Origin of the sequence: Xanthomarina arctica (assembly GCF_014638915.1) — a bacterium.
GTDB lineage: Bacteria > Bacteroidota > Bacteroidia > Flavobacteriales > Flavobacteriaceae > Xanthomarina > Xanthomarina arctica.
Genome location: NZ_BMFQ01000003.1, coordinates 461371 through 576713, shown reverse-complemented (window position 1 = coordinate 576713; position 115343 = coordinate 461371). Strand labels below are relative to the sequence as shown.

Annotated in this window: 97 protein-coding genes, 6 tRNA genes and 1 other RNA gene (2 of these 104 only partly in view); 64 read left to right on the top strand and 40 right to left on the bottom strand. The window is 33.1% G+C overall.

Annotation, left to right across the window (positions count from 1 at the left end; all coding sequences use genetic code 11):
* The 7 genes from IEV77_RS13805 to IEV77_RS13775 all read left to right on the top strand — a co-directional run.
* Positions 1-124: the 3' portion of a TonB-dependent receptor gene (locus IEV77_RS13805; RefSeq protein ID WP_229736676.1), read on the top strand. The gene continues 3173 nt to the left of window position 1, outside the view; the window shows 124 of its 3297 coding nt (coding positions 3174-3297); its start codon lies beyond the left edge, outside the window; it ends in the stop codon at positions 122-124.
* 4 nt (positions 125-128) lie between these two features.
* Positions 129-1457: a RagB/SusD family nutrient uptake outer membrane protein gene (locus IEV77_RS13800; protein WP_188465805.1), complete on the top strand. Its 1329-nt coding sequence runs from the start codon at positions 129-131 to the stop codon at positions 1455-1457.
* 31 nt (positions 1458-1488) lie between these two features.
* Positions 1489-2925 (top strand): PKD domain-containing protein, encoded by a 1437-nt coding sequence (locus IEV77_RS13795; RefSeq protein ID WP_188465803.1) that lies wholly within the window; start codon positions 1489-1491, stop codon positions 2923-2925.
* A gap of 73 nt (positions 2926-2998) precedes the next feature.
* Complete coding sequence (locus IEV77_RS13790; protein WP_229736675.1) at positions 2999-4123, top strand: PKD domain-containing protein; 1125 nt, start codon at positions 2999-3001, stop codon at positions 4121-4123.
* Positions 4124-4160: 37 nt separating this feature from the next.
* The gene (locus tag IEV77_RS13785; RefSeq protein WP_229736674.1) at positions 4161-4979 is read left to right on the top strand and encodes a cyanophycinase; all 819 of its coding nucleotides are present in this window, start codon (positions 4161-4163) and stop codon (positions 4977-4979) included.
* A gap of 4 nt (positions 4980-4983) precedes the next feature.
* Positions 4984-6300 carry a M20/M25/M40 family metallo-hydrolase gene (locus IEV77_RS13780; protein WP_188465799.1) on the top strand — a complete coding sequence of 439 codons (1317 nt, stop codon included), beginning with the start codon at positions 4984-4986 and terminating at the stop codon, positions 6298-6300.
* A 19-nt stretch (positions 6301-6319) separates the two neighbouring features.
* The gene (locus tag IEV77_RS13775; RefSeq protein ID WP_188465797.1) at positions 6320-7600 is read left to right on the top strand and encodes a T9SS type A sorting domain-containing protein; all 1281 of its coding nucleotides are present in this window, start codon (positions 6320-6322) and stop codon (positions 7598-7600) included.
* 214 nt (positions 7601-7814) lie between these two features.
* On the opposite strand, the gene IEV77_RS13770 is transcribed toward IEV77_RS13775, so the two are convergent.
* Positions 7815-7931 (bottom strand): GIY-YIG nuclease family protein, encoded by a 117-nt coding sequence (locus IEV77_RS13770; protein WP_188465795.1) that lies wholly within the window; start codon positions 7929-7931, stop codon positions 7815-7817.
* Positions 7932-8168: 237 nt separating this feature from the next.
* Positions 8169-8563: a transfer-messenger RNA gene (gene ssrA, locus IEV77_RS13765) on the bottom strand.
* Positions 8564-8746: 183 nt separating this feature from the next.
* Here ssrA and IEV77_RS13760 point away from each other — a divergent pair.
* Positions 8747-9949 carry an NAD(P)-dependent oxidoreductase gene (locus tag IEV77_RS13760; RefSeq protein ID WP_188466253.1) on the top strand — a complete coding sequence of 401 codons (1203 nt, stop codon included), beginning with the start codon at positions 8747-8749 and terminating at the stop codon, positions 9947-9949.
* A 136-nt stretch (positions 9950-10085) separates the two neighbouring features.
* Positions 10086-10868: an SDR family NAD(P)-dependent oxidoreductase gene (locus IEV77_RS13755; protein WP_188465793.1), complete on the top strand. Its 783-nt coding sequence runs from the start codon at positions 10086-10088 to the stop codon at positions 10866-10868.
* A gap of 32 nt (positions 10869-10900) precedes the next feature.
* On the opposite strand, the gene IEV77_RS13750 is transcribed toward IEV77_RS13755, so the two are convergent.
* From IEV77_RS13750 to IEV77_RS13735, 4 genes are all read right to left on the bottom strand, one after another.
* The gene (locus IEV77_RS13750; protein WP_188465791.1) at positions 10901-11278 is read right to left on the bottom strand and encodes a ribosomal maturation YjgA family protein; all 378 of its coding nucleotides are present in this window, start codon (positions 11276-11278) and stop codon (positions 10901-10903) included.
* Positions 11279-11348: 70 nt separating this feature from the next.
* Positions 11349-12725, bottom strand: a complete 1377-nt coding sequence (gene creD / locus IEV77_RS13745) for a cell envelope integrity protein CreD (RefSeq protein WP_188465789.1) — start codon at positions 12723-12725, stop codon at positions 11349-11351.
* A 51-nt stretch (positions 12726-12776) separates the two neighbouring features.
* Complete coding sequence (locus IEV77_RS13740; protein ID WP_188465787.1) at positions 12777-13070, bottom strand: winged helix-turn-helix domain-containing protein; 294 nt, start codon at positions 13068-13070, stop codon at positions 12777-12779.
* 81 nt (positions 13071-13151) lie between these two features.
* Positions 13152-13763: a hypothetical protein gene (locus IEV77_RS13735; RefSeq protein ID WP_188465786.1), complete on the bottom strand. Its 612-nt coding sequence runs from the start codon at positions 13761-13763 to the stop codon at positions 13152-13154.
* Positions 13764-13855: 92 nt separating this feature from the next.
* Here IEV77_RS13735 and IEV77_RS13730 point away from each other — a divergent pair, with 92 nt between their 5' ends.
* Positions 13856-14218 carry a DUF1801 domain-containing protein gene (locus IEV77_RS13730; protein WP_188465784.1) on the top strand — a complete coding sequence of 121 codons (363 nt, stop codon included), beginning with the start codon at positions 13856-13858 and terminating at the stop codon, positions 14216-14218.
* 5 nt (positions 14219-14223) lie between these two features.
* On the opposite strand, the gene kdsA is transcribed toward IEV77_RS13730, so the two are convergent.
* Positions 14224-15042, bottom strand: coding sequence for a 3-deoxy-8-phosphooctulonate synthase (kdsA, locus tag IEV77_RS13725; protein WP_188465781.1), 819 nt, complete (start codon positions 15040-15042; stop codon positions 14224-14226).
* A 33-nt stretch (positions 15043-15075) separates the two neighbouring features.
* Entirely contained in the window at positions 15076-15438 is a 363-nt protein-coding gene (locus tag IEV77_RS13720; protein WP_188465779.1) for a hypothetical protein, read from the bottom strand.
* A 228-nt stretch (positions 15439-15666) separates the two neighbouring features.
* Here IEV77_RS13720 and typA point away from each other — a divergent pair, with 228 nt between their 5' ends.
* Positions 15667-17463: a translational GTPase TypA gene (typA, locus tag IEV77_RS13715; RefSeq protein ID WP_188465777.1), complete on the top strand. Its 1797-nt coding sequence runs from the start codon at positions 15667-15669 to the stop codon at positions 17461-17463.
* Positions 17464-17546: 83 nt separating this feature from the next.
* On the top strand, positions 17547-17777 hold the full coding sequence (locus IEV77_RS13710; RefSeq protein ID WP_188465775.1) for a uroporphyrinogen decarboxylase: 231 nt from the start codon (positions 17547-17549) through the stop codon (positions 17775-17777).
* On the opposite strand, the gene IEV77_RS13705 is transcribed toward IEV77_RS13710, so the two are convergent.
* Both IEV77_RS13705 and IEV77_RS13700 read right to left on the bottom strand, forming a co-directional pair.
* Positions 17774-18934 (bottom strand): glycosyltransferase family 2 protein, encoded by a 1161-nt coding sequence (locus IEV77_RS13705; protein ID WP_188465773.1) that lies wholly within the window; start codon positions 18932-18934, stop codon positions 17774-17776. The two genes, IEV77_RS13710 and IEV77_RS13705, sit on opposite strands and share 4 nt — an antisense overlap.
* Entirely contained in the window at positions 18918-20240 is a 1323-nt protein-coding gene (locus IEV77_RS13700) for a hypothetical protein (protein ID WP_188465771.1), read from the bottom strand. Before IEV77_RS13700 ends, IEV77_RS13705 begins: the two co-directional genes overlap by 17 nt.
* A gap of 177 nt (positions 20241-20417) precedes the next feature.
* Here IEV77_RS13700 and IEV77_RS13695 point away from each other — a divergent pair, with 177 nt between their 5' ends.
* From IEV77_RS13695 to IEV77_RS13685, 3 genes are read left to right on the top strand one after another with little or no spacing between them, the layout of a single operon-like run.
* Positions 20418-21398, top strand: coding sequence for a GNAT family N-acetyltransferase (locus IEV77_RS13695; RefSeq protein WP_188465769.1), 981 nt, complete (start codon positions 20418-20420; stop codon positions 21396-21398).
* On the top strand, positions 21395-22525 hold the full coding sequence (locus IEV77_RS13690; RefSeq protein ID WP_188465767.1) for a DegT/DnrJ/EryC1/StrS family aminotransferase: 1131 nt from the start codon (positions 21395-21397) through the stop codon (positions 22523-22525). Before IEV77_RS13695 ends, IEV77_RS13690 begins: the two co-directional genes overlap by 4 nt.
* Positions 22526-23842, top strand: a complete 1317-nt coding sequence (locus tag IEV77_RS13685; RefSeq protein ID WP_188465765.1) for an O-antigen translocase — start codon at positions 22526-22528, stop codon at positions 23840-23842.
* Here IEV77_RS13685 and IEV77_RS13680 read toward each other — a convergent pair.
* Entirely contained in the window at positions 23832-24980 is a 1149-nt protein-coding gene (locus tag IEV77_RS13680) for a glycosyltransferase family protein (RefSeq protein WP_188465763.1), read from the bottom strand. The genes IEV77_RS13685 and IEV77_RS13680 overlap by 11 nt on opposite strands.
* Positions 24981-25015: 35 nt before the next feature.
* Between IEV77_RS13680 and IEV77_RS13675 the strand changes: the two genes are divergently transcribed.
* Positions 25016-26131 (top strand): glycosyltransferase, encoded by a 1116-nt coding sequence (locus IEV77_RS13675; RefSeq protein ID WP_188465761.1) that lies wholly within the window; start codon positions 25016-25018, stop codon positions 26129-26131.
* On the top strand, positions 26092-26526 hold the full coding sequence (locus IEV77_RS13670) for a sugar 3,4-ketoisomerase (RefSeq protein ID WP_188465759.1): 435 nt from the start codon (positions 26092-26094) through the stop codon (positions 26524-26526). The genes IEV77_RS13675 and IEV77_RS13670 overlap by 40 nt, the downstream gene beginning before the upstream one ends.
* Here the strand turns inward: IEV77_RS13670 and IEV77_RS13665 are convergent.
* The gene (locus IEV77_RS13665) at positions 26493-27434 is read right to left on the bottom strand and encodes a glycosyltransferase family 2 protein (RefSeq protein ID WP_188465758.1); all 942 of its coding nucleotides are present in this window, start codon (positions 27432-27434) and stop codon (positions 26493-26495) included. The two genes, IEV77_RS13670 and IEV77_RS13665, sit on opposite strands and share 34 nt — an antisense overlap.
* A 1-nt stretch (position 27435) precedes the next feature.
* A complete protein-coding gene (locus IEV77_RS13660) occupies positions 27436-28320 on the bottom strand; it encodes a glycosyltransferase family 2 protein (protein WP_188465756.1) in 885 nt (294 codons plus the stop codon).
* A gap of 147 nt (positions 28321-28467) precedes the next feature.
* Between IEV77_RS13660 and IEV77_RS13655 the strand changes: the two genes are divergently transcribed.
* From IEV77_RS13655 to IEV77_RS13640, 4 genes are all read left to right on the top strand, one after another.
* Positions 28468-28707 carry a ribbon-helix-helix domain-containing protein gene (locus tag IEV77_RS13655; protein ID WP_188465753.1) on the top strand — a complete coding sequence of 80 codons (240 nt, stop codon included), beginning with the start codon at positions 28468-28470 and terminating at the stop codon, positions 28705-28707.
* The gene (locus tag IEV77_RS13650; RefSeq protein ID WP_188465751.1) at positions 28700-28987 is read left to right on the top strand and encodes a type II toxin-antitoxin system RelE/ParE family toxin; all 288 of its coding nucleotides are present in this window, start codon (positions 28700-28702) and stop codon (positions 28985-28987) included. Before IEV77_RS13655 ends, IEV77_RS13650 begins: the two co-directional genes overlap by 8 nt.
* Before the next feature lie 118 nt (positions 28988-29105).
* The gene (locus IEV77_RS13645; RefSeq protein ID WP_188465750.1) at positions 29106-30536 is read left to right on the top strand and encodes an MBOAT family O-acyltransferase; all 1431 of its coding nucleotides are present in this window, start codon (positions 29106-29108) and stop codon (positions 30534-30536) included.
* Positions 30536-31456, top strand: coding sequence for a hypothetical protein (locus IEV77_RS13640; protein WP_188465748.1), 921 nt, complete (start codon positions 30536-30538; stop codon positions 31454-31456). The genes IEV77_RS13645 and IEV77_RS13640 overlap by 1 nt, the downstream gene beginning before the upstream one ends.
* On the opposite strand, the gene IEV77_RS13635 is transcribed toward IEV77_RS13640, so the two are convergent.
* From IEV77_RS13635 to IEV77_RS13625, 3 genes are read right to left on the bottom strand one after another with little or no spacing between them, the layout of a single operon-like run.
* Positions 31453-32139 carry a cell division ATP-binding protein FtsE gene (locus IEV77_RS13635; protein WP_188465746.1) on the bottom strand — a complete coding sequence of 229 codons (687 nt, stop codon included), beginning with the start codon at positions 32137-32139 and terminating at the stop codon, positions 31453-31455. The genes IEV77_RS13640 and IEV77_RS13635 overlap by 4 nt on opposite strands.
* Positions 32117-33463 carry a glycosyltransferase family protein gene (locus IEV77_RS13630; RefSeq protein WP_188465744.1) on the bottom strand — a complete coding sequence of 449 codons (1347 nt, stop codon included), beginning with the start codon at positions 33461-33463 and terminating at the stop codon, positions 32117-32119. The genes IEV77_RS13635 and IEV77_RS13630 overlap by 23 nt, the downstream gene beginning before the upstream one ends.
* 1 nt (position 33464) lies before the next feature.
* Positions 33465-34193: a glycosyltransferase gene (locus IEV77_RS13625; RefSeq protein WP_188465742.1), complete on the bottom strand. Its 729-nt coding sequence runs from the start codon at positions 34191-34193 to the stop codon at positions 33465-33467.
* 242 nt (positions 34194-34435) lie between these two features.
* Here IEV77_RS13625 and IEV77_RS13620 point away from each other — a divergent pair, with 242 nt between their 5' ends.
* Both IEV77_RS13620 and IEV77_RS13615 read left to right on the top strand, forming a co-directional pair.
* Positions 34436-37459, top strand: a complete 3024-nt coding sequence (locus tag IEV77_RS13620) for a tetratricopeptide repeat protein (RefSeq protein WP_188465740.1) — start codon at positions 34436-34438, stop codon at positions 37457-37459.
* A gap of 152 nt (positions 37460-37611) precedes the next feature.
* Entirely contained in the window at positions 37612-39345 is a 1734-nt protein-coding gene (locus tag IEV77_RS13615; protein ID WP_188465738.1) for a TonB-dependent receptor, read from the top strand.
* Positions 39346-39517: 172 nt separating this feature from the next.
* Here IEV77_RS13615 and IEV77_RS13610 read toward each other — a convergent pair whose 3' ends face one another.
* Positions 39518-39883: an endonuclease domain-containing protein gene (locus tag IEV77_RS13610; protein WP_188465736.1), complete on the bottom strand. Its 366-nt coding sequence runs from the start codon at positions 39881-39883 to the stop codon at positions 39518-39520.
* A 234-nt stretch (positions 39884-40117) separates the two neighbouring features.
* Here IEV77_RS13610 and IEV77_RS13605 point away from each other — a divergent pair, with 234 nt between their 5' ends.
* The 3 genes from IEV77_RS13605 to IEV77_RS13595 all read left to right on the top strand — a co-directional run bounded on the left by IEV77_RS13605 (position 40118) and on the right by IEV77_RS13595 (position 45122).
* Positions 40118-42763: a T9SS type A sorting domain-containing protein gene (locus IEV77_RS13605; RefSeq protein WP_188465735.1), complete on the top strand. Its 2646-nt coding sequence runs from the start codon at positions 40118-40120 to the stop codon at positions 42761-42763.
* 121 nt (positions 42764-42884) lie between these two features.
* On the top strand, positions 42885-43322 hold the full coding sequence (locus IEV77_RS13600) for a hypothetical protein (protein WP_188465733.1): 438 nt from the start codon (positions 42885-42887) through the stop codon (positions 43320-43322).
* A gap of 177 nt (positions 43323-43499) precedes the next feature.
* The gene (locus tag IEV77_RS13595; RefSeq protein ID WP_188465731.1) at positions 43500-45122 is read left to right on the top strand and encodes an amidohydrolase; all 1623 of its coding nucleotides are present in this window, start codon (positions 43500-43502) and stop codon (positions 45120-45122) included.
* Between the two features lie 79 nt (positions 45123-45201).
* On the opposite strand, the gene IEV77_RS13590 is transcribed toward IEV77_RS13595, so the two are convergent.
* On the bottom strand, positions 45202-45897 hold the full coding sequence (locus IEV77_RS13590) for a class I SAM-dependent methyltransferase (protein WP_188465729.1): 696 nt from the start codon (positions 45895-45897) through the stop codon (positions 45202-45204).
* A 99-nt stretch (positions 45898-45996) separates the two neighbouring features.
* On the opposite strand from IEV77_RS13590, the gene IEV77_RS13585 reads away from it, so the two are divergent.
* The 3 genes from IEV77_RS13585 to IEV77_RS13575 all read left to right on the top strand — a co-directional run bounded on the left by IEV77_RS13585 (position 45997) and on the right by IEV77_RS13575 (position 48635).
* Positions 45997-46491: a YkgJ family cysteine cluster protein gene (locus tag IEV77_RS13585; RefSeq protein ID WP_188465727.1), complete on the top strand. Its 495-nt coding sequence runs from the start codon at positions 45997-45999 to the stop codon at positions 46489-46491.
* Positions 46492-46667: 176 nt separating this feature from the next.
* Positions 46668-47513 (top strand): sterol desaturase family protein, encoded by an 846-nt coding sequence (locus IEV77_RS13580; RefSeq protein WP_188465725.1) that lies wholly within the window; start codon positions 46668-46670, stop codon positions 47511-47513.
* Positions 47514-47873: 360 nt separating this feature from the next.
* Positions 47874-48635 carry a hypothetical protein gene (locus IEV77_RS13575; protein ID WP_188465723.1) on the top strand — a complete coding sequence of 254 codons (762 nt, stop codon included), beginning with the start codon at positions 47874-47876 and terminating at the stop codon, positions 48633-48635.
* Positions 48636-48638: 3 nt separating this feature from the next.
* On the opposite strand, the gene IEV77_RS13570 is transcribed toward IEV77_RS13575, so the two are convergent.
* The gene (locus IEV77_RS13570) at positions 48639-49907 is read right to left on the bottom strand and encodes an exo-beta-N-acetylmuramidase NamZ family protein (RefSeq protein ID WP_229736673.1); all 1269 of its coding nucleotides are present in this window, start codon (positions 49905-49907) and stop codon (positions 48639-48641) included.
* On the opposite strand from IEV77_RS13570, the gene IEV77_RS13565 reads away from it, so the two are divergent.
* Together IEV77_RS13565 and IEV77_RS13560 are read left to right on the top strand one after the other, a co-directional pair.
* The gene (locus IEV77_RS13565) at positions 49908-51143 is read left to right on the top strand and encodes an ABC transporter permease (protein WP_188465721.1); all 1236 of its coding nucleotides are present in this window, start codon (positions 49908-49910) and stop codon (positions 51141-51143) included.
* A 114-nt stretch (positions 51144-51257) separates the two neighbouring features.
* Positions 51258-52238: a PLP-dependent cysteine synthase family protein gene (locus IEV77_RS13560; protein ID WP_188465719.1), complete on the top strand. Its 981-nt coding sequence runs from the start codon at positions 51258-51260 to the stop codon at positions 52236-52238.
* 168 nt (positions 52239-52406) lie between these two features.
* On the opposite strand, the gene IEV77_RS13555 is transcribed toward IEV77_RS13560, so the two are convergent.
* The 8 genes from IEV77_RS13555 to egtB form a co-directional block, all read right to left on the bottom strand.
* Complete coding sequence (locus tag IEV77_RS13555; protein ID WP_188465717.1) at positions 52407-52808, bottom strand: hypothetical protein; 402 nt, start codon at positions 52806-52808, stop codon at positions 52407-52409.
* Positions 52809-53155: 347 nt separating this feature from the next.
* Positions 53156-55057 carry a T9SS type A sorting domain-containing protein gene (locus IEV77_RS13550; RefSeq protein ID WP_188465715.1) on the bottom strand — a complete coding sequence of 634 codons (1902 nt, stop codon included), beginning with the start codon at positions 55055-55057 and terminating at the stop codon, positions 53156-53158.
* A gap of 342 nt (positions 55058-55399) precedes the next feature.
* Positions 55400-56167 carry a hypothetical protein gene (locus IEV77_RS13545; RefSeq protein WP_188465713.1) on the bottom strand — a complete coding sequence of 256 codons (768 nt, stop codon included), beginning with the start codon at positions 56165-56167 and terminating at the stop codon, positions 55400-55402.
* Positions 56168-56343: 176 nt separating this feature from the next.
* Positions 56344-56718, bottom strand: coding sequence for a nuclear transport factor 2 family protein (locus tag IEV77_RS13540; protein ID WP_188465711.1), 375 nt, complete (start codon positions 56716-56718; stop codon positions 56344-56346).
* 30 nt (positions 56719-56748) lie between these two features.
* On the bottom strand, positions 56749-57459 hold the full coding sequence (locus IEV77_RS13535) for a flavodoxin family protein (protein WP_188465709.1): 711 nt from the start codon (positions 57457-57459) through the stop codon (positions 56749-56751).
* A 36-nt stretch (positions 57460-57495) separates the two neighbouring features.
* Positions 57496-58167 (bottom strand): aspartate/glutamate racemase family protein, encoded by a 672-nt coding sequence (locus tag IEV77_RS13530; protein ID WP_188465707.1) that lies wholly within the window; start codon positions 58165-58167, stop codon positions 57496-57498.
* A gap of 4 nt (positions 58168-58171) precedes the next feature.
* Positions 58172-59119 carry an L-histidine N(alpha)-methyltransferase gene (locus IEV77_RS13525; RefSeq protein WP_188465706.1) on the bottom strand — a complete coding sequence of 316 codons (948 nt, stop codon included), beginning with the start codon at positions 59117-59119 and terminating at the stop codon, positions 58172-58174.
* A 5-nt stretch (positions 59120-59124) separates the two neighbouring features.
* Positions 59125-60273 (bottom strand): ergothioneine biosynthesis protein EgtB, encoded by a 1149-nt coding sequence (gene egtB, locus IEV77_RS13520; RefSeq protein ID WP_188465704.1) that lies wholly within the window; start codon positions 60271-60273, stop codon positions 59125-59127.
* Between the two features lie 194 nt (positions 60274-60467).
* Here egtB and IEV77_RS13515 point away from each other — a divergent pair, with 194 nt between their 5' ends.
* From IEV77_RS13515 to IEV77_RS13395, 25 genes are all read left to right on the top strand, one after another.
* Positions 60468-61739 carry a DUF2851 family protein gene (locus IEV77_RS13515; RefSeq protein ID WP_188465702.1) on the top strand — a complete coding sequence of 424 codons (1272 nt, stop codon included), beginning with the start codon at positions 60468-60470 and terminating at the stop codon, positions 61737-61739.
* 108 nt (positions 61740-61847) lie between these two features.
* The gene (locus tag IEV77_RS13510) at positions 61848-62075 is read left to right on the top strand and encodes a PspC domain-containing protein (protein WP_188465700.1); all 228 of its coding nucleotides are present in this window, start codon (positions 61848-61850) and stop codon (positions 62073-62075) included.
* Between the two features lie 9 nt (positions 62076-62084).
* Positions 62085-63104 (top strand): potassium channel family protein, encoded by a 1020-nt coding sequence (locus IEV77_RS13505; protein WP_188465698.1) that lies wholly within the window; start codon positions 62085-62087, stop codon positions 63102-63104.
* Positions 63105-63216: 112 nt separating this feature from the next.
* On the top strand, positions 63217-65292 hold the full coding sequence (locus tag IEV77_RS13500; RefSeq protein ID WP_188465696.1) for an amino acid carrier protein: 2076 nt from the start codon (positions 63217-63219) through the stop codon (positions 65290-65292).
* A gap of 6 nt (positions 65293-65298) precedes the next feature.
* Positions 65299-66174 carry a ComEA family DNA-binding protein gene (locus IEV77_RS13495; protein WP_188465694.1) on the top strand — a complete coding sequence of 292 codons (876 nt, stop codon included), beginning with the start codon at positions 65299-65301 and terminating at the stop codon, positions 66172-66174.
* A gap of 14 nt (positions 66175-66188) precedes the next feature.
* Positions 66189-67355, top strand: a complete 1167-nt coding sequence (locus IEV77_RS13490; RefSeq protein WP_188465692.1) for an acyl-CoA dehydrogenase family protein — start codon at positions 66189-66191, stop codon at positions 67353-67355.
* Between the two features lie 14 nt (positions 67356-67369).
* Positions 67370-68794, top strand: a complete 1425-nt coding sequence (locus IEV77_RS13485) for a carboxypeptidase-like regulatory domain-containing protein (protein WP_188465690.1) — start codon at positions 67370-67372, stop codon at positions 68792-68794.
* Between the two features lie 195 nt (positions 68795-68989).
* Positions 68990-69184: a 30S ribosomal protein S21 gene (gene rpsU / locus IEV77_RS13480; protein ID WP_188465688.1), complete on the top strand. Its 195-nt coding sequence runs from the start codon at positions 68990-68992 to the stop codon at positions 69182-69184.
* Positions 69185-69296: 112 nt separating this feature from the next.
* Positions 69297-70187 carry a tyrosine-type recombinase/integrase gene (locus tag IEV77_RS13475; protein WP_188465686.1) on the top strand — a complete coding sequence of 297 codons (891 nt, stop codon included), beginning with the start codon at positions 69297-69299 and terminating at the stop codon, positions 70185-70187.
* A gap of 40 nt (positions 70188-70227) precedes the next feature.
* Entirely contained in the window at positions 70228-70530 is a 303-nt protein-coding gene (gene hpf / locus IEV77_RS13470) for a ribosome hibernation-promoting factor, HPF/YfiA family (protein ID WP_188465684.1), read from the top strand.
* A gap of 100 nt (positions 70531-70630) precedes the next feature.
* Positions 70631-70704 (top strand) — tRNA-Thr (locus IEV77_RS13465).
* Positions 70705-70786: 82 nt separating this feature from the next.
* A tRNA-Tyr gene (locus IEV77_RS13460) sits at positions 70787-70868 on the top strand.
* Between the two features lie 48 nt (positions 70869-70916).
* A tRNA-Gly gene (locus tag IEV77_RS13455) sits at positions 70917-70989 on the top strand.
* 9 nt (positions 70990-70998) lie between these two features.
* Positions 70999-71070, top strand: a tRNA-Thr gene (locus IEV77_RS13450).
* 72 nt (positions 71071-71142) lie between these two features.
* On the top strand, positions 71143-72330 hold the full coding sequence (gene tuf, locus IEV77_RS13445) for an elongation factor Tu (RefSeq protein ID WP_188465682.1): 1188 nt from the start codon (positions 71143-71145) through the stop codon (positions 72328-72330).
* A gap of 62 nt (positions 72331-72392) precedes the next feature.
* Positions 72393-72465: transfer RNA gene (locus tag IEV77_RS13440), tRNA-Trp, on the top strand.
* 78 nt (positions 72466-72543) lie between these two features.
* Positions 72544-72741 carry a preprotein translocase subunit SecE gene (gene secE, locus IEV77_RS13435; RefSeq protein ID WP_188465680.1) on the top strand — a complete coding sequence of 66 codons (198 nt, stop codon included), beginning with the start codon at positions 72544-72546 and terminating at the stop codon, positions 72739-72741.
* Between the two features lie 11 nt (positions 72742-72752).
* Complete coding sequence (gene nusG, locus IEV77_RS13430; protein ID WP_188465678.1) at positions 72753-73307, top strand: transcription termination/antitermination protein NusG; 555 nt, start codon at positions 72753-72755, stop codon at positions 73305-73307.
* Between the two features lie 73 nt (positions 73308-73380).
* Positions 73381-73821: a 50S ribosomal protein L11 gene (rplK, locus tag IEV77_RS13425; RefSeq protein WP_188465676.1), complete on the top strand. Its 441-nt coding sequence runs from the start codon at positions 73381-73383 to the stop codon at positions 73819-73821.
* A gap of 19 nt (positions 73822-73840) precedes the next feature.
* On the top strand, positions 73841-74530 hold the full coding sequence (rplA, locus tag IEV77_RS13420; protein ID WP_188465674.1) for a 50S ribosomal protein L1: 690 nt from the start codon (positions 73841-73843) through the stop codon (positions 74528-74530).
* 19 nt (positions 74531-74549) lie between these two features.
* Positions 74550-75071 carry a 50S ribosomal protein L10 gene (gene rplJ, locus IEV77_RS13415; RefSeq protein WP_188465672.1) on the top strand — a complete coding sequence of 174 codons (522 nt, stop codon included), beginning with the start codon at positions 74550-74552 and terminating at the stop codon, positions 75069-75071.
* A 62-nt stretch (positions 75072-75133) separates the two neighbouring features.
* The gene (rplL, locus tag IEV77_RS13410) at positions 75134-75508 is read left to right on the top strand and encodes a 50S ribosomal protein L7/L12 (protein WP_188465670.1); all 375 of its coding nucleotides are present in this window, start codon (positions 75134-75136) and stop codon (positions 75506-75508) included.
* Between the two features lie 125 nt (positions 75509-75633).
* On the top strand, positions 75634-79446 hold the full coding sequence (gene rpoB / locus IEV77_RS13405) for a DNA-directed RNA polymerase subunit beta (protein ID WP_188466250.1): 3813 nt from the start codon (positions 75634-75636) through the stop codon (positions 79444-79446).
* Positions 79447-79520: 74 nt separating this feature from the next.
* Positions 79521-83822 carry a DNA-directed RNA polymerase subunit beta' gene (gene rpoC, locus IEV77_RS13400; RefSeq protein WP_188465668.1) on the top strand — a complete coding sequence of 1434 codons (4302 nt, stop codon included), beginning with the start codon at positions 79521-79523 and terminating at the stop codon, positions 83820-83822.
* Between the two features lie 80 nt (positions 83823-83902).
* Complete coding sequence (locus IEV77_RS13395; protein ID WP_188465666.1) at positions 83903-84220, top strand: DUF3467 domain-containing protein; 318 nt, start codon at positions 83903-83905, stop codon at positions 84218-84220.
* A gap of 178 nt (positions 84221-84398) precedes the next feature.
* Here IEV77_RS13395 and IEV77_RS13390 read toward each other — a convergent pair whose 3' ends face one another.
* From IEV77_RS13390 to IEV77_RS13365, 6 genes are all read right to left on the bottom strand, one after another.
* Positions 84399-84632, bottom strand: a complete 234-nt coding sequence (locus IEV77_RS13390; RefSeq protein WP_188465664.1) for a (4Fe-4S)-binding protein — start codon at positions 84630-84632, stop codon at positions 84399-84401.
* Between the two features lie 165 nt (positions 84633-84797).
* Positions 84798-86663 (bottom strand): OmpA family protein, encoded by a 1866-nt coding sequence (locus tag IEV77_RS13385; RefSeq protein ID WP_188465662.1) that lies wholly within the window; start codon positions 86661-86663, stop codon positions 84798-84800.
* Between the two features lie 10 nt (positions 86664-86673).
* On the bottom strand, positions 86674-87612 hold the full coding sequence (locus tag IEV77_RS13380) for a PorP/SprF family type IX secretion system membrane protein (protein ID WP_308419221.1): 939 nt from the start codon (positions 87610-87612) through the stop codon (positions 86674-86676).
* A gap of 5 nt (positions 87613-87617) precedes the next feature.
* Complete coding sequence (locus tag IEV77_RS13375) at positions 87618-92642, bottom strand: T9SS type B sorting domain-containing protein (RefSeq protein ID WP_188465658.1); 5025 nt, start codon at positions 92640-92642, stop codon at positions 87618-87620.
* Between the two features lie 148 nt (positions 92643-92790).
* A complete protein-coding gene (locus IEV77_RS13370; protein WP_188465656.1) occupies positions 92791-94446 on the bottom strand; it encodes a LysM peptidoglycan-binding domain-containing protein in 1656 nt (551 codons plus the stop codon).
* Between the two features lie 150 nt (positions 94447-94596).
* Complete coding sequence (locus tag IEV77_RS13365; RefSeq protein WP_188465654.1) at positions 94597-96183, bottom strand: peptide chain release factor 3; 1587 nt, start codon at positions 96181-96183, stop codon at positions 94597-94599.
* Between the two features lie 518 nt (positions 96184-96701).
* Here IEV77_RS13365 and IEV77_RS13360 point away from each other — a divergent pair.
* From IEV77_RS13360 to IEV77_RS13325, 8 genes are all read left to right on the top strand, one after another.
* On the top strand, positions 96702-103691 hold the full coding sequence (locus IEV77_RS13360; protein ID WP_188465652.1) for a CLIPPER-2 domain-containing protein: 6990 nt from the start codon (positions 96702-96704) through the stop codon (positions 103689-103691).
* A gap of 14 nt (positions 103692-103705) precedes the next feature.
* Complete coding sequence (locus IEV77_RS13355; protein WP_188465651.1) at positions 103706-104641, top strand: PorP/SprF family type IX secretion system membrane protein; 936 nt, start codon at positions 103706-103708, stop codon at positions 104639-104641.
* A gap of 13 nt (positions 104642-104654) precedes the next feature.
* Positions 104655-106607, top strand: a complete 1953-nt coding sequence (locus IEV77_RS13350; RefSeq protein ID WP_188465649.1) for an OmpA family protein — start codon at positions 104655-104657, stop codon at positions 106605-106607.
* Positions 106608-106727: 120 nt separating this feature from the next.
* Positions 106728-107255 carry an isopentenyl-diphosphate Delta-isomerase gene (gene idi, locus IEV77_RS13345; protein ID WP_188465647.1) on the top strand — a complete coding sequence of 176 codons (528 nt, stop codon included), beginning with the start codon at positions 106728-106730 and terminating at the stop codon, positions 107253-107255.
* Entirely contained in the window at positions 107252-107662 is a 411-nt protein-coding gene (locus IEV77_RS13340; protein ID WP_188465645.1) for a 6-pyruvoyl trahydropterin synthase family protein, read from the top strand. The genes idi and IEV77_RS13340 overlap by 4 nt, the downstream gene beginning before the upstream one ends.
* A gap of 51 nt (positions 107663-107713) precedes the next feature.
* A complete protein-coding gene (locus tag IEV77_RS13335) occupies positions 107714-108685 on the top strand; it encodes a type I phosphomannose isomerase catalytic subunit (protein WP_188465643.1) in 972 nt (323 codons plus the stop codon).
* 26 nt (positions 108686-108711) lie between these two features.
* On the top strand, positions 108712-108981 hold the full coding sequence (locus IEV77_RS13330) for a hypothetical protein (RefSeq protein WP_188465641.1): 270 nt from the start codon (positions 108712-108714) through the stop codon (positions 108979-108981).
* A 57-nt stretch (positions 108982-109038) separates the two neighbouring features.
* Positions 109039-109112, top strand: a tRNA-Thr gene (locus IEV77_RS13325).
* Between the two features lie 378 nt (positions 109113-109490).
* On the opposite strand, the gene IEV77_RS13320 is transcribed toward IEV77_RS13325, so the two are convergent.
* The 7 genes from IEV77_RS13320 to IEV77_RS13290 all read right to left on the bottom strand — a co-directional run.
* Positions 109491-111800, bottom strand: coding sequence for a transglycosylase domain-containing protein (locus IEV77_RS13320; protein ID WP_188465639.1), 2310 nt, complete (start codon positions 111798-111800; stop codon positions 109491-109493).
* 91 nt (positions 111801-111891) lie between these two features.
* Positions 111892-112587, bottom strand: a complete 696-nt coding sequence (locus IEV77_RS13315; RefSeq protein WP_188465637.1) for a DUF4369 domain-containing protein — start codon at positions 112585-112587, stop codon at positions 111892-111894.
* A gap of 51 nt (positions 112588-112638) precedes the next feature.
* Positions 112639-113949 carry a DUF819 family protein gene (locus IEV77_RS13310; RefSeq protein ID WP_188465635.1) on the bottom strand — a complete coding sequence of 437 codons (1311 nt, stop codon included), beginning with the start codon at positions 113947-113949 and terminating at the stop codon, positions 112639-112641.
* A gap of 65 nt (positions 113950-114014) precedes the next feature.
* A complete protein-coding gene (locus IEV77_RS13305) occupies positions 114015-114182 on the bottom strand; it encodes a type II toxin-antitoxin system antitoxin (protein WP_188465633.1) in 168 nt (55 codons plus the stop codon).
* A 1-nt stretch (position 114183) separates the two neighbouring features.
* Positions 114184-115119 (bottom strand): alpha/beta hydrolase family protein, encoded by a 936-nt coding sequence (locus IEV77_RS13300; protein ID WP_188465631.1) that lies wholly within the window; start codon positions 115117-115119, stop codon positions 114184-114186.
* A gap of 17 nt (positions 115120-115136) precedes the next feature.
* Positions 115137-115295, bottom strand: coding sequence for a DUF4177 domain-containing protein (locus IEV77_RS13295; RefSeq protein ID WP_188465629.1), 159 nt, complete (start codon positions 115293-115295; stop codon positions 115137-115139).
* Between the two features lie 10 nt (positions 115296-115305).
* Positions 115306-115343: the 3' portion of an SPFH domain-containing protein gene (locus IEV77_RS13290; RefSeq protein ID WP_188465627.1), read on the bottom strand. Its footprint extends 823 nt past the window's final position; the window shows 38 of its 861 coding nt (coding positions 824-861); its start codon lies beyond the right edge, outside the window; its stop codon occupies positions 115306-115308.

Sequence of the window (115343 nt, the reverse complement as noted above, 5' to 3'; positions counted from 1 at the left end):
AAAATACTCTGGTTTAGATCCAGAAGTAAATTATAGAGGTGACGATAATGCTGTAATTGGTACAGATTTCTTCACTTATCCACAAGCGCAAACATTAACCATAGGTGTTAATATAAAACTATAAAAATATGAAAAAGATAATTCTTATAAGCTTTTTAATGCTAACAGTCCTGTCTTGCGATGTCATGGAAGTAGAGCCACAAAACTCTATTTCTGCAGAAGCTGCTTTTCAGAACAAGGAAGATATTGAAAAAGGAATTTTAGGTGCTTATGCGTCCTTCCAAGGTTTAAGTTACTACGGAAGAACCTACAGCATTTTCTCAGATTTGTCAGCAGACAACCTGTCTCATCCAAGTGCTGCTACTGCAACAGAATATGCGGAAGTTGACAACAATAACATCCTGCCAGAAAATGGCTCTATTGATGGTATTTGGAGTATTATTTATGATGGTATCAATGTCGCAAATAATGTGATTGTTAAAGTACCAACTATTGATGATATGACAGAGCAGGAAATGAATGTTGCTCTGGCTGAACTTTATTTTATCAGAGCCCTAAATCATTTTAATTTAATGAATTATTTTGGTGCAATTCCTATAAAAACTATGCCAACAGTGGGTGTAACAAATTTAGATGCACCACGTGATCCTGTTTCGGAAGTGTATAGCCAAATTATCAACGATTTAAATTTTGCTGTTGAATATCTGCCAGTTTCTTCAAATAAAACTAGAAGCTCGAGATATGCTGCTGTAGCTTTACTGGCAAGAGTATACTTGTATAAAAAAGATTATCAACAAGCAATTACAAAGGCTTCAGAAGTTATTGCAGATGGTGGTTACACCTTGTTGCCTAATTATAATGATATATTTGTAGTTGACCAATCGGCTGAATCAATTTTTGAAATTTATTTTTCTGAAACAGAAAGAAATAGAATTGCTGAATACAATTTTCCACATGCCTTAAACGGAAGAAGAGAGGTAGAACCAGATCCAACTTTAATAAGCGCCTATGAAACAGGCGATGAACGTTTTCCAGTAAGTATTGCTTATGAAGGTACAGATGCTTATGCCAATAAGTATAGCGATTTAAGTTTAGGAGCAGACAATTTCATTGTTTTAAGAATTGCAGATATGTACTTGATTCGTGCAGAAGCGGAAGCCAGTATGGGATCACCTAATGTGACATCTGTACAAAATGATATTAATGAAATAAGAACACGCGCAGGTTTATTACCAATATTTCAAACATCAACATCTCAATTACTTACTACAATTGAAAAAGAAAGACGTGTAGAATTTGCTTTTGAAGGACAAAGATGGTTTGATCTGGTAAGAACAAATCGTGCCCTTCCTTTGTTACCACATGTAAATAGTACAAATCAAACGCTTTTCCCTATTCCTTCAGAGGAAATTCAAACTAACAACGATCCCGGAATGATACAAAATCCAGGATACTAATAAACTAACGGTCACACCTAAAATATATCATATGAAACGAGTAAATACAACAACAATGATAGATATTGAAAATTCTAATGTGAGTTCCATCCGACCACTAAAAAACAATATTAGTTTACGGATGAAAACTAAATTTCTAAATTACATTTTTATAGCATTTTTATCCATGACATTTTTTGCCTGTCAGGAAGATGACACCATACCACCACAATCGCAAGCTCAGTTTACTGCAAGTGCAGAACAAGTTGCCATAGGTGAAGAAGTGCAGTTTACAAACAACTCACAAAATGCAACGGCTTATGCCTGGAGTTTTGGAGATGGTACCACATCAAAACAAGTATCACCAAGAAAAACCTACGAAACCAGCAATGTGTTTGTGGTAAGTTTAGTGTCCACAGGAGCAGGTGGCTCTACCATTTCAAACATGGAAATTACAGTAACTCCAGCTAGTTCATTCACAGTTGAAAATGAAGATAATCTTATAGCTACAGTTCCTGTTCAATTTACAAATACCTCTTTAGGTGATGCAAGTTATTCATGGATGTTTGGAGATGCTGCTAATTCAACATCAACTGAACAAAATCCAACATTTGCTTATCCAACTACAGGTACATTTACAGTTAGTTTAACAGCAAGTAGTGCTTTTGGAAGTCAAACTTTTACCAAAGAAGTTAATATTGGTGGCGCACCTGCTGCACCAGAAAATTTATATTATATAGCCTTAGGTGATGAGCTTATTCAAAAACTTATTTTAGATGGCAATGGTACCGTGGTCAACGTGCTTGATGTTGCTGGAAAAGGAGGAGTTGGAATGGCTTACGACGATGTGAATGAAAAAATATATTTTACAGATTTCGATACCACTCCTTTTGGAAACATTTGGAGAATGAATCTGGATGGTTCTGATTTAGAAAATATTGTAAGCAATATTGGAGATCCTTACGGAATTGCAGTGGATGTTGCCGCTGGTAAAATTTATTGGGTTGATGATGAAGGCAATGTTTCAAAAGCTAATTTAGATGGATCAAGTCCTGAAATAGGCTTTTTTACAGTTTCAGGAGCTAGCTGGAGAGCTATTGCATTAGATGTTGAAAACTTCAAAATGTACGTATATGATGCCAATTATGAAGATTTATATGCTGTTGATATGGATGGCGCAAATCCTGTCGTTATTGTAGCTGGAGTTTATGGTTATGCTGTTGCAGTGGATACTGTAAACGATAAAATTTATTTCGATGATCAAAATGATGAATTGTTAAAGGTGGCCAACTTAGATGGTTCAAACATTCAAACTGTCGATTCTAATGGAACTCGAATTTATGGAATGGAAGTAGATAACGAGGCTGGTAAATTATATTGGTCTGGTCGTGATTCTGGAGAACTTTATCGTGCCAATTTAGACGGATCCGATAATGAAGTTTTGGAATCAGGAATTGCTAGCCCAAGAGGTATCGCTTTAGTTAAATAAAAAAATAACCAAGAGATTCCCTTAAACCTGTCTACCAACAGACAGGTTTAAGGGAATAAAAAACATAAATGCAATGAAAAAAATACTTTTAATAGTAGTCATGCTTTGCACAGGGATTGTATTTCAATCATGTTCAGACGATGATTATCCCGTACCACCGGCAAGTACAGTGCCTCAATATACTTATACTATAGATAATGAAGAACTGGCTCCCGCTACTGTAACTTTTACAAACACATCTATAGTTCCGGAAAATGTTGGAATTGCAACGTATTATTGGAATTTTGGAGACAATCAATCCTCTTCAGAAGAAAACCCTTCACATTTATATACCGAAGCAGGTGTTTATAATGTGAATCTAGTGGTAACTACATCTATTTCTTTGGAGGTAAAACAAACCACAAAATCGATTGTTATTAAAGATCCAAATGCTACGGGAACTCCAATTTATTTTACAGATGGAACTCAAGTGCTTCAAGGTCTTATTAATACCCAAGCCCCAATTTTTACAACCGTAAATAATATTGCAACCCAATCTTCTTATGGAATGGCTATAGATATAATAGCTGAAAAATTGTACATAAGTGATTCTGGTGCCGATAAAATTTATAGATCCAATTTAGATGGTAGTAATTTTGAGGTTTTTAGAACGGGTGTAGACACTCCTAATGGGATGGCGATAGATTATGATAACAATAAAATTTATTGGGATACCAGCTCTGGAATTCAAAGAGGGTCGTTAGATGGAACAGATATTGAAGATTTTGTAATAGGGCAACCTAATGATCCTGATGGAATTAGTATAGATCCAGTAAATGGTACAATATATTGGATTAATTATAATGGTGGTATTTGGGCTAAAAATGTGGATGGTACAGGAGAAATTGAACTTAATCCAACTCCCGAAGGTGGAAGTATTTTAGTTGTTGGTAGCAGAATTTATTATGATGAATATATTGGTTCTGGAGACATCCGACTTAAATCTGCTAACTTAGATGGTACAAGTGTTACCACGATTGCTGTTGGAATTGGAAGAGTCGTTTACGGATTAGCTTACGACTCTAATGAACAAAAACTATACTGGGGAGACCGAGGTACAGATATTTTGTATAGAGCTAATTTAGATGGAACAAATACAGAACCTTGGTATCAATCAACTGCTGATACTAGAGGAATCGTTATAGGTCCGCAACAATAAGCGTATGTTTAAAAAAATAATATTAGTCTGTGCGTTTTTGGGTGTTGTTTTACATAGCAACACCATAAACTCACAAAATTCAGATGCAAAAGGGAAACTGTTTATCATAGGTGGTGGTTCAAGACCATCAGCTATGGTGGACAGAATTATCACAGAATCTGGGATTGATAAAAGCGGATATGGTGTTATTTTGCCAATGTCCAGCATGGAACCCGATTCTTCAGTTTATTATGCTAAAAGACAGTTTTTGGAAAAAGGGCAAGAAAATTTGTATGGTCTGAATTTCGTTAAAAATGAAAAAATAACGACATCTAAACTAGACTCTCTTAAAAATGCCAAACTTATTTATATTTCTGGAGGCGATCAAAACCGATTTATGGATGTCATTGCAGGTACTGACATAGAAAAAATAATCCATCAAGCCTATGAAAATGGTAGCCTTGTTGCTGGAACCAGTGCAGGTGCTGCTGTTATGAGTAAACTGATGATAACAGGAAGTGAACTAAAACATCCTGATTACTCAGCAACATTTAAAAATATTCAATCTGATAATATCGAAATAAAATCAGGTTTGGGAATGTTGGACAATGTCATCATTGATCAACATTTTGTAAAACGAAGTAGATACAATCGCTTATTTAGTGCCATAATTGAGCATCCAGAGATGACGGGTATTGGTATAGATGAATCTACTGCCATTTTGATTTCAGGTAATCAATTTGAAGTGGTTGGAATTTCGCAAGTCATCGTTTTTAAAAATCCTAAAAAGTCCAAGAATATGTATGAAGATATGTTAGGTGCTCATGACCTTATCTTAAATATTTATTTGCCTGGTGAAATTTTTACAATTAAATAATACTATGATTTTAAAGTTATCAAAAAACGTCGTTTTTCTATTTTTAATTTGCTTCAGTTCGCTTCTGTTTTCTCAATCGAAAAAAACGGAGAAATCTATTGTAAAGTCAGTAGATCAGAATACCGAAAGCGCCATATTACTTCTTAAGAAAGCTATTCAAATTAATAGTGGGACCATGAATTTTGAAGGTGTTAGAGAAGTTGGGAGATTGTTTCAAGCGGAGTTGGATCAACTTGGATTTGAAACCAAATTAACTTCTGGAGAAGCTTATGGCAGAGCAGGACATCTTATTGCTACAAGACAAGGAAAAAAAGGCCCAAAATTTCTTTTAATAGGACATTTAGATACCGTTTTTGAATTGGAAAGTCCGTTGCAAAACTATACCATGCTCAACGATTCTATAATGAAAGGCCCAGGAGTAGCAGACATGAAAGGTGGTGATGTTATTATTATTCTAGCCATGAAAGCTTTAAAAGAAGCTGGTGTTTTAGACGATATGTCTATTGAAATAATTATGACTGGCGATGAAGAAAAAAGTGGTGTACCATTGGAACTTTCTAAAAAAGATTTAATTGAAGGCGCAAAACGTGCAGATATTGCCTTAGGCTTTGAGAATGGCGATAACAATCCAAAAACTATTGTAGTTTCTAGACGCGGTTCTACAGATTGGAAACTTACAGTTTCAGGAAACCCAGCACATTCGTCTCAAATATTTACTGATGATATTGGTGTTGGAGCCATTTATGAAACATCTCGTATTTTAAATGAATTTTATCTGCAATTAGCCAATGAAAAAGATTTAACCTTTAATCCAGGATTTATTATTGGAGGAACATCATTAGAAGTCGATGTAGACGAAACTGGAGGAACTAGTTTTGGGAAAAATAATGTGGTTGCGCAACAAACCATTGTTCATGGCGATTTGCGAGCAACTTCCCCAGAACAATTACTAAAAGCACAAACAATCATGACTGCAATTGTATCTCAAAATTATCCAAAAACAAGTGCAGAGCTAATTTTTGGTAATGATGGATATCCGCCTTTAGCTTTAACCGAAGGCAATACAAAATTATTGGCCCATTACAATCTGGTAAGTCAAGATTTAGGATTTGGCCCCGTTGAAGCTGTTAATCCAAGAAATGCAGGAGCTGCAGATATCTCGTTTACTTCTGGTTATGTGGATATGGCTATAGATGGTATGGGACTAACAGGTGGATCAGGAGATCACACTATAAATGAAACTGGAGATTTAAATACAGTAGCGACGCAAGCAAAAATTACGGCTGTTTTAATGTATCGCTTAATGAATACTAAAAACTAAAAAACTTAAACAACAGCATATGAAAAAAATTACAACCATATTTTTACTGAGTATTCAATGTCTTTTTGCTCAAGATTATGTAGAATACCATACAGGAAGCACTGTAGATATTAGCACCAATCAAGAAGCTGGTGTTTGTTTAATGGGTGGGGCATCAGAACAAGAAGATGCCATGATTTGGTTTTTAAACAAAGCTGATGGAGGAGATGTGGTAGTACTAAGAGCTTCTGGAAGCGACGGTTATAACGATTATTTTTATTCAGAATTAGGTGTAACCATCAACTCTGTTACCACATTTGTTATCAATAATGTTGCTGGAGCCATAGATCCTTATGTGTTGCAAAGAGTTGCAGACGCGGAGGCTATTTGGTTTGCCGGTGGCGACCAATATGATTATGTGAGTTATTTTAAAGATAATGCCATGGAAGATGCGTTGAACAACTTCATTAATGTTAAACAGGGTGTGATTGGTGGAACAAGTGCAGGAATGGTTATTTTAGGAAGTTCTTATTTCTCCGCGCAATATGGAACCCTTACAAGTAATGTTGCTTTGGGGAATCCATATCATCCAAGAGTCGCATTGGGTTATAACGATTTTTTAAATATTCCATATATGGAAAATGTCATTACAGATTCGCACTATGATGAACCAGACAGACGTGGTAGACACTCCGTGTTTTTGGCACGTTTTTCCAAAGATAATTCTGAACGTTCTTTTGGGATTGCCTGTAATGAATATGTAGCAGTTTGCGTAGGTGCAGACGGAAAAGCTTATGTATATGGCGAACATCCAGCTTACGATGAATTTGCTTATTTTTTACAAGCTAATTGTGTAACTAATTATGAACCAGAAACTTGTATTTCTGGAACACCTTTAACATGGGACAGGGATGATGAAGCTATTAAAGTGTATAAAGTTCCAGGCACAGAATCAGGCGTTAATTATTTTGATTTATCGGACTGGGAAACAGGAAATGGTGGCGAATGGGAAAATTGGTCAGTTTCTGATGGCGATTTTATTACAGCAACAGGGACTAATCCGCAATGTGGTGCATTATCTATAGATGAGGTTGTCATGTTTGAGGCTGAGGTGTATCCAAATCCACTATCCAATACGTTGTTTATTAACACGAAAGGTCAGGTAGAATCTATCAAACTATATACTATTTTAGGAAAAGAAATAAATATGACTTTAGATATAAACAAACCAATAGATGCTTCTTTATTAAGTTCAGGGATGTATATTCTAAAGTTAAAAACAGCAACTCAAGAACAAACATTTAAGCTTGTGAAAAGGTAGATTGATTAATAGCAACTTAATTATCTTTTTAAAAATACCCTTGTAAACATTAGTTTTATAAGGGTTTTTTAATAAAAAAAATTAATTAAATCAATCGTTTATTTCTAAAAGCTATACCAGAACCGGATTTTAAATAGCGTTCAAAATCGTATGCTTTTTGTTTATTTTCAAATATCGAGAGATGAACAAGTTTATTTGGTAATTTATCTTTTGTTTAGTGAACCTCTTTATTTCCGTGTACTTTCAGTCTACTTTCAATATTAGAAGTATAACCAGTATAATAAGTTTCGTCGTTACACCTCAGAATATAAACAATATAAGAAATTTCCATAAATTTAAAATTAATGAAAATTGTTGACAAGTCCATCGAGGCTCTTTTAAAAATAAATTATTTTAATTTATTGAAAATAAGTCCCTTAAAATAAAACGAGCTCTCCTTCGCATAAAGCTTCTTGAAGAAAAGTGGACAAGTCCACCGAAGCTTTCTCAAAAAAATGATGATTAATTTATTGATATTTAGTTATTTAAAATAAAAAAGCTCTCCTTCGCATAAAGCTTCGGAGAGCGTAGGTGGAGTCGGAGAGAATCGAACTCTCGTCCAAACAAGTAAATAAAGAGCCTTCTACACGTTTATTCTTTTCTTGGGTTTTCGATTGCAAGCTGGTTAAAGACAACCCACCTACAACTTATCTTCTTTAGTTTCAAAAGTAACCCGAAGCGTTTTACTTTCTATATTAACATTTACGATGCCTCTTATAGAACGCCGTTAATCAAGGCTTTCAGGAGACATTTAGCTCGTACACCTAGTGCACCGAGGCCAATCCTACTATAATTCGGATTAAGCAGCTAAAGCGTAGTTATTCTCGCCGTTTAAAAGTGTGACCTAGCCTTTTACGTGTTTCAAAGTCATTACACGACGTGCTTACCGTTTAATTAATCTCGCTGTCAAAACCAGTCGACCCCAATTATTGATAATTTTTGTTAATGGATGGCGAAGTTACTGAAAAATAGTTGTAGAACTTCATAAATCCATGTATTTTCGTGCAAACTCTATACCAAATCCTGTTATTTCATGGAGACATTTTTTAAAAGGTGAGGTTGAATAGTGAAAACATAAATTATAAGAAATCATTTTTAGCAATGAGTATCAAATTCGCCATTATAAAAGAACGTAAAAATCCGCCAGACAGACGTGTGGTTTTTTCGCCAGAAAAATTAGCTGAAGCAAGAACACAATTCCCTGAAGCTATTTTTAAAGTTGAGTCAAGTGATATAAGGATTTTTCCAGATCAAGACTACAAAGCATTAGGTTTTGAGGTGACTGATGATGTAAGCGATTGCGATGTTTTTTTAGGAGTGAAAGAAGTCCCAATGGATGCACTTATTCCTAATAAAAAATATTTCTTTTTTTCACATACTATTAAAAAGCAACCCTATAATCGAAAACTGCTTCAAGCCATGCTTGAAAAGAATATAGAGATGTACGATCATGAAACCATTGTTAAAAAAAGTGGTGCTAGATTGATTGGTTTTGGACGCTATGCTGGTTTGGTTGGCGCCTATAATGCTTTTAGAGCATTGGGTTTGAGAGATGAATTATATGAATTGCCTAAAGTGGAAACTTTGGCAGATTTAGATGCTGTTAAGGCTGAATTAGACAAAATTACGCTCCCAAATTTTAAAATAGTTTTAACAGGAACTGGAAAAGTAGCTCAAGGTGCCAAAGAAATTTTGGACCATTTGGAAATTAAGGAAATCAGCGATGCTTTGTATTTAACTTCAAAATTTACGGAGCCTGTTTATTGCATGGCAGATGTTATGGAATATAGCGTTCGTAAAGACGGTAAAGTAGGAAGAAAACAAGAATTTTATAAGGATCCAACAGGTTACAAAAGTAATTTTATGCCTTATGCCAAAGAATCAGATGTATTTATAGCGGGACACTTTTATGGTAACAATGCACCTTATCTGTTTACTAGAGAAGATGCAAAACAAGCCGAATTTAAAATCAATTTGGTGGCAGATATCTCATGTGATGTTGATGGTCCAGTAGCTTCAACCTTAAGAGCATCAACCATTGCAGATCCTTTTTATGGCTATGATGCTAAAACAGAAAAGGAAGTGGCTTATAATGCAAAAGAAGCTATTACTGTTATGGCTGTGGATAATTTACCTTGCGAATTGCCAAACGATGCTAGCAAAGGTTTTGGAGACATGTTTTTAGAAAGTGTTATTCCAGCTTTTTTTAATAACGATGAACGAGGAATTTTGAAACGTGCTAGAATTACGGAAAACGGAAAACTAACCGAAAGATTCTCCTATTTACAGGATTATGTAGATGGTAAATAAATAATTACCTAACCTTTTGTGTCAGTCTGAGCTTGTCGAAGATACTTATAAATGACACTTCGACAAGCTCAGTGTGACAAATTGATGTCAAATTAAATTTAGAAAGAAATTCACCCAAAGGGTTTAAATATTTATAATGAATAAAACAGCATTAGTTACAGGAGGCGCATCAGGCTTGGGATTAGAATTAGCACTTTTGTTGGCTAAAGATGGACATAATCTTGTTTTAGTAGATATTGATGCTGAAAAACTTCAATTAGCAAAACAAGAAATTGAAACCAATTTTCCGGTGAAGGTTCAGATTTTAGCTAAAGATTTAAGTCAGATTAATATTTCAGAAGAAATTATAACTGAATTAAATGAAATTCAAATTGATGTTTTAGTTAACAATGCTGGATTTGGCTTGTTTGGACCTTTTCATGAAACCGATTGGAAACGAGAAGAACAAATGCTAAATCTCCATGTTATAACCACAACACATCTTACCAAACTGGTATTAAAAGGTATGGTTGAAAGAGGATCGGGTAGAATTTTAAATTTATCTTCTTTAGCAGCCTTTCAGCCTGGACCATTAATGTCTTTATATTACGCAACTAAAGGCTATATTTTATCTTTCTCCGAAGCTATCGCATGCGAACTAAAAGGAACAGGCGTAACGGTTACTGCTTTATGTCCGGGACCTACAAAAACATCATTTCAAAAGGTTGTGGCTAATGATTCTTCAGAAAATAAAATTTCTTTTAATATGGCTTCTGCCAAGGAAGTCGCAGCTTATGGGTATAAAGCGATGATGAAAGGAAAACCTGTTGCAATACCTGGGGCATTCAATAAATTCTTAGCATTCTTACCACGTGTGATGCCTAGGAATATGGCAGCCAATATTGTTCGAAAAATTCAAGAGAAGAATAGGGAAGAGTAAACTGCATGAATCCACCTAAATTCTAGTTTAAATTATTGAAGTTGATTCCTTTTGTGTTCAATAATTAAAATGGTTATAATTCCTAAAGTATAAGCTACTAAGTCCGAAATATGAAAGGTACTGCCCAAAATAAGTTTTGCAAGCGTATTATTTTGAAGACCTAGCCATTTTAATAAGTTACAAAGTTGTAAGAACTCAATAAGAAACGCGAATAGTAATACGCTTATAGCAACTTTGAAAGGTTTTATTAAAAGAAAACTTTTAAAAAAAGTGTAGAGCAATATAACAACAAGGTAATCTCCAAAGGTATGTCTTATAAATCCTGTTGTTAAAAATTTTGCAATGAGTACTTCCGTAATTAGAAGTGTTATAAAAAGCAGGAAATAAGTTTTATTGAATTTGATTTTCATTTGATTCTGTGAATTTAAAAGCACCTCATTCCTCATAATAATCTTTTGAAGAATGAGATGCAATCTATATTTAATCATTATTCCAGTCTATTTTTCTGGAAACAAACATGACTATAGCTAAAATTATAAATAAACCTATACTGCCAACTAAGAGCGCATAGTTTTCTAATTGAATAATAACATAAATAAAAGTGTATAAGGCAGTTAATGATAAGCCTATAAATACTGGGAATTTTATTGTTTTTAAAATTGATTTCGCATATAACGTGATTAAAAATATGACTGAAATTCCAGCAACCAAATAGGCTTTTAAGAAGTTACTATGTTCAGAGATGGAAACTAACAATGTATAGAACATGGTTAGTGCCAATCCTATCATTAAGTATTGGAATGGATGGATGTTGATTTTGCTCATGGTTTGTATTAAGAAAAAGACCAAGAAGGTAAGTCCAATAACTAAAAAACCATATTTTGCCGACCTCTCACTTTTTTGATATTCGTCTACCATAACCATAAATTTTGTTCCAAAGGCAAACTCATTTAAATTGGGAATATTTTCAAGATATTGTTGTGAAAAAGCCCTGTTTATATGAATCACTTTCCAGTCGGCTTTAAAACCATTTTTTGTTATTTCCTTAGTTTCATCGTTTGGTAAGAAATTGCCAATAAAACTAGGGTCTGCCCAATTGGAAGTCATATTTAAAGTAGTCGTTTTTCCAATAGGAATTATTTGAATGTCTTTGCTACCATTAAAGGTAATATTAAAGTTGAAATTGGCTTTTTCGGATGTTTTAAAATCTAAATCTTCAAGTGGACCCGATTCCAATTCATCTAAATAATTTGAATAATCATTTGTGTTTTCATTGAAATTAGTCTCAAAAGGATAATTACTATCATTTACGTTAATAAACATTTCATTTTTAATACCTTTTAAATTGGATGTTTTTATGAGGATCTTGAGTCTATCCCAAATAATATCTTCATCTTTTATGCCCTTACGTTCTAAGTTGGGTTTAATAAAATCACCGTTAAAACTCATGTTTGTTGTAAAAACGGCAGATTCGAAATTACCTCTTTTCAAAGTTTTTGAGTTGGCATCGACTTCAGAAGACAAATTTTCTGGGAATATGTAGGCATACTTCACCTGTGTTTTTGTTTCTGTTAAATAGGTTTTTGTTGTTTCGTTATAAGTTTTTGTTTCTAAATATGTTTTGTATGGTAGCTTTAAAATTGGTCCATAAACCAATACATTATTTCCCCACTTATCATTTATTTCATTAACAACATCCTGCTGTCTTAAAGAGCGTTCTGTAATTAAATTACTTATGTATGAGAGGGGAATAAGTAGTATAATTACCAGAAAGCCTACCATGAGCATTCTTGCTGTGATTGATGTTTTAAGCCATTGGCCAAATTTGTTTTGCTGAGGTTTGTTTGTGTTTTCCATTGTGTTTGCTTTAAAGTACTTTGAAATTCAAAGTAAAAGATTAAAAAAATATTATTTTGTGTTTATTAGTTTTTCAAGGGCTTCAATATGCTTATTAAATGCTACTCTCCCTAATTTAGTGGTAGCATAACGTGTATTTGGTTTTCTTCCAATAAATTGTTTTTCGACCGAAATATAGTCTGCTTTTTCAAGTGCTTTGGTGTGGCTAGCTAAATTTCCATCTGTTGCACCAAGTAACTCTTTAAGGGTGTTAAAATCGGCATACTCATTTACCATCAGGATAGACATAATGCCCAATCTAATTCTATGATCAAAAACTTTATTAATGTTTGTTATTATGCTCATAACTTCCTGTGAAAGTAGGAATCTTTTTTATTTGATACTAATCCTTTGTTTTTTTAGTCTGTTTTTTAAAACTGAAAAGGGCTACTCTTTAGAGTCATGTTTCAGGTACATCCACGTACCATAAATAATATGCATAACTCCAAATCCTAAAACCCAAATCCAAAAGCCATAACCTGGAATTACAGCACTAATTAAGCCTAAAAGAATTTCAATAAAACCTAAATAACGAATATTTCCAATACTATATTTTGAAGCATTTATTAAAGCAAGGCCATAAAAAATAAGCATTAATGCGCCAGTTTGCCCGTATTTCTGTTGATTTAAAATTATTAAAATATACAAACCACCACTTACCAATGGAATTAAGAAATTAAAAACTAATCGTCTAGAGGTGCCATCCCAAATTTTTTCTCCTTGCTTTTTGGCTTTTCTGGTAGTTATAATAACAGCAGTAATAATACTAAAAAGAGCCACTAATGCTAAATCTAAAAGAATCCACCTGAAAATCTCCCCATTCAAAAGTAGTGTTCCATTGCTATAGTTCATAACCAACCAGTAAGCAACGGCAGCACCAATTATGGCATATATTCCCGCTAGAATTCCTGATAAACCACTTAGGGAAATAAATCGAGACGATTTATTCATGAGTTGTTTTATCTCACTTATGTCTTTTAAATAATCTTTTGGCTCCATATTAAAGTACTTTGAAACACAAAGTAAATAAATTATTTTGAATAATACATCATATAATTTTATTAATTTTGAAATTATAAATAACGGATAGTTTGAAACCAGCTGAAGAATACATATTTAACCAATCGGAACCTTTCCGTTCCATTTTGATGCACTTGCAAGTTCTTATAGAGCATACACTTCCAAGTGCCGAATTAAAATATAAATGGAAATTACCTTGTTATTATATAGGAAAACGTCCCATTTGCTACATCAATAAAAGTAAAGATTATGTGGATGTTGGTTTTTGGCATGCGGCATACCTACCTAAAGAGTTTGATGAATATTTAGTAAGTGAAAAACGCAAAATAGTAAAATCTCTTCGTTACAAAAGTTTAGAAGAAATTGATGATCAGGTGCTTATAGCTATTTTAAAAGAAGTTTTTTTGCACAAAGACAAATCCTTCTTTAAATAAGTTTTCTATAACGTGTTAACCACGCGTCTTATAGCAACCAAATTAGTTAATAATTTCTCTAAATTATCTAAGTGTAACATATTGGCGCCATCACTTTTTGCATTTGCAGGGTCAAAATGGGTTTCAATAAACAAGCCATCCACATTATTTACAATTCCCGCTCTTGCTATGGTTTCAATCATATCTGGTCTTCCTCCAGTAACACCCGCACTTTGGTTTGGCTGTTGTAAAGAGTGAGTAACATCTAAAATAGTTGGTGCATATTCTCTCATGGTAGGAATACCACGGAAATCGACTATCATATCTTGGTAGCCAAACATGGTACCTCTGTCTGTAATCCAAACTTTTTCGTTGCCAGCATCTTTAACTTTTTGAACGGCATGTTTCATGGCTTCGGGACTCATAAATTGTCCTTTTTTCAAATTCACCACTTTCCCTGTTTGGGCGGCAGCTACAACTAAGTCAGTTTGTCTAACTAAAAAAGCAGGGATTTGTAAAACATCCACATATGCGGCAGCCATTGCAGCATCAGAAATCTCATGAATGTCTGTAACTGTTGGTACATCGAAGGTGTTGGATACTTTTTGAAGAATCTTAAGCGCCTTTTCGTCACCTATACCAGTAAAACTATCAATTCTGCTTCTGTTTGCTTTTTTAAAACTTCCTTTAAAAATAAAAGGAATTTCTAACTTATCTGTAATAGCAATAACTTTTTCGGCAATACGTAATGCCATGTCTTCGCTTTCAATCGCACAAGGGCCAGCAAGAAGGAAAAAATTATTTGAATTAGTATGTTTTATTTTAGGGATTTCGTTGAGATTCATCTACTTAAAATTTAGGCTACAAAGATACACATTTTAGAACGCTTTTTTCATACTATTTCTTATCATCCAAAGAGACATAACAAAGTTTGTAAAGACAAACAAGCCACTTAAAAGAGCAAAATTCTTAGCTGTTTCAGAAAAAGTTATAATTCTAAGTGCACCAACGATATAGGCTAAAATTAAATAAGAGGATAGGCACACAAAAATAATTCCCAAAGAAAAATTAAGTTGTTTGCTAGGTCTTATAAGTTGCCAGACAAATGGAATTCCAATCAATAAGATAGGATAGGCGGTAAGGCCTTCATTTTTATTTACATCTGTAAACCAATAGGCCACAGCGGCAATAAAGTATAAATAAGGAATAAATTTCGTGTATTTATTAATCTGTTTTTTCATTATAAATAAAGTTTTATACCTGCAGTTTCTTGCAAGTGTAAAAAGCCTTTTGTGGTTAACAGATTGGTTGGTATTGGCTATTTACTATTAATTAGTATATAAACGAAAGTTACATATAGATAGTATGTGTTTTTCTAACTATAACATTTAATTAACTAATAACAAAAAAATTATAGTAAAAATAATAAATTATAGTCTACCTTTGCACGCTCAAAATAAGGCACTATTATGGCTAATATCAAAAACATTGCAATTATTGCACACGTCGATCATGGTAAAACCACTTTGGTTGATAAAATCATGTATCACTGTCAATTATTTAGAGATAACCAGAACACTGGTGATCTAATACTAGATAATAACGATTTGGAACGAGAAAGAGGAATAACAATTACGTCTAAAAACGTATCTGTTGTTTACAAAGACACAAAAATCAATATTATCGACACTCCTGGTCACGCCGATTTTGGTGGGGAGGTTGAACGTGTACTAAACATGGCTGATGGTGTATTACTATTAGTTGATGCTTTTGAAGGTCCTATGCCTCAAACGCGTTTTGTATTACAAAAAGCAATTGACTTGGGTTTAAAACCATGTGTGGTTGTTAATAAAGTAGATAAAGAAAACTGTACTCCTGAAGAAGTTCATGAAAAAGTTTTTGATCTAATGTTTGAATTAGGTGCTGAAGAATGGCAACTAGATTTTCCTACGGTTTACGGTTCAGCTAAGAATAACTGGATGAGTGACGACTGGAGAAATGAAACTGACAATATTGAGCCATTATTAGATATGGTTATCGAACATATTCCTGCTCCAACAATTGTTGAAGGAAATACACAAATGTTAATTACTTCTTTAGACTTCTCGGCTTTTACAGGTCGTATTGCTATTGGACGTTTAACTCGTGGAGAATTAAAAGTAGGACAAAACATTTCTTTAGTAAAAAGAGATGGTAAAATTGTAAAGAATAAAATTAAAGAACTTCATATTTTTGAAGGTCTTGGTCGTATAAAAGTAGACGAAGTTCAAACTGGAGATATTTGTGCGATTGTTGGTCTTGAAGGTTTTGAAATTGGTGATACTGTTGCCGATTTTGAAAATCCTGAAGGTTTAAAAACTATTGCTATCGACGAACCAACGATGAGTATGTTATTTACAATTAACGATTCGCCTTTCTTCGGACAAGATGGAAAGTTTGTAACTTCAAGACATATTAAAGATCGTTTATATAGAGAATTAGAAAAAAACTTAGCTTTACGTGTTAATGCTACGGATAGTGCAGATAAATTCATCGTTTTTGGACGTGGGGTATTACACTTATCAGTTCTAATTGAAACCATGCGTCGTGAAGGTTACGAAATGCAAATTGGTCAACCACAAGTTATTATTAAAGTAATTGATGGTGTTAAATGTGAGCCTATTGAAGAAATGACTATCGATTTACCTGAAACAGTTTCTGGTAAAGCTATTGAGATGGTTACTTTGCGTAAAGGTGAAATGTTAAGCATGGAAGCGAAAGGAGATAGAATGGTTTGTCAATTTATGGTACCTTCAAGAGGTATTATTGGATTACGTAACCAACTATTAACGGCTACTCAAGGTGAAGCTATTATGGCACACAGGTTTAAAGAATACCAACCTTTAAGAGGTGGAATTCCTGAACGTCAAAATGGGTCTTTAGTATCTATGGAAAAAGGGCAAGCAATTCCTTACTCGATTGATAAATTACAAGATAGAGGTAAGTTTTTCATCGATCCAGGTGAAGATATTTACGAAGGACAAGTAATTGGCGAAAACTCTCGTGGAGATGATATGTCAGTTAACGTAACTAAAACTAAAAAACAAAGTAACGTTCGTTCTTCAGGAGCAGATGATAAAGCGAAAATTGTTCCGGCAATTAAGTTTTCTCTAGAAGAAGCTTTAGAATATATTCAAAAAGATGAGTATGTTGAAGTAACTCCTAATTTCTTACGTTTACGTAAAATTTACTTAACAGAAGTAGAGCGTAAAAGAAATAAATTTTAAATAAGTTACTTATTATTAAATATATAAAAAGAGGAATCCAATAAACGGATTCCTCTTTTTTCGACTTAAAAAATAACGAGATTATGGATTTTTTTGGAATTGAATTTACGGAGTGGGTTGGTTATGCCGCCATGGCAGTGTTATTAATTTCTTTTACAATGAAAGACGTTAAAAAACTACGAATAATTAACACCATAGGTTGTATCCTTTTTGTTACTTATGGCTTTATGTTGCAAACCTCTTGGCCAATTATAATCTCCAATGGTGCTATTGCTTGTATAAACTTGTATTATTTAGTATTGAAGAAGAGTTAATTATCTGAATTCTTTAAACCTAGAATACTAAAAAATAGACTAAAGAATATTATTTGCATTCCCAAAAGTATCGTAAAGACTGCTGGGATAATTATTCTTAATGTTTCTGAAGGATTTAGTTCTCCAAAATTAGAGTGTTTCCAGATATTGAGTCCAAAATAGCTTAAGACTATTCCAACTATAAGAAATAAGACTCCTATTATTAAGCCTGTTTCTAGGTTTAAATATTTAAATAATTTATTGTATCGATTGCTTTTAGGGAGTAATTTGTTTTCAACGGCATAAATTTTAGTCAGCGCATAAAACACGATAAACTGAAAACCTATGAGTACGAAGCTAGAAGTATAAAGTAAGGTGTGTATATCCAAATGGATGTTATCAATAACAATAGGTTGACTAATAATTACTACTGAAGAAATAAACCCAATCACAATTAAGAAGAGCCCTGGAATTAAAAATAACCATTGTGGACTATATAGAAGTAAAAATCTTAAATGTCTCCAACCATCTCTCCAAGTATTAAGATGTGGGTCTCTAGTTCTTCCATCAGGTTGAAGCGTTGTAGGGACTTCTGTTATTTTTAAATTATTGAGTTTGGATTTTACAATCATTTCCGAAGCAAACTCCATTCCGGTGGTTTTTAGGTCCATCTTATAATAGGCTTCTTTGCTAAAACCTCTTAAGCCACAATGAAAATCTCCAATATTAATTTTATAAAATAAACGTCCTATAAATGATAAAACAGGATTGCCCAAATACTTATGTAAAAAAGGCATAGCCCCTTTTGCTACCCCACCTTTAAATCGATTCCCCATAACTAAATCTGATCCAGATCTAAGATTGGTTAAAAAAGGTAAAAGTGCTTCAAAATTATAGCTATCATCAGCATCAGCCATAATAATGTAAGTTCCGTTTGCAGCTTCAATACCGCCTCTCAAAGCGCTTCCGTATCCTTTCTCTTTAACAGGAATTACTCTAGCGTTCAGCGATTCAGCAATTTTTTGAGAACCATCTGTACTACCATTATCAGCAATAATTATTTCACCTTCAACCTGATTGTTTTCTAAAAAGCGTTTTGCTTTTTCAATGCATATTGCTAAGGTTTCTGCTTCATTTAAGCATGGCATGACTATGGATAATTCAGGCTTTTTTTCCATGCTTTAGTAGTTTTAAAAGGATAATGAATATTAAGAAATATAAAGAATAGTTATAGAATAAATACCTCATAATAGAATGACTAGCATATGCTACAATCATGGCATTTGAGAGAATTAATGATGAAAATAAGAACAAATATAAAACAAATTCATTTTTTGAAAATAGCATTTTAATGCCACTAAATAGAAAAATTAATACAATGAAAAATAATAATATTTGAGATTTAAAACCATACACTAAATTGCTATAATACAATTTTATCCATTTTCCGAAATTGTTTTTTATTAGAATGGGTACTATATTACTACAGGTGTTTTCAATACCAACTCTAGAATCTACAAAAGAGTAACCATGATCATAAAAATATTTAGTTCCAATTCTATGAACTGTATAATTGCATATATTCCCTAAGTTTTTATGAAAATGATTATAATAATCTGTGTAAGAGTCTCTCTCTTTACTAGATAACAACCAGCCATTTTCTTCTATAAAACCGTAGCAGTCGTTGAAAATGTTTTTATCATCTTCATTTTCTATCAAAAGCACATCTGAAGCATTACTCACATAAAACGCAGCGCCAGACATGCATAAATTAGAAAATGGCGTTGTTACAAAAACCCCATCTTTTAGTTTATGATAGGTTTTATCCATTAGAGTAATCACTAAAGGAATTAACAAGAGTAGTAGGATATTTTTAAGATGAAACTTTTTTAATGCAAGTGCTTTATTTTTTATAATATAAATAACCGCTATAATAATAGGAAGAACAATAAATTGGCCTCTTGTTAAAGCTAAAAGAATACAGGTTATTAATAAATATCTAAACGATTTTAAATTGTAATTTGTAAATAGGTCCGTGGAAAGAGCAATAACTAATAGATAGAACGGGTAGCTTAAACCTTCAGAACAAATATTGTTTGCAACATATAAAGGCCCAAAAAAAGGAAATATTAAAAGAGCCAGAAAGATAAATTCACTTATTGGATGTAATTTTAATGTCTTCGATATTTTTGTTAATGTAACATGAACAGCAAAAAGTCCGATAATAAGTTGCGCGCCAACCGTAAATAAATCAAAATACCCTTGAAAAATAAACTGAAATAATTTAACAAAAATAACATAACCAGGACTTCGATACATTTCAGCAATTAAATAACTTGCAGTATCTGGTGTGTAAATGGCTTCATGAAATATTAAGATCATGAATGTGATACCGTAAATTAAGTAAAACAGAACCTGTTTGTTTAATTTTTTAAAATAGTCCAAAGGTGATTTTAGTTTAGCGACTAAATATAAGTATTCCATTTTGTTATATAAATGCATCGGAATTAAAATTAGAATCTATTTTAATTTAATACCATAACAGAGAGTGCAAGTAATCGTTTAACATGTTTGTAAAAGCGTTATTTTCTTAAAATAAATAGACATTAATTTTTTTTGGAAGAAAAGAACTTTAAATTTAAACTTTCTTATTAAATACGAATGAGCGACTTTAAAGTTCTAACATACACTTCTAAAGATTATAAAATTTGGAACGATTTTTTAGATGCTTCCAAAAATGGAACGTTTCTATGTCATCGTGATTTTATGGAATACCATAAAGACCGATTTCAGGATCAATCATACTTGATTTTCAAAAAAGATAAGCTAGTAGCCATCTTTCCTGCAAATAAAAGTAATCACATCCTTTATTCGCATCAAGGCCTTACGTATGGCGGTTTAATTGTAAGTAAAGAAACATCTTTTAAAACTGTTTTAAAAGCTTTTAAAAGTTTGCTAGAAACGCTTCAGAGTTCTGGAATTGAAGAGTTAATTCTCAAACCATCACCTAGAATGTACCATACACATCCAAGCGATGAAATGGAATATTTGTTGTTTAAACTTCAAGCCGAATTAATTAGAAAAGATCTAACCCTTGCAATTGATACGAGTCAACCTATAAAAATAACGGCTTCCAATAGAAAAAGAGGTTTAAAGAAAGCCATAAAACAAGGTTTGATAATAAAGGAAGAAACCGATTTGGACCTATTCTGGAATCAGATTTTAATTCCTAATTTAGTAGAAAAACATGGGGTAACACCAGTTCATACCCTTGAAGAAATAACATATTTAAAAACGAAGTTCCCCAATAAAATCAGACAATTTAGCGTTTATAAGGATAATGAGATTGTTGCTGGTACAACTGTTTTTGAAACAGGAAAAGTGGCTCATGCCCAATATATTTCAGCAAATAATTTAAAACAGGAGTTAGGGAGTTTGGATATGTTATTTCACCATTTAATTAACGAAGTTTATAAAGACAAAGCGTATTTCGATTTTGGAGTTTGTAGCGAAAACAGTGGGAAACAAATTAATTCAGGCTTACAATCTTGGAAAGAATCTTTTGGAGCTAGCAGTATATCTCACGATTTTTATAGTGTATTCCCAAAAAATCACATCCTACTAAATGATGTTTTAATATGATAAAGTTTCTAGATCTAAAAAATATCAATAAACGGTTTGAACCTGAATTTCAAAGGAAATTTGAGCAGTTTTTAAACTCAGGGCATTATATTTTAGGGCAAGAAGTGGAAATTTTTGAAACCAGTTTTGCGTCTTATTGCGGTACAAATTATTGTATTGGAACTAGCAATGGCTTAGATGCGCTGACTTTAATTTTTAGAGCCTATCTAGAATTAGGGATTTTAAAGACTGGAGATCACGTTATGATTCCTGCAAATACATTTTTTGCAAGTGTCTTATCCGTTATTAATTCTGGATTAATTCCAGTTTTTGTTGAGCCTGACTTGGAAACTTTTAATATCTCTGTTCAGGAAATAGAAAAACAAATGACACCGAATGTAAAAGCCATCATGGCTGTACATTTATATGGGCAATTAGCCAATATGGAAGCTATTAATCTAATTGCAGAAAAATATAATTTATTGGTTATTGAAGATGCGGCACAGGCTCATGGTGCTGTGCAAGTGTCAAATTCCAATAATCAAAATTCTAATTCGAAAGTATTAAAAGCTGGGAATTTAGGTAATGTGGCTGCTTTTAGTTTTTATCCTAGTAAAAATTTAGGCGCTTTAGGAGATGGTGGCGCAGTAACTACAAACGACAAAGTTTTAGCAGAAACCATTAAAAAATTACACAATTACGGATCTGATAAAAAATATGAACATAACCTTATTGGTTATAACCATAGACTAGACGAAATTCAAGCCATGTTTTTAAACGTCAAGCTTCCACATTTAGATGCAGATAATCTAAAAAGACAAGAAATTGCCAAGCGCTATTTAACTGAAATTTCATCAGAAAAAATAGCCCTACCTTTTTATGATGGTTCTAAAAACCATGTATTTCATGTGTTTGTGGTTAGAATGAAAAATAGAGATAATTTTGTGTCCTTTCTAAAAAAACATGATATTGAAACTTTAATCCATTATCCAATTCCCCCACATAAACAAAAAGCCTTAGAAACTTTTAATAAATTAAGGTTGCCCATTACTGAAGAAATTCATGAAACTGTTGTAAGTCTTCCCATAAGTCCAATTATGACTAACAACGATGTGAGCCAAGTAATAAAAGTATTAAATGCCTATTAATTGAAAAGATTCATTAAATACATAAACAATAACGTATTAATCAAGGTTGCTTCATTAAATTCGGTTTCTCTTATAACTAGAATTACTGGAGGATTATTGACCTCGAATGCTATTGCGCATTTTATTGGGGCGGAAGGCTTGGCATTAATAGGGAATTTAAGAAACTTTATGTATTCCATTCAGTCTCTTGCTACATTGGGCTTATATAATGGTGTTGTTAAGTATATTGCTGAATTCAAGAGCAATACGGTCGAATTAAGTAAAACGTTATCTACAACCTTTTATTTAGGTTTTATGTCAACGATCTTGGTTTCTTTTTTCTGCTATTTTAATGCAGATTATCTAAACGGCCTTATTTTTCCTAAGTATAATGACTATAGTTATGTTATTGAAATATTAGCCATTGCATTACCATTTTACACCTTGAATATGTTCGCCTTTTCAATAATGAATGGGTTTTCCAAGTTTAAAATACTTATCATTATTAACATCATTGGACAGATTTTAGCAGTGGCCGTCACCTTGATTTTAATTTATAAAAACAGAATTGATGGAGCGCTAATTTCAGTAGTCATATCAGAATCCTTGATCTTTTTAATTACTGTGGTTGGAATCGTCAATCAGCGTAGTTTTATACCTCTCATTAAATTGAGTAATGTAAGGTTCTCAACCATGAAAAAACTAAGCTCATATTCTGTTATGGCCTTGTTTTCCGCAATGGTTTTGCCTATGGTGGCTATTGCAATTCGAACTTATATTATCGACAACGTTGGATTTAAGGAAGCTGGTTTTTGGGAAGCCATGAACCGAATTTCCAAGTATTATTTAATGTTTGTTAGCTCCTTATTAACGCTTTATATCTTGCCAAGACTTTCAGAATTAACCGGTGCCAAGGAATTTAGAAATGAGATTTTTAATTTTTATAAAACCATCATACCGGTTTTTGCAACAGGATTGATTGTTATTTATTTTTTGCGAACGTATATTATTACCCTTGTTTTTTCTTCAGAATTTAAACCTGTAGAAGATTTATTTTTCTGGCAACTTTTAGGCGATTTTGTAAAGGTTCTATCCATGGTTATTGCCAATCAATTTCTAGCCAAACGCATGTTCTGGCACTATATTATTACCGAGGCTTTTTCTGTGCTTATTCTCTACGTAGCTAGTGTATGGTTTATTGATATGTACGGCGTCAAAGGAGCAACCATAGCTCATTTTGTTACCTATGTTATGTATTATGGAATGGTTTTATTAATATTTAGCTCCTCACTTTTTGGGGTGATTCAAGATGAAACGGAGTCCGATTCTAATTCTTAGAATGTTGAGTCCAAATACTTAAATATTTTTCAGCCATTAAAATATAGTTGTGTTCTTTTTCTATAAAAGCTCTGGCATTTTTTGAAATGTCTTCTATATAATGAGGGTTTTCGATTAGCCATTCCAATTTTTCAACTATAGTTTTAACATCCGGAAGTGCGTTTATAGCAACTGTATTTTCTGCTAGATTATAGAAATCCAGCCATTCTTGTTCTGCTCCCGTAAAAACTACTTTTCCTTTCGCCATAGCTTCAAGGGCATTAAAACCTTGATCGTAAGCATATACTTGGTCCAACACAATATGAGCCTTGTTAAATGCTTCAATATAATCTGTGTACGGCAAATTTGTAACTGTAATAATATCAACTTTATCAGCATATTTGGCCTGAATAGTTTTTAAAGCTTCATCAAATAAATCATTACCTTTTACATAGAATTTTGAGGAGTTTACGCCATGAAAAATTACAATCTTGTTTTCGATTTTAATAGGTGAATATTCTAAAATATCAGTATTTATTGGATTTGGAACCATCCCTAAATATTTGGGATTATCATTTAATGGTAGGTGGTAATCCATATCTGAAGCAATAACACCCTGAATATTTTTAAAAATATATTTGTGTAAATCCTTATATGCGTCCGAAGTAAATTTTAAGGCGTAATAATTTGATTTTTTAGATACTTTTCCTTCAAAATAAGGAGTGAAAATGGAATACTCAAATCCTTTGTTCAATGCGAAATTTACGCTTGTATAATCGGTTCCACAAGACATAAGGAACACATTCTTGTTATGTTTAAAAATATAGTCTAGTAGCTTTTTTTCCGTTTTTGGAACCGTATTAAAGGCATTTTCATTAATAAGCTGTACTACATCGAATTGGGTGAGTTGCTTTTTTATAACATCAAATTGTTTTTCTATGTCTCGGGAGACTAAATCTATTTTTAAGGTTTTATAAACAATACGCTTTATAAACCTGGAAACTCCTGCTTGATATTTAAGATGAAATTGAATATCTACAGGAAACTGTTTAAAATGATCACCAAAACCAATAATGGTAACCTGATGGCCCAGTTTTTCTAAACCTTCTTTTAAAGAATTATGAAGTCTACTATATTCTCCAATTAATAAGATTTTCATTTTGTATCTTTGATAGGTTTTTAAAACATTAAGCATTGCAAAGTAACAATAAAAAGATTTGTATTGTGGCATCCTCTTTAGGAAAAGGTGGGGCTGAACGTTCTGCTGCACAATTGTCTTTCATGTTACATCATCTAAATTATGATGTACATATAGTTACAGTTTTAAATCATATTGAATTCGAATACAAAGGCACGCTTTTAAATTTAGGAGCTTTAAAGGATAAAAACGATACGTTTTTTGGTCGATTACAACGGCTGAAGTATTTTAAGGCCTATTTAAAATCTCATAATTTCGATGTTATTATTGATGGCAGAGCTCGTGTTCAATGGTATCGAGAATTGCTAATTTCTAAGTGGGTTTATGCTGGAATTTCCGTGGTTTATGTAGTTCACTGCTATAAAATATCAAAAGCGTTTACGCCTTATAAAGCCTTAAATAAATTTTTATATAAGAAGGCTCAAATGGTTAGTGTCTCTCAAGCTGCAAAAAATCATTTTAAAGAAAGCTTGCAATTAAAACATGTTGAAACTATTTATAATGCCTTCGATTTTGAAATACTCCAAAAGAAAGCCGAAGTTATAAAATTTGAGGATTTGGATTTGAAAAATTATATTTTGTTTTTCGGAAGAATCCATGACGAACCTAAAAATTTAAAGCTCTTATTAGAAGCTTACAAATTATCTAAGTTACCAGCAAAAAATATTCCTTTACTGATTATTGGTGAAGGTCCTGATTTACAGGAAATAAAAGGCTATGTCTCCAAATTGGAATTAGATAATCATGTCGTTTTTAAAGGATTTATGTTAAATCCATATCCTTATGTAAAACATGCCAAATTTGCTTTATTAACAAGTAGACACGAAGGGTTTCCAATGGTTATTCCAGAAACTCTAGGCTTAGGAACTCCAATGATTTCAGTAGATTGTAAATCGGGACCAAATGAAGTTATCAAATCTGGTTATAATGGACTTTTGGTTGAAAATTTTAATGCTCATGCCATATCTGATGCCATGAATAGTTTTATATTTGATGAAACTTTATATCAAACCTGTAAATTGAATGCACAAGAAAGTGTGCAACGTTTTTCAACTAAAAACATTACAAACGATTGGAAACAACTTCTAGACAAAATACGACATCAAGAGTAAGTGATATTCAGCAAATTGAAATCCCAAAAATTAAAGATTCAAGAGGGAATTTGGCTGTTATAGAAAAGGATTGTATTCCGTTTACAATTAAACGTGTCTATTATTTATATGATGTTCCAAGTGATGCTTTTCGCGGTGGTCATGCTCATAAAACACTTTACCAATTTTTAATTCCTTTAAGTGGAAGTTTTGAGGTGCGTTTAAAAGATAGTGATGGCGAGCAATTAATTACAATGAATAAACCAGATAAAGGTTTATTAATTGTTCCTGGAATTTGGAGAGAAATAGAAAATTTCTCATCAGGTTCTGTATGTTTGGTGCTTGCTTCAGAAGAATTTGACGAAGCAGATTATATTAGGGATTACGAAGATTTCGTCTCGTTTAAAGGTCTATAATATACTTTTTTTCCTTTTAAAGTTTTTACTTTCAATAGTAATTTTAAAAGCCAAGAAGGACAGTCAATTAATAATCGTTGACTAAGTTTTAAATTGGTAACGTTAAGGTGGCTCCTGTAAAATTCAAACGACTTCTTATCTCCCGTTAACCTACTTAAGATGGCAAGAGAAAATCTATTTTTATCTATAAACTTTTTTAAATCTTTGTTTTTTTCTTCCTCTAAATAGTATTTGTCAAATTTAGGTTTCGCTTTTAAGTTGAAAGTAGAATTGGACAAACTACTATCACTATAAGTATAATGCACTAAAACTTGGTTAACAAAAACAATAGGGTAGTGCATGCCTATTCGAATCCATAAATCTGTGTCTTGACCCGATTTTATAGAAGTGTCAAATAGACCAGTAGTTTCTAAAACCGATTTCTTAAAAACAATACTGGAGCTAGTTAAAATAGTATGTTTTAAGCTTTCTTTTAAATAATTTTTAATTGAAACGCCTCCATCAATTGAAAAATTATATGTTACTGGAACAATTTTTTTCGGGTAATTATGTGCAATGGCTGTGGTATAAATATGCTCATTTGGAAAGGCTTTAATAGCATTAAAAATGGATTCCAGATAATTAGGTAGCCAAACATCGTCACCATCTAAAAGAGCAATTAAATTAGACTTTGCTAATTTTATTCCGTTATTTCTAGTAGATCCAGCACCCTGATTTTCTTGATGAATGTATCGTATCCTAGAATCTGAAAATGATTTAATAATGTCTTCACTAGAATCTGAAGACCCATCATTAACAATAATGAGTTCAAAATCAGAATACGTTTGATTTATAACACTGTTTATCGTATTATAAATAAAATCTTCTTTATTGAAAACTGAAATTACTATTGAAAAATATGGAACCATCCTAGTTTTTAATTCTACAAAAGTAACCTAATCTATATAAATCGAATAAGAATAAATTGGGATTTTCTTGAGTTAGATTTTTAGTTATCGAGCTGTCAAAAAAGTTCATGAAGTTCCCGAAAAGGTGTTGTAAATGGAATAATTTAAGAAATTCGTAAGCCTTTAAAATGCTAATATCGCTTTTAGTTAATTGTTTATTGGCATAAAAATGATGAAGTGTTTCCATGGCCTGCTCTGTTTTTTTTAAAAACGCTGAATTTTCATCCAAACCATAATGAATGACTTCGTTATTGATATGATAAACCTCTATTTGATGTTTTTTTAATAAGGTGCCAAAGACATAATCCATACCGTAACTATTTTCAGTATGTTGTTCGATTAGATCCAAGTAAATATGTTTTTTTATAAGAAAATTTGCCGAAATGATAACTTTGTAAGGTGTTTTATTTCTATGGGTTGCATCCACTTCTTCTCGTTGTTTACCAAAAGTATAACGCAAGGACTTTTTTGGTTCATAAGATGAATCTAAATAGGCAAAACCTCCAAAAATAGCTTCGTGATGGTTCTTGATTTCTTTAAGATATTTAATTAGGAAATCAGGATTTTTGGGGATGACATCTACATCAATAAACAAAAGCCAATCATATTGCGCCTGTTCAGCTAAAAATTTTCTACTTGCGGCTCTGCCTACATTTTTTTTAGCTTCAATAAATTTACAATGGGTTAGATTATTAATCTTTTGATTCTCTTGGTTTAAATGAGAAAAAGAACCATCGTCTACACAAATAAGCTCAAATATAAGCTTGTTTCCCAGAGCTTGTTTCTCAAGAAGAGTAGCTAGAGGAAGCGCATTATAATGATATGTAGGTATTAATATGGATAACATGAATGTATAATCAGTTGTTCAAATCTAATCAATATTGAAACAAATTGTGGAAAATTTATTTAATCATAACTTAAATTTTGAATACCAAGATTTATAAATTTGCAAACGATTCACATATGGTGTATATTTACATCAAAACGACTTATTATGGCAAGACAAAGTATCTCTTTTACGAAACCAAATGATGATTGGTTAAAAGATCAAATAGATAAAAATGAATATTCAAGCAAAAGTGAACTTGTTAATGATTTGATTAGACAAGCAAGAAATCAGCAAGTTCAAATTAATTGGATCCAGGCAAAATTGGAAAAGGCTGAAAAAAGTGGGTTTACGCTGGATAGTAAGGAACAAATTTTGAGGGAATCAAAGGCCTTACTCAATGGCTAAGTATAGATTAAGCAATCAGGCTAAAGAAGATTTAATTCGGATTCATCAATACGGAGTTCAAAAATTTGGAATGATTCAGGCAGATATGTACTTCGATTCGTTTTTTGAATATTTTGAAATCATAGCTCAAAGACCATATTCTTTCGAATCGGTTGATTTCATAAAAGTAGGATATAGACGCTGTGTATGTGGCACCGATAGTGTTTTCTATAAGATTAATAATAATATGATCGAAATTATGACAATCGTAGGGAAACAAGATTTGAATAATATTCTTTAGTTTATTTTAGTTATTTCAAACCTATTAAAACGAATTTGTAATCAATACTTCAAATAGTATATATTTACATTAATAAAATCTTAAATCAGATTTTTAAACCAACTTCTAAATAATACCAATGTTATTCAATACCATAGATTTTGCCATTTTTATGCCAATAGTCTTTTTGTTGTATTGGTTTGTTTTTAAGAAAAACCTCAAGATTCAAAATCTTTTTTTACTTGTTGTTAGCTATTTTTTCTATGCTTGTTGGGATTGGCGTTTTCTTGGGCTTATTTTTTTAAGTTCTCTAGTGGATTATTCCATTGGATTATTTTTATCTACAACCAAACAGAAAACCAATCGTAAGTTGCTTCTGTTAACAAGCCTCGTGGTAAATTTAGGAATTTTAGGATATTTTAAATATTACAATTTTTTTCTAGAATCCTTTCAAGATGTCTTTTCATTATTCGGAAGAAGTTTGGAATCCAGTACGCTAAATATTTTACTTCCTGTTGGAATCAGTTTTTACACCTTTCAAACCTTAAGTTATACCATAGACGTTTATAGGAATAGGCTAGAACCTACAAATAACATGTTGTCGTTTTTTGCCTTCGTTAGTTTCTTTCCGCAATTAGTAGCTGGGCCTATTGAGCGTGCATCCAATTTATTACCACAGTTTGAAAAAAAACGTCAATTTGATTATGCTAAAAGTGTAGATGGGTTACGCCTAATTTTACTCGGACTTTTCAAAAAAATGGTTATTGCAGATAATTGTGCCTTGGCTGTGAACGAGATTTTTACTAATTATTCAGATTATAGCGGGAGCACATTGTTTTTTGGCGCCTTCTTTTTTGCCTTTCAAATTTACGGCGATTTTTCAGGTTATTCAGATATAGCCATTGGTTCTGCTAGATTATTAGGTTTCGATTTGATGCAGAATTTCAATTCGCCGTATTTATCACGAAATCTTACTGAATTCTGGAGACGTTGGCACATCTCTTTAAGCACTTGGTTTCGCGATTATGTATATATTCCACTTGGCGGAAGTCAGGTTTCAAAATCAAAATGGGTTAGAAATATTTTTGTCGTTTTTCTTTTAAGTGGTTTTTGGCATGGCGCGAATTGGACTTTTATTATTTGGGGTTTTATTCACGCGTTATTTTTTCTGCCACTTATTTTTCGAAAAAAACAGGCTAATTTTAAGGAAGAAGCCGACGAAGGTAAATTATTACCTAGTTTGAAAACTGTTTTTCAAATCGGAAGCACTTTTTTAATCGTACTATTGGCTTGGGTGTTTTTTAGAGCAGAGAATGTCTCGCACGCCTTTTTATATTTACAAGGTCTTTTTTCCGCGTCGTTGTTTTCTTTTCCAACGGTTTCAAGAGGCTTGGTATTATTCTTAATAATCTATATGATTTTTGAATGGCTACAAAGAGATAAAAAACATTTGTTAGAAATAGACTTTATTAGCTCAAAACCATTAAGAATCGCTATTTATTATGGTTTGGTTCTATTGATATTTTATTTTGGAGGAGACACGCAACCGTTTATATATTTTCAGTTTTAATGAGAAAGTTACTCACACATATCGGTTTATTTTTAATTCCCATTTTGGTGGTTTGGATCTTAGCGGAATTATTTTACCGAACGGTTCCAAATACGTATACTTATAAAAACAATCAGATTTTAAATGAAAATAACGATGTAAACATGTTGGTTTTTGGAGATTCCCATACTTTTTATGGCATCAATCCCGAATGGCTTTCGGTTAGCTCCTTTAATTTGGCCAATATCAGTCAAACAATATATTTTGATAAACTTTTATTAGAAAAACACATCAACCATTTACCAAAGTTGAAGTATGTAATTATTTCTGTAGAATATACTACGCTAAGTCAAATAGATAATACACAGGAAGATATTTGGCGAAAATATTTTTACAGTGCTCAAATGGATTTGGAGGTGCCAATAATAGATTGGTACAATCCAAAAAAGTATAGTTTGGCTTTAACCCGAAAATTTAATAAAACATGGAAATCTTATCGAGATTATAGAACGGAAGGAACTTTAATTGGTTCTGATGTTAACGGCTGGGGAAACACATATCTGGCAACTGTAGATTCTTTAGAATTGAAAACCATTGCCAAAAATATTTCCAGAAAACACGAAGATGGTTCTATGGATTTTAGTTTAAATATTGGAAGAATTCAGCAAATAATCGATTTGTGTAAAGAAAGACATATTGAAGTGATATTGATAAACATGCCAGTAACTAAAGATTATTTAGATCTCTTGAATCCTGAGAAATTGAAAAAAATTGAAGCTACTTGCGATAGGTTAGTAAAAAATAATACAAATGTTAAACGCCTTAGCTTTCTAAGAGATCCACGTTTTACTACAGCAGATTTTCAGGATGCAGATCATTTAAATGCTCAGGGAGCAAAAAAATGTTCATTGTTAATTAATGAATATTTAGAAAAAAATTAAAGAGTCGTTTTTCTCTGAACGACTTCAAACACTTGGTTTTCATCACATTTAAGTGTTTTGCTTGGGTATTTTAATAATAAAGCATAATCGTGGGTTGCCATTAATATGGTATTTCCATTTTTATTAATTTCCTGCAAAACTTCCATAACTTCAATACTCGTTTGCGGATCTAAGTTTCCAGTTGGCTCATCGGCAAGAATAAGTTCTGGATCATTTAATAAAGCTCTTGCAATAGCCACACGTTGTTGTTCTCCACCTGAAAGTTCATGAGGAAATTTAAACCCTTTGGTTTTCATGTCAACTTTATTTAAAACTTCTTCCACACGCGTACTCATTTCCTTTTTGTTTTTCCAGCCAGTAGCTTTTAAAACAAACATCAAATTATCGTTTATGGTTCTATCTGTAAGTAATTTGAAATCCTGAAATACAACACCTAATTTTCGTCTTAAAAAAGGAATCTCTTTTTCTTTAAGGGTTCTTAAATTGAAATCCACAATGCTTCCTTCACCTTTAGTTAAAGGTAAATCGGCATAAAGAGTTTTCATAAAACTACTTTTTCCAGTTCCAGTTTTTCCTATTAAATAAACAAATTCGCCTTTGTTTATTTCAATGTTAATGTCCGAAAGTACAAGGTTGTCACCTTGATATATAGAAGCATCTTTAAGATAAAGTACGTTTTGCATAGTTGTTTTTTAGGGTCATTACATTTACCAGCACAAAGTAAACAATTAAAGGGAAATAGGGAAAGGAAAATCTGGAATTTGAACCATAAGTTACTAACGCTTGAGCCAAGGCTCCAGAGAGCACAATGGCAACAATTAGTAGGTCTAAATCAAAGACTTGGCATTTCATTTTAAAAAAGTAAAATAACTTTTTGATTGAAAATAGAAGGAATAGTGTATTTATTAAAATCAGTAAATAGTGTTCGAGGTAATTCCAAAGACCAATAAGGGATTTTTTAATAGTCACATTTTGGAATTCATTGACATTCCATAAAAGTGACGATGTAAACCAAAAATCTCTAAAGGAAATAACAACCTGTTTGGCGTACAAATCGGGATTGTTTTTAATTAATTCTTTAGAAATCCGTCCCATTTCATTTATCAATTCTAATCTGGTGTAATCGGTTTCTTCAATGAGCTGGTTGTAAGCAAACCATGCAGTCATAGGATACAAATGGTATGGAAGGTTATCTCTAGTATATTTACGTTGAGCTACAAAAACATCTCGAATAAGTTTATCTTCTTCTGGAGCTTTTTCAAAAAAGGAAGTGGCTACTTGTGCGAAATTCATTCCTAAATAATACGAACTAGTAAATTGTCCAATATTTCTTTCGTTTAAGGAACACCAATTATAAAATGTTACTAGTGGAAGTAGAGATATAGCTAGCGTTTTTATAAGTATTTTTTTTATTCCGAAGTTGAAATTTTTAACCAGATAAAACAGAGAAAAACCAATAGGAACATAAATAAACATAGGTCTTACCAAATACAGCACACTTAAAATAACAGATAAAACCAGATAATGCTTTAAAGGAGTTGTAGATTTTAAAACCTCATATTTTTGAAGGTACCAAAACGATAGGAATAGAAAAAACATGGAAAGTGTTTCAGTTAGAATAGCGAATTCAAAAAACACAAAATGTAAAAACGAGGTTGTTATTATGGTAATCCAAAAAGCTAAAAGAACATTGCCTGTTTTCGTTTTACTGAAATCGTAAATTAAATACAGACTTAAAATACCAAGTAGCGTTTGGATAAGAACAGTTAAATATAAATTCCCACCTACCAAAGCAATTAAAAAGGGTAAACCTGGCGTACGTTCTCCTGTATAATTTTCTAAACTGAAATTTAAAAGGTATTGTGCCAGATTGGTGTAATCTTCAGAATCCGGGAAAATGCTAACATGATGATAAAAAACAAAAACCAATAATCGTATAAGAATACCATAGGTTAGCAAGATAGCCACTGGGTATTTTAGAATATATTCTTGGAGTTTTTTAAACATCTTATTTTCTATATTGAAAATATATTTTAGATAAATCTATTGGCACATTTATTAAGTCCAAAGTCGTAATTCTCGAATTCCCTTGGTCATGCCATTTTTTTAAAGGCACTTCAAGAACCGCCTGATAACAAAAATCTATGCCTTTTAACTTGATGGTTCTTAAAAGAAGTTCAATATCAAACAACCATTTGCTTTTAAAAGGAGCATTAAAAATTTCCTTTGCCAAGGAGGTTTCTATCAATTTTGCACCGCATTGGGTGTCGTAAATAGGTAAATCTAGAATAAAGATATTGACAACAGTAGCAAGGCCTCTTCCAAATATATGACGTATTGGACTTCTGTCTATCGAACTGTTAAGCGTTTTAATTCGAGATCCAATAATAAATTTGGTTGTTTCAGAATAAAAGCTAGTTAATCGTAACATTTCATCTAAAGAAGTGGATAAATCTGCATCTAAATATCCTATATATTGATAGGTGTTTTTATCTGTTTTTTCAACAGCAAAACGAATAGCTTCTGCTTTTCCCAAATTTTTATCAAGATTAATCACAGAAACATGGGTAAAATCAGCTTCTAGTTTTTTTAAGATAGAAATGGTGTTGTCTGAACTTCCGTCGTTTACAAAGCATAAATCTAGTTCCTGATGAGACTTCAAAAATTCATGATAAGCTTCGATATCAAATCGAAACCCTTCGTTATAACATGGAATAATGACACAGGTTTTTTGCATAGGTAACTTTGGAAAAACCAATTGGTTTTTAATGATTTTTGATAAACGAATAAGTTGTTTACCCAAAAATCAAATATAAGTATGTTTTTGTAGATATAGCTAAGAAATTTTCAAGATGCTATTTTTTGGATGACATTATATAAGTGAAAAATATTAATAACTCTGTTTATAATTATAACATAATTCTAACGTTATAAAATAGAGATTAAATTACCTTTGATTCTAAATGAAAAAACGTCTTTATGAGTATCCATAAAATAATAATTCTCTTTCTTGCTTTTAGCTTTAATTTAAGTGGTTTTAGTCAAGAGTCTGCTATTTATACAAATCCGTTAGCAGATTTTCAAAACGCTTTAAATTTATATGAAAACCAGCAATATGCCGGAGCACAAACTTTATTTTCTAAAATAAAGAAAACAACCGATAACGATCTTTTACAGTCTAATTGTGCTTATTATATTGCCAATTGTGCTGTGCGTTTAAATCAGTTAAATGCCGACCAGTTAATGGAGGATTTTGTTAAAGATTATCCTACAAGTACCAAAAGAAATACAGCTTATCTGGATGTTGCAGATTACTATTTTAAAAATGGAAAATATGCCTATGCTAAAAAATGGTACGATAAAGTAGATGAGAATTCTCTAGCAAAAGGTGATCTTGAAAAGTTTAATTTCAATAATGGGTATGTCGCTTTTACTACCAAGAATTTTAAAGACGCTAAAAAGTATTTGATGCGAATTGAAAATTCACAAACATATGGATCTCAAGCCAAATATTATATTGGTTTTATGGCTTATGAAAGTGACGATTATAAGGAAGCCAATCAATACTTCGATCAAGTTAGCGACAACGAAAAATACAAAGAGAAACTGTCTTATTATCAAGCAGATTTAAATTTTAAACTTGGAAAATTTGAAGAAGCTATCAAATTAGCCAAAGAACAATTGCAGAATAGTGATAGATATGAAGTGTCTGAGCTTAATAAAATCATTGGGGAAAGCTATTTCAATTTAGGGAAGTATGGGGAAGCAATTCCTTATTTATCCGAATATCAAGGTAAAAAAGGCAAATGGAATAATACAGATTTTTATCAGTTAGGATATGCGTATTACAAACAAGGAGATTATGAAAGCGCTATTTCAGAATTTAACAAAATTGTAGATGGAAAAAATTCTGTGGCTCAAAATGCGTATTATCATTTAGGTGAAAGTTATGTGAATTTAGAGAAAAAGCAGGAAGCTTTAAATGCTTTTAGAAATGCGTCTCAAATGGATTTCGATTTAAAAATTCAGGAAGATGCTTGGTTGAATTATGCTAAAATTAGTTACGAAATAGGAAATCCATATCAATCCGTTCCTCAAGTTTTAACCATCTATCTGGAAACATATCCATCTACAGCTTATAAGGAAGAAGTAGAAACGCTTTTAATCGACTCTTATATTACATCTAAAAACTATCAGGAAGCTTTAAAATTATTAAAAGGAAAAAATAGTTTCGAGAATAAAGTAGCATATCAAAAAGTGGCATTTTATAGAGGCTTGGAACTCTATAATGAAGGAAAATATCAGGATGCTTTAGATATGTTTTCAAATTCATTAAAAGAGCCAAGAGATGGCATGTTCACTACCCGAGCAACTTTTTGGAAAGCAGAAACTAATTATAATCTCACGAATTATAGTGACGCTTTAATTGGTTTTAAACAATTTCAGCAACAATCAAATGCCTCTGAAACTCCAGAATACAAAAACATAAATTACAATTTGGGGTACACCTATTTTAAGCAGAAAAATTATCCGCAAGCCATTCAGTTTTTCAATCAGTTTATAACAAATCAAAAGGATGATGCTATTCGTTTAAACGATGCGTATTTAAGACTTGGAGATGCGAATTTTGTTTCTAGTCAGTATGCGCAAGCCATTCAAGCTTATGATGAAGCGATTAAAATAAATAAGATTGATTCCGATTATGCATTCTTTCAGCAAGCCATAAGTTATGGTTACGAAGGTAAAGCCTCTAAGAAAATAACTGAATTAGAAGCGTTTCTTCAAAAATATCCAAAATCGACTTTACGGGATGATGCCATGTTCGAGCTTGGAAATTCATACGTTAAAGCCAATGAAGATGTGAAAGCTTTAAAAATTTATGAAAAGCTTCAGGGCGATTATAGAATGAGCACATTTGTGCCTGGTTCCATGTTGCGTCAAGGTTTAATTCATTATAATAAAAGTGATAATGAACAAGCTTTAATTAAATTTAAAGCCGTTGCTAAAGACTACCCTGGAACACCAGAAGCCAATCAAGCCGTTTCTTCTGCACGTTTAATTTATATCGATTTAGGTCGTGTTAACGATTATGCTACTTGGGTAAGAACATTGGATTATGTGGAAGTTACAGATGCCGATTTGGATAATACCACTTACGAATCTGCCGAAAAGAAATATGTGGACAGCAAAACAGATGATGCCATCAAGCAGTTTAATAGCTATTTGGCACAGTTTCCTAAAGGTATTCATGCTTTGCAAGCCCATTTTTACTTAGCACAATTATATGATAAAAAAGGCTTAAAGGAAAATGCCGTTCCTCATTATGTTTATGTAGTAGATGCACCTCCATGCGAATTTACTGAAGAATCTTTATTTAAGGTTTCCCAAATTTATTTAGAAAAGAAAGATTGGATTCAAGCCATTCCAATGCTCAAGCGTTTGGAAGAAGAGGCTAGTTTTCCTCAAAATGTTATTTATGCACAATCCAATTTAATGAAAGCATATTATCAGTTAAATAAATATTCTGAAGCAGTTGCTTATGCTGAAAAAGTATTGAATCAAGGTGTTGTAGATGTTAAAATAAAAAGTGATGCACATCTTATTATAGCACGATCTGCCATAAAAACAAACAATTTGGAACGCGCTAAAACTGCTTATGCCGAAGTTGAAAAAACAGCAACAGGAGAAGCGGCTGCCGAATCTTTATATTACAATGCCTATTTTAAAAATAAGGCAGGAGACTATCAGACTTCAAACGAAACAGTGCAACGTTTAGCAAAAGACTATTCTAGTTATAAATATTTTAGCGCTAAAGGCTTGGTGCTTATGGCTAAGAATTATTACCAATTGGAAGATGCTTTTCAAGCAACTTATATTCTAGAAAGTGTGATTGAGAATTTTGGAGAATATGGAGAAGTTGTTACTCAGGCCGAAGAAGAATTAAGCAAAATAAAGAAGGAGCAAGCTAAAACCAATGCTTCTGTTTTACCTGAAGAAGATTAAATTAGTTTTCAGTCGCCCGCCGACGCTAGCCTACTACGCCGAAGTGGCTACGAAGGCCGTAAAGCTTCGGACGGGCAGGCAGTCCAGTTTTGCAATAAATAAATCAAAAATTATCAGTCATAAATCGTCAATAGTAAATAAAAATAAATTCTATGCGAAAGCACATTCATAAAATCATCATTTTACTAATTAGTTTCCAAGTGGGTAACATTTCAGCTCAAGAGCGAGATAGCGATACTTTAAAAACGGATGTTATTCAAGTAGTAAAACCATATGCGCCAACTATTTCTGATGCTTTTAAAGTGAAGGAATTGCCAAATTTGGACGATGATGTAACAACAACCAAGAAAACCATTGAGTACAATATTTTCTCTTTTCCAGTAGCTTCTACATTTACACCAGCAAAAGGGAAAGCGGCTGTTGTTGATAAAGAAAAACCAGTAAAACTTTATGATAACTATGCGTCTTTAGGTTTAGGAAATTATGGAACTATTTTGGGTGAGGCCTATTTAAATTATGCGTTAAGCAAAACAGATAAGGTAGGTGGTTATTTTAGTCATCATTCTTCTCAAGGTGGTATTGACGATGTCTTGTTGGATGATTATTTTTATAATACCAACCTAAATGTCAATTTCTCAAGAAAAGAAAGAGATATGAGCTGGCAGGTTGAAGGTGGTTTCAAACATCAAGTTTTTAATTGGTATGGTTTACCACAACCTTATTATAATGAAACTTCTCCAGAAGCACAATTAGGTGTTAGTCATACCTATTATGGTGGAAATTTAGGTGGGGAAATTTCTTTTAACGACAGTTATTTTAAAACCGCAAATGTGATGTTTAGACATTTTGGTGATAATTATGGATCTGGAGAAAATAGATTTTCTGCTGATATATCTGCAGATATTCCTATTGCAGATTTGGATTTCTCTGCGAAACTTATGATTGATTACCTTGGAGGTTCTTTTGAGAGATTTTATAATTTAGATGCCGAAAATAAATACGGAAATTTTAATATTGGTTTTGCCCCAACGTATCGTTTTATCAAGGATGATTTAACTCTGGATTTAGGGGTTTCTCTATATTATTTAAACGATACCGAATCTAGCGAAAGCAAATTTTATGTCTATCCTAATATTACAGCGTCTTACCGAGTTGTAGATGAAGTGTTAATTGCTTTTGGAGGAATTAAAGGTGGTTTAATTCAGAATAGCTATGAGAATTTTACTCAAGAGAATATGTTTGTGTCACCAACCTTATTAATCACTCCAACAGATCAACAATACAATGCTTATGTTGGTTTAAAAGGAAAGGTTTCAAGCAATGTAAGCTATAGTGTTCAAGCGGCTTATTTGGCAGAAAGTAACAAAGCTCTTTATAAACATAATGAAATTGAATTTGTAAATCCAGACGAAAGTTACCAATATGGGAATTCGTTTTCTGTGGTTTATGACGACGTTTCGACCTTTAATTTTGGAGGTGAGTTAAGTGTAGATGTCAATAGAAATTTAAAATTAGGTTTGAAAGCAGATTTCTTTGCTTACAGTACAGATAATGAAAGTGAAGCCTGGAACTTACCAAGTATTACTGGTTCGCTTCTTATGGATTACCAAATTGACGAACATTGGTTTGCAGGAGCCAGTTTATTTTATGTTGGAGAACGTAAAGATCAAGTGTATGAAACAACGTTTCCTTTAGTAACATATGGGTCAACCACCTTAGATGGTTATTTTGATGCCAATGCACATGTAGGCTATCATATTAACGATAAGTTCTCTGTATTTGCAAAGGTTAATAATATAGCCAGTCAAAATTACCAACGTTGGTTGAACTATCCAGTTCAAGGTATTCAATTTTTAGCAGGAGCTACTTATAAGTTTGATTTCTAAATTCCTGCGCAGGCAGGAATCTTGTGATTAAAAAGCGTTCTAATTAGAACGCTTTTTGCGTTTTAAAAACACCCATAAACACTCGAAAACACCCCTATGGTCCCCTCAAGGGGACAACTTAGTAGTTTGCCTTCATTTTCTGGAGGTAAAACAGCAAAATTTCAGGAAACAACTAACCCAATAATTCATGAATTTTATCTTCTAAAGCAAGTAAAACATTAAACAAATCTTTTTTCACCTCTTCATTGGTAAACCGTATAAAAGTAACGCCATAAGCTTCAATTTCTCCTTGTCTTTTAGCATCTTCCAGAAAAGAATGGTCATGAATGGAACCATCAATTTCAATAGCTAAACCTATCTCATGACAATAAAAATCTACAATATAATTGACCATGGGAACTTGCCTATGAAACTGAACACCTAAAGCTCTTTGCTTAATATTCTGCCAAAGAATCACTTCGGCAAGGGTGCTGTTTTTTCTAAGCTCTCTAGCCAAGAATTTTAGGTCAGATCTATATGGAATTATTTTATTTGCCATTATTTAAATTTACTATAAAATTTTATATATCCTTCACTTGAAAACTTTCTAAAAATTTAATTGTCCCCTTGAGGGGACTTTGTTAGGATTTCAACACGGATTCCTAAAAAAACTTTAGGGGTGTTTTTATTGTCCCCTTAAGCCAACTTTAGGCATGTTTTAAAATGTTTTTTAAAATAAATATAGAATTTTATAACATCTATTATTATATTACCTGACCTTTAATAATCTAAGATGAAACATAACTACTTATTCCTAATGGCTTTTTTAGTCGTTTCTTTTTCTCAAGCTCAAAATGTTTATATCCCAGATGTTATTTTTAAATATGCGTTAGTAGATACCAATTGTGTGGATACTGATGATGATGGTATTTATGATTCTGATGTGGATACAAACAATGATGGTGAGATACAGGTTTTAGAAGCAGAAGCAGTTTTAGATCTTAAAATTTATGCCATACCTGCCAATAATGTTCAAGGTATTGAAGCTTTTGTTAATTTGAAACGTTTAAGTTGTAATGAAACCTTAATAACTAACTTGAATGTAACTGAATTATCAGATCTAGAATATTTGGATTGTTCTAATAATCAGTTAAACTACTTGAATGTAAGTGAATTATCAGATCTAGAATATTTGGATTGTTCTAATAATCAATTAAACTATCTGGATGTAATTGATTTAGCTAATCTCATAACATTAAACTGCACAGATAATCAATTAATTACTTTGGATTTAAGCAATTTATCAAACCTTATAACTCTTTCATCTAATAATAATTCTATTAATACATTGGTTATTGATGGGCTAGTGAATGTTGAAGAGATAAATCTTTATGGTAATAATTTGTCATCATTGGATGTCACAGAATTAATTAATCTCACCCAATTAAATTGTTATGGGAACCAAATAAACACACTGAATGTTAGTGGTTTAACAAGTCTAGAAACATTACTAATTGAAAGCAATCAATTAACTACTTTAGATTTATCAGGTTTATCAAATCTAAAAATATTAGATTGTGATTATAATGATTTAAATAGTTTGGATTTAAGTGGGTTAACAAATCTGGTAAAATTTTCATGTGATAATAATGAAATAAATTCTCTTGATTTTAACGGTTTAGTAAATGTTGATTATATAGATTGTCGAAGTAATCAATTAAACACTTTAAATGTTAATGGTTTATTAAATCTTGGCTTTTTAAATTGTGAAAATAATCAATTAAATACACTGGATGTTAGTGACTTAGCAAGCTTAGCTACCTTGGAATGTTCTTTTAATCAATTAACTACTTTAAATATAAATGGCTTAACAGATCTTGTAATTTTAGATTGTTCTGTCAATGAATTAACAACATTGTTTATAAAAAATGGACAAGAAAATATATTAAACTTTGCTGGAAACCCCAATTTAGAGTATATCTGTGTTGATGAAAGTGAATTGGATAATGTACAATATTTAGTTGATCAAGAAGGTGTTGCAAACTGCGTCGTCAATAGCTATTGTAGCTTTGTTCCAGGCGGAGATTATTTCACCATTCAAGGAGAAAACAAGTTAGATATTGATGCAAATGGCTGTAATACAAATGATCCAATTTTTCCAAGTTTAAAATATAATATTACAGATGGCAGTGTCGCTGGAACAAGTATTTCGAATGCTAGTGGAAATTATTTTATTCCAGTGCAAGCAAGTTCTCATACCATAACTCCAATTATTGAAAATCCAACCTATTTTACAGTTTCTCCTTCAAGTTTAGTTGTCAATTTCCCAACAGAGGCAAGTCCTTACAATCAAAATTTTTGTGTGGTTCCAAATGGTACACATAACGATTTAGAAATTACCATCTTGCCTATAGATCAAGCTAGACCTGGATTTGATACAAATTACAAAATAATCTATAAAAACAAAGGCAATACAGAACTTAGTGGCAGTGTGGACTTGATGTTTCAAGGTAATGTTATGGATATGACTTCAGCCAATCCAATTGCAGACAGTCAAATCTTAAATGAATTATCATGGAATTTTTCAAACTTATTACCTTTTGAAAGTAGAGAGATTGTATTCACAATGAATTTAAACACACCTACAGACACTCCTCCCTTAAATGGAGACGATGTTCTAATTTTTACTGCAACTGTTAATCCAGTTTCTGGAGATGAGATGCCTGACGATAATGAATTTATTCTAAATCAAACCGTAGTAAATTCTTTCGATCCTAACGATAAAACCTGTTTAGAAGGAAAAGTCATTACACCAGAGCAAGTTGGAGCGTTTGTACATTACATGATTCGTTTTGAAAATACAGGAACTGCAGATGCTTTAAATATTGTAGTTAAAGACGACATTGATTTGACTAAATATGATGTATCGTCTTTAATCCCACTAAATGGAAGTCATGAATTTGTAACCAGAATTAAAGAAGATAATATTGTAGAATTTATTTTTGAAAACATCAATTTGCCATTTGATGATGCTACTAATGATGGCTATGTTTTATTCAAAATTAAAACCTTAGAAAGTTTAACTCTTGGAGACACATTTTCTAACGATGCCGAAATATATTTTGATTATAATGCGCCAATTATCACCAACGATGAATTAACAACAGTTGCTGAAAATTTAAGTATTGAAGAATCAATCTTGCAAACAGTAGTGAAAATCTACCCTAATCCAGTTTCAGGCAACTTAACGATTGATAGCAAACATATTCTAGAAACCATTTCAATTTTTGATGTGAATGGCAGACAATTACAGACGCTTGTTTTATGTGGAAACACAAATAAATCGAAAGTAAATTTAAGTCGTTTCTCCAAAGGAGTCTATTTTGTTAAAATAAGAACTGAGGCTGGTATTCAAACTTCTAAAATTATAAAAGAGTAGATTTTGTCACAGAGAAGTATGAAGTGAAATACGATCTATTTATGAATTCAACAAAGTTTTTTTATTCAAATAATTTAAAAATCACGAACTTTAATAAAACTATTTTAAACCTACTATTATTATGAAAAAAATTATTCCAATAACACTCATAATGCTGTTTTTAGCTTTTAGTTGTCAAGATGATGATACAGAAAATCCTCTTATTGAAAATGATAATATAGATACTGGAATTTTTGGCAGGATAGAATATGCTAGAGCAGATTGTATGCCTGGCAATACTAATCCTATAGATTTTAATAATTATAATGGAGAAATTTATTTTATAATAAAATCTGAATTAGAAAATTTAGGAAATGAAGAAGGTGCATATGAGGAATTAAAATCAAATAGTATTCATTTTAACATTACAGATGGAGTCCTTGAAACTGAATTACCTGAAGAGGTTTATTTGGTTCTACCTGAGGATGTTTACCTTTATGATGATTATAATACGGTTACCATAGAATCTGGAGTGGCATTATATAAAAATTTCAGATTTAAAAAGTGCGTTTCTTATTAAAAAATTCTAAACTTTAAAAAAAGCGTTCTAATTGGAGCGCTTTTTTTGTCCCTTCGAGTGGATTTTATAAGAATTTCAATATAGTTTTCTAAGTGAACATTAGAGGTGTTTTTTATATATTTACACGAATTTTCTAACAGCTTATTTAAAAGACTCCCATTTGCATGGGAAATACCTATGAAAAAACTACTAACCATTTTCGTTTTAACCTTAATTCTGTCTTGTCAGAAAGAAAAGCAACAAGTCGACACCATCGTCATAAATGCTAATGTTTATACCGTAAATTCAAATTTCGATAAGGCTGAAGCTTTTGCCATAAAAGACGGTAAGTTTTTCAAAATAGGTACTACAAAAGATATTCAAAACAACTTTGTAGCAGATACTATTATTGATGCTAAAGGACAAGCTGTTTTTCCGGGATTTATAGATGCACATTGTCATTTTTACGGTATGGGAATGAATCTTCAAACAGTAGATTTAACTGGAACCACCAGTTTTGAAGAAGTGATGAAACGTGTTTTAGATTATCAAAATGAAAGAAACACTTCTTTTATTATTGGTCGTGGATGGGATCAAAACGATTGGGAAGACAAAAATTTCCCGAACAAAAAATTATTAGATGCCTTATTTCCTAATACTCCAATAGCCTTAACCAGAATTGATGGACATGCGTTGTTATGTAATCAAGCAGCTTTAGATTTAGCAAACATTACCAAAGACACCAAAATAGATGGTGGTGAAGTAGTTTTGGAGAACGGAGAATTAACAGGTGTTTTAATCGATAATCCTATGGAGTTGGTTTATAATATTTTCCCGAAACCTACTAGACAGCTTCAAATAGAAGGATTGATGGATGCGCAGGAAATATGCGCAAGTTTAGGTTTGACAACCGTTTCTGATGCTGGATTGGATAGAAATGTAATTGAATTAATTGATAGTTTGCAACAAACAGGCGATTTGCAAATGCGAGTGTACGGAATGGTTTCTAATACTAAAGAGAATCTTGATTACTACTTGCCTAAAGGAAAAATTAAAACTGAAAAGCTAAATGTACAGTCAGTAAAAGTATACGCAGATGGGGCATTGGGGTCTCGTGGTGCGGCTTTAAAAACTCCTTATGCTGATGCCGAAAATCATTTTGGAGCCATGGTTATTGGGTTAGAAGATTTTGAAACTTTAGCAAAGCGACTTGAAGCGGCCAATTATCAAATGAATACACATGCTATTGGAGATTCGGCAAATAGTTTCGTTTTAAAAACCTATGATAAAACCTTGCAAGGAAAAACTGATAGACGTTGGAGAGTGGAACATGCACAAATAATTACGGACAACGATTTTGAATATTTTAAAAATGAAAATATCCTTCCTTCCATTCAACCTACACATGCTACAAGCGATATGTATTGGGCAGAAGATAGGCTAGGTGCTGAACGTATTAAAGGTGCTTATGCTTACAAAACACTTTTAGAATCAAGTGGAAAAGTAGCTCTTGGAACCGATTTTCCTATTGAACAGGTAAGTCCGTTTTTAACCTTTTATGCCGCAGTTGCTAGACAGGATTTAGAGCAATTTCCTGAAGGAGGTTTTCAGATAGCAGATGGATTAACTAGAGAAGAAACTCTAAAAGGAATGACCATTTGGGCCGCTTATTCTAATTTTGAAGAGAACGAAAAAGGAAGTATTGAAGTAGGTAAATTTGCAGATTTTATCATTCTGGATCATGATATCATGACTACAGACTTAATAAATATACCAATCACAAAAGTGGAACAAACTTTTATTGATGGCGTGAAGCAATAAATCTCTGTGCTCCTCAGTGTATCTCTGCGTTATTGATATTCCACAGAGATGCGCAGAGTTTTTCGCAGAGAGATTGTTATTAATAAAGTTTCGCTAAATAATCAAAATGGTCTCCATCCATTACTTTTTCGCAAGTTAACCCAACACTTTCACAAGCAAATTTTAAGCTTTCAAAATCTAGATACAACCATTTCATGGGTTCTTCGTCTTCATTTTTATAGCTTAAGAAATAGTCTAACTCGCCATAATAATCGGAATTTGTATCTACCCAAAGTCCGCCATCTTCATCTTCATACATATATTTAATATCAGAAGAGTCAATCAGAATCTGACCTTTTGGATTCAATAAAGATTTTAAATGTTTTAAATAGGTAGCAACTTTTGAAACTTCTTGAAAAATTCCTGTTCCATTCATTAATAATAAAATGGTATCGAAAGTTTCTGTTTCATTGAGAATGTCTTTTAATTCTGCTTTTAAAACACCACGTTTTTTTGCGACTTCTATAGCTCCTAGAGAAATATCAATAGCTTTCACTTCAAATCCTTTCTCTTGCAGGTACAAGCTATGACTGCCAGAACCAGAACCCACATCTAAGATCTTTCCATTTGAAAGTTTCAAAGCTTTTTTTTCAAGTTTCGGCATGTCTTCAAAACCTCTAAACAAATAGGGAAGAGGGAGTTCGTCTTCACCCGATATATTGGTAGACGTAATTAAATCTTCAGTGTAATTACCATTTTGGTAATCTAATAAGGCTTTTCCGAATAGGTCTTTCAAGGGTTTGTGTTTTGTGTTATGTTAAGCATAGAAGAAACATCTTTATTATTTTAGATTTTTCTCATCGCTCTAAATAACAAGTTTTATTACTTTTGTGTTATGCAAGATATTATTAAAAACCTTCCAAAACTCGCCAAAGATAAGCATAAGGAAAATAAAAACTTCTTTGCCAAGCTTAAAAAGAAGCCCCCAAAGCAGTTGGATTATATCATGCAAGAATTGCATAACGAAGAATTTAAGCGGACAGATTGTTTAGAATGTGCCAATTGTTGTAAAACTACTGGGCCTTTGTTTACAGATAAAGATGTGGTGCGTATTGCCAAGCATTTTAAAATGAAACAGCAACAGTTTATCGATACGTATTTAAGGATAGATGAAGACAAAGATTATGTGTTGCAGTCTGTGCCTTGTACGTTTTTAGGAGCTGATAATTATTGCTCTATTTATGATGTTAGACCCAAAGCATGCAGTGAATTCCCGCATACAGACAGAAAGAAATTTCAACAAATTTCTAATTTAACCTTACAAAATGTGGCTATTTGTCCAGCGGCTTTTAATATTGTTGAAGAAATGAAGAAACGGATTAAAGTTTAGTTTACAGTCTCAGTCTCAGTCTCAGTCTCAGACTCAATTTTTAAAATAGTATTTAAAGTATAAAAGTTCATGAAAAATTTCTGAATACTGAGACTGTATGCCCATCCGAAGCTTTAGCGTAGGACGGTGACTGAAGACTTTAAAATTTTTAGTATATTTAGTAAAAATTTTAGACCTTGGAAAGCATATTTAATTATTTCGAAACGATTCCAACATTTCACAGAAGTTTGCTTCTTGCTGGAGGAATCACTTTATTTTGGTTAATGGAAGGTGCTTTTCCCCTTTTTAAATTTTCTTATAAAAAGTGGAAACATGCAGGTCCAAATTTCTTTTTAACGGCTACAACCATTATAATAAATTTCGGACTAGCATTTTTGTTATTACTAACTGCAGATTGGGTAAAAGTCAATCATTTTGGAATTATCAATTGGTTACCAACCATGCCACTTTGGTTATATGTGGTGTTGGGTGTAATGATGCTCGACTTTTTTGGAGCTTATTTAGCGCATTATGTGGAACATAAAGTGAATCCACTTTGGAAGATTCATTTGGTACATCATACAGATCATCATGTAGATACAACCACTGGAAACAGACATCATCCTTTGGAAAGTGTCATTCGTTTTACCTTCACTTTAATGGGTGTTTTTATTGTAGGAACTCCAATTGCTGTTGTGTTTATTTATCAATCTCTATCAGTAGTTTTTACGCAATTAACACATGCCAATATTAGAATGCCTAAAAAACTGGATAAGATTATCAGTTACTTTTTTGTGTCTCCAGATATGCATAAAATTCATCATCATTATGTGTTGCCTTATACGGATTCTAACTATGGAAATATATTTTCTATTTGGGATCGGGTTTTTGGCACTTATATGGAATTTGATAGAGAGAAACTGGTATATGGCGTGGATGTGTTTCCAGACGAAGTTAAGAATGGACAAATTACCGAACTTTTAAAACAACCATTTCAAGACTATCATAATCCTACTATTATTTCTGAAAAAGATATTTTATAAATTCAGAATCCTAAAAATAATTGGATTTGTTTTTTAGCCTACGCACCTATAAATTCTACCTACGAAATTGTTCGAAGAAAATCATAAATGTGATTCCTGTTTTTGGCTTTTTCCCTATGGCTGTGACCACTAATTAATCTAAATTTTACGAAATCATAAAAAGTTAGAATCGATTAAATGCTTAAAATTTAGATATTTAGTTGCCACTAAAACAGTTAGTCTAATTTAATTATAGACTTATCGAATATCTTATTCGATTCTATTTCCGATAATCACATTGTCGTATTTTTGTTTTGTTCAACAAAGGAATGAGTTTTACCTAAGAAATAATTTTGTTGAACAAAATAAAACTATAAACACATGAAGACCCTAAATCTCAAAATGTTTACGTTTTTAGTTGTAGCCTACTTTAATACTTCTTATAGTCAAGATGTTGTGTATTCTGCTATTTTTAAAAATGTAAATGATTCAGCCCAAAGTTTAAATCATTATTTAAATACTTCCGGTGATACCCTCTATCTAGAAAGTCAATTCGATCTTAATAAAATTGAAGTTATTGGAACTTCAGGTTTAAAGGTGTATGCCATTAATGATGTTACAAAAGACATTAGAATTCCTCTAAGCGATTTGCCTATGGGCGATTATACTTTTGCTGTGGTTCATACAGAGGGTCGTGACGATACCTATATCTACAGAAAAACCATTGTTTTTAAAATTTCCAGATTATTGCCTATTGATTCTATCTTGATGAGAGGTATGAATCCAATGCATTCAAATAGTCATTTGGCTGGGCTGAATATTCCTATCTTGGATTTAAGTGAAAATAAAATTATAAAAGATTTCCCTAAACCGGTTGGCTTAGCAAATAATGGAGATAACAGTAATTTAGACGTTGTAAAAGATACACAGCTTTCAGGTTCTTTAACGTCCATAGAAGATAGAGATGATTTGGATGCCAAGCATTTAAAAACCAGAAAAATAGATAACATTCTTGAACGCAATAAGCCTGCGTATTCTAAGGCTTATAATCTTTCAGATACGCGTTCTGGGAGCCATAACATTCAATCTAGAGCAGATTATAGACGAAACAATTTAAGACCGAACGGGAGACCTTACGATTAATATTTAATTGTAAATTAAATAAGTGGCTCTTATTTTTTTAAAGGCAACAAGATCTGTCTGCCAAGTGGCTTTGATCTCTTTTTCGCTTAATCCTGCTTCAATTTGTTGTTGTAATATGGCTGTTCCAGCATGTTTGGTGAAATTTGCAGTATTAAATACTTTCGATTTATCAGTTGCATGGTTATAAGCTTTCATCAACCATTTTAAAGATACTTCTCCATATAAGGGATTGTTTTCTAAATTTTCGCCATAACAAAGAACATCTTTATGTTTTGGATTCTTTGCACCAAAATTTTCTTTAGGTGTATAAGAAAAAGTAAAGATTTTTTTATCTAAAAATGGGGCTCCATACCTTTGAAATTGAAATTCTGTTCCTCTCCCAGCATTAATGTCTGTGCCTTCAAAAAGCCCAAGACTAGGATATAGTTTTATAGCTTGATCATTAGGCAAATTAGGCGAAGGTCTAATAGGTACATGATAAAACGTATCATGAGTATAATTTTCAACTGGTATAATGGTTATATCACATTGTACTTTATTTTCCAACCATTTTTCACCATTAAGCATTTGAGCAAATTCACCTATTGTTAACCCATGAACTAGGGGTATTGGATGCATGCCAAGAAAACTCTTGTTCTCAATTTTAAGGGTTGGCCCATCTACATAATGTCCATTCGGGTTTGGTCTATCTAAAATAAGTAATGGAATATTAGCTTCTGCGCAGGATTCCATAATGTAATGCAGGGTAGAGATATAGGTGTAAAAACGAACCCCAACATCTTGAACATCGAAAATTACAATATCTAGATCTTGAAATGCTTCAATAGATGCTTTTTTGTTTTTCCCATAAAGTGAAATAATAGGTAAACCTGTTTTGTTATCTTTTCCGCTTTCAACTAATTCTCCAGCATCTGCCACACCTCTAAACCCATGTTCTGGTGAAAGTACTTTTATAACATCTATGTTTAAAGCAACTAATGAATCTACTAGATGTGTATAACTTGTTTGTTCAGGATTTTTAAAAATAACACTCGTAAGATTAGCAACAATTCCAACACGTTTTCCTTTTAATAAAGGTAAATACTTTTCTGTTTGATTTGCGCCAACAATAATACTTTTAGTATCGCGAATAGCTTGTGACGAAGCAATCTTATCATTGCTATGCTTAACAAGTTTTTCACTTTTAGCATTGGATAAGTTTCCACAGGAAATGAGTATTAAAACAAATAATAAAACTGTATTTTTGAACTGAATTAATTTTAATTGCATCATTTGAAATTCGAATATTTTATAGCCAAACGCATTATTGATAGTAAAGCGTATAAAAGTAGTGTTTCGGCACCAATAATAAAAATTGGTATTGCGGCAATTGCTATAGGAATTATTGTGATGATGATTGCAATTGCTACTGGAATTGGACTTCAACAAAAGATTCGTGAAAAAGTTGTGGCTTTTAATGGTGAAATTGTTATTTCTAATTTCGATAGTAATAATTCTCAGGAAAGCGGCAACCCAGTCTCTTTAGATCAAGATTTTTATCCAGAGTTTAAATCGGTGGAAGGTGTTTCTCATATTCAAGCCGTTGCTACTAAATTTGGAATTATTAGAACAGAAACAGATTTTGAGGCCATCATTCTAAAAGGAGTTGGAGCTGATTTCGATTGGACTTATTTTCAAGATTTTCTGGTAGAAGGAAAACTTCCTGATTATTCAAATGAAAGAAATGAAGATGTTTTAATTTCTCAATATTTAGCTAATAGACTTCATTTTAAATTAGGAGATACATTTAATACTTTATTTAGAAAGGACGATCCAAACAAACCACCAAGTATGATTACCTATAACATTGTGGGTATTTATAATTCAGGGTTCAAAGATTTTGATGAAACTTATGTTCTTGGAGATCTACGTCATTTGCAACGTCTTAATAAATGGGAAGATAACCAGGCTGGACATTTTGAGGTTTTTGTAACGGATTATAATAAGCTAAACGATATTTATAATCAGGTTTATCATAACACGCCACCTTTACTTAATGTAACTACTGTAGAACAAAAATTCGCTTCTATTTTCGAATGGATAAAAATTTTCGTTAAAAACATTTATGGCATTATTGGCATCATGATTTTAGTGGCAGGTATCAATATGATAACCGCTTTATTGGTTTTAGTTTTAGAACGCACACAAATGATTGGGATCTTGAAAGCGCTTGGTTCTAACAATTGGGCGATTAGAAAAATATTTTTATATAATGCGTCGTACCTTATTACTTTAGGTTTGATTTGGGGTAATGTTATAGGTTTAGGTTTGCTATTTGCTCAAAAATATTTTAAACTTTTCCCTTTAAATCCAGATGTTTATTATGTAGCCGAAGCGCCTGTTTACATTAGCTTAAGTTATATTTTAGCATTAAATATTGGAACCTTTGTCTTGTGTCTGGTTATGTTATTATTGCCATCATATATAATTACTAAAATTTCTCCTGTAAAGGCAATTCGCTTTGAATAGGAAACAGCTGGTAATAAGTAGTGGTTGTTTGCATTTCTGTACAAAATAATTCTTCTTAAAAACTATTCGTGAATTCATAGCAAAAACATACCTTTGCACCTGAAAATTAAGAGCATGAATTACGCAAAGAATATCCTAGAGACCATTGGAAATACACCATTGGTTAAAATAAATAAACTAACAGAAGAATTGCCATGTTTGGTATTAGCAAAATACGAAACTTTTAATCCTGGAAATTCTGTAAAAGACAGAATGGCATTAACCATGATTGAAGATGCCGAAGCAGATGGACGTTTAAAACCAGGAGGAACCATTATTGAAGGTACGTCTGGAAATACGGGAATGGGCTTAGCACTTGCCGCCATTGTAAAAGGTTACAAATGTATATTTGTAATGGCAGACAAGCAGAGTAAAGAAAAAGTAGATATGTTAAGAGCTGTGGGAGCGGAAGTTGTTGTTTGCCCAACAGATGTGGAACCTACGGATCCTCGTTCTTATTATTCTGTTTCTAAACGTTTGGGTGAAGAAACTCCTAATTCTTGGTATGTAAATCAGTATGATAATCCAAGTAATACGAAAGCACATTACGAAAGTACAGGTCCGGAAATCTGGAAACAAACCGAAGGTAAAATCACGCATTTTGTAGTGGGTGTTGGAACAGGAGGAACAATTTCAGGAGTTGGAAAATATTTAAAAGAACAAAATCCAGATGTGAAAATTTGGGGAATTGATACCTATGGTTCTGTCTTTAAAAAATATCACGAAACTGGTATTTTCGATGAAAAAGAAATTTATCCTTATGTAACCGAAGGAATTGGGGAAGATATTTTACCAAAAAATGTAAACTTCGATATTATCGATGGCTTCACTAAAGTTACAGATAAAGATGCTGCTGTTTACACGCAGTTGTTAGCAAAAAAAGAAGGTATGTTTTTAGGCAACTCCGCTGGCGCAGCAATTAAAGGATTATTGCAATTAAAAGAACACTTTACAAAAGACGATGTGGTTGTGGTTTTGTTTCACGATCATGGAAGTAGATATGTTGGTAAAATGTTTAATGACGACTGGATGAAGAAAATGGGTTATATAGAATAACCTGTCATTCAGAAGGAGTAAAACGACTGAAGAATCTCATTACAATATAAAAAACCTGAGCCATATGCTCAGGTTTTTTTATGTGTCTGTTTTACTTGATTATTTAGATGAGTTCAAATAATTTAAAGTATTCAGTAATAAGCTAGAATAGTAAGTAAGCCAAAAATATTATTTATTTAATGGCGAACCAACTGCAATAGCACAATCGTGACCTGGTTGACCATGGGCTGGATTCATACCTGGAGCAGTCTTAACTGGTGATGAATTCCCCGAGTTTATTACAGGAGATGAACTTCCAGGGTTTACCATAGGTGATGAACTATTTTTAGTATTCAATGGCGCTCCAACAGGAATAGCACAATCGTGACCTGGTTTTCCATGAGCGGGATTCATGCCAGGAGCAGTCTGAGCAGGAGTAATAGAGGTGTTATTAGAATTGACTACTTGTTTTGCCGGTTCTTCTTGCGTAACAGTCTGATCTGTATTACTATTTGTTGTTTGAGATTTAGATTGATCGCATCCGGAAAATAAAATGGCACCGAAAAATAAAATTCCTAAATATGTTTTCATAGATTTAAGGTTTATGCACCATTATAACCAAATTCTAGTTAATAACGGCTAATTGTTTAAAGCTGTGAATATATGAAATTAATAACTTTCTTCCCTGATAACCATAGATTACTATTTTCTTACGTTGTATTCCATGACCATGGAAGTAGATATGTTGGTAAATGTTTAATGACGACTGGATGAAGAAAATGGGTTATATGGATTAGGTCCTTAATTTTAAAGCCTTATTCCGATTTCATAGTTCTTAAGGTATCCAAATAAAATTTTTCAGTATATGGTTTTAATTAGCCATACAAAAAAAGCCAGCTCAATTGAGCTGGCTTAAATTTTATATAATATTTGCAATCTTATCTTGAAACTTTAATAAACTGTTTCGTAGTTGTACTGCCATTCATAGTGATTTTCATGAAGTAAGTTCCGTCTGCTAAATTAGAAATATCCATTTTTATTTCTGATTTCCCTGAATAAGCATCTAGAGATTTTTTGTTTAAAGACTGTCCCATAAGCGATACAATTTCATAAGAAACGGTTCCGCTAACTTGGCTGTTTAGATTAACAGTGATATTGTTGTTAGCCGGTACTGGGTACATGCTAATATTTGCAAACTCAAATGCTTGTTCTTGTGTACTCAATAACGCTAGAAGAGCTTCAATATCTGTTGCAGATTCGATTGTTTCACCAATTGAAATATCATCCAAAAGATTACCAACAGTATGAGTTGTCCCGCTTATTGCTTTGAAATATATGATAGTGGACATTTGTCCTTCAGGAACTGTAAATACGAATGTATTATTATGCCATTCCATATCTACATTTGCAATAAAAGGAATAGCGGTATTACTCTCAATAGTTGCAAGATCTCCACCAATGTAAATTTCCATTCTATCTACACCACCAGCTTGTCTCTTTTTATGAGCAAATGTAAGTGCAAGATTTGTTCCCGGAGTAGTACATATTTCTTGATAAAGCGTGTTAAGACCATCACCATTAAGTTCAAAATGATAATCACCACTATTAGAAGGAATAACATCTCCTGTACCTAAATTTTCTTGAATTTCAATAGTTCCAGATGTAGATGTTGTGCTCCAACCTGGTACATTTCCTTGAGGAACATAAGACCAGGTACCTGGGAAATTGTTATCGCTTTCAAATCCACCATTTACTATTTCAGAATTACATTCGTAAGGAATTTCACTACATCCTGTTATGGCAATAATACCATCAAGATCAAATCCATCATCAGAAACTGATCCAATTGGAGTAGTATCTATAACTTTAACATGAGTTATATATGCTAAAGGATCTGGACTTAGTGCGTTATCTATATCGAACATTGCTGCGTCATTTGTATAAGCTGAGCCAATGAAGTAGAAATCAACACCATTTTTAGATACAAAAACATCCGCAGATTCTGGATAGTTAGTAAATGTGTGGTTACCAAAAGTTGTTTCGAAAACAGTTATATCATTACCAGTTCTATTCATAACAGCACCATCAAAACTTACAACAACTTCTCCTCTGTATCCAAGTGAAACGAAGTTTTCAGTATCATCATCTTCAGGTTGCCCTAAAGCTTTATTAGGATTGGTTCTTTCTGGGTTTGTAATTGGATTACCATATTTATTTAATCCTAAAGTGGCAGTCTGTACTGTAGAAGGGTAACATTCTACAGGAAGTTCCTGACACCCATTAATAGCAATAACACCATCCACATCATAACCATCAGGAGAGGTCGATGCATTCATGATTTTTATTTGAGTAACATAATCTAAGCCTAAACCAGAAAAATCAATGGCTTCATCGGTGCAAATCTCACCATATGTAATCCAGTTAATTCCATCTTGAGTTAATTTAATAATTGCTTTTTCTGCCCAAGCATTACAAGCATCCCCTGCGTAAGAAGTTTCATAAATCATGAAATCATCACCTGGAGCATCGTAAACAACACCGTCAAAACCTAGGATGATGTAACCATCAACTCCTAAAGAGACAAATCCACCTGGTGCATTAGATGCATCTGGCTGATAAAGTGCCGTCATTGGATTTGAACGATCAGCTCCAATAGGATTGCCGTTTGTCATTAATCCTTGATGGAAATAAATAACTTCAGAAGCATAACATTCTTCTGTTGGGAAATAACTAACAGGTGTACTGTCAAGTAAATTAGCATCATTTGATGCGTTAACCGAAAATGATGCCAACATAGCAATACATATACTCGGTAAAATAGAGTGTGTAAATTTTTTCATAAATATTTGAATAAGATTAATAGCTAGTGCAAATATTGCCTATTAATTAACTACTATCTAAATAAATCGAAGAACACCGGTAATAATCGATGAAACTAAATAAATGACAAAATTATTGGATTTAAAGGAGTGGTCTTGCGAGCTTGTGATTTGTAAAATGATGTCATATTTTTTATAAAAGACATCTATTAAGTAGGTTAAACGAAATTGAATTGTTGTTTTTAGCTTTATTGGTTTTCTGAAAGGAAGGTTATTGATATTATATGGTTTGTTAGAAAATATCATATTAAAATCAAAAAAAACCGAACATATGTCCGGTTTTTTTACTGTAATTAGTTTTTTTTAGAAACTAAATCCTAGTCTCAATTCAGGACCAAAGGTCCCAATGTCGTAAGCAAAATAATCTTGTCCGCTTCCAGTTTCGTAATCGATACTGATATATCTATATCCAAGTGATAAAGAAAATAGGTCAGAAAACATATAACCAGCTTCTGCTTGAACTTGCCAAGTAAGTTCAGAGCCTATTCCAAAACCACCAATATCTGCTCTAAGGTTTGCTATAAATTTATCTTTTATTATATGATTAGAACGAACAATAATAATTGGGTCTACCCAAGTTTCCGTGATATTTGGATTGTGGTTTGTTCCAGTAATCATATTAATATTAGCTTCAGCACCAATACTAACTAATCTAAGTCCTACACCGGCTTCAAGCATAGGGATGACACGTCTAAAACCTGCTAATTCCCAAATTGTTTCTGTAACATCTAAACTAGCATTTTGAACTACTTTATCTGGAGAGACATCTTGACCTAGTTTCATGTAAACAAAATCTGAAGTAATGGCCCAATCTTTATTTCTTGCTTCTAAATAGAGCATGGCTCCCATTTTAAGATTGCTAAAAATATCACTAGTATTAGCGTCAACACTAAGAGCAGGAAGATTTTCGCGTATTTGTGTGTCTCCTTTCATATTTGGAAACATTAAATAGGGTTGTACCAAATAGTTCCAAGATGAGCTTTTGGTTTCAGGAGTTGCATCTGTTGTTTCTTGAGCTGTAATAAATAAACTACTAAGTAAGAAGCATGTAAGCGTAATTTTTTTGATCATTTTTATCATATTTAATAAGTAAAACGTTTGGTATTAATTTTATTACATAAAAATTAATACTAGTATAAAGGTATAATAATAAATTTATTATTAGGAATGAATATTAGAGTTTTTTAGTCTTATTAAATATGAATAACCCGATGCGTTTTTAAGATTGAAATGAGATTATTAATGGTTTAATACATGTTATTTTTATTTGCTGAAGTTTTTGGGATTTGTTGAATGGAATCCCAATGTTCAATTATTTTTCCATTTTTATCAAACCGAAAAAAATCCATAGTAACGTATTGGTCATTATCTGGCCAAATTTGATGTGTATGTAAAGCTACCAAATCGTTTTCAGCAATAACTCGAACAAAATCGATTGACTTGTTAGGATACTCATCTTGCATTTGTTCAAAATAAGCAATGAAGCCTTCGGTGCCGTTTTCTACTGCAGGATTATGTTGTATGTATTCTTCTCCAACATACAATTCGATTGCCTTTCTAGGGTTGCCTTCGTAAGCCATTTTATAAAAAGCTACCGCATTTTTCTTTATTGTTTCTTTCATCTAATAGTTTTTTATATGAAATTTAATAGGCTATCTGTATTCTGGGTTTTCAAAATTCCAACGGGTTCCATCATCCCAATCCTCTCTCGAATTTCCATAATTGGAATAGCCTTTATTTTCTTTTAATAGCTTGGCTAAATGCATTAAATTGTAAGTCATAAAAGTCGTGTTTCTATTTGTGAAACTGTTGTTTTTAGCATGACTTTCTTCATCCAAATAACTTGGTCCAGGACCAGCCTCCCCAATCCAACCGCAATCTGCTTGTGGAGGAATTGAATACCCAACATGTTGTAAAGCATACAAAATACCCATGGCACAATGTTTAACACCATCTTCATTCCCAGTGATGACGCAACCTCCAACTTTTCCGTAAAAAATATACTGACCTTTATCGTTGGTCATGCCACTCATAGCATATAAACGTTCAATAAGTTTTTGACAAACAGACGATTTTTCGCCTAACCAAATAGGTGTGCCAACTATTAAAATGTCCGCTTCAAAAATATCTTTATAGATGGCTGGCCATTCATCTTTTTGAACACCGTGTTCTGTCATGTCTGGATAAACTCCAAATGCAACTTCGTGGTCAACAAGTCTAATGTGTTTAATGGAAACACCTTCAGCTTTCATAATTGTTTTCGAAACGTCCATTAATCCATCTGTATGACTTTGCCTTGGAGATTCTTTTAAAGTACAGTTAATATAAATAGCTTTTAAATCTGTAAAATCTGGCTTTTTCATAATCGGATGTTTTAAATGTTGTTTATTCTGATATTTTTAATGGTATTTAAATTGTTTTATCGCTTCGTCTATTTGAAGTTTTGCCATATCTAAGACAGGTTTGGCGTTTTTTACAAGGGATAGTTCTGTACATGCAATTAAAACGGTACTTTCTTTATTATAGTTAGATACTAAGTTGCTGTAGGTTTCTAAATCTGTTGCTGTTTCAGAATTTGAGTAGATTTTCTTTCTAAAATCATCTATAAATTCAATGTCTTCTTTTGAAGGAGAAATCACCAATATGCCTTTCGAAGAAAAATAATTGGAGATATAAGTAGAAGTCATCGTATATTTTGTTCCGAATACAACTACTTTGTTTTTATGTTGTTCTTTTAAAAAAGTAGCACTTAATTGTAATGGATGCAGTATAGGTAACGTTGTTTCTAGTTTGTCTATAGCTTCATGCAATGTGATATTCGGAATTAAAAGATGACTTACAGGGAGTTTCTCTAAATGATTGATGTATTCTGAAAGTGTAGGAAGTAGCATTTCAAAATTATCAGGTAAATAGGGATTGATGGTATTAAAATTTGTGTTATAAAGTATAAAAGGAAACGTGCTGTATTCTTTTTCTATCGTATTAAAAGTTGTATTTAGTGCATTGATATAAAATAAGGTGCTCCTGTTTCCTAAACCTAAAATTCCTAAAGTATCACTGTTTTTAGACATGGTTTTAGCTTTTGATTAAAATATAATCAGCAAAATAAGACTTGGAGTCTAGTAGTTTTGTCACTTTTTTTAATTGACTATTTTCTAAAATAGTGTTTAATATAGTGTCATTATATTTTCGAGATATTTCTGTGTGAATTTTTTCGTCCTTTTTAAATTTAAAGACTTTGTCTAAGGCTCCAATTCGAACCTCCTGTTCTTTGTTACTTACAATAAAACTCCTTGCAATCCCTTCTTTTTCGGTGTATTCCGGCTGATGTGAGAAAGCATCAATATTAAAATCGGCATCTAATTCGTTATTAATTCTGTTTAATAAATTTAAATTAAATGCTTTGGTAACACCAGACTTGTCATTGTAAGCAGGTAAAACAATGTCTTTAGATTTTATTAAATCAACTCCTAATAATACGTTATCGCTTATGTTTAAAGAGTTACTTAGTTTAGAGATAAATAGTTTGGCTTGTTCATCTTCCATATTTCCAATATTAGAACCTAAAAACAGAACTACTTTTGGATGATTTGAAGCTTTCAAACTATCTAAAACATCAAAATAATCACCTTGCTTTTTTGATACTTTCAATGTAGGGAGTTCGGTGTTTAAGTTTGCTTTTAATTTGTCTAATGCATTATTTGAAATATCTACGGGAAGATATTTGAAGTTGTAATTTTCGGAAATTAAAACTTTTAAGAGTTCTTTTGTTTTCGTTCCATCTCCAGCGCCTAATTCTACTAATTCGAAAAAAGTATCAGGTTCAATGTTTAAGGATTTTATAATATTTTGAGTTTGATTTTTAAAAATATCAAACTCAGCTTTTGTTAAATAGTATTCTGGAAGGTTCATTATTTTAACAAACAGAGCATCTCCAGCTGTATCGTAAAAATATTTAGATGATAATGTTTTTATCGGGCTACTTAAGCCATCGTTTATATCTTTTTTAAAATTTGAATTCATAGATGTTATTTAGCTAGGCGGATTCCGGAAAATTGCCACTGCGTGTTAGGTGAAAAAAAGTTGCGATAGGTTTGGCGACTATGGTTTTGAGCTGTTGCTGATGAAGCGCCTCTTAAAACCATCAGATTAATCATGAATTTTCCATTGTATTCACCCACAGCTCCATTGGCAATTTTAAAATTTGGATAAGGTAAGTAGGCTGAATTTGTCCATTCCCAAACTGTTCCCCATTCCAATTGCTTGGATGCAACTTCCCATTCAAATTCTGTTGGTAAACGAGAGTCGGACCAAAAAGCAAAAGCGGATGCTTCATAATAAGAAACATGAGTTAAAATGGCGTCAGGATTGACCGGTTGTAAACCAGAAAGTGTGTATTGATGCCAAACGCCATCTATTAACTTCCAATACATGGGACTTTTAAGCTGATTTTGGTTAATCCAATGCCAAGCATCATCCAGCCAATATTTAGCTTGTTCGTATCCTTTGTCGTTTATAAACGCTATAAATTCGGCATTGGTGACTAAAGCTATGGAGATTTTATAGGGTTCTAAAAAGACCCGATGTTTTCCAAGTTCATTATCAAAGCAAAAATCATCGCCTTCATGGCCAATATTATAGATTCCTTCAGCTATTTCCAGCCAACCTTTGGATTTGTTTTTCGAGCTTATATAATTTGTCTCGGTAAACTTTGGGTAAATGGGATTGTAGGAAAAAGTATGTTTTAAATCGGTTATCAGTAATTCCTGATGTTGTTGTTCGTGGTTGATACCTAAAATGGTTAACTCCTCAATGTCTTTTGAAGGATTCAACTTTAAAAGCTCAATCATTTTATCATCTACAAATGCACGATACTCATAAATGGTTTCAATAGATGGTCTGGTTATTAAACCACGATTTTTTCTTTCTATCCGTTCACCTATACTATTGTAATAACTATTAAATAGGAAACTGTAAGCGTCATCGAACACTTGATAATTCTTAGAATATTTTTTTAAAATCATTTCCTCAAAAAACCAGGATGTATGTGCTAAATGCCATTTTGGAGGACTCGCAAAATCAGTAGATTGAGGTGCGTAATCCTCTGTTCTTAAGGGTTTGCAGAGCTCTTTTGATTGATTTCTTGTAGTTTGAAATTGTTGTAAAATTTGTTGCATATCCTATAAATATAATACCTATAAAATGAATTAATGTTCAGAATAAGATAATTTTAACACTTGCTTTAACTATAAGTCTCCATAGTTTTAAATTCCTTACTTTGGAAAATAGAAGTTGAAAATTAAGATCATTTTAAAAGAATAATCTCCAATTAATTAGAGAAACATATCAGATAATTCACTATTTTTAGTTTATGCAAGAAGACTTTCTACATTATGTCTGGCAATATAAAAAATTGGATGTCATTCATTTGAAAACGTCTCAATATGAAATTTTAGAAATTGTTTCAGTTGGTCAACATAATACCAATTCTGGGCCAGATTTTTTTAATGCACAATTAAAAATTGCAGGGCAACTTTGGGCTGGAAATGTTGAAATTCATATTAAATCTAGTGATTGGTTTGTTCATAATCATGAAACAGATAAAGCTTATGACAATGTGATTTTACATGTGGTTTGGGAACATGATACCGAAATTTTTAGAAAAGATAATTCTATTATTCCAACCCTTGAATTAAAAGGTTATGTAGATTCTCATGTATTTCAAAACTATACCAAATTACTTTCAGCTAAGAATAAGTGGATTAATTGTGAATCAGATTTTGCTGAAGTCGATAAATTTATTGTCGACAGTTGGTTAGAGCGTTTGTATATTGAAAGGTTGGAACGAAAATCTAGAACCATTGAGACCTTGTTAGAAGATTCCAAAAATAATTGGGAAGCTGTCTTGTTTAAAATGCTTGCAAAAAACTTTGGATTGAAAGTAAATGGAGATGCTTTTTTTAGTCTTGCAAATAGCATCGATTTTTCTGTAATTCGGAAACTGAAAACCAACCAAACAGCATTGGAAGCTTTATTTTTAGGTCAAGCTGGTTTATTAGAAGAAGATATTCAGGATTCTTATTTTTTAGAACTTCAGAAAGAATATTTATTTTTAAAACAAAAGTTTCAATTAAGTCATACTGAAGTTATCCCAATTCAGTTTTTTAGGTTGCGACCTCAAAATTTCCCAACCATTCGCCTGTCTCAATTAGCAACTCTTTATAGTTTACATGCAAATCTGTTTTCAAAAATTATTGCGTTGGATTCTAAAAAAGATCTTTATAATCTGTTTCAGGTTGCAACTTCAGTTTTTTGGGAATCACATTATTCATTTGGAAAACAATCTAAATTAGCTTCAAAAAAAATAGCTAAACCATTTATAGATTTACTTTTAATTAACACGATTATTCCTTTAAAATTTGCTTATTCTAGATATCAAGGGACAGATATTAACGAAACCCTATTAGAGTTAATTCAACATATACCTTCAGAAAAAAATAGTATTGTGCAGGCTTTTAATAAGTTGAAGAACGTATCGCATTCTGCTTTGCAATCTCAAGGCCTTATTCAACTTAAATCTGAATATTGTGATAAAAATAAATGTGTTCAATGCGTCATTGGGAATATGTTGATCAATAAATAGCAACACAGTTTTTTATAGAACTCTGGACTTTTTATCTCCTTTTTCAAACTCCTAAAGAGGAAAACCAAATTTTATAATTTTATAAAAATTTTATATTTAAATTGCAGGATGAATTTATTTTACAAAATTTTACTTTACTTCCAAAAACATGGTTATTATGTTTGTCAGCGAATTGCAGACAGATTGGGTATAAGAGCTAAGGTTGTAAGAACTTCTTTTTTGTATTTAACCTTTGTAACACTAGGCTTTGGGTTTGCTTTATACCTTTTTATTGCTTTTTGGATGCACATTAAAGATTTGCTTTATACAAAGCGCTCTTCGGTATTCGATTTATAAAAAAATAACATGAATAACCCGCTTATAAAACTTTTAAAATCTAAGATATATACAGCCATTTTTCTTTTGGTTATCTTATTGTTTACAGGAGTCTTGGGGTTTAAAATATTGTCTCAACTTAATTGGATTGATGCTTTATATATGACTGTCATTACCATTACAACCGTTGGTTTTGGTGAAGTACAACCTTTGGATGAGCGTTCTAAAATATTCACTGTCATTTTAATTTTAACGAGTATTGTAATAGTTGGTTATGCCATAAGTGTGATAACAGAGTATATTTTAAGCAAGAATAATTTTGAAGGATTAAAACAAAAAAAGATGCAAAAAAAGATTGATAAGCTAAAAGATCATATCATTATTTGTGGATATGGAAGGAACGGAAAACAAGCGGCTGCAAAATTATTGGCTTATAATAAACCATATGTGATTATAGAAAGAGATAAAGAGATTGCTGAGAAGTTTCAAAGTGAATTGGTGCCATTTGTAATTGGAAATGCTAATGAAGATGAAGTTCTCCTGCAGGCAGGAATTAATAGAGCCAGTGCTTTAATTTCGGCTTTGCCAAATGATGCAGATAATCTTTTTGTGGTACTTTCTTCCAGACAGATTAATAACAAGTTAAATATTATTAGTAGAGCCTCGCAAGAAACATCTTATAAAAAGCTGAAACTTGCCGGAGCAAACAATGTTATTTTACCTGACAAAATAGGAGGAGACCATATGGCTTCCTTAGTAGTTGTTCCTGGATTATTGGAGTTTATTGATAATTTATCTATTGTAGGTAAATCCAATATCAATATTGAAGAAATTTCTGTAGAACAATTATATGACACTTCAGAAATTAAAACCATTAGAGATCTTGATCTTAGAAAGCAAACCGGATGTAGTATTATTGGTTTTAAAGATGCCAATGGCGAATATGTTATTAATCCAGATGCCAGTTTAAAGTTAATTCCTAATTCAAAAATAATTGTGTTAGGAAGACCAGAACAAATTCAAAAATTAAATACGTTATACAATATATAAGTATTGAAAAGGGCTTAAAAGCGTTAAATACTAAGTGAAATTTTAAAAAATCAATTTTTTTTAGCATCTTGCTAAACTTATTAACAACAAACTAACCAATAATAAATTTTTTATGAAGAAAATTCTTCTTTTAATTTTCACAATAATTATACCTTTAATATCCTTTGCCCAAGACTTTAATATAGAGGGAGAAACTTATAATACTTCAAAATCTATAAATGATGGTGTTATAGAGGTTAAAGTGTCTGGAGGCCAAGAGCCTTATACGTATAGATGGAGTAACCAAAGTACACCTTTGTCTTCTAATAGAGCAACGGGATTAACCGAAGGGGTTTCATATTCGGTTCTTGTTACAGATGCAGTTGGAGATTCCAAAACAGGAGTTTTCACTGTGAAAACGGAAGCTATTACAGAAGTTTTTAATGGAACTATGACACCAGCAGTAAGTGCTTTAGGTTCCATATTATTTTGGGATCCTTTTGAAGCAATGGGTGTTTATGACCCTGTAGTATATGCAGATTCCAAACAAATAGGTATTCCTAACTGGACCAATGAAGTTGAAAATAAATATGTACTTAAGGAGTGGTTAAAAGGAGATGGTGATCATGTAAATAAAGGTGAAGCTATTGCAGTTATTACAGATAAAAGTGGAAATGAAATTACCGTGAACTCTGAAGGGAATGGAACATTAAAGCAATTTACTGCTGCTGGTAAGGTAATTTACAATTCAGAAAATCAAAAACACGTTATTGAGCAAGGAGCTCACATATTTGGTGAAGTAAAATACGATGAACCAATAGTATTAACACATCCTAATGGCGACCCACTTACTAAACCAATTTCTTTTATTGTTATTTGGTTAGTACTTGGAGCTTTATTTTTTACAATTAGAATGGGCTTTATTAATATTCGTGGTTTTAAACATGCTATTGATTTAGCTAGAGGAAAATACGATGATCCAGATGCACCTGGGCAAGTAACACATTTTCAAGCCCTGGCAACTGCCGTTTCTGGAACCGTGGGTCTTGGAAATATTGCGGGTGTAGCAGTAGCAGTTTCCCTTGGTGGAGCAGGTGCTACTTTTTGGATGATTGTCTGTGGATTTTTAGGAATGTCAACCAAATTTGTAGAATGTACTTTAGGAGTAAAATATAGAGACATTTTACCTGATGGTCGTGTTTTTGGTGGTCCAATGAACTATTTGCGTTACGGACTTGAAAAAAGAAACATGAAAGGTTTAGGTAAAGTATTAGCAGGAATGTTTGCTGTACTTGCGGTTGGTGCTTCTTTTGGTGGAGGAAATATGTTCCAAGCTAATCAGTCTTTTGAACAATTAGCAGGACAATTTCCAATGTTAGAAGGAAATGGATTTTATTTTGGTGTAATAACGGCCATCTTGGTGGGTGTTGTAATTATTGGAGGTATTAATAGTATTGCAAAGGTAACAGGTCGTGTAGTGCCAATTATGGCTTCTATTTATGTAGTTGCTGCTTTAGCTGTAATTATTATGAATATTCAAAATATAGGACCAGCATTTTCTGCTATTGTCGATGGAGCTTTTAGTCCATCTGCTTTAAAAGGAGGAATTATTGGTGTTTTAGTGGTTGGATTCCAACGTGCAGCTTTTTCAAACGAAGCAGGTGTTGGTTCGGCAGCTATTGCTCATAGTACAGCGAAAACAAATAATCCACCTTCTGAAGGTTTTGTGGCATTATTAGAGCCATTTATAGATACGGTTGTTGTATGTACTCTAACCGCTTTGGTACTGATATTTACAGGAATGCACGAAGTAGAAGGCTTAGCTGGAGCACAATTAACATCTGATGCTTTTGGAAGCCAAATTTCATGGTTCCCTTATGTATTAGCATTGGCCGTGTTCTTATTTGCTTTCTCTACAATGATTTCTTGGTCTTATTATGGAATGAGAGCCTGGACTTATTTATTTGGTAAAAGTAAAAGAACTGAGTTTGTTTATAAAATGTTATTCTTGGTGTTTGTAGTTATTGGAGCATCAGTGAGTTTAGGAGCTGTTTTAGATTTTTCAGATATGATGATTCTTGCAATGTCGTTCCCAAATATTATAGGGTTGTATATTATGTCTAAAGAAGTTAAATTTGATTTAGATGACTATACTAAAAAATTAAAAGCAAATCTTTTATATCGAAAACAGATTGATGTAAAAAAATAAAGGATCATGAATAAATTAAAATCCCATTTCACGTTTTCAAAAAAACAGCGGAATGGGATTTTTTTATTAATACTAATCATAGTTTTTGTTCAAATGGTTTACTTTTTTGTAAGCTTCACTCCTGAAAAAACTCAAGTAAATCAAAAGGAATTGCTGAAATTTGAACTTGAGATAGACTCCCTTCGCTTAGTTGAAATCGAAAATAAAAAACCAAAAATTTATCCTTTCAATCCAAATTTTATAACCGATTATAAAGGTTATACGCTTGGAATGACTACTGAAGAAATTGATAGACTTTTAGCATTTAGAAAACAGGATAAATGGGTTAATTCGGTTCAAGAGTTTCAAAATGTAACCAAAGTATCAGATTCATTTCTTGCAATTATATCACCTTATTTTAAGTTTCCAGAATGGGTTACCAATCCAAAGCCTAAAACTTTTACAACTTATCAATATAATAACCAACCAAAGACTTTCGAACAGAAACAAGATTTAAATACGGCATCAGCTTTACAATTACAGAAAGTAAACGGCATAGGGGAAGGGTATTCAAAAAGAATTATTGCCTATAGAGATAAGTTAGGCGGTTTTATTGCAGATATTCAGTTACGGGAAGTATATGGTTTGTCGCCAGAAGTTATAGATCGGGTGGTGGAACAATTCACAGTAAAAACACCAAAACAGGTTGAGAAGATTAATTTAAATACAGCATCTATAGAGCAGTTAGTCACCATTCAGTATATAGATTATGAAGTTGCACATCATATTATTGAGCAACGAACATTAAGAGAAGGGTATCAATCTTTAGACGACTTATTAAAAGTAAAAAGCTTCCCATCTAACAAAATCGAGATAATTAAATTATATTTGAAGTTAAATTAAAAAAGTAAAAAGGTATGGAAAGCATGTACTTCACAGAAGAACATCAAATGTTTAGAAAAAGTCTTCAAGATTTTTTAAAGAAAGAAGTTGTTCCGCACATTGAAAAATGGGAAAAAACAGGAACTGTTGAACGTTTTATCTGGAAAAAATTTGGCGACATGGGTTTCTTCGGATTAGCCTATCCAGAAGCATATGGTGGATTAGATCTTGATTTATTTTATACCGTGATTTTTTTAGAGGAACTCCAGAAAATAAATTCAGGAGGTTTCGCGGCCAACATGTGGGCTCATGCTTATTTGGCTATGACGCATGTTAATAAAGAAGGAAGTGATGAAATAAAAGAAAAATATTTAGCTCCAAGTATTACTGGAGATAAAATTGGTTGTTTGTGTATTACAGAACCTTTTGGAGGTAGTGATGTTGCAGGAATGAGAACAACTGCTATAAAAAAAGGAGATACTTATGTTATTAATGGTTCGAAAACTTTTATAACCAATGGCATCTATAGCGATTATCTAGTGGTTGCCGCTAAAACAGATCCAGAAGCAGGACATAACGGAATGAGTATTTTTATCATGGATAGAGATACGCCTGGCATTTCTGCTACTAAATTAGATAAGTTAGGCTGGAGAGCTAGTGATACAGCAGAAATCGCTTTCGATAATGTAACCATTCCTACCAATCAACTCATGGGAGAAGAAGGAAAAGGGTTTCCATACATTATGCAACATTTTGCCCTAGAAAGATTGATTATGGGAATCAATTCGCATGCTAGAGCAGAATATGCCTTAGATTATGCCAAACAATATATGAGCGAACGCACAGCTTTTGGAAAAACTATTAATAAATTTCAAGCGCTAAGACATAAATATGCAGATTTATATGCAGACATGGAAATTTGTAGAGAGTTCAATTATTCAGTGGCTTACAGACTAAACAAAGGAGAATACGTTGTAAAGCAAGCAACCATGTCTAAATTGAAATCTACTAAAATGGCAGATGACGTTATTAATGAATGTCTTCAATTTTTAGGCGGTTATGGTTATATGGAAGAATATCCAATGGCTAGATTACTTCGAGATAGTAGATTAGGTCCAATTGGAGGAGGAACCTCAGAGATTCTTCGTGAAATTCTTGCTAAAATGCTCTTAGACGATAAAAACTATAAACCTGCTACTTAAATAAATCATTTTATATGAAGTCCCCATATTTTAAGCATTTTCTTGGAACGATTGTTTTTTTAATGAGTCTATCAGCATTTTCGCAAACGGAAATAAAAAATGCTGTTTTAGATGCTGAAACTTTCTTGCCTTTAGAAAGCGCGAGTGTATATGTTCAAAATACAACTATAGGAACTATAACTAATGCAGATGGTAAGTTTGTGTTGCTTGTGCCACAAAAATCCCTAAAGGATACCTTGGTTGTTTCGTCTATTGGATTTAAAAGTTATAAGGTTCCTGTAGATGAATTCGACAGTACTTTCGATGTTTATTTGGAGCCTGATGTAGCATCTTTAGATGAAATTTTATTGGTTGCAGATTCAAGGCCAAAATCTGGGAATGATATTGTGCTTCGAGCCTTAGAAAGATTACCGGAAAATTTGCCAGATTCAGCTTATATAGAAAAAGGCTTCGTTAGACATAAAGAGCGTAATAAAAAGGAATTTAAATGGCTTGTAGAAGGAGCTATTACCCTTTACGATTCCAGTTATCAAACAAACACATCAGAAACACTTAAAATTAATGTGGATGAGGTGCGTAAAAGTTACGATTTACGCGATGTTGATAGCTTGTTAACCTATACGGCATATCTTAAAGACAAATCTAACAACAGAGACTTAAAAGCTAAAAACTTAAGAAGAGATACCATTAGAACATCTTCTTTAATAAAAGCTATCAAGTGGAATGATACCAGAATTAATGGTTTAGAAACCTTATTTCACGGGAAGTTGAATTTAGTTAGGAACTCTAACAATCCGAAGGGACTATTTAATGAAAGCATGTTAGACCAACATCTATTTTCTTTAGATACCGTTTTGGTAGATGATGGTAGAAAAATCTATAAGATTAAAATTTCTAAAGGTGCAGATTATATCAACCTTGAAACTAAAGGGATTTACAATGATGGTTATAATGCTAATGGTTGGATTTATATTTATTGGGATACCTATGCTATTAAAAAAATTGAATACGAATTAGTAGCTTCTTCAAGTGCCCAGAAGAGTAGAAGTAAGACACTTTTTGGAACTCAGGTAAACCATAAATTAATTATTAATTATATGGAATATCAAGATAAAATGTATCCAAATTATATTTATTATGAAACTCCAAAACTTGTAAATGTTGGTACTAACCCTGTAAAAAACGCAAAGGGAGAAGTGGAAGAAGCAAATCCAGAAGAGCGCTATTACTACACGGTACAAGAAATTTTATTTACTGAAATCATCCTTGATAAAGAAAAAATAAAGGACGCTTTAAATGGTCCTTGGGATGCTGATATCTTTTCATCAAAACCCTATAATAAGGCTTTTTGGAAAAATTACAACACCTTGTTAGAAAGCGAAGAGGAAGAAAAAATGATTCAAGATTTAACCAAACGATCTACTTTATTTAAAGAATAAGACTATTTGAGGCTCCTGAAATGGCCAAAATCTGAGGTTTGATTAGATTGTCTTAAGAGTGTTTAAAGCCAATTACTGGGTCATCATTTTGTCTAAAAAGAAATATTGAATTTTTTTTATTTTTTTAATTGTTCATTATTAAAATGTTTTTATATTTGCGGCTTGAAATTCTAAAAGAGAGGAGGTTAAGACACTATGTTAATAATACCAATTAAAGAAGGAGAAAATATAGATAGAGCGTTAAAGCGTTATAAGAGAAAGTTTGATAAAACTGGAACGAAGCGTGCTTTACAGACTCGTAAGCAGTTTGACAAGCCATCTGTTATTAAAAGAGCTCAAGTTCAAAAAGCGCAATACATCCAGAATTTAAGAGATCAAGAGAACTTCTAATCTTTAAATTTTGTTAAATCCGATTAAAAATCCTGCAATAGCAGGATTTTTTTTGCTTCATAGTTAACTTCTTATTAAATTCTTATATTTACTAAACTATATAAACCTACAGATGCCTTTTAAACCTTTTTTAGATTATTTATTGCTTGAAAAAAAATATTCGAAGCTTACCATAACTGCATATAAAAAAGATTTAAATGAATTTTCAGATTTTATAATGTTGGAATATGACACCAATTCCATAGAAGCCATAATTTATCCTCAAATTAGAAATTGGATAGTAAGTCTCGTGGAAAAAGGTATTTCAAATAGAAGTATTAACCGAAAAATTTCAGCTTTAAACTCCTATTATAAATTTCTATTAAAAACCGAAAGTATTCAAGCTAATCCCTTAGTAAAACACAAAGCGTTAAAAACCAGTAAGAAAATACAAGTTCCCTTTTCTGAAACTGAAATTAAAACTGTTTTAGATGAACTTTATTTTGAAGATAGTTTTGAAGGTGTTAGAGACAAACTTATTATAGAACTCTTTTATTCAACAGGAATAAGAAGAATAGAATTAGTAGAACTAAAATTAAAAGATGTCGATTTTTCTAATCAAACTTTAAAAGTTTTGGGAAAAAGAAATAAGGAACGATTAGTTCCTTTGATTAATTCGGTTTTACACACTCTTAAGAGCTATTTAAAGTATAGAAGTGAGTTAGAGAATGTTGCCAATCCAGAGGTTCTTTTTTTAACCCAAAAAGGAGTTAAAATTTATGAAACACTTGTGTACCGAATAATTAATGAGTATTTTAGTTTAGCATCTAGTAAAGTGAAAAAGAGCCCACATATATTAAGGCATTCTTTTGCAACACATTTACTAAACCAAGGTGCAGATTTAAATGCTGTAAAAGAACTTCTTGGACATTCCAGTTTAGCTGCGACACAGGTTTACACACATAATAGTATAGCCGAATTAAAAAAAGTGTACCTAAACACACATCCTAGAAGTAAGAAGTAAAACAGTATCGTCTTATTGTATCATTAAAAACAAAAGAAGTATGAAAGTAAACACCCAATCAGTCAATTTCAATGCCGACCAAAAATTGATAGACTTTATTCAAAAGCGAATGGATAAGTTAGATTTATTTTATGATAAGGTAATAAGTTCAGATGTATATCTAAAATTAGATAACACAAGCGATAAAGAGAATAAAATATTTGAAGCACGCGTTAGTGTTCCGGGAGATAGTTTCGTTGTTAAGAAGCAATGTAAGACATTTGAAGAGGGAACAGATATGGCAATAGCGTCCTTAGAAAGACAACTTAAAAAACGAAAAGAAAAATTAAGAACACATTTATAATAAATTTTTCTAAAAAATGTTTTGAATAAGAAAATAAATATATACATTTGCAGTCCGTTAGAAATAGCGGGCTTTTTTTTGTGATAAAAAAGGTTTAAAAGCCGATGTAGCTCAGCTGGCTAGAGCAGCTGATTTGTAATCAGCAGGTCGTGGGTTCGAGTCCCTCCATCGGCTCTAAAACATCTAACATTTGTAAAATGGTTTATTTTACAACTAATTAGGTGAAGTTCTTTAAAAGAGTGAAACATTTTTAATTGGGGAGATACTCAAGCGGCCAACGAGGGCAGACTGTAAATCTGCTGACTACGTCTTCGCAGGTTCGAATCCTGCTCTCCCCACATTATTTTTTTTAAAATAATGATAATTAAAAAAAGGATTTAAATATTGCGAGAGTAGCTCAGTTGGTAGAGCGTCAGCCTTCCAAGCTGAATGTCGCCGGTTCGAACCCGGTCTCTCGCTCTTTTTTTAGCCGGTGTAGCTCAGGGGTAGAGCGTTTCCTTGGTAAGGAAGAGGTCACGAGTTCAATTCTCGTCATTGGCTCTTTTTTTTAAAGACAGATTAAATTAGAATACACTAATATTATTATATAACTAAGATTAAATTTATTAAAACATGGCAAAGGCAACTTTCGATCGTTCAAAACCACACTTAAACATTGGTACAATTGGACACGTAGATCACGGTAAAACAACTTTAACTGCTGCTATTACTAAAGTATTAGCTGATGCAGGTTTCTCAGAAGCGAAATCATTCGATCAGATTGATAACGCACCAGAAGAAAAAGAAAGAGGTATTACAATTAATACTTCACACGTAGAATATGCAACAGCAAATCGTCATTACGCTCACGTTGACTGTCCAGGTCACGCGGATTACGTAAAGAACATGGTTACTGGTGCAGCACAAATGGATGGTGCTATCTTAGTAGTTGCGGCTACAGATGGTCCAATGCCACAAACTCGTGAGCACATCCTTTTAGGACGTCAGGTAGGAATTCCTCGTATGGTTGTATTCATGAATAAAGTGGATATGGTTGATGATGAAGAATTATTAGAATTAGTAGAAATGGAAATCAGAGATTTATTATCATTCTATGAGTATGATGGTGATAATGGACCTGTAATTGCTGGTTCTGCTTTAGGTGCACTTAATGGTGAGCAAAAATGGGTTGATACAGTATTACAATTAATGGAATCTGTTGATGCTTGGATTGAAGAGCCATTACGTGAGATTGATAAGCCTTTCTTAATGCCTATCGAAGATGTATTCTCTATTACTGGTCGTGGAACTGTAGCTACAGGTCGTATCGAAACTGGTATTGCTAATACAGGAGATCCTGTTGAAATTATTGGTATGGGAGCTGAAAAGTTAACATCTACAATTACTGGAATTGAAATGTTCCGTCAAATATTAAATAGAGGTGAAGCTGGTGATAATGCTGGTATCTTATTAAGAGGAATTGAGAAATCAATGATCTCTAGAGGTATGGTAATTGTTAAGCCAGGTTCTGTAACACCACACCAAAAATTCAAAGCTGAGGTTTATATCCTTAAGAAAGAAGAAGGTGGGCGTCACACGCCATTCCATAACAACTACCGTCCACAGTTTTACGTTCGTACAACTGATGTAACTGGAAATATCCAATTACCAGAAGGTGTTGAAATGGTTATGCCTGGAGATAACCTTACTATTACTGTTGAATTAATCCAAAAAATTGCAATGACTGTAGGTTTACGTTTTGCAATCCGTGAAGGTGGACGTACAGTAGGAGCAGGTCAGGTAACTGAAATTTTAGACTAATAAAGTTTAATAAAATATAAAGTTAAGGTATTCCGTTTTTCGGAATGCCTTGACTTGTATTTACGGGCGTAGCTCAGTTGGTAGAGCACTGGTCTCCAAAACCAGGTGTCGGGAGTTCGAGTCTCTCCGCCCGTGCAGAATTATTAATGAGGCTTATAAAATGTTTTTTAAGTCCACACCGATAGAAATTGAAGTGATAATAAAAATTATATAATGGCTGGAGTTATAAACTACATAAAAGAATCATTTGGTGAATTGAAGAATAATGTTACTTGGCCAACAATGGCAGAAGGACAAAGTCTAACAGTTTTAGTTGCTGTATTTTCTATTGTTTTCTCATTAGCAATTTGGGGAGTGGATACAGTTTTTAGTAAAGTTGTTGGAATTTATTTCAAATTCATTAACGGTTAAAAAAAGATTATATGTCTGAAGGGAATGATAAGAAATGGTATGTTGTTCGAGCAGTAAGCGGTCAAGAAAACAAAATTAAAGCTTATATCGAAACAGAAATAGCTCGTTTGGGCTTAGAGGATTATGTTGACCAAGTTTTAGTTCCAACCGAAAAAGTAATTCAAATCCGTAACGGTAAGAAGGTAAATAAAGAAAAAGTTTATTTTCCAGGTTACATTATGGTAAAAGCTAATTTAACAGGAGAAATACCTCATATTATAAAATCTGTTACAAATGTAATCGGTTTTTTAGGTGAAACAAAAGGTGGAGATCCTGTACCGTTAAGACAATCTGAAGTAAACAGAATGTTAGGTAAAGTAGATGAGCTAACAGTTGATGCAGATGCAAATGTTGCTATTCCTTTTACAAAAGGAGAAACTGTTAAAGTAATCGATGGTCCATTCAATGGTTTTGATGGTACAATCGAAAAAATAAATGAAGAAAAGCGTAAACTTGAAGTAATGGTTAAGATTTTCGGAAGAAAAACACCTTTAGAGTTAAGTTATATGCAAGTTGAAAAAGTATAATATTTGTTACAATCATAATATGTAATCTTAAGCTTCAAAATAAAGAATTACATAAAAATCTAAATTATTAAAAATGGCAAAAGAGTTAAGTAAAGTAGTTAAACTACAAGTTAGGGGAGGTGCAGCGAATCCGTCGCCACCGGTTGGACCCGCTTTAGGTGCCGCTGGAGTAAATATCATGGAATTCTGTAAGCAGTTTAATGCTAGAACCCAAGATAAACCTGGTAAAGTTTTACCAGTGGTCATTTCTGTTTTCAAAGACAAATCATTCGACTTTGTAATCAAAACACCACCTGCAGCTGTACAATTATTAGAAGCGGCCAAAGTAAAAAAAGGTTCGGGAGAACCACATATTAAGAAAGTAGCAAAAGTTTCTTGGGATCAAGTTAGAACTATCGCAGAAGATAAAATGCAAGATTTAAATGCATTTACTATTGATGCAGCTATGAAAATGATAGCAGGTACAGCAAGATCTATGGGTATAACTGTTAAAGGTGGCGAAGCCCCTAATTAATCTAAAAAATTTCTAAAAAATGGCAAGATTAACAAAGAAACAAAAAGAAGCTTTAGCAAAAATAGAAAAGGGTAAAATCTATTCTGTTACTGAAGCATCAGCATTAGTAAAAGATATAACCAATACCAAATTTGATGCATCTGTTGATATAGCAGTTCGTTTAGGAGTTGATCCTAGAAAAGCAAACCAAATGGTAAGAGGAGTAGTAACACTTCCTCATGGTACTGGTAAAGACGTAAAAGTTTTAGCATTAGTAACTCCAGATAAAGAAGCAGAAGCAAGAGAAGCAGGAGCTGATTATGTAGGTTTAGACGAATATCTTGAAAAAATCAAGAATGGTTGGACAGACGTAGACGTTATTGTAACTATGCCTAGCGTTATGGGTAAATTAGGTCCTTTAGGACGTGTATTAGGTCCTCGTGGTTTAATGCCTAACCCTAAGACTGGTACTGTAACAATGGACGTAGCTAAAGCTGTAAGCGATGTAAAAGCTGGTAAAATTGACTTTAAAGTTGATAAAACTGGTATCGTTCACGCTTCAATTGGAAAAGCATCTTTTAGTGCTGATAAAATTGTAGATAACGCAAACGAATTATTACAAACATTAATGAAACTAAAACCAACTGCAGCAAAAGGAATCTATGTTAAAAGCATTTTTATGTCTTCTACAATGAGTCCAAGTATAGCTGTTGATCCTAAGATCGGTTAAGTAGTTTAAAACTTTTATTATGACAAGAGAAGAAAAATCACAAGTAATCGAAGAATTAACTGCACAATTAGCTGATAATGCAAATATCTATTTAGCAGATATATCAGGATTAAATGCACTTAGTACTTCAAATTTACGTCGTGCTTGTTTTAAAGCAAACGTAAAATTAGCAGTTGTTAAAAATACCTTGCTTGCAAAAGCAATGGAGGCATCAGATAAAGATTTTGGAGATCTTCCTGCAACATTAAAGGGAAATACTTCAGTAATGTATTCTGAAACAGGTAATGCTCCAGCTAAGATAATTGAAACCTTCCGTAAAAAATCAGATAAGCCTCTTTTAAAAGGAGCTTACATCGCGGAAGCTGTTTATATTGGCGATGATCAATTAGATTCTTTAGTTAACATTAAATCTAAAGAAGAAGTTATTGGTGATATCATCGGATTATTACAATCTCCAGCTAAAAATGTTATTTCAGCACTTAAATCAAGTGGTGGTAAATTAGCAGGTATTCTTAAAACATTATCCGAAAAAGAAGGATAATCAAAACGTGTACGCACTTAAACAAATTATATTTTATTAAAATTATTAAAACGATAGAAAAAATGGCAGATTTAAAAGATTTCGCAGAACAATTAGTTAACTTAACAGTAAAAGAAGTTAACGAATTAGCAACTATATTAAAAGATGAGTACGGTATCGAGCCTGCAGCAGCTGCTGCAGTTATGGCTGGACCTGCTGCAGGTGGTGGAGACGCTGCTGAAGAGCAAACAGAATTTGATGTAATCCTTAAAGCCGCTGGTGGTTCTAAATTAGCAGTAGTAAAATTAGTTAAAGAATTAACTGGTTTAGGATTAAAAGAAGCTAAAGGTTTAGTTGATGATGCACCAAGTGCAATCAAAGAAGGTGTATCTAAAGATGAAGCAGAAGCTTTAAAAGCGTCTTTAGAAGAAGCTGGAGCTGAGGTTGAACTTAAGTAAGTTTAACATCTAAAATTAACAAAGGTTTAGGTCTGGAGAGTACTCTCCAAGACCTAGACCATTTGTCGTATATAGCCAGTAGGCTATAACCAAACATTTTTTTTTAATCAAAATTTCGCCCATTGATGTTAGTAACACAAGCTGAAAGATTAAATTTCTCGTCTATTGTCAATAGAACAGAGTATCCGGATTTTATGGATATTCAGATTAAATCCTTCCAGGATTTTTTCCAGTTAGAAACTAAATCAGAAGAAAGAGGTAATGAAGGTCTTTATAATACCTTCATGGAAAACTTCCCAATAACAGATACACGTAATCAATTTGTTCTAGAATTCTTAGATTACTTTATCGATCCACCTAGATATTCCATAGAAGAATGTATTGAAAGAGGATTAACTTATAGCGTTCCATTAAAAGCAAGGTTAAAACTGTATTGTACAGACCCTGAACATGAGGATTTCGAAACCATTGTTCAAGATGTGTATTTAGGTACCATACCTTACATGACACCTTCTGGTACTTTTTGTATCAACGGTGCAGAACGTGTAGTAGTTTCTCAATTACACCGTTCTCCTGGTGTGTTTTTCGGTCAATCTTTTCATGCAAATGGAACCAAACTATATTCTGCAAGAGTAATTCCTTTTAAAGGTTCTTGGATTGAATTCGCTACAGATATCAATCAAGTAATGTATGCGTATATCGATCGTAAGAAAAAATTACCTGTAACAACATTATTTAGAGCTATTGGTTTTGAACGTGATAAAGACATTCTGGAAATTTTTGACCTTGCTGAAGAAGTTAAGGTTTCTAAAGCTGGATTAAAAAAAGTGCTAGGTCGTAAGCTTGCAGCTCGTGTACTTAATACATGGCATGAAGATTTTGTTGATGAAGATACTGGTGAAGTAGTTTCTATTGAACGTAACGAAATTATTCTTGATCGTGATACCATTCTTGATAAAGACAATATTGAGGAAATTCTTGAAACTAGCGTAAAAACTGTTCTTTTACACAAAGAAAGTGCGCAACAAGGAGATTATGCAATTATTCATAATACGCTTCAAAAAGATCCAACAAACTCTGAAAAAGAGGCTGTTGAACATATTTACAGACAACTACGTAATGCTGAGCCGCCAGATGAGGAAACAGCACGTGGTATTATTGATAAATTATTCTTTAGTGACCAACGTTACTCTTTAGGAGAGGTAGGTCGTTATAGAATGAACAAAAAATTAGGTCTTGATATTGGAATGGATAAGCAAGTGCTTACCAAAGAAGATATTATTACTATTATTAAATACTTAATCGAATTAATTAACTCTAAAGCAGAGATTGATGATATTGATCACTTATCTAACCGTCGTGTACGTACAGTTGGTGAGCAATTATCTCAACAATTTGGAGTTGGTTTAGCTCGTATGGCTCGTACTATTCGTGAGCGTATGAATGTTCGTGATAACGAAGTATTTACTCCTATCGATTTAATTAATGCTAAGACGTTATCGTCTGTTATTAATTCTTTCTTTGGAACAAACCAATTATCTCAGTTCATGGATCAAACCAATCCTCTTGCAGAAATTACGCACAAGCGTCGTTTATCAGCACTAGGACCAGGTGGTTTATCTCGTGAAAGAGCAGGTTTCGAAGTACGTGATGTTCACTATACGCACTACGGAAGACTTTGTCCAATTGAAACTCCTGAGGGACCAAACATTGGATTAATATCTTCACTTTCAGTTTTTGCTAAGGTTAATTCAATGGGATTCATTGAAACACCTTACAGAAAAGTAACTGATGGAGTTGTAGATATTAAAAGCACTCCTATATATTTAAGTGCTGAGGAAGAAGAAGATCAAATGATTGCTCAAGCAACTGTTAAGGTTGATGAAAATGGAAAGATTCTTCACGATAAGGTAATTGCTAGAATGGAAGGCGATTTCCCTGTTGTAGATCCTACACAAATTCATTATACAGATGTTGCACCTAATCAAATTGCTTCAATTTCTGCATCTTTAATTCCTTTCTTGGAACATGATGATGCGAATAGAGCCTTGATGGGATCTAACATGATGCGTCAAGCGGTTCCTTTATTACGTCCGCAAGCTCCTATTGTTGGAACTGGATTAGAAAGACAAGTAGCTTCAGATTCTCGTGTATTAATTAATGCTGAAGGAAATGGTGTTGTTGAATACGTTGATGCAAACGAAATTACTATTAAGTACGATAGAACTGAGGACGAAGCTAAAGTAAGCTTTGAAAGCGATGTTAAAACATATCCACTTATTAAGTTTAGAAAAACCAACCAAGGAACATCTATCAACTTAAAACCTATTGTAGAAAAAGGTGATAAAGTTGTTAAAGGTCAAGTTCTAAGTGAAGGTTATGCTACTCAAAAAGGGGAATTAGCTTTAGGTAGAAATATGAAAGTAGCCTTTATGCCTTGGAAAGGGTATAACTTTGAGGATGCAATTGTAATTTCAGAAGAAGTAGTAAGAAATGATGTTTTTACATCGATTCATATAGATGAGTATTCTTTAGAAGTTAGAGATACAAAACTAGGTAACGAAGAACTAACAAACGATATTCCTAACGTTTCAGAAGAGGCTACTAAAGACCTTGATGAAAACGGAATGATTCGTATTGGTGCTGAAGTTAAACCTGGAGATATTCTTATTGGAAAAATTACTCCAAAAGGAGAAAGTGATCCAACCCCTGAAGAAAAATTATTACGTGCTATCTTTGGAGATAAAGCTGGAGATGTTAAAGATGCATCTTTAAAAGCGTCACCTTCATTAAATGGTGTAGTAATTGACAAAAAACTTTTTGCTCGTGCGGTTAAAGATAAACGCAAACGTGCAAAAGATAAAGAAGATATCACTCAGTTAGAAGGTGTTTACGATAGAAAATTCGACGATTTAAAAGAAGTTTTAGTAGATAAACTTTTTACAATTGTTGGTGGTAAAACAGCTCAAGGTATCTTTAATGATTTAGGTGAAGAAGTTTTACCAAAAGGTAAAAAGTACACACTTAAAATGTTAAATTCTGTAGATGATTATACGCATTTAACTTCTGGTGTTTGGACAACAGATGATAGTACTAACAAATTAGTTGCCGATTTAATTCACAACTACAAGATTAAAGAAAACGATTTACAAGGTTCTTTACGTCGTGAGAAGTTTACTATTTCTGTAGGAGATGAATTACCAGCAGGTATTATTAAACTTGCTAAAGTATATATCGCTAAAAAGCGTAAACTTAAAGTAGGTGATAAAATGGCAGGACGTCACGGTAACAAAGGTATTGTTGCACGTATCGTTCGTCAAGAAGATATGCCTTTCTTAGAAGATGGAACTCCAGTAGATATTGTATTAAATCCACTTGGTGTACCTTCTCGTATGAATATTGGGCAGATTTACGAAACTGTTCTTGGTTGGGCTGGACAAAAATTAGGACGTACCTATGCGACGCCAATTTTTGATGGTGCAACACTAGATCAAATTAACGGATTTACAGATGAAGCTGGAATTCCAAGATTTGGACATACCTATCTTTATGATGGTGGAACAGGAGATCGTTTTGACCAACCTGCAACAGTTGGAATCATCTATATGTTGAAATTAGGACATATGGTTGATGATAAAATGCACGCACGTTCAATTGGACCATACTCATTAATTACACAACAACCTCTTGGTGGTAAAGCACAATTTGGAGGTCAACGTTTTGGAGAGATGGAAGTTTGGGCACTTGAAGCGTATGGAGCATCTGCAACATTAAGAGAAATATTGACCGTTAAATCTGATGATGTTATTGGTAGAGCTAAAACTTACGAAAGTATAGTTAAAGGTGAGCCAATGCCAGAACCTGGATTACCTGAATCTTTCAACGTACTTATGCACGAATTGAAAGGACTAGGACTAGACATTAGATTAGAAGAGTAAAAAAATAGTATTCAGCCAACAGTATGCACTGAACACTGTGCACTGTTGGTTTGAAAACTGAAGACTTAAAAAAGATGGCAAGAAAACAAGATAAGAATACAGTACAGAGATTTAACAAAATCTCCATTGGTTTAGCATCACCAGAATCTATTTTAGCAGAATCTCGAGGTGAAGTTTTAAAACCAGAAACTATCAATTATCGAACACATAAACCTGAACGTGATGGTTTATTTTGTGAGCGTATTTTTGGTCCTGTTAAGGATTTCGAATGTGCTTGTGGAAAATATAAAAGAATTCGCTACAAAGGTATTATTTGCGACCGTTGTGGTGTTGAAGTAACAGAAAAGAAAGTACGTAGAGATAGAGTAGGGCATATCAACTTAGTTGTTCCTGTTGCTCATATCTGGTATTTCCGTTCGTTACCAAACAAAATTGGTTACCTTTTAGGCTTACCTTCTAAGAAATTAGATATGATTATTTACTACGAACGTTATGTAGTAATTCAATCGGGTATAGCTCATAATGCTGAGGGTGAACCATTACAAAAAATGGATTTCTTAACAGAAGAAGAATACTTAAACATTCTTGAAACACTTCCAAAAGAAAACCAATATTTAGACGATTCAGATCCTAATAAGTTTATTGCTAAAATGGGAGCTGAATGTTTAATCGATTTATTAGCTAGAATTGATTTAGATGCTTTGTCATTTGAATTACGTCATAAAGCGAATACTGAAACGTCTAAACAACGTAAAACGGAAGCTTTAAAAAGACTTCAAGTTGTTGAAGCTTTACGCGAATCGAACGAAAACAGAGAAAATCGTCCAGAATGGATGATTATGAAAGTTATTCCAATTATTCCGCCAGAATTACGTCCTTTAGTGCCACTAGATGGAGGTCGTTTTGCAACGTCTGATTTAAATGACTTATATCGTCGTGTAATTATTAGAAACAACCGTCTTAAAAGACTTGTTGAAATAAAAGCACCAGAAGTTATTTTACGTAACGAAAAACGTATGTTGCAGGAATCTGTAGATTCGTTATTCGATAATACACGTAAATCTTCAGCTGTAAAAACAGATTCTAACAGACCTTTAAAATCTTTATCAGATTCTTTAAAAGGTAAGCAAGGTCGTTTCCGTCAAAACTTACTTGGAAAACGTGTTGATTATTCAGCTCGTTCGGTAATTGTTGTTGGACCAGAATTAAAATTATTTGAATGTGGATTGCCAAAAAATATGGCAGCAGAATTATACAAACCTTTTGTAATTAGAAAGTTAATTGAAAGAGGAATTGTAAAAACTGTAAAATCTGCAAAGAAAATTATAGATAGAAGAGAGCCTGTTGTTTGGGATATTTTAGAGAATGTTTTAAAAGGACATCCAGTTCTTTTAAATCGTGCTCCTACCTTACACAGATTAGGTATTCAAGCGTTTCAACCTAAATTGATTGAAGGTAAAGCAATTCAGTTACATCCACTTGTAACAACTGCATTTAATGCCGATTTCGATGGAGATCAAATGGCTGTTCACTTACCATTAGGACCAGAAGCTATTTTAGAATGTCAACTATTAATGTTGGCTTCTCATAATATCTTGAATCCTGCAAATGGTTCGCCAGTTGCAGTACCTTCTCAGGATATGGTTCTTGGTTTATATTATATGACTAAAGAGCGTGTATCTACAAAAGATGTACAAATTAAAGGTGAAGGTTTAACATTCTATTCTCCGGAAGAGTGTGTTATTGCTTACAATGAAAAACGTGTAGAATTGAATGCCTCTATTAAAGTTAGAACATACGACTTTAATGAAGCTGGAGAATTAACATTACAAATTATAGCTACAACTGTAGGTCGTGTATTGTTTAACCAAACAGTACCGCATGCAGCTGGGTATATTAACGAAGTACTTACTAAGAAATCATTAAGAAATATTATTGGTGATATTTTAAAAGTAACTTCTGTTCCTGAAACTGCTGATTTCCTTGATGAAATTAAAAATCTTGGATATAGTTTCGCCTTTAAAGGTGGATTATCATTTAGTTTAGGAGATATTATTATCCCACCAGAAAAGCAAGATATGATTGACTCTGCTAACAAGCAAGTTGATGGTATTATGGCTAACTATAACATGGGTCTTATAACAAACAACGAACGTTATAACCAAGTTATTGATATCTGGACATCTACAAATGCTGAGTTAACCGAGTTATCCATGAAACGTATTCGTGAAGATCAACAAGGATTTAACTCTGTGTATATGATGCTTGATTCTGGAGCTCGTGGATCTAAAGAACAGATTCGTCAGCTTACAGGTATGCGTGGATTAATGGCTAAACCTAAAAAATCTACAGCAGGTGGTGGAGAGATTATTGAAAACCCGATTCTTTCTAACTTTAAGGAAGGTCTTTCAATTTTAGAATACTTTATCTCTACTCACGGTGCTCGTAAAGGTCTTGCCGATACAGCACTTAAAACTGCAGATGCTGGTTACTTAACACGTCGTTTAGTAGATGTTTCTCAAGACGTTATTGTAAATAGTGTTGATTGTGGAACTTTAAGAGGTGTTGAAGTAACTCCTTTAAAGAAAAATGATGAAATTGTTGAAACTTTAAAAGAGAGAATTGTAGGTAGAATTTCTTTAAATGATGTTTACGATCCTTTAACAGACGAATTATTAGTTGCTTCTGGCGATTTAATTGATGAAGTTGTTGCTAAATCTATTGAAGCATCACCTATAGAATCTGTAGAAGTTCGTTCTCCATTAACATGTGAGGCTAAAAAAGGAATTTGTGCTAAATGTTACGGACGTAATCTTGCAACAAATAAAATGGTGCAACGTGGAGAAGCAGTAGGAGTTGTGGCAGCACAATCTATTGGAGAACCTGGTACTCAGTTAACATTACGTACATTCCACGTAGGTGGAATTGCAGGAAACATTTCAGAAGAAAATAAATTAGCCGTTAAGTTTGACGGTATTGCTGAAATCGATGACCTTAAAACTGTTAAAGGAGAAGATAACGACGGAAAACCAATTAACATTGTAATCTCTAGAACATCTGAATTAAAACTTGTAGATAAAAAGACAGGTATTACTTTAAGTACTAATAACATACCTTACGGTTCTACCGTGTTTACTAAGAGCGGAGACGCACTTAAAAAAGGAGATGTTGTTTGTTCTTGGGATCCATATAACGGTGTAATTATTTCTGAATTTGCTGGAAAAGTACGTTACGAAAATATTGAACAAGGTATTACTTACCAAGTTGAAATAGATGAGCAAACAGGTTTCCAAGAAAAAGTAATTTCTGAATCTAGAAATAAAAAGTTAATCCCAACGCTTCATATTGAAGATTCGAAAGGAGAGACTATGCGTTCTTATAACTTACCAGTTGGAGCTCACTTAATGATTGACGATGGTGATAAAATTAAAGTTGGTAAAATTTTAGTTAAAATCCCTCGTAAATCTGCTAAATCTGGAGATATTACAGGAGGTTTGCCACGTGTTACCGAATTATTCGAAGCGCGTAATCCTTCTAATCCAGCTGTAGTAAGTGCTATTGATGGTGTTGTTTCTTTTGGTAAAATTAAGAGAGGTAACCGTGAGATCATTGTAGAATCTAAATTAGGTGACGTAAGAAAATACTTAGTGAAATTATCTAACCAGATTCTGGTACAAGAAAATGATTTCGTTAAAGCATGTATGCCACTTTCTGATGGTTCTATTACACCAAACGATATCTTGAATATTAAAGGCCCTTCTGCTGTACAACAGTATTTGGTTAACGAAGTTCAAGAAGTATACCGTTTACAAGGTGTGAAAATTAACGATAAGCATTTTGAAGTTGTTGTAAGACAAATGATGCGTAAAGTTAGAATTATAGATTCTGGTGATACAACTTTCTTAGAAGATCAATTAGTTCATAAATCAGATTTCATTGAAGAAAATGATGAAGTTTTTGGAATGAAAGTGGTTGAAGATTCAGGAGATTCTGCAACAATCAAAGCAGGACAAATTATTACACCTCGTGACTTGAGAGATGAGAATTCTATTCTTCGTAGAGAAGATAAGAACCTTATTGTTGCTAGAGATGCACAACCTGCAACTGCAACGCCAATTTTACAAGGTATTACTAGAGCATCGTTGCAAACTAAATCGTTTATCTCTGCGGCTTCCTTCCAGGAAACAACCAAAGTTCTTAACGAAGCAGCTGTTAATGGTAAAATAGATACTTTAGAAGGACTTAAAGAAAACGTAATTGTAGGTCATAGAATTCCAGCAGGAACAGGTATGAGAACTTATGAGAACATTATTGTAGGTTCTAAAGAAGAATTCGACGAAATGATGCAAGCTAAACAAGAAGTTAATTACAATTAATTTTTTGTGTATTCATTCAATCATAAATAATTAAAAGAATCCTGCACTAGCAGGATTCTTTGTTTAAAACGATACATAAAATGTCAGACGAAAAAAAACAACAAAAGCCAGGACAAATAAACATTGAATTGGATGAGAAAGTAGCAGAAGGGACTTATTCTAACTTAGCTATTATTAACCACTCTGTTTCAGAGTTTGTAATAGATTTTGTAAGTATCATGCCTGGAACTCCAAAAAGTAAGGTGAAATCTAGAATTATACTAACACCGCAACACGCTAAGAGATTATTTAAAGCTTTAGGTGATAATGTTAGCAAATTTGAAAATGCTCATGGAGAAATTAAGGATTACGAGCAACCTCCAATACCTTTAAACTTTGGTCCAACTGGTGAAGCTTAAAATTTATACGAAATACTAAATCTTGATTTTAGATGGTTGCTCGAAATATTTAATTACGAGCAAGCTCCAATACCTTTAAACTTTGGTCCAACTGGTGAAGATTAAGAGATTGTATTAATTATAAAAAAATCCCATTGAAATTGTTTTCAATGGGATTTTTTGCTTAAAAATTTAAATTTTAGCAGGCTTCCTTTTTATTCATACAATAATCTAATGCTCCCGAGGGACACTTTTTTATTTGTTTAATAATTTTTTTTGTGGAAGCACCATCAAGGTCTATCCAAGGAATAACAGATTCTCTAAAAACATTTGAAAGTTCTCTTGCACAACGCTCGGCGTGAATGCAAACTCTTGGATTGTAGGTTACAGTAATGTCATTATTACTGAAAACATTGGGGTTGTTTGTTTCCATAAGTAGATCATTATTTGGGGTTATAATCTTACGTAAATATTAAAAAACGACTTATTATTCTGATAACAAGTCTTTTAAATGTATTAAAAATTAGATAGACTGCCAATTTATTCTGAGTTATTAGATGAATGACCTAAAAATTAACAAATAGGTAGTTTTCCAGACCTATTTTTTAATAATAAATTCACAACGTCTATTAATTGAATGTTCTTCTTCAGTACAATTTTCACCACAATCCACTAATAACTGACTTTCGCCATATCCTTTAGACGTTAATCGATTTGCTGGGATTCCTTTAGAAAGGATATAATTCATGGCAGATTTTGCTCTATTATCAGATAAAATCATATTGTAATCATAAGAGCTTCGGTTGTCTGTATGGGCGCCAAGTTGAACTTCCATTCGAGGATACTTTTCCATTAAATTAACAAGAATATCTAATGTTTTACCTGCATTTGGTTTAATATCCCATTTGTTAAGATCGAAATAAATATTCTCTAATTCTATGTAAATATAGCCATCTTCCTTTTCTACAATAAGTTCTTCAGCATCGTCATAGGATTCAATCTCTAATTCTATGTTTAATTCAATTTTACCTGAATCGTCTGTTTCAAAATCAACCGAACTTGGAATATAAAAAGGTCTATAGCCTTCAATTTTAAATTTACTATATGGTTTTACTCTAAAAGAATATCTTCCATCTTCACCTACTTGAAAAGAATCGATGGCTTTATTGTTTTCATCCAATAGCGTCACCATTGTTTCAGGAAGTATGTCCTTCGTGTTTTTATCTCTTACAAATCCTTCAACAATTAATTTTCTATCATTTTTATCTCTTGTAAAATAATATAACTGATCTTTCCCATCTCTGTTTGAGGATGTAAAACCTGTGTTATCTTCTATATTTACGATAAATGAAAAGTCATCCAAATTGCTATTTATAACATTTCCTAAGTTTAAAGGTGTGCTCCATTGAAAATTATTCAATTCACACACAAAAATATCTAAACCACCTAAGCCTTGTAAACCGTTTGATGAGAAGTATAAATCTCCAGATTCAGAGATATATGGAAATTGTTCTAATTTAGACGTATTAATAGAAGGTCCTAGATTAATAGGATTACCATATACATCTCCAGCGATATCTACATAATAAATATCAAAAGACCCTTTTCCTCCGGGCATATCACTTGAAAAATAAAGTTTTGAATTATCATTGTTTAATGCCGCATGTTGTATTGAATAAAACTCACTAGAAAAAGGCAACTCTTCAATTTCAGACCATTCATTCTCTATTAATTGAGCTTTAAATAATCTGACAGTGGCAATTTTCTGATCTCCTATTTTAACGCGTTTATCTCCCGTTCTAGAAAAATACATAGTCTTCCCATCTTTAGTTAGAATCGCACTACTTTCGTGAGTTTTTGAATTTAACTCGTCATTAAATGGAACAATATCTTCCAGCGTACCATTTTCATTAAAAGTGGCTGTATAAAGGTCTAGATATGGTTTTTCGTTCCAATTATAAACAGAGCCATCCGCATTTCTAGAAGATGAAAAAGCTAGTTGATCTCCAAAATAAGTAATCCCGAAATCTCCAGATTGTGAGCCTTCAGTGATTGGTTTTAAATTATAAATAAAAGGGTTAGCTAGATTAACTTTGTTAATAAAGGATGGTGTTTGAATATTTCGGTCTTTATAAACAGACATCATAGAATCTGCTTTAGTTACATTATCAATACCGTATAATGCTTGTGCATATTTAAAATAGACCTCGTTAGACGTATCCGCTTTAGAAGCAATTGCTTTAGAATAGTTCTCGGCTGCTTTAGCCATATTAGAATTAAAGTAATAAGCGTCTGCTAGATTTACTAGTAAGCTATCGGGAATATCTATTTCTTCGTAAATGGCAGCAGCTTGTACATAAGACCTATCCATAAATAATTTATTTGCCTTTTTAAGTTTAGCATTCTGAGAATGTGCTACTTGGCAAAAAGATAATAAGAGAAAAAACAGTTTAAATATTCTCATAATAATTATTTTAAAAGAATCTTGGGGATTTATCGTAGCCTTTACCAGACTTCGAAAGATTTATCAATAAGATGATTTCGTGTGAGCCTGAATTAAAATCACCTAAATTGGAAATAGTATAATCATAGGCATAGCCAATTCTGACTGATTTTGATACGCTAAAATTTGCTAAACCACTAATAGCATCACCAAATCTATAACCAATACCAAACTCAACAAATTCATTAATCAGAACATTCGCAGTTAAATCAAAAGAAATAGGGGCTCCAACAACTCCAATGGCCATAAATGCAGGTTTCAATTTTAAGTTTTTATTTAAGTTGAAGACATATCCACCTGTGAAAAACATATGAATTTCTTCGCTAGCTTCTGATGCAATGCCACTGCTATCCTTAATATATTTTGACTTTAATAAGTTAGGAGCAGATAATCCTAAATAATAATTTTCTGAAAAATAATAGGCGCCCACTCCAATGTTTGGAAATGTTCTATTAATATTTTCTGAAAACGTTGGATCTGGAGCAGAATCTGAATACTCAAACCCACTGAAATCAGTTGAATAAAAAGATACTCCGGCTTTAACACCTAAAGATAAGTTAGCTTTAGTGCTAACTGGAATAACATAGGCTATATCCGCAAATAAATTGGTGTTTTTTACAACATCACCAATTTCATCGTGATAAATGGATATTCCTCCTTCAACTCTGTCGGTAATGGTGGAATGTGCAAAGAAAGATCCCGTTGAAGGAGATCCAACTGCCCCAACCCATTGGGATCTGTACAGTAATCCAAAATTTATTACCTCACTGTCATTGGTAGCGTAAGCGGGGTTAATCAGACTCATATTATACATGTATTGTGTATATTCAGGATCTTGCTGACCATAGCTAGTAAAAATACTTCCTATCAGAAATATAAAAGCGGGTATGATGTTTCTATTATTCAGCATTTGCATTACATGTTTAAATATACGCGACCTTGAAGTGGTTCTCGGTTGCCATCATTAAATTCTAAAATGAAGAAATAAACTCCTACTGGAACAATGGAGTCTCCTAAACTGGAACCTGTATTTGATTTGCCATCCCAATCAGGTGTGTTTATATTTCCATTGTATAGTTTATTACCATATCTATTAAAAATAGTTAATTTGAAATTTGGATATAATTCATCTAAATGATTAATATGAAAAGTGTCGTTTATATTATCTCCATTTGGAGAGAACCCATCAGGGATTAATAAATCCTCTATACATTCATCAAGTTCTACGGTAACAGCTAGTCTAATTAAACTTGGACAATTTTGTGATGTTAGAATTGATGCATAATAAGTTTCTCCATCTATTAGTAATGTATTTGGCGGAATGATATTGCCATTTTCACTACTGTCATACCATGTTAAGTCACCACTGTTTGTAATATTGTTAGATAAGTCTTCAATTGTAGGCTCATCGCTTACACAAAATACATTTCCTTGATCTATAAGAACCGGAGTGATACTTACATAAACTTCGAAATTTATTGGGATGATCAATGAGGTATCTGCACCACAATTGCTAGATTCAGATATGAAATCTATAATTGTTAGCTCATATTCTCCAGTAATGGTAAATGCATCAGCCAAGATAACAAAGTTACCTTCACCATTATTGATGGTTACAAGAGCAGAACCTGTGAAGATATCTGCACCAGTTACGTTATAAATTATTAAATAGTTGCCATTGTCGAGTGCATTTGCATTTGTAATAGTAATAATAAGATCTTCTCCTTCACAAATGTTATTTAGACTTAATTCAAGGCCGGTTGCATCTGGTAATTCAGAAATAGTTACTGTTACTTCAGCAGAATCGGATAAATCACATAGTCTATTGGTAACAGAATACGTATATGTTCCGGGTGCATCAATAGCAGGATCAAAAATGCCAGAACCACTGTTAAGAGCAGGTAGCCAGGTTCCACCAGAAGTGGGTGCGCCGCCTAAACTATTGAATAAATCGTATGTATTGGTATCACCTTCACAAATTCCAAGACTTCCATCTATTCCAGCAACTGGAGCGGCTACAATAGATACCGTTACCGAAGCCGAAGCATCATTACAAACGGGACTTGAACTTGTTACCGTATAAGTATATGTTCCAGCAGTATCAAGAGCAGGGTCGAAAACTCCAGTGCCGCTATTAAGACTAGGCGACCAAGTTCCACCAGAATCAGGAGTACCACCCAGACTATTAAATAAATCGTAAGTGTTTGAGTCGTCTGGACAAATCTCAAGAATTCCATTAAGTCCAGCTACAGGAGCAGTTATTAAAGACACCGTTACCGAGGCCGAAGCATCGTTACATACGCCATTAGAACTTACTACAGTATAAGTATATGTTCCAGGTGCATCAAAAGCAGGGTTAAAAAGCCCCGTACCGCTGTTTAGAGCAGGCGACCAAATGCCTCCAGTGTCAGGCGTACCACCAAGACTATTAAATAAATCGTATGTATTGGTGTCATCTTCACAAATATCAAGGCTTCCATCAATACCAGCTAGAGGAGGTTCAATAAAAGACACCGCTACTGAAGCTGAAGCATCAATACAAGTAGATCCAGATCTTGAGACCGTATAAGTATATGTTCCTGGCGCATCAATAGCAGGATCAAAAAGTCCAGTGCCACTGTTAAGCGTAGGCGACCAAGTTCCATCAGAGTCTGGTGTACCACCTAAGCTATTAAATAAATCGTATGTATTGGTGTCATCTTCACAAATCTCAAGACTACCATCAGTACCAGCCTCAGGTTGCATCACAAAAGAGACAGTTACCGAAGCAGAAGCGTTGTTACATGTGGTGCCAGAACTTGCTACAGTGTAAGTATATATTCCAGGCGCATCAAGTGCAGGATCAAAAATCCCTGTCCCACTATTAAGAGTCGGCGACCAAGTTCCGCCAGAGTCAGGTGTACCATCAAGACTGTTAAATAAATCGTATGTATTAGTATCATCTTCACAAATCTCAAGACTACCATCATTACCCGCTATTGGAGGTGTAATAAAAGATACTGTTACTGTAGCCGAAGCATCATTACAGGTCGTATTAGAACCTACTGTATACGTATATGTTCCAGGTGCATCAAGAGCAGGATCAAAAAGTCCCGTGCCACTGTTAAGAGCTGGAGACCAAGTTCCACCAGAGTCAGGTGTCCCACCTAAACTATTAAATAAATCGTATGTATTGGTGTCATCTTCACAAATCTCAAGACTTCCATTATTACCCGCTAAAGGAGGCGTCACAAACAAAACAGTTACAGAAGCCGAAGCATGACTACAAGCAGGATCTGTACTATTTACCGTATAAGTATAAGTTCCAGGAGCATCAAGAGCAGGATTGAAAATCCCAGTGCCACTATTAAGAGTCGGCGACCAAGTTCCGCCAGAGTCAGGTGTACCACCAAGACTGTTAAATAAATCGTATGTGTTGGTGTCATCTTCACAAATCTCAAGACTACCATCAATACCCGCTATTGGAGGTGTAATAAAAGATACTGTCACCGAGGCTGAAGCATCATTACAGGTAGTATTAGAACCTACTGTATAAGTATATGTTCCAGGTGCATCAAGAGCAGGATCAAAAAGTCCTGTGCCACTGTTAAGAGCTGGAGACCAAGTTCCACCAGAGTCAGGCGTACCACCTAAACTATTAAATAAATCGTATGTATTGGTGTCATCTTCACAAATCTCAAGACTTCCATTATTACCCGCTACAGGAGGCGTCACAAACGAGACATTTACAGAAGCCGTAGCATGACTACAAGCAGGATCAGAACTATTAACTGTATATGTATATATTCCAGGAGCATCAAGAGCAGGATTGAAAATCCCAGTGCCACTATTAAGAGTCGGCGACCAAGTTCCGCCAGAATCAGGTGTACCACCTAAACTATTAAATAAATCGTATGTGTTGGTGTCATCTTCACAGATCTCAAGACTACCATCATTACCCGCTATTGGAGGTGTAATAAAAGATACTGTCACCGAGGCTGAAGCATCATTACAGGTAGTATTAGAACCTACTGTATAAGTATATGTTCCAGGTGCATCAAGAGCAGGATCAAAAAGTCCTGTGCCACTGTTAAGAGTAGGAGACCAGGTTCCGCCAGAATCAGGTGAACCACCTAAACTATTAAATAAATTGTATGTATTGGTGTCATCTTCACAAATCTCAAGACTTCCATCGGTTCCAGCTACAGGTGGAATTATAATAGCCACCGTTACGGAAGCCGAAGCATTACTACAAGCAGGATCAGAACTAAAGACGGTATAAGTATAAGTTCCAGGAGCGTCAAGAGTAGGATCGAAAAGACCCGTTCCACTATTTAAAGAAGGTGCCCACGTTCCGCCTGCATCAGGTGTACCACCTAAATAGTTAATTAAATCATAGGTATTAGTATCGTCTTCGCAAATCTCAAGACTTCCATCATTACCTGCCACAGGAGGAATAATAATAGATACTATTACGGTTGCCGAAGCATCAAGACACGCTGGATCAGCGCTAAAGACAGTATAAGTATATGTGCCAGGTGCATCGAGAGCTGGATCGAAAAGCCCAGTGCCACTGTTAAGAGTAGGAGACCAAGTTCCACCAGAATCTGGTGAGCCACCTAAACTATCAATTAAATTGTATGTGCTGGTATCATCTTCACAGATCTCTAGACTACCATTGTTACCAGCCACCGGAGGTGTTGCAAAAGACACTGTTACTGAAGCTGACGCATTGCTACAAGCAGGATCCGAACTATTAACTGTATATGTATATATTCCTGGGCCATCAAGAGTGGGGTCGAATAAACCAGTTCCACTGTTAAGAGTAGGAGACCAAGTTCCACCAGAATCCGGTGAGCCACCTAGACTATTAAATAAATCGTAAGTATTAGTATCCGCTTCACAAATTTCAAGACTTCCATCATTACCTGCTTCCGGAGGTGTAATAATAGATACTGTTACCGTAGCCGAATCATCACTACATGCAGGATCGGGACTGTAAACGGTATAAGTATAAATTCCCGGAGCATCCACGGCTGGATCGAAAACGCCTGTGCCACTGTTAAGAGGTGGAGACCAAATGCCACCTAAATCAGGAGTACCATTAATACTGTCAATTAAATCGAAAGTATTCGTATCATTTTCACAAATCTCCAGACTCCCATCAAATCCAGCGCTAGGCTGAATTAGGAATTGAACTATAACTTCTAATCTAGCAAAACTTTCACATGGAGGATCTGATATTGTTGCATAATAACTTTCTCCATCCACTAATGTGGTGGTTGGGTCTAAAGGGGACGCAGAAGATTCTGAAGCGTACCATTGAATATTATTACCATTGGCAACTAATTCTGAAACAGTTGGTAGGCCGAAATCAGGAAGCAAACAAAAAGTTTGTATAGAATCTCCAGTAGGAGCAGGGACTATACCTACATTAACCAGAACTGATAATCGAGAGGATCTACAACTTGCATCTGGGCTAGCTTGATTTGCATAATAAATGGTATTGTCCATCAAAATTGTAGTAGGACTTAACGGCAAAACACTTGTTGGACTTAGATACCATTGAACATTATTTCCAGTTACAACAAGATTTGAAATGGTGGCATCATTAGCATCTACAACACAAACTCCCTGAAAATTTAATCCTGTAGGTGGTCCAATAATTGCTACCACTACACGGCCTCTTACGCCACAACTTCCAGTGTTATCGTCTGCAAAATAATCTTGACCATTAATTAGGGAAGTAGAACCTGCCAAAGGTGTGGTAGAAGTAGCGGTATCATACCAAAAGACTCCTCCACCGTTGTTAGTAGCTTGTAAATCTGAAACTAGAAGTGATTCTAAGTCACAAAAATTTTGAGTAGAATCTACAATTGTTGGACATTGTGCATGGGAAAACAATATATTTCCTAAAAACACAAATATGAAAACAACGAAAAATGGTTTGGGGTTAGTCATTGGGTTCAGAGTATAATACCTTAAGCTGCTAGTTATTTTACTATATTATTCAATTCTTAATTAAAATTATTGGATAAATATACGATAAAATGTTTAATTTCATAGATAAACGGTAAAAATATCTATTTTTTAAATTATAGTTGATAAACTATAACTTAATTTGCTTGAAAGTATCTAATAAGAAACTGTCTGAAGTGTCATCAAAACGATAGATGTAAACAGTATTATTGTTGAACTGCAAATTTATATTGTCATATTCCAAAGGTATTCCCAGAGTAGAGAAGTTATAATTTTTAAAATTCTCATAGTCATTAAAATAAATTTGAGAAAGTGCATTATGAACCATTATATATCCGAAAGTGATATCATTACTATCCGTTAAATTCACATTTTCTGTATAATTATTTAACAGAAGCTTTTTTTGATTGTAAAACGAAGGAGAAAAAGAAGATGGATAGATGAGTTTAAGAATACGAAATCGTTTACTAGAGACCTTACGTTCTTCAGGAATGTATTTTGAATTTAAAACTACAAGTTCAATATTATAATTTGACAATTGTTTTAAGAGTGTATTTGTTGCACTTAAGAAAACCCCATCTCTCTCACTTTCAATAATAATATAGTTATTTGTATTTGTAGCTAAAAGATCTATTAGGTCTTGACTATTAAAAACTCCTTTACTATTGACCTGTATTGTTTTTAGATTTGAGATTTGACCTTCAACAAAAGCTTTGGTATCATTTTTATCTTTATCATAAATAAGGATTGTATTTCCATCATTCTTATTTAGATACTTAGTGATTCCGTATCGCATTTTAACCTCTTCCGTTAACCCAGTATAATTAATGGATTTTGGATTTCCGTCCACAAGTGATGAAATGCTCAAATAGTTAGTGTTATTATCTTCTAATACCAATGGTTGAATGATAAAACTTGAATTAAGAGTATCGGCGTTTTCTAAAAAAGTTAAATTTAATGAATCACTTAAACTAATGTTTATATTAGGAATATCTTTTTTTATAGAATCGATAGCCATTTGCATCCCAATTCTATAATTTTTGACAAATTCAGACTGGTTACTAGAATTTACAAGATCAGTATTCCAAAATAATTGCGTAGAAATGGTTTGTTTTGGAGCTGAGGAAGCCACTCCAGATATATTTTTATTAATTCCATTGGAACTTGGCATTTTTATGGTGCTTCCAACGATAAAACCTTCAGAAAGTTGCGGATTTAACTTAAGGAACTCATCCATGCTCATTCCTGCTTTTGTGGACAAGCTATAAAGAGTCTCTTTAGATTTTATAACATAGTCTGTATATTCACTAATGTTTTCGGTATTGGAGTTAGGACTGTCATTAATTATAACTTCAGATTCCTCATTAACTGTTATGATTTCTCTTTCCGTAGTAACGTAAGTAGGGTTGTTATTAGTAGAAGTATGTACTAAATCTCCAGCTATTAATACGGGAACTGTGTTTGGGTTGAGTCTTTCAAATTCAGCCACTGACATTCCAAACCTCTTTGATAAACTCCATTTGGTGTCATTATCCTGTACCATATAAGAGTTTGAATTTTTTAAGGATTGTGAAGAATCAGGTATTCTTAAGGTTTCTCCAACTATAATAGCTTTATCTGAACCAGGGTTTAGCTGATAAATAGCATCCATGCTAACTTGATATTTTAGAGAAATTCTATAGACATTTTCGCCACTTGTTACTACATGTGAAATATAGTTGCTTTGAGAGAATCCCAAAACACTACCAAAAATGCAAAAAATATAAAGGTTAAAAATAAATTTCATTTAGTTGAAAATAATTAATTAGGGCATATTTATAGTCAATATATAAAAATATCTAATATTTTAAGGTACAAGGTGACTTTATTATTCTATTTATAAAAAGATTTTTATAGATAATTCCAGATTTAAAAAAACTATTTGAAATTTTACTTTTTAATATTCAGAGGTAAAATGAAATTTGATATTTGGATATTTCTGTTGTGTCATCTGCAAAGAAAAAGGAGAATCAGCTAAAAAAACCAATTGATTTTGTTTGTCTTTTGCTATAAAACGTTGTTTGACTCTTAAAAATTCCTTGAATTCTGCACTTTTAGGATCTTTGGGCTCAACCCAACATGCTTTATGGACATTTAAGTTTTCATAAGTACATTTTGCACCATATTCATGTTCCAATCTATATTGGATCACTTCATATTGTAATGCACCTACTGTTCCAATAACTTTTCGGCCATTAAGTTCTAAGGTAAATAATTGGGCAACACCTTCATCCATTAACTGGTCAATACCTTTAAATAACTGTTTCGATTTTAAAGGATCTGCATTATTGATATATCTAAAATGTTCTGGCGAAAAGCTTGGTACTCCTTTATAGTTTAATATTTCACCTTCAGTAAGTGTATCTCCAATTTTAAAGGCTCCAGTATCTTGAAGTCCAACAATATCACCGGGATAAGAAATATCTACAATTTCTTTCTTTTCAGCAAAAAAGGCATTTGGACTTGAGAACTTAACTTTCTTATTGTTTCTTACATGTAAATATGGTGCGTTTCGTTTAAATTCGCCCGAAACAATTTTAACAAAGGCTAATCTATTTCGATGGTTTGGATCCATATTAGCATGAATCTTAAAAACAAAACCAGTAAATTTCTTTTCTTCAGGCTTTACAAGTCGTTCTTCACTTTGTTTTGGTCTTGGTTTTGGAGCAATTTCCACAAAACAATCTAATAATTCTCTAACTCCAAAATTATTTAATGCAGAGCCAAAAAAGACAGGTTGTTGTTTTCCTTCTAAGTAAGCTTCTTTGTCAAAATCTGGATAAATCCCCTTTACAAGGGCTATTTCTTCACGAAGAGTGTTAGCCGCTTTATCGCCAACAAGTTTGTTTAATTCTGGAGATTGTAAATCTGAAATCTCTATAGTTTCTTCGATATCTTTTCTGCTATCTCCGCTAAAAAGATTGATGTTGTTTTCCCACAGATTATAAATTCCTTTAAAATCGTAACCCATTCCAATAGGAAAACTTAAAGGCACCACATGTAATCCTAATTTTTGTTCAACTTCATCTAATAAATCGAAAGCATCTTTTCCTTCACGATCCATTTTATTTATAAAAACAATCATAGGGATGTTACGCATTCTACAAACCTCAACTAATTTTTCAGTTTGTTCCTCAACACCTTTTGCTACATCAATAACTACAATCACGCTATCAACAGCCGTAAGAGTTCTAAAAGTATCTTCAGCAAAATCCTTGTGTCCAGGAGTATCTAGGATATTGATTTTGATGCCATTATATTCAAAAGCAAGCACAGAAGTTGCAACAGAAATTCCTCTCTGACGCTCAATCTCCATAAAGTCACTTGTAGCTCCTTTTTTTATCTTATTGCTTTTTACCGCACCAGCTTCCTGAATAGCTCCACCAAAAAGTAGTAGTTTTTCTGTTAAAGTAGTTTTTCCGGCATCTGGATGCGAAATAATACCAAAGGTTCTTCGTCTGTTAATCTCTTTAATAAAACTCATAATAATCTTCAAAATTGTTGCAAAGATACTATTATTAACCGCAAAAAAATGAATGATTTGGTAGCTTTTTAATTTTGAAGGTATCAAGGTTAATTAATAAGATTTGAAGCTGTAATAACTTGAAAATGTAGTTTTTAAATGGCCTATTGTGACAGTTTGGGATTTAACAGTTCAATTTGTAAATGTTAAAAAAAAGCGTATTTCATCGAATAAAAAAGCATTTAAACTTTTAATCGTAAAAAAAATTGTTAAATTGTTTTAGAATTCTTAATAAAAATTACATAATTATTGATTTATGTATAATTAATTAACATTTTTTTTTTACAATCATTTTTAGTTGTTAAATTTTTCTCCCTAAGAATTAATTAATTAATAACTGAAACATAATTAGTACTTTAAATTCAGTATGGCCATTGCTATTGTCTTAATGTTGTGCTTTTTGCACTTCAAATCTGCTGAATTTATTGCTTGATAAGCTGTTTCATATTTAAAATTCGAATCCCAAACCGTCATGAATTATGAGCAAAACTACTTTTCCGTATTTAGGTTTTAAAAAACTTTTTACACAAACAAAATCACTTCTCTTTTTAAGTGTCTTATCATTAATCTTATTTTCATTTACAACTGTAAGAGGTGGTGATATCTATGAAAAAATAAGTAATTATTTTATGCCTCCTGTTACAATTCCTTGTAATACAGATTCGCCTGTTCCTTTAATATCGCCAACCTATACAGGTTTGTCTGTTGAAGAAGATACGTCCGGCATATGTCTTTTTACGTGTGGAATCTATAATGAGGCTAATTTAATTGATGCAAGTAAAACCAATTATGCTTCTATAATTACGAGAATTGGATTGGGGGTTACACATACATTATCTGTAACTGATAATACGGTAAATGAATTTTACAACGGTGGAGGTTTCGCGGGATTCCTAATTGAAAACACTTCTATTTTGCAGGTAGATTTACTTGATAAAATAACTGTAAGAACTTATTTAAATGGTGATATTCAAGAGTCAAACTCAAGTAATACTTTGGCTGTAGTTAATAGCGGGTTATTAGGTAGTGATCAATATTATGTTGGTTTTTATACGAATGATGACTTCGATTCTATAGAGATTTCTATCTCAAGTTTTTTAGGTGTTTTATCTACAACGAAAGTTTATTATGCTGTAACCAATAGTTTTTGTGAAGGCCCAACATTGGAGTGTAATACGCCAACCATGTTTGCAAAACCTGATTTTCCTGCAAGAATATCCGAAGAACATACAGGCATAAATGGAGCTTTAAGTTTAGGTAGTGTTAATAATGCTAGTAATGCCATCGATTCTAATACCAATACATATGCAAGTATAGATTTTACTTTAGGTGTTTTCGCAACAGGAAGTTTGGCTGTAAAAAATGAGCTTGGAGATTATCCAGAGAATGCGTACGTTGCCTTTAATATTGAAAATGCATCTGTATTAAATTTAGATCTTTTAGACGGTATTACTATCTCTACTTATTTAGATAACACCTTGCAGGAAACTCAAACTGGAGGTTCCGAATTAATATCTGCTGATAGTGGTTTATTATTTACAGGAACCGAACGTTCTCAGGTTGGTTTCGTAACATTAGCTCCTTTTAATATAGTACAAATAAGCATTCACCAAACTGTTTCATTAGATTTAGGGAGTACAAGAGTTTACGGCCTGGTTATAGAATCTTTTTGCGAAGGTTCACTGGAATGTACTACAGCTACCGTGTTGAGTAATCCATTGCAGCCAGTAATTATTAATAATGTTAATACCGGCGTAGATGGTATAGCTTGTGTAGGTTGTGAAGTTGATAATGCAACTCATGTTATTAGTGAAAGTAATTCAGATTTTGCAATGATAAATATTACAGCTGGCGTGGCAAATACAGGGTCTATTTCAGTTGAAAATGTTTTAAGCACATTTCCTGCAGGAAGTCAAGCTGGTTTTGTTATTAGAGATACGAATGACTTACTAGAAGTCGATTTATTAAATTCTATTTCGATAACGACTTATTTAGATGGAGCACAGCAGGAAACCCAAACAGCAGGTGGTTTATTGGCATTAGAAGCTTTGGGCTTAATTAATATAGCGCCAGCATCTACAGATGGTTTTTACTTAATAGGTTTTACAACTAGTACAGAATACGATGAATTGAGACTTACAGTAAGTGCACTAGTTTCTGCTATAAATAGTATCGAAGTTTATGGAAGTTATGTCGATACATCAATTGAAATAACAGGGACGGTTATAAATGAAACAGTATTAGGACTTTCAGATGGAAGTCTATCTGTTACAGTATCAGGAGGTACACCGCCATATACTTATTTATGGAGTCCTGGAGGAGAAACAACCAATGCCATAAGTAACTTATCTCCGGGAACATACTTTGTAACAGTAACAGACGACATTGGATGTGAAAGTACTGCCGAATTTATTGTATATACAGATGGTGTACAATACCCAGTGCCTTGTAATACAGAACAACCGGTCGCCATTACAGCTACAGGTTTTACAGATTTAACTATTGCTGAAAATACAACAGGTGGTTGCGTAGTAGGCTGCGGAATTTTTAACGAAGAAAATATTATCGATGCAGATAGTGATAACTATGCAACAGTTTCAACATTAATTGGTTTGGGTGTTACACATTCACTAACAGTAACTGATGAAACTTCAGGTGAATTTTTTACGGGAGGAGGTTATGCTGGATTCTTAATAAAGAACAGCACTATTCTTCAAGCGGATCTATTAGAAACTATAGAAATTAGAACATATTTAGACGGTATTGAGCAGGAGTCAACTGTAACATCTTCTTTAGCAGTTGTAAATAGTTCTTTACTAGGGACAGATAAATATTACGTAGGTTTTTATACAACAATGGATTATGATGCTATTGAAATCTCAATTTCTAGTCTTCTAAATGTTATTTCTTCAACCAACGTATATTATGCAGTAACAAATAGCTTTTGTGCAGGTCCTGACTTGGAATGTAATACCCCAACTTCATTAATTAAACCAACTTTTCCAGTAAGAATTGTAAATGAGCATACAGGTACAGGTGGATTATTAACTGTAGGAAGCGTAAATAATACGAGTAGAGTTATAGACTCAAACCCTGGTAATTATGCTACAATAGATTTACTTACAGGTATTGCAGCTACAGCATCATTAGCTGTTAAAGATCAACTTGCAGAATATCCAGCAATGACTTATGCAGGGTTTGATATTGAAAATGCCACACTCCTTAACACACAGTTATTCGATGCTATAACCATTTCTACATATTTAGATGGAACCTTGGTTGAATCTAAAACAGGAGTTACAGAATTACTACCTGTAGATTCAGGGTTGCTACTTACGGGTAGCGAATCTATTAGAGTGGGATTTGTAACAACGGCACCTTTTGATGAAGTGCAAATAACATTATCGCAATTAGTTTCTTTAAATTTAGGAAGCACCCGTGTCTATGGTATGGTTCTCGAAACATTCTGTCCAGGAACTATAATCTGCGATGCACCTTATGTTTTGATTAATCCGAATGATCCAGTAGTTATCAATAATATGCGAACAGGAACTGACGGACTAATTTGTGCGGCTTGCGAAGTAGATAATTCACAAAATGTGATCTCTGAAGAGAATAGCGATTATGCTATGATTAATGTCGTTGCTGGTGTTGCCGGGAATGCCTCTATTTCAGTGCAAGACGTCCTTACAGATTATCCAGCAGGAACTCGTACAGGATTTGTAATTAGAGATACGAACGATTTGTTAGAAGTAGATTTATTGAATTCTATTACCATTACAACATATCTTGATAATGTTCAACAAGAACAGAGAACAGCTACTAATTTATTAGCATTAGAAGCTTTAGGATTAGTAGATATTACACCAACGTCACCTGACGCGTTTTATGTGGTGGCTTTTAATACAGCTTTAGGTTTTGATGAAGTACAAATTACGGTTGCATCACTTGCTAGTGTAATTAATTCAATTGAAGTGTATGGCGGCTATATAGATGCTACTAACACAGGATTATGTCAATCAATCGCCTTAATTAAAACGGGTGTATTTAATGATGGTAATGCCGATGGATGTAGCGATGTAGGTGAAACAATTACTTATACGTTGACTGTTACCAACGAAGGAACTACAACAATTACCAATGTCGTTTTGGAAGACATCATGTTAGGAGGTGTGATTGCCTTAGAATCAGGAGATACCGATACAGATAACGAATTAGATGTTAATGAAACTTGGATTTACACAACTGATTATGCCATTACTCAAGCAGATATTGATGCCGGTTTGGTAAGCAATCAAGCTACCGTAACAGGAATAGATTCCATAGATGGTTCAGCCGTGTCAGATTTATCAGATGATGATAACATTTTAGAAAACGATCCTACGGAAACCACTTTATGTCAATCAACAGATATCGCTTTAATTAAAACAGGCGTATTTAATGATACCGATGCTGATGGTTGTAGTAATGTAGATGAAACAATCACGTATACCTTTACAGTTACCAACGAAGGAACTTCAGCAATTACCACGGTCGTGTTAGAAGACACAATGTTAGGAGGTGTAATTGCTTTGGAATCAGGAGATACCGATTCAGATAACGAATTGGATGTCAATGAAACATGGATTTACACAGCCGATTATGCCATTACTCAAGCGGATATAGACGCAGGAATAATCAGTAACCAAGCTACGGTAACAGGAATTGATGCTATTGCTGGAACAGTCGTTTCAGATCTTTCAGATGATGATAGTATTGTAGAAAACGATCCAACAGAAACTATTTTATGTCAATCGGTGGATATCGCTTTAATTAAAACAGGCGAGTTTAATGATGGAGATTCCGATGGTTGTAGCGATGTAGGTGAAACAATCACGTATACGTTTACCGTTACCAACGAAGGAAATTCAACAATTACATCAGTCGTTTTAGAAGATACCATGTTGGGAGGTGAGATTACATTAGAATCAGGAGATGACGATACGGACAACGAATTAGATGTCGATGAAACATGGATTTATACAGCAGATTATGCCATTACTCAAACAGATATTGATGCTGGAATAGTAAGCAATCAAGCTACCGTTACAGGAATAGATGTGATAGACGGTTCAACTGTCTCAGATTTATCAGATGATGATAATATCTTAGAAAACGATCCTACCGAAACAACTTTATGTCAATCGGTAGAAATCTCACTAATTAAAATAGGCGAATTCAATGATGCCAATGCCGATGGATGTAGCAATGTAGGTGAAACTATCACTTATACGTTTACAGTAACCAGCAACGGAAACACTACAATTAACACTGTAGTTTTAGAAGACACCATGCTTGGAGGGGTAATTGCAATAGAATCTGGCGATTACGATGAAGATAGTGAATTAGATCTCGATGAAACATGGATTTACACAGCCGATTATGCCATAACCCAAGCAGACATCGATGCAGGTATGGTAAGCAATCAAGCTACCGTAACAGGAATAGATGTGATTGATGGTTCAACAGTATCAGATTTATCAGATGATGATAATATCTTAGAAAACGATCCTACGGAAACCACTTTATGTCAATCAACAGATATCGCCTTAATCAAAACCGGAGTATTTAATGATGGTAATGCCGATGGATGTAGCAATGTAGATGAAACAATCACGTATACGTTTACCGTAACAAACGAAGGAAGTTCCACTATAACAACCGTCGTATTAGAAGATCCGATGCTAGGAGGTATGATAGCTTTAGAATCAGGAGATGACGATTCAGACAACGAATTAGACGTTGATGAAACTTGGATCTACACAGCCGATTACGCCATAACACAAGCAGATATCGACGCAGGTATGGTAAGCAATCAAGCTACCGTAACTGGAATAGATGTGATTGATGGTTCAACCGTATCAGATTTATCAGATGATGATAATATCTTAGAAAACGATCCTACGGAAACCACTTTATGTCAATCAACAGATATCGCCTTAATCAAAACCGGAGTATTTAATGATGGTAATGCCGATGGATGTAGCGATGTAGGAGAAACAATCACTTATACGTTTACAGTAACCAACGAAGGAAGTTCAACAATCACCAATGTCTTATTAGAAGATACGATGCTAGGAGGAGTGATAGCATTAGAATCAGGAGATGATGATTCGGATAACGAATTAGATGTCGATGAAACATGGATTTACACAGCCGATTATGCCATTACACAAGCAGATATCGACGCAGGAATGGTAAGTAATCAAGCTACCGTAACAGGAATTGATGTGATAGATGGTTCAACCGTTTCAGATTTATCAGATGATGATAGTAGCGTAGAAAATGAAGCTACCGAAACTAATTTATGCCAACGGACAGATATCGCTCTAATGAAAACGGCAGAAATTAATGATAGTGATGGGAATAACTGTATTGATTTAGGAGAAACAATCACCTATACATTTGCAGTAAGTAACCAAGGAAATACCAGCATTTCCACAGTAGAATTGTACGACCCTATGTTGGGCGGTTACATGGCTGTAGCGTCAGGAGATAATGATTCAGATAATGAATTAGATGTGAATGAAACTTGGATGTATACTGGAGATTATGCAGTTACTCAAGCAGATATTGATTTAGGATGGGTAAGTAATCAGGCTACCGTAACTGGAATAGATGTGAGGAATGGTTCAACGGTATCAGATCTTTCCGATGACGACAGTATCATGGAAGATGATCCTACTGTAACAATGTTATGTAACTTAGGTTCTCTTTCTCTTGAAAAAGTAGGGGTGTTTAATGACGATAATGGGAGTGGGGGAGCTCAAGTAGGAGAAACCATAACCTATACCTTTACTATATACAATACAGGTCAAATTACATTGTATAACATTTCAATAGAAGACGCACTTCCTGGTATTCACATAGAAGGTCTGCCAATTCCTCAATTATTACCTGGAGAAATGGACGATACCACTTTTACCGCAACTTATACATTAACAAGTTTAGACATTAGTAATAAGATGGTCGTTAATCAAGCCATTGTAACAGGCTATGATATCTCTGATAATATAGTGACAGATATGTCTGATGATCCAAACAATCTGGATGATGTTGATGCGAATCATGATGGAGAACCTGATGATCCAACAATTACCGTTCTGCCAGATACAGCCGATGAAGAATTTGAAATATTTAATGGAATTTCTCCAGATGGGGATGGGTTAAATGATTTCTTTCAAATTGTAGGAATAGAATATTATCCAAATAACAACCTTAAAATATTTAATCGCTGGGGAGTTTTAGTTTACGAAACCGATGGTTATGGTATAAACGGAAATGTTTTTACAGGCATATCTGAGGGACGAGTTACTATTAGTGCAAATGAAGAATTACCTACAGGAACATATTTCTACATTTTAACACGAATTTTAACGGAAGACGAGGCCTTAACCAACGAAGGATACTTATACATTAAAAGAAACTAATAAAACTCAAATCGATGAAATATTACATATTATTACTAGTAGCTTTTATTAGTGTTAATTTAAGCTTTTCGCAACAAGACCCGCAATACACGCAGTACATGTACAACACGCAAATTGTTAATCCGGCTTATGTAGGGTCTAAAGAAACACTTGGTGTAGGCTTGTTATATAGAACGCAATGGGTAGGTTTTGATGGTGCTCCTAAAACGGGAACCTTAACATTCAATACCCCAATTGGGGAGCTTAAAAGAATGGGATTGGGATTTTCTATTGTAAGCGATAAAATTGGTCCATCAGCCGAAACTAATTTTGTTGTGGATTATTCTTATTCTTTGGTTTTATCTGAAATATCTAGATTATCTTTTGGTATAAAAGCCGGTGTAGATATTCTAGATGTAGATTATAACAAATTAAATATTTACGATGACTATGATCCACAGTTTGAAAACAATGTAGATAAAAAACTTCAGCCCCAAATAGGTGCTGGTATTTACTATAACACAGATAAATTGTATTTGGGATTATCTGTTCCAAATTTTTTAAATTCCGAACATTATAATACAGGTAGTTTGGATGATGTTAATGTAAATGCAGTTGCCATAGAGCGTTTACACTATTTCTTTATTGCCGGTTACGTGTTCGATCTTAGTGAAAATGTGAAATTTAAGCCAGCGACCATGTTCAAAGCTGTAAGTGGTGCACCACTACAAGCCGATGTTTCAGCAAACTTCCTGTTTAATGAGAAGTTTACATTGGGAGCGGCTTATAGATGGGATGCCGCATTTAGTGGTATGGCAGGATTTCAAATTAATAATAATATGTTTATTGGAATGGGGTACGATTATCAAACCACAGATATTCAAGCGTATAGTAATGGCTCGTATGAGATATTTTTACGTTTTGATGTTTTCAATAAGACCGAGCGTATTCTAACCCCAAGATTCTTCTAAACCCATTCAGATTATGAATTCATATAAAAAAATATTATTCCTATTGTGCTGTATCTTTAGTATAAGCTCTTTTGCTCAAATTGGGAAACTAGAAAAAGCGAACATTAAATACGATAAATACGACTATATCGATGCTCGAGAAATTTATTTGAAAGTGGTCGATAACGGCTATCAATCTGCGGAGATATATAGAAAACTTGGAGATACGTATTACTTTAATAGTGAATATTCAGGAGCTGCAAAATGGTATTATAATTTAATAAGCGAGTTTCCAGATGATGCCACCACAACAGATTATTTCAGGGCAGCCCAATGCCTAAAAAGTATTGATCAATTAGAAGAATCTAAAGAGCTAATGAAAATTTATGATGAAAAAGGAGGGAAATCTATAGCTCTCGCTTCTTATAAAAATGTAGCGGATACCTTGTTTAAAAAAGGAGTTCAGGACAAGTTGTTTGAAATTGAGAAAGTAGCCGTAAATACAGCATATTCAGATTTTGGACCTGCTTTTTATGGAGATAGCTTAATCGTTTTTACCTCAAGCGGTAGTGCTGTTAAATCTTTTGAAGATGAATCTGCAGATCTTTCGGGATGGGATAATCAGCCTTTTTTGGATTTGTATCAGGCCACTTTAGACGGAAATTTGACATTAAAAAATGCCGAAGTATTAAAAGGCGATATCAATTCAGATTATCATGAATCCACCGCAGTATTTACCAAAGATGGTAATACCATGTATTTTACTAGAAATAATTTTATAGATGGTAAAAAAAGAAGAGATAAAGAAAACGTGGTCAGACTTAAAGTTTATAAAGCAACCAAAATTGGTGATACTTGGAGGAATGTTAAAGAACTTCCATTTAATAGCGACAACTATTCTGTTGGTCATCCGGCATTGAGTCCAGAAGAAGATAAGCTTTACTTTGCTTCAGATATGCCAGGGACCTTAGGGATGTCAGATATCTGGTATGTAAAAATCTTAGGCGACGGTATATACAGTCCTGCAATAAATATGGGAGAGCCAATAAATACGGTTGCTAGAGAAACATTCCCATTTGTAAGTGCTGAAAACAACTTATATTTTTCAAGTGAAGGTCATGCGGGTATGGGAGGTCTGGATATTTTTGTCACAAAATTGACGGATGAATCCTATGAAGAAATTGCTACTTTTGGAGAACCAATCAATAGCTCGAAAGATGATTTTAGTTTCATTATAAAAGAAGACCGAATTGGATATTTTGCTTCCAACCGCGATGGTGACAAAGGAAGTGTTAGCGATGATATTTTTCAAATTTGGGAACGTTGCGAAATCACTATTGAAGGCCCTGTTTTAGACGAAACTACGGGAGAATTGATTCCAAATGCCATCGTGACGCTTTTAGATAGTAATAATAACGAACTCGATAAAGTGCAAACTGGTGATGATGCCGTTTTTTCTTTTGTACTAGAATGTGATAATCAATATATTATTAGAGCTCAAAAAGAAGGCTATAATCCAAGAGAAGAAATTATTGAAACTCCAAAGGATTCAAAAACTATGGAAATGCCAATCATGTTGAATATTCCCATGTCTTTAAAACTGGCAGATCCTTGTCCTCCAAACGATTTAGGATGCAGATTAACACTGCAACCTATATATTTTGATTATGATAAGTCTAATATTCGTCCGGACGCAGAAATAGAATTGGCGAAAATTTTAGTTGCCTTAAACGAGTATCCTCAATTAAATATATACATAGAGTCGCATACAGACTCCAGAGGTAAGGATTCCTATAATTTAAAACTATCGGAGCGTAGAGCACAATCTACATTAAAATGGTTTTTTGATCATGGAATAAATAAAAGCAGATTGTCTGGAAAAGGTTATGGAGAATCTCAATTAATAAACCAATGTTCAAATGGCGTGGAATGTACGGATCAAGAACATCAACTTAACCGTAGATCTATGTTTATAATTCAAGAATAGGAATAAAATAATAGTAAAATAAAATCAATACCTTACCTGTTTCATATAGGTAGGGTATTATGTTTTAAAAAAAACAAGTTTCAACATTAAAAACACTACCTATTTTGTAATTTTGTTTGCATGATAGAAGAGCAGGTTATTTTAGTAAATGAAAACGATGAGCAAATTGGTTTAATGCCAAAAATGGAAGCTCATGAAAAAGCGATGTTACATCGTGCTTTTTCGGTTTTTATTTTTAATGATAAAAATGAATTGATGTTACAGCAACGTGCATCTCATAAATATCATTCTCCAGAATTATGGACTAATACCTGTTGTAGTCATCAACGGGATGGTGAAACCAATATTCAGGCGGGAAAACGACGCTTGCAAGAAGAAATGGGATTTCATACCCCTTTAGAAGAATCTATTTCATTTATTTATAAAGCACCTTTTGATAATGGCTTGACAGAACATGAATACGATCATATTATGATTGGTTCATATAACGAGTCTCCTGAAATCAATCCAGAAGAAGTTTCTAACTGGAAATGGATGACCTTAGATAATGTGAAAACCGATATTAAAAATCATCCTGAAATTTATACAGAATGGTTTAAGATAATTTTTGATAAATTCTACGAACATATTAATATTACTAAAAAATGAAAGTAACAGTAAGTAGGAAAGGTCATTTTAATGCCGCACACAGATTATACAGGAAGGATTGGAGCAACGAAAAAAACGATGCCGTTTTTGGGAAATGTAACAACCATAACTACCATGGACATAATTATGAATTGATTGTTAGCGTAACTGGCGAAATTGATAAAGAAACTGGTTTTGTTATAGATATGAAGGTTTTAAAAGACTTAATTAAAGAGGAAGTTGAAGATGCTTTCGACCATAAAAATTTAAATGAAGATGTTGAGGTGTTTAAAAACCTAAATCCCACAGCCGAAAATATTGTAATTGTAATTTATAACAAACTAAAACCAAGATTAAATACTAATCTAGAATTAGAGGTCATACTTTATGAAACACCTCGTAATTTTGTAAGTTATTCTGGAAATTAGCATATTAAACTTCTAAGGTTTTAGTATCTTTGTAAGTCTGTTAAAAAAAATATGAAGTTCAATTTATATCCCTTAAAATTTCATCCCATCTTAAAAGACAAAATTTGGGGTGGACAAAAACTAAATACATTACTAAATAAAGAGAGTCATTTACCAAATGTTGGTGAAAGCTGGGAAATTAGTGATGTAGAAGGAGATACATCGTTGGTTTCAAATGGAACTTTAGAAAATCAATCTTTAAAACATCTTTTAAGTACTTATAAAGCAGATTTAATAGGAAAGAAAAATTACGAAAAGTTCGGTGATAATTTTCCGCTACTTATTAAATTTATTGATGCCAATAAAGATTTATCCATACAATTGCATCCTAACGATGAGCTTTCTAAAAAACGCCATAATTCTTTTGGTAAGACAGAAATGTGGTACGTCATGCAAGCTGAGGCAGATTCCAAACTTATTGTTGGATTTAATCAGCCAATGAATTCAGAAATCTATTTAGAACATCTTCATAATAAAACATTAACCCAAATTTTAAATTTTGATAAAGTGGAATCAGGAGATACCTATTTTATAGAAGTTGGGAGAGTGCATTCTATTGGAGCAGGCGTGTTGTTGGCAGAAATTCAACAAACTAGTGATGTTACCTATCGTGTTTACGATTGGGATCGCGTAGATGAAAAAGGAAATTTTAGAGAATTACATAATGATTTGGCTTTAGAAGCTTTCGACTTTAATATGCCTAATAACTTTAGAGTTCCATATAAAAACGAAGAAAATCAAGCTAATAACATGGTAAGTTGTCCTTATTTTACAACAAACTATTTGAAAATTAATAAATCATTAAAAATTAAAAACACACATGATTCCTTTATAATTTACATGTGCGTTGAAGGTGAAGTAGAAATTTTAACACCAAATAATAGAGAGTCTATTAAAACTGGAGAAACCATTATGGTACCAGCAAATATATCAGAGTTTGAAATTACTTCTAAAAATGCAAAGCTTTTGGAAGTTTATGTTTAATTTTGCATCAAAATAAATTATTTAAAATGGCGAGTAAAAGAGATTTAAAGAAAGATATCAATTTTGTATTAGGAGACATTATTGAAGCAGTATATGTTTGGGAATATTCAAGCAAAGAAGTAGATCCACAGATGAGTGATGAAATTATAGATGAAGCTATCACTACCTTCGATGATTTAATTACTAGAGTTAACGATAGAAGTGTTGAAGATAAAAAGGCTCATTTTAAGGCTATTAACAAAGAGCTAGAAGACAAAGGAAGAACGTTAATTGAAAAAATTAATAAACTAGGATAAAAACTAGAAAAAATGTTTGCAAATCATAATTTCGCGATTATATTTGCATCCAGTTTCGCCGATGTAGCTCAGCTGGCTAGAGCAGCTGATTTGTAATCAGCAGGTCGTGGGTTCGAGTCCCTCTATCGGCTCAAAATAAGTTCAGTAGAAATACTGGACTTTTTTGTTTTTAAACTATTTTTAATGCTTTAATAAATAAGAGGGACGAGAAGTCTACCCTGAGCATTTCGACTATGCTTAATATAAACTCCGTCGAAGGGAGTCCCTCTATCGGCTCAAAATAAGTTCAGTAGCAATACTGGACTTTTTTGTTTTAATAAGTTTTAAATGTTTTAATATATTGAGAGGGACGAGAAGTTTACCCTGAGCATTTCGACTATGCTCAATATAAACTCCGTCGAAGGGAGTCCCTCTATCGGCTCAAAATAAGTTCAGTAGCAATACTGGACTTTTTTGTTTTATATAATTTTGAAAGATTTTAAATGTCAGAATTCTAAATCTAAAAGTCTTTAAATGGAGTCGTTATCCTTTTTTAGCCAAGAGAAAAAGCCTTTCTTTTTCTTTTTTTCAAAAGATTTCTCCTTTTTATCATTGCCAAACAACTGTTTAAAAAAACCTTCTTCTTTAGAAAGGTCACAGTCCATAGCCTGCGCTACTTTTTTGGAAGGAGCCTCAAAAGAAGCTTGGGTGATGTTTTTATAATTCGGATCACTATTTAGTTTTTGTATGTACTTCGCAAAAATAGGCAGAGCAGAATTAGCACCTTGACCAATGCCAGTGCTACTGAACCCAATTTGTTGATTGTCGTTCCCTACCCAAACCACAGTTACAAGCTTGGGCATAATACCTACAAACCAACCATCTTTATTATCTTGTGTTGTACCTGTTTTTCCAGCAATGTCGTTAGTTAAATTGTAATTGGAACGCAATCTACTAGCGGTTCCATTATTAACGGTTTCTTGTAAGAATTCCAACATGAATTGTCTAGTATCATCACTAAATGCTTTTTCTTTAGAATTCGTCGGGTTTAAATCTTCGTAAGTTGCAATAACATTCCCGTTTTTATCTTCAATACGTGTAATGAAAACAGGCTTTGAAGAGACACTTTGGTTTACATAAGAGGTATATGCTCTAGCAAGCTCTATTAGGCTTAAATTAGAGGTTCCAAGGGCAATGGAAGGTACTTCTTCAATCTTGCTGTTAATGCCCATGGCTTTTGCTTGCTCAATTACATTGTTAACTCCTGTTTCTTGAATCACTTTTACCGAAATGGTATTTACCGAACGGCTTAAAGCATATTTTAAAGAATAATGTAAATTTTCATCTTCATCTGAAGAGGCATTTTTTGGCGTCCAATTATCAACATCTGTATAAGTCACTTCTTTAATGGAAAAATAGGAGCAAGGATCCATACCGTTTTCTAAAGCAGCGGTATAAACAATGGGTTTAAAGGTGGAGCCAACTTGGCGCTTGCTTTGCGATACATGGTCGTATTGAAAATATCTGTAATCAATGCCTCCAACATAGGCTTTTATATCGCCATTGGAAGGATCTAAGGATAAAAGACCTGTATTTAGAAATTTAGAATAATATTCTAAACTATCAAGTGTGGACATTTGCTCTATGGAAGACGCTTCCCAAGAGAACAATTTCGTGTCATGAGTTTTATTTAAAGAATCCTCAATAGCCTGATCCGATAAATTTTGCTTTTTAAGCGCTCTGTATTTTGTTAGACGTTTTTTTGCAGCTAAATAAGCTGGTTTGTTTTTTAACCAAGGAGCATTTTGTCCATAGGCTTTTTCAAACTGAAGCTGTAAATTGGCCATATGATCCTGCATGGCTTCTTCCGCATAACGTTGCATGTTGTTGTCTAAAGTAGTGTAGACTTTAAGCCCATCATGAAAAATATTATAACTTTCTCCATCTGGATTTTTATATTTTTTCTGCTGAAGTATGGAATCTAATTGTTTTTTTATTTCGGCTCTAAAATAGGGCGCTAATCCTTGGTTTGGAGCGTAATATTGATAGTCTAACTCAATATCTGATTTGATGGCATCTGCAGCTTGTTTTTCAGTAATAAACTCTTGATTTTTCATCAAATTAATAACCAAGTCTCTACGTTGTTGCGATTTTTCAGGATATAGCCTTGGATTATAACCATTGTTAGCTTTTAAGGTTCCTATAAGTGTAGCGGCTTGAGATAAATCTAATTGTTTTGTTTTTGTATTGAAAAATTTTACAGAAGCACTTTCAATGCCATAGGTATTATCTGAAAATGGAACTGTATTGAGATACAAAGTAAGAATTTCCTTTTTTGAGTAAATATTTTCAATTCTTCTGGCTACAATCCCTTCTTTTAGTTTGTTTACAACAATACTTAAATAACCATAATCCTTTCTTCCATAGAGGTTTTTTGCGAGTTGTAAGGTTATGGTGCTTCCGCCGCCCGAAGATTGGTCTGAAAGTAAAATGGTTTTAAAGAAAACCCTCAATAAACTAGTGTTATCTATCCCATTATGCTCGTAAAACCTGGTGTCTTCGGTAGCAATTAAAGCATCTATTAAATGCTGAGGAAAATCGTTGTAACTAATAGATTGCCTGTCGTAAATATAAAATTTTCCTATAAGGTCTTTATGGGTGTCTAATACTTGAGTAGCTTGACTTTGCTTGAGATCTGATAATTTTTTAGATGATGGAATTTCACCCCAAAATCCAAAATAAATACTGCCATAAAAGCAAGCCAAAATGGTAGCAAGCACCAGAAAAGCGTAGGTTAGGCGTTTAGCCCAAGTTTTAATTAATTCCTTGTTTAGGGTCATATATAATTACTCTTTCTACAAAGTAACGAATAACCTAAAAGAAGCGTATATAATTTCTTAAATTAAATTAGAAAAGATGTTAAGATTTTTCTTATTCCGATTTTCTAACAATAAGATATCCTTCTAAAGCTTTACCATATTTAGAGTCTTTAACTTTTGGCGTTAAAGAATTGTTTATGGTATCCAACCATTTAATTTGAGCATCGTAAATTTCTGTAAGTGCTAAGTAAGGTGCTACCTCACTATCTTTATTGTTAATTGCAAAATTTACAGTATATAAATATTTACTCTTGGTTAAGTTATTTAATGCTACTTGACTGGCTTCAATCTTTATAGAATCCTTAGCCATTTTAGCTTCAAAATTTTCTTTAATTAAGTCTAGATTTTTATCGTCATATCTTTGAATGACTTTTAAAAAATCTTCATACGTTTTTTGTTGATTAGAGCCTGTAATTACGGCGTCTGGAACAAAGTTTTTTAAGGTTGTATTAATTTCTGAAATACCTTTGTCTGCAAAAAACACAATACGTGTATTGGTTTCATTACTGTTGTTTTTGTCTAAACGCAGGTAAAAAGCTTCGGGTGATTCCAAATCACTTTTTAATTCAAATTCCGATGTCCCATTAAGAGCCATAGAATCAACAATAACAATTGCTGAATCTTTTTCTTTTTCAAGATAAATGGTTCCTTTTTGTAACCCTTTCACATGTCCTTTTACAATAAGATCTGGATCTTTACCGCAAGAAATTAAAACAATCAGGACAAATAATAAGCTTAACTTTTTCATATAGGTTTTAGAATTTTGGAGCGCAAATATCATATAAAAAAAATTTAAATACTAACCTCCAGCGGCTAATTTCATTAAAATAGTACAGCCAATTGCAGCTATGGTTCCAATAGCATATCCTAGGACTGCTAAAAGGACACCAACGCTAGCTAAGGAAGAATGAAACGCTGAAGCTACAATAGGAGCAGAGGCAGCGCCACCAACGTTTGCCTGACTTCCAACGGCTAGGAAAAAATAAGGGGCTTTTATCATTTTAGCCATAAAAATTAATAGAACGGCATGAATGGTCATCCAAACCAATCCAACAGCTATTAAACCTGGATTATCGAAAATTGACATTAAATCTATTTTCATACCTATAGAAGCGACAAGGATATAAATAAAGACACTACCAAATTTGCTAGCTCCGGCGCCTTCATAATTTTTAGCTTTAGTAAAGGATAATAATATGGCTACGATAGTTGCAATACTAATCATCCAAAAGAACTGTGAATCTAAAAAAGTAAACGTGTTTCTTAAGGTTGGAGATTCTATATTGGTCACGACATTTTTGAAAAAAGGAGCTAAAAAGTTTGCGCAAATGTGAGAGAAACTAACAGTTCCAAACGCGATAGCAATGATAATCATGATATCCGAAAGTGATGGATTTCGTTTCACACTTTTTTCGAAAGAAGACACTTTTTCCTTTAGTGATTCTATAGCAGAATTATCGGCGCCTAACCATTTGTCAATGGCTTTCGATCTACCAATTCCTATTAAAATAATGGCCATCCAAATATTAGCAACTACAATATCCACAAAGACCATTTTACCATATTCAGATTGATTGTATTCGAAAATTTCAAGCATGGCAGTCTGGTTTGCTCCTCCACCAATCCAGCTTCCTGCAAGGGTAGAAAGTCCTCTCCATACAGCATCCGGGCCAAAGCCTCCAACAGTTTCTGGAGAAACCATAGATATTAATAGAATAGCGATTGGGCCTCCAATAACAATACCTAGTGTTCCGGTTAAGAACATGACTAAGGCTTTCCAACCTAAGTTAAAAACAGCTTTTAGATCGATGCTTAAAGTCATTAGTACCAAAGCGGCAGGCAATAAATACCTACTGGAAACATAATATAAGCTGGTGCTATGTTCAACAATCTCTCCCGACTCTGTAGTTGTTTGCCATTCTGGCGCTATAAGTCCTAGGGTAGTTAATAAAGCAGGCAGCATATAAGCCATAAATAACCCTGGAACAATTTTATAAAATTTAGGCCAAAATCCTGTTTTTAAATTTTCGGTAAAAAAAATAAAACCTAACGTAAGCATTAGGAGTCCAAAAACAATGGTATCGTCTGTAAAAATAGGAGCTTGTTGCATATATTATAATTTGAGCTTGCAAAATACCAAAATAAATGGGTATAAAAAAAGCAACTCTTTTAAAGTCACTTTTTTTCTGATTTTTTAGGTTCTCTATTGTTGTCTTTTAGATACTGCATAAGTATCCATTCAATCTGTCCATTGGTGCTCCTAAACTCGTCTGAAGCCCATTTTTCAATAGCTTTCAGCATCTCTTCATTAATTCTTAACGCAAAGGCTTTCTTTTTTGACATATTATTTTTTTATAAAAACATCAAGTGTATGTATTAATTTTTCAGATAATGGATAATCTGGTGAATAATAAGATTTCATGTTATCCTCATCTTTTTCTATCTTTTTTAATAAGTGATTCATGTTTTCAATAATCACTAATTCAGAGTCTGGTTTCGCTTCATGAAGTTTATTTGCTTCTTCAACTTTTACTTGAAGATCTTTGGTTCCATTAATTATAAGAATAGGGATTTCTAGTTTTTTAATTTCTTCTGAAGGGTTATAAGCCATCCAAGTAATAAAAAACGGCTGATTTGGTTTGCTGAATAAATGAGCCAATGCAGGATTGACAGTTTCAATAGTTCCAGTTTCTTTAAGTTCTTCAATTTGCTCTCTAGCCATAGTTCCCATTTCTTCACTATATAATTGGTAGCTATTTATGATGAAATCTCCCATATCTTCGCTTATTCCAGCTAAAGAAACATATTTATCTACACCATTTACTGCGGCCAACATAGCGACCAAGGAGCCTTGACTATGACCAATTAATGTAATGCTATTAAAGCGTTTGTCATTTTTAAAATTAGCTATGGCTATATTGGCATCTTCAACAAAACCATAAAAATCTAAATTTTCCATCATGAATTTTAAATTTTCTTCGGTTGCACTGCGTTTGTCGTATCTATAAAAAGCAATATTTCTAGTATTTAAACTATCGGCCAATTGTTTAATGTAATTTCCGTTTATATTAACTCCAGCTTGATTTCCGTTCCGGTCCACATTTCCAGAACCATGAATATAAATAACTAAGGGTTGATTTTTCAAATCCTTATTATAAGTTAAAGTTCCAGGAAGTTGGATGCTGTCGTTCATTAATAAAATGTCTTCGGAAGTAATGTTTTCTTGGGAAAACATCACAAAACTAAAAAGGAGGGCAAAGTATAATGAGAGCTTTTTCATAATTTATAAGTTGTAGATTATCTGTTTCTTTCTCGTTCAAAAACAATCCTAGCCGAATTTTCTGAGACATGAATTACGCGCCATCCAGACATAGCATGTTGGTTGAGGGCTTCTTCTAAGCGCTCGTCATTTTTACTTAATCCCATTTTCCAGGAAATAACTTTATATTCTTTCATATTTTTATTATTAATGATTTAAGGTTCCAGCATTTACAATTGGGGTCG

Bases quoted from the DNA above. Each gene is read 5' to 3' on its own strand.
- IEV77_RS13800 (WP_188465805.1), top strand. From the start codon at position 129: ATGAAAAAGATAATTCTTATAAGCTTTTTAATGCTAACAGTCCTGTCT.
- IEV77_RS13795 (WP_188465803.1), top strand. From the start codon at position 1,489: ATGAAACGAGTAAATACAACAACAATGATAGATATTGAAAATTCTAAT.
- IEV77_RS13790 (WP_229736675.1), top strand. From the start codon at position 2,999: ATGAAAAAAATACTTTTAATAGTAGTCATGCTTTGCACAGGGATTGTA.
- IEV77_RS13780 (WP_188465799.1), top strand. From the start codon at position 4,984: ATGATTTTAAAGTTATCAAAAAACGTCGTTTTTCTATTTTTAATTTGC.
- IEV77_RS13775 (WP_188465797.1), top strand. From the start codon at position 6,320: ATGAAAAAAATTACAACCATATTTTTACTGAGTATTCAATGTCTTTTT.
- IEV77_RS13770 (WP_188465795.1), bottom strand. From the start codon at position 7,931: ATGGAAATTTCTTATATTGTTTATATTCTGAGGTGTAACGACGAAACT.
- IEV77_RS13755 (WP_188465793.1), top strand. From the start codon at position 10,086: ATGAATAAAACAGCATTAGTTACAGGAGGCGCATCAGGCTTGGGATTA.
- IEV77_RS13750 (WP_188465791.1), bottom strand. From the start codon at position 11,278: ATGAAAATCAAATTCAATAAAACTTATTTCCTGCTTTTTATAACACTT.
- creD (WP_188465789.1), bottom strand. From the start codon at position 12,725: ATGGAAAACACAAACAAACCTCAGCAAAACAAATTTGGCCAATGGCTT.
- IEV77_RS13740 (WP_188465787.1), bottom strand. From the start codon at position 13,070: ATGAGCATAATAACAAACATTAATAAAGTTTTTGATCATAGAATTAGA.
- IEV77_RS13735 (WP_188465786.1), bottom strand. From the start codon at position 13,763: ATGGAGCCAAAAGATTATTTAAAAGACATAAGTGAGATAAAACAACTC.
- kdsA (WP_188465781.1), bottom strand. From the start codon at position 15,042: ATGAATCTCAACGAAATCCCTAAAATAAAACATACTAATTCAAATAAT.
- IEV77_RS13720 (WP_188465779.1), bottom strand. From the start codon at position 15,438: ATGAAAAAACAGATTAATAAATACACGAAATTTATTCCTTATTTATAC.
- typA (WP_188465777.1), top strand. From the start codon at position 15,667: ATGGCTAATATCAAAAACATTGCAATTATTGCACACGTCGATCATGGT.
- IEV77_RS13710 (WP_188465775.1), top strand. From the start codon at position 17,547: ATGGATTTTTTTGGAATTGAATTTACGGAGTGGGTTGGTTATGCCGCC.
- IEV77_RS13705 (WP_188465773.1), bottom strand. From the start codon at position 18,934: ATGGAAAAAAAGCCTGAATTATCCATAGTCATGCCATGCTTAAATGAA.
- IEV77_RS13700 (WP_188465771.1), bottom strand. From the start codon at position 20,240: ATGGAATACTTATATTTAGTCGCTAAACTAAAATCACCTTTGGACTAT.
- IEV77_RS13695 (WP_188465769.1), top strand. From the start codon at position 20,418: ATGAGCGACTTTAAAGTTCTAACATACACTTCTAAAGATTATAAAATT.
- IEV77_RS13690 (WP_188465767.1), top strand. From the start codon at position 21,395: ATGATAAAGTTTCTAGATCTAAAAAATATCAATAAACGGTTTGAACCT.
- IEV77_RS13680 (WP_188465763.1), bottom strand. From the start codon at position 24,980: ATGAAAATCTTATTAATTGGAGAATATAGTAGACTTCATAATTCTTTA.
- IEV77_RS13665 (WP_188465758.1), bottom strand. From the start codon at position 27,434: ATGGTTCCATATTTTTCAATAGTAATTTCAGTTTTCAATAAAGAAGAT.
- IEV77_RS13660 (WP_188465756.1), bottom strand. From the start codon at position 28,320: ATGTTATCCATATTAATACCTACATATCATTATAATGCGCTTCCTCTA.
- IEV77_RS13655 (WP_188465753.1), top strand. From the start codon at position 28,468: ATGGCAAGACAAAGTATCTCTTTTACGAAACCAAATGATGATTGGTTA.
- IEV77_RS13650 (WP_188465751.1), top strand. From the start codon at position 28,700: ATGGCTAAGTATAGATTAAGCAATCAGGCTAAAGAAGATTTAATTCGG.
- IEV77_RS13645 (WP_188465750.1), top strand. From the start codon at position 29,106: ATGTTATTCAATACCATAGATTTTGCCATTTTTATGCCAATAGTCTTT.
- IEV77_RS13640 (WP_188465748.1), top strand. From the start codon at position 30,536: ATGAGAAAGTTACTCACACATATCGGTTTATTTTTAATTCCCATTTTG.
- IEV77_RS13635 (WP_188465746.1), bottom strand. From the start codon at position 32,139: ATGCAAAACGTACTTTATCTTAAAGATGCTTCTATATATCAAGGTGAC.
- IEV77_RS13630 (WP_188465744.1), bottom strand. From the start codon at position 33,463: ATGTTTAAAAAACTCCAAGAATATATTCTAAAATACCCAGTGGCTATC.
- IEV77_RS13625 (WP_188465742.1), bottom strand. From the start codon at position 34,193: ATGCAAAAAACCTGTGTCATTATTCCATGTTATAACGAAGGGTTTCGA.
- IEV77_RS13620 (WP_188465740.1), top strand. From the start codon at position 34,436: ATGAGTATCCATAAAATAATAATTCTCTTTCTTGCTTTTAGCTTTAAT.
- IEV77_RS13615 (WP_188465738.1), top strand. From the start codon at position 37,612: ATGCGAAAGCACATTCATAAAATCATCATTTTACTAATTAGTTTCCAA.
- IEV77_RS13610 (WP_188465736.1), bottom strand. From the start codon at position 39,883: ATGGCAAATAAAATAATTCCATATAGATCTGACCTAAAATTCTTGGCT.
- IEV77_RS13605 (WP_188465735.1), top strand. From the start codon at position 40,118: ATGAAACATAACTACTTATTCCTAATGGCTTTTTTAGTCGTTTCTTTT.
- IEV77_RS13600 (WP_188465733.1), top strand. From the start codon at position 42,885: ATGAAAAAAATTATTCCAATAACACTCATAATGCTGTTTTTAGCTTTT.
- IEV77_RS13595 (WP_188465731.1), top strand. From the start codon at position 43,500: ATGAAAAAACTACTAACCATTTTCGTTTTAACCTTAATTCTGTCTTGT.
- IEV77_RS13585 (WP_188465727.1), top strand. From the start codon at position 45,997: ATGCAAGATATTATTAAAAACCTTCCAAAACTCGCCAAAGATAAGCAT.
- IEV77_RS13575 (WP_188465723.1), top strand. From the start codon at position 47,874: ATGAAGACCCTAAATCTCAAAATGTTTACGTTTTTAGTTGTAGCCTAC.
- IEV77_RS13570 (WP_229736673.1), bottom strand. From the start codon at position 49,907: ATGATGCAATTAAAATTAATTCAGTTCAAAAATACAGTTTTATTATTT.
- IEV77_RS13560 (WP_188465719.1), top strand. From the start codon at position 51,258: ATGAATTACGCAAAGAATATCCTAGAGACCATTGGAAATACACCATTG.
- IEV77_RS13555 (WP_188465717.1), bottom strand. From the start codon at position 52,808: ATGAAAACATATTTAGGAATTTTATTTTTCGGTGCCATTTTATTTTCC.
- IEV77_RS13550 (WP_188465715.1), bottom strand. From the start codon at position 55,057: ATGAAAAAATTTACACACTCTATTTTACCGAGTATATGTATTGCTATG.
- IEV77_RS13545 (WP_188465713.1), bottom strand. From the start codon at position 56,167: ATGATCAAAAAAATTACGCTTACATGCTTCTTACTTAGTAGTTTATTT.
- IEV77_RS13540 (WP_188465711.1), bottom strand. From the start codon at position 56,718: ATGAAAGAAACAATAAAGAAAAATGCGGTAGCTTTTTATAAAATGGCT.
- IEV77_RS13535 (WP_188465709.1), bottom strand. From the start codon at position 57,459: ATGAAAAAGCCAGATTTTACAGATTTAAAAGCTATTTATATTAACTGT.
- IEV77_RS13530 (WP_188465707.1), bottom strand. From the start codon at position 58,167: ATGTCTAAAAACAGTGATACTTTAGGAATTTTAGGTTTAGGAAACAGG.
- IEV77_RS13525 (WP_188465706.1), bottom strand. From the start codon at position 59,119: ATGAATTCAAATTTTAAAAAAGATATAAACGATGGCTTAAGTAGCCCG.
- egtB (WP_188465704.1), bottom strand. From the start codon at position 60,273: ATGCAACAAATTTTACAACAATTTCAAACTACAAGAAATCAATCAAAA.
- IEV77_RS13515 (WP_188465702.1), top strand. From the start codon at position 60,468: ATGCAAGAAGACTTTCTACATTATGTCTGGCAATATAAAAAATTGGAT.
- IEV77_RS13510 (WP_188465700.1), top strand. From the start codon at position 61,848: ATGAATTTATTTTACAAAATTTTACTTTACTTCCAAAAACATGGTTAT.
- IEV77_RS13505 (WP_188465698.1), top strand. From the start codon at position 62,085: ATGAATAACCCGCTTATAAAACTTTTAAAATCTAAGATATATACAGCC.
- IEV77_RS13500 (WP_188465696.1), top strand. From the start codon at position 63,217: ATGAAGAAAATTCTTCTTTTAATTTTCACAATAATTATACCTTTAATA.
- IEV77_RS13495 (WP_188465694.1), top strand. From the start codon at position 65,299: ATGAATAAATTAAAATCCCATTTCACGTTTTCAAAAAAACAGCGGAAT.
- IEV77_RS13490 (WP_188465692.1), top strand. From the start codon at position 66,189: ATGGAAAGCATGTACTTCACAGAAGAACATCAAATGTTTAGAAAAAGT.
- IEV77_RS13485 (WP_188465690.1), top strand. From the start codon at position 67,370: ATGAAGTCCCCATATTTTAAGCATTTTCTTGGAACGATTGTTTTTTTA.
- rpsU (WP_188465688.1), top strand. From the start codon at position 68,990: ATGTTAATAATACCAATTAAAGAAGGAGAAAATATAGATAGAGCGTTA.
- IEV77_RS13475 (WP_188465686.1), top strand. From the start codon at position 69,297: ATGCCTTTTAAACCTTTTTTAGATTATTTATTGCTTGAAAAAAAATAT.
- hpf (WP_188465684.1), top strand. From the start codon at position 70,228: ATGAAAGTAAACACCCAATCAGTCAATTTCAATGCCGACCAAAAATTG.
- tuf (WP_188465682.1), top strand. From the start codon at position 71,143: ATGGCAAAGGCAACTTTCGATCGTTCAAAACCACACTTAAACATTGGT.
- secE (WP_188465680.1), top strand. From the start codon at position 72,544: ATGGCTGGAGTTATAAACTACATAAAAGAATCATTTGGTGAATTGAAG.
- nusG (WP_188465678.1), top strand. From the start codon at position 72,753: ATGTCTGAAGGGAATGATAAGAAATGGTATGTTGTTCGAGCAGTAAGC.
- rplK (WP_188465676.1), top strand. From the start codon at position 73,381: ATGGCAAAAGAGTTAAGTAAAGTAGTTAAACTACAAGTTAGGGGAGGT.
- rplA (WP_188465674.1), top strand. From the start codon at position 73,841: ATGGCAAGATTAACAAAGAAACAAAAAGAAGCTTTAGCAAAAATAGAA.
- rplJ (WP_188465672.1), top strand. From the start codon at position 74,550: ATGACAAGAGAAGAAAAATCACAAGTAATCGAAGAATTAACTGCACAA.
- rplL (WP_188465670.1), top strand. From the start codon at position 75,134: ATGGCAGATTTAAAAGATTTCGCAGAACAATTAGTTAACTTAACAGTA.
- rpoB (WP_188466250.1), top strand. From the start codon at position 75,634: ATGTTAGTAACACAAGCTGAAAGATTAAATTTCTCGTCTATTGTCAAT.
- rpoC (WP_188465668.1), top strand. From the start codon at position 79,521: ATGGCAAGAAAACAAGATAAGAATACAGTACAGAGATTTAACAAAATC.
- IEV77_RS13395 (WP_188465666.1), top strand. From the start codon at position 83,903: ATGTCAGACGAAAAAAAACAACAAAAGCCAGGACAAATAAACATTGAA.
- IEV77_RS13390 (WP_188465664.1), bottom strand. From the start codon at position 84,632: ATGGAAACAAACAACCCCAATGTTTTCAGTAATAATGACATTACTGTA.
- IEV77_RS13385 (WP_188465662.1), bottom strand. From the start codon at position 86,663: ATGAGAATATTTAAACTGTTTTTTCTCTTATTATCTTTTTGCCAAGTA.
- IEV77_RS13380 (WP_308419221.1), bottom strand. From the start codon at position 87,612: ATGCTGAATAATAGAAACATCATACCCGCTTTTATATTTCTGATAGGA.
- IEV77_RS13375 (WP_188465658.1), bottom strand. From the start codon at position 92,642: ATGACTAACCCCAAACCATTTTTCGTTGTTTTCATATTTGTGTTTTTA.
- IEV77_RS13370 (WP_188465656.1), bottom strand. From the start codon at position 94,446: ATGAAATTTATTTTTAACCTTTATATTTTTTGCATTTTTGGTAGTGTT.
- IEV77_RS13365 (WP_188465654.1), bottom strand. From the start codon at position 96,183: ATGAGTTTTATTAAAGAGATTAACAGACGAAGAACCTTTGGTATTATT.
- IEV77_RS13360 (WP_188465652.1), top strand. From the start codon at position 96,702: ATGAGCAAAACTACTTTTCCGTATTTAGGTTTTAAAAAACTTTTTACA.
- IEV77_RS13355 (WP_188465651.1), top strand. From the start codon at position 103,706: ATGAAATATTACATATTATTACTAGTAGCTTTTATTAGTGTTAATTTA.
- IEV77_RS13350 (WP_188465649.1), top strand. From the start codon at position 104,655: ATGAATTCATATAAAAAAATATTATTCCTATTGTGCTGTATCTTTAGT.
- idi (WP_188465647.1), top strand. From the start codon at position 106,728: ATGATAGAAGAGCAGGTTATTTTAGTAAATGAAAACGATGAGCAAATT.
- IEV77_RS13340 (WP_188465645.1), top strand. From the start codon at position 107,252: ATGAAAGTAACAGTAAGTAGGAAAGGTCATTTTAATGCCGCACACAGA.
- IEV77_RS13335 (WP_188465643.1), top strand. From the start codon at position 107,714: ATGAAGTTCAATTTATATCCCTTAAAATTTCATCCCATCTTAAAAGAC.
- IEV77_RS13330 (WP_188465641.1), top strand. From the start codon at position 108,712: ATGGCGAGTAAAAGAGATTTAAAGAAAGATATCAATTTTGTATTAGGA.
- IEV77_RS13320 (WP_188465639.1), bottom strand. From the start codon at position 111,800: ATGACCCTAAACAAGGAATTAATTAAAACTTGGGCTAAACGCCTAACC.
- IEV77_RS13315 (WP_188465637.1), bottom strand. From the start codon at position 112,587: ATGAAAAAGTTAAGCTTATTATTTGTCCTGATTGTTTTAATTTCTTGC.
- IEV77_RS13310 (WP_188465635.1), bottom strand. From the start codon at position 113,949: ATGCAACAAGCTCCTATTTTTACAGACGATACCATTGTTTTTGGACTC.
- IEV77_RS13305 (WP_188465633.1), bottom strand. From the start codon at position 114,182: ATGTCAAAAAAGAAAGCCTTTGCGTTAAGAATTAATGAAGAGATGCTG.
- IEV77_RS13300 (WP_188465631.1), bottom strand. From the start codon at position 115,119: ATGAAAAAGCTCTCATTATACTTTGCCCTCCTTTTTAGTTTTGTGATG.
- IEV77_RS13295 (WP_188465629.1), bottom strand. From the start codon at position 115,295: ATGAAAGAATATAAAGTTATTTCCTGGAAAATGGGATTAAGTAAAAAT.